At 67.1% G+C, this 115,343-nt stretch carries 96 protein-coding genes and 1 tRNA gene (2 of these 97 only partly in view); 57 read left to right on the forward strand and 40 right to left on the reverse strand.

The window, feature by feature from the left end; genetic code table 11:
- On the forward strand, positions 1-271 hold the 3' portion of the coding sequence (locus CRO39_RS12100; protein WP_097122200.1) for a hybrid sensor histidine kinase/response regulator. The gene continues 3,185 nt to the left of window position 1, outside the view; the window shows 271 of its 3,456 coding nt (coding positions 3,186-3,456); the start codon falls outside the window, past its left edge; the stop codon is at positions 269-271.
- Between the two features lie 15 nt (positions 272-286).
- On the opposite strand, the gene CRO39_RS12105 is transcribed toward CRO39_RS12100, so the two are convergent.
- A complete protein-coding gene (locus CRO39_RS12105; protein ID WP_097122201.1) occupies positions 287-1,924 on the reverse strand; it encodes a bifunctional AfsR/SARP family transcriptional regulator/alpha/beta hydrolase in 1,638 nt (545 codons plus the stop codon).
- Between the two features lie 113 nt (positions 1,925-2,037).
- Between CRO39_RS12105 and CRO39_RS12110 the strand changes: the two genes are divergently transcribed.
- Positions 2,038-3,363, forward strand: coding sequence for a tetratricopeptide repeat protein (locus CRO39_RS12110; protein WP_097122202.1), 1,326 nt, complete (start codon positions 2,038-2,040; stop codon positions 3,361-3,363).
- On the forward strand, positions 3,360-4,364 hold the full coding sequence (locus tag CRO39_RS12115) for a CE1 family esterase (protein ID WP_141400787.1): 1,005 nt from the start codon (positions 3,360-3,362) through the stop codon (positions 4,362-4,364). Before CRO39_RS12110 ends, CRO39_RS12115 begins: the two co-directional genes overlap by 4 nt.
- Before the next feature lie 29 nt (positions 4,365-4,393).
- Here the strand turns inward: CRO39_RS12115 and CRO39_RS12120 are convergent, their stop codons facing one another.
- Together CRO39_RS12120 and acs are read right to left on the reverse strand one after the other, a co-directional pair.
- Positions 4,394-5,062: a response regulator transcription factor gene (locus CRO39_RS12120; RefSeq protein ID WP_097122204.1), complete on the reverse strand. Its 669-nt coding sequence runs from the start codon at positions 5,060-5,062 to the stop codon at positions 4,394-4,396.
- Positions 5,063-5,428: 366 nt separating this feature from the next.
- Positions 5,429-7,372, reverse strand: a complete 1,944-nt coding sequence (acs, locus tag CRO39_RS12125; protein WP_097122205.1) for an acetate--CoA ligase — start codon at positions 7,370-7,372, stop codon at positions 5,429-5,431.
- A 329-nt stretch (positions 7,373-7,701) separates the two neighbouring features.
- On the opposite strand from acs, the gene CRO39_RS12130 reads away from it, so the two are divergent.
- The 4 genes from CRO39_RS12130 to CRO39_RS12145 all read left to right on the forward strand — a co-directional run bounded on the left by CRO39_RS12130 (position 7,702) and on the right by CRO39_RS12145 (position 11,767).
- Positions 7,702-9,090 carry a DcaP family trimeric outer membrane transporter gene (locus CRO39_RS12130; RefSeq protein ID WP_097122206.1) on the forward strand — a complete coding sequence of 463 codons (1,389 nt, stop codon included), beginning with the start codon at positions 7,702-7,704 and terminating at the stop codon, positions 9,088-9,090.
- Positions 9,091-9,100: 10 nt separating this feature from the next.
- A complete protein-coding gene (locus tag CRO39_RS12135; protein ID WP_097122207.1) occupies positions 9,101-9,370 on the forward strand; it encodes a DUF4212 domain-containing protein in 270 nt (89 codons plus the stop codon).
- A 3-nt stretch (positions 9,371-9,373) separates the two neighbouring features.
- Complete coding sequence (locus CRO39_RS12140) at positions 9,374-11,113, forward strand: sodium:solute symporter family protein (protein ID WP_097122208.1); 1,740 nt, start codon at positions 9,374-9,376, stop codon at positions 11,111-11,113.
- A gap of 189 nt (positions 11,114-11,302) precedes the next feature.
- Positions 11,303-11,767 carry a hypothetical protein gene (locus CRO39_RS12145; RefSeq protein ID WP_097122209.1) on the forward strand — a complete coding sequence of 155 codons (465 nt, stop codon included), beginning with the start codon at positions 11,303-11,305 and terminating at the stop codon, positions 11,765-11,767.
- Positions 11,768-12,124: 357 nt separating this feature from the next.
- On the opposite strand, the gene CRO39_RS12150 is transcribed toward CRO39_RS12145, so the two are convergent.
- Both CRO39_RS12150 and CRO39_RS12155 read right to left on the reverse strand, forming a co-directional pair.
- Positions 12,125-12,454 carry an EF-hand domain-containing protein gene (locus CRO39_RS12150; protein WP_097122210.1) on the reverse strand — a complete coding sequence of 110 codons (330 nt, stop codon included), beginning with the start codon at positions 12,452-12,454 and terminating at the stop codon, positions 12,125-12,127.
- 110 nt (positions 12,455-12,564) lie between these two features.
- On the reverse strand, positions 12,565-13,767 hold the full coding sequence (locus CRO39_RS12155) for a DesA family fatty acid desaturase (protein ID WP_097122211.1): 1,203 nt from the start codon (positions 13,765-13,767) through the stop codon (positions 12,565-12,567).
- Positions 13,768-13,912: 145 nt separating this feature from the next.
- On the opposite strand from CRO39_RS12155, the gene CRO39_RS12160 reads away from it, so the two are divergent.
- From CRO39_RS12160 to CRO39_RS12175, 4 genes are all read left to right on the forward strand, one after another.
- Positions 13,913-14,749 carry an ABC transporter ATP-binding protein gene (locus tag CRO39_RS12160; protein WP_097122212.1) on the forward strand — a complete coding sequence of 279 codons (837 nt, stop codon included), beginning with the start codon at positions 13,913-13,915 and terminating at the stop codon, positions 14,747-14,749.
- Entirely contained in the window at positions 14,742-15,569 is an 828-nt protein-coding gene (gene mutM / locus CRO39_RS12165) for a bifunctional DNA-formamidopyrimidine glycosylase/DNA-(apurinic or apyrimidinic site) lyase (protein WP_097122213.1), read from the forward strand. Before CRO39_RS12160 ends, mutM begins: the two co-directional genes overlap by 8 nt.
- 165 nt (positions 15,570-15,734) lie before the next feature.
- Complete coding sequence (locus tag CRO39_RS12170) at positions 15,735-16,301, forward strand: ECF-type sigma factor (RefSeq protein WP_097122214.1); 567 nt, start codon at positions 15,735-15,737, stop codon at positions 16,299-16,301.
- A gap of 28 nt (positions 16,302-16,329) precedes the next feature.
- Complete coding sequence (locus CRO39_RS12175) at positions 16,330-19,140, forward strand: protein kinase domain-containing protein (RefSeq protein WP_097122215.1); 2,811 nt, start codon at positions 16,330-16,332, stop codon at positions 19,138-19,140.
- Between the two features lie 642 nt (positions 19,141-19,782).
- Here the strand turns inward: CRO39_RS12175 and CRO39_RS12180 are convergent.
- On the reverse strand, positions 19,783-20,406 hold the full coding sequence (locus CRO39_RS12180) for a thymidine kinase (protein WP_097122216.1): 624 nt from the start codon (positions 20,404-20,406) through the stop codon (positions 19,783-19,785).
- A gap of 81 nt (positions 20,407-20,487) precedes the next feature.
- Between CRO39_RS12180 and CRO39_RS12185 the strand changes: the two genes are divergently transcribed.
- The 3 genes from CRO39_RS12185 to CRO39_RS12195 are packed head-to-tail and all read left to right on the forward strand — an operon-like array spanning position 20,488 to position 23,502.
- Positions 20,488-22,467, forward strand: a complete 1,980-nt coding sequence (locus CRO39_RS12185) for a UvrD-helicase domain-containing protein (protein WP_097122217.1) — start codon at positions 20,488-20,490, stop codon at positions 22,465-22,467.
- Between the two features lie 51 nt (positions 22,468-22,518).
- Positions 22,519-22,905: a hypothetical protein gene (locus tag CRO39_RS12190; protein WP_097122218.1), complete on the forward strand. Its 387-nt coding sequence runs from the start codon at positions 22,519-22,521 to the stop codon at positions 22,903-22,905.
- A gap of 57 nt (positions 22,906-22,962) precedes the next feature.
- Positions 22,963-23,502, forward strand: coding sequence for a DinB family protein (locus tag CRO39_RS12195; protein ID WP_097122219.1), 540 nt, complete (start codon positions 22,963-22,965; stop codon positions 23,500-23,502).
- Positions 23,503-23,511: 9 nt separating this feature from the next.
- On the opposite strand, the gene CRO39_RS12200 is transcribed toward CRO39_RS12195, so the two are convergent.
- A complete protein-coding gene (locus CRO39_RS12200) occupies positions 23,512-24,186 on the reverse strand; it encodes a YceH family protein (protein ID WP_097122220.1) in 675 nt (224 codons plus the stop codon).
- 95 nt (positions 24,187-24,281) lie between these two features.
- Here CRO39_RS12200 and CRO39_RS12205 point away from each other — a divergent pair, with 95 nt between their 5' ends.
- The 7 genes from CRO39_RS12205 to plsB all read left to right on the forward strand — a co-directional run bounded on the left by CRO39_RS12205 (position 24,282) and on the right by plsB (position 32,559).
- A complete protein-coding gene (locus tag CRO39_RS12205) occupies positions 24,282-25,178 on the forward strand; it encodes a 5'-nucleotidase, lipoprotein e(P4) family (RefSeq protein WP_097122221.1) in 897 nt (298 codons plus the stop codon).
- Positions 25,175-25,915 (forward strand): orotidine-5'-phosphate decarboxylase, encoded by a 741-nt coding sequence (gene pyrF, locus CRO39_RS12210; protein WP_097122222.1) that lies wholly within the window; start codon positions 25,175-25,177, stop codon positions 25,913-25,915. The genes CRO39_RS12205 and pyrF overlap by 4 nt, the downstream gene beginning before the upstream one ends.
- Before the next feature lie 425 nt (positions 25,916-26,340).
- Positions 26,341-26,865, forward strand: coding sequence for a hypothetical protein (locus CRO39_RS12215; RefSeq protein WP_097122223.1), 525 nt, complete (start codon positions 26,341-26,343; stop codon positions 26,863-26,865).
- 16 nt (positions 26,866-26,881) lie between these two features.
- Positions 26,882-28,492: a T6SS phospholipase effector Tle1-like catalytic domain-containing protein gene (locus CRO39_RS12220; protein WP_097122224.1), complete on the forward strand. Its 1,611-nt coding sequence runs from the start codon at positions 26,882-26,884 to the stop codon at positions 28,490-28,492.
- 19 nt (positions 28,493-28,511) lie between these two features.
- Positions 28,512-28,868, forward strand: a complete 357-nt coding sequence (locus tag CRO39_RS20520; RefSeq protein WP_141400788.1) for a hypothetical protein — start codon at positions 28,512-28,514, stop codon at positions 28,866-28,868.
- Between the two features lie 93 nt (positions 28,869-28,961).
- The gene (locus tag CRO39_RS12225; protein WP_176520200.1) at positions 28,962-29,873 is read left to right on the forward strand and encodes a hypothetical protein; all 912 of its coding nucleotides are present in this window, start codon (positions 28,962-28,964) and stop codon (positions 29,871-29,873) included.
- Between the two features lie 37 nt (positions 29,874-29,910).
- Positions 29,911-32,559 carry a glycerol-3-phosphate 1-O-acyltransferase PlsB gene (plsB, locus tag CRO39_RS12230; RefSeq protein ID WP_097122225.1) on the forward strand — a complete coding sequence of 883 codons (2,649 nt, stop codon included), beginning with the start codon at positions 29,911-29,913 and terminating at the stop codon, positions 32,557-32,559.
- A 187-nt stretch (positions 32,560-32,746) separates the two neighbouring features.
- On the opposite strand, the gene CRO39_RS12235 is transcribed toward plsB, so the two are convergent.
- Positions 32,747-33,376 (reverse strand): N-acyl amino acid synthase FeeM domain-containing protein, encoded by a 630-nt coding sequence (locus CRO39_RS12235; protein ID WP_176520201.1) that lies wholly within the window; start codon positions 33,374-33,376, stop codon positions 32,747-32,749.
- A 403-nt stretch (positions 33,377-33,779) separates the two neighbouring features.
- Positions 33,780-34,010, reverse strand: a complete 231-nt coding sequence (locus tag CRO39_RS12240) for a YdcH family protein (RefSeq protein WP_097122227.1) — start codon at positions 34,008-34,010, stop codon at positions 33,780-33,782.
- 43 nt (positions 34,011-34,053) lie between these two features.
- Between CRO39_RS12240 and CRO39_RS12245 the strand changes: the two genes are divergently transcribed.
- From CRO39_RS12245 to CRO39_RS12255, 3 genes are all read left to right on the forward strand, one after another.
- The gene (locus tag CRO39_RS12245) at positions 34,054-34,806 is read left to right on the forward strand and encodes a hypothetical protein (protein WP_097122228.1); all 753 of its coding nucleotides are present in this window, start codon (positions 34,054-34,056) and stop codon (positions 34,804-34,806) included.
- Positions 34,807-34,874: 68 nt separating this feature from the next.
- Positions 34,875-35,768 carry a tRNA 2-thiocytidine(32) synthetase TtcA gene (gene ttcA / locus CRO39_RS12250; RefSeq protein ID WP_097122229.1) on the forward strand — a complete coding sequence of 298 codons (894 nt, stop codon included), beginning with the start codon at positions 34,875-34,877 and terminating at the stop codon, positions 35,766-35,768.
- A 122-nt stretch (positions 35,769-35,890) separates the two neighbouring features.
- Positions 35,891-36,796 carry a recombination-associated protein RdgC gene (locus CRO39_RS12255; protein ID WP_097122230.1) on the forward strand — a complete coding sequence of 302 codons (906 nt, stop codon included), beginning with the start codon at positions 35,891-35,893 and terminating at the stop codon, positions 36,794-36,796.
- Positions 36,797-36,821: 25 nt separating this feature from the next.
- Here the strand turns inward: CRO39_RS12255 and hutC are convergent, their stop codons facing one another.
- Positions 36,822-37,565, reverse strand: coding sequence for a histidine utilization transcriptional repressor HutC (gene hutC, locus CRO39_RS12260; protein WP_097122231.1), 744 nt, complete (start codon positions 37,563-37,565; stop codon positions 36,822-36,824).
- 308 nt (positions 37,566-37,873) lie between these two features.
- Here hutC and hutH point away from each other — a divergent pair, with 308 nt between their 5' ends.
- From hutH to CRO39_RS12275, 3 genes are all read left to right on the forward strand, one after another.
- Entirely contained in the window at positions 37,874-39,415 is a 1,542-nt protein-coding gene (gene hutH, locus CRO39_RS12265) for a histidine ammonia-lyase (protein ID WP_097122232.1), read from the forward strand.
- A gap of 79 nt (positions 39,416-39,494) precedes the next feature.
- On the forward strand, positions 39,495-41,162 hold the full coding sequence (gene hutU, locus CRO39_RS12270; RefSeq protein ID WP_097122233.1) for a urocanate hydratase: 1,668 nt from the start codon (positions 39,495-39,497) through the stop codon (positions 41,160-41,162).
- Between the two features lie 84 nt (positions 41,163-41,246).
- A complete protein-coding gene (locus CRO39_RS12275) occupies positions 41,247-42,032 on the forward strand; it encodes a YgjP family zinc-dependent metalloprotease (RefSeq protein ID WP_097122303.1) in 786 nt (261 codons plus the stop codon).
- 137 nt (positions 42,033-42,169) lie between these two features.
- Here the strand turns inward: CRO39_RS12275 and CRO39_RS12280 are convergent, their stop codons facing one another.
- Both CRO39_RS12280 and hemH read right to left on the reverse strand, forming a co-directional pair.
- Positions 42,170-43,009, reverse strand: a complete 840-nt coding sequence (locus tag CRO39_RS12280; RefSeq protein ID WP_097122304.1) for an alpha/beta fold hydrolase — start codon at positions 43,007-43,009, stop codon at positions 42,170-42,172.
- A 2-nt stretch (positions 43,010-43,011) separates the two neighbouring features.
- Positions 43,012-43,974 carry a ferrochelatase gene (gene hemH, locus CRO39_RS12285; protein WP_097122305.1) on the reverse strand — a complete coding sequence of 321 codons (963 nt, stop codon included), beginning with the start codon at positions 43,972-43,974 and terminating at the stop codon, positions 43,012-43,014.
- A 210-nt stretch (positions 43,975-44,184) separates the two neighbouring features.
- Between hemH and CRO39_RS12290 the strand changes: the two genes are divergently transcribed.
- The 4 genes from CRO39_RS12290 to tatC all read left to right on the forward strand — a co-directional run bounded on the left by CRO39_RS12290 (position 44,185) and on the right by tatC (position 46,559).
- Positions 44,185-45,045: a lipid-binding SYLF domain-containing protein gene (locus CRO39_RS12290; protein ID WP_097122234.1), complete on the forward strand. Its 861-nt coding sequence runs from the start codon at positions 44,185-44,187 to the stop codon at positions 45,043-45,045.
- Positions 45,046-45,149: 104 nt separating this feature from the next.
- Complete coding sequence (tatA, locus tag CRO39_RS12295) at positions 45,150-45,374, forward strand: Sec-independent protein translocase subunit TatA (RefSeq protein WP_097122235.1); 225 nt, start codon at positions 45,150-45,152, stop codon at positions 45,372-45,374.
- A 50-nt stretch (positions 45,375-45,424) separates the two neighbouring features.
- Positions 45,425-45,817: a Sec-independent protein translocase protein TatB gene (tatB, locus tag CRO39_RS12300; protein ID WP_097122236.1), complete on the forward strand. Its 393-nt coding sequence runs from the start codon at positions 45,425-45,427 to the stop codon at positions 45,815-45,817.
- Positions 45,798-46,559 carry a twin-arginine translocase subunit TatC gene (gene tatC, locus CRO39_RS12305; RefSeq protein ID WP_097122237.1) on the forward strand — a complete coding sequence of 254 codons (762 nt, stop codon included), beginning with the start codon at positions 45,798-45,800 and terminating at the stop codon, positions 46,557-46,559. The genes tatB and tatC overlap by 20 nt, the downstream gene beginning before the upstream one ends.
- Before the next feature lie 10 nt (positions 46,560-46,569).
- Here the strand turns inward: tatC and CRO39_RS12310 are convergent, their stop codons facing one another.
- Genes CRO39_RS12310 through CRO39_RS12320 form a run of 3 tightly spaced genes read right to left on the reverse strand, consistent with a single transcriptional unit; the run spans position 46,570 to position 50,023 of the window.
- Entirely contained in the window at positions 46,570-47,448 is an 879-nt protein-coding gene (locus CRO39_RS12310; protein WP_097122238.1) for a BPSS1780 family membrane protein, read from the reverse strand.
- Between the two features lie 26 nt (positions 47,449-47,474).
- Complete coding sequence (locus CRO39_RS12315) at positions 47,475-48,203, reverse strand: glutamine amidotransferase (protein ID WP_097122239.1); 729 nt, start codon at positions 48,201-48,203, stop codon at positions 47,475-47,477.
- Positions 48,200-50,023, reverse strand: coding sequence for a GspE/PulE family protein (locus CRO39_RS12320; RefSeq protein WP_097122240.1), 1,824 nt, complete (start codon positions 50,021-50,023; stop codon positions 48,200-48,202). The genes CRO39_RS12315 and CRO39_RS12320 overlap by 4 nt, the downstream gene beginning before the upstream one ends.
- Before the next feature lie 77 nt (positions 50,024-50,100).
- On the opposite strand from CRO39_RS12320, the gene glyQ reads away from it, so the two are divergent.
- The 8 genes from glyQ (at position 50,101) to CRO39_RS12360 (ending at position 63,722) form a co-directional block, all read left to right on the forward strand.
- Positions 50,101-51,033, forward strand: a complete 933-nt coding sequence (gene glyQ, locus CRO39_RS12325) for a glycine--tRNA ligase subunit alpha (RefSeq protein WP_097122241.1) — start codon at positions 50,101-50,103, stop codon at positions 51,031-51,033.
- A 161-nt stretch (positions 51,034-51,194) separates the two neighbouring features.
- Entirely contained in the window at positions 51,195-53,291 is a 2,097-nt protein-coding gene (glyS, locus tag CRO39_RS12330) for a glycine--tRNA ligase subunit beta (RefSeq protein WP_097122242.1), read from the forward strand.
- Between the two features lie 329 nt (positions 53,292-53,620).
- Positions 53,621-55,408, forward strand: a complete 1,788-nt coding sequence (locus tag CRO39_RS12335) for an autotransporter assembly complex protein TamA (protein ID WP_097122243.1) — start codon at positions 53,621-53,623, stop codon at positions 55,406-55,408.
- Positions 55,409-55,452: 44 nt separating this feature from the next.
- Positions 55,453-59,211 carry a translocation/assembly module TamB domain-containing protein gene (locus tag CRO39_RS12340; RefSeq protein ID WP_425479696.1) on the forward strand — a complete coding sequence of 1,253 codons (3,759 nt, stop codon included), beginning with the start codon at positions 55,453-55,455 and terminating at the stop codon, positions 59,209-59,211.
- 35 nt (positions 59,212-59,246) lie between these two features.
- Entirely contained in the window at positions 59,247-59,954 is a 708-nt protein-coding gene (locus CRO39_RS12345; RefSeq protein WP_097122244.1) for an SIMPL domain-containing protein, read from the forward strand.
- 195 nt (positions 59,955-60,149) lie between these two features.
- Entirely contained in the window at positions 60,150-61,223 is a 1,074-nt protein-coding gene (locus CRO39_RS12350) for a winged helix DNA-binding domain-containing protein (RefSeq protein WP_097122245.1), read from the forward strand.
- Positions 61,224-61,398: 175 nt separating this feature from the next.
- Positions 61,399-63,540, forward strand: coding sequence for a S46 family peptidase (locus tag CRO39_RS12355; RefSeq protein WP_238394634.1), 2,142 nt, complete (start codon positions 61,399-61,401; stop codon positions 63,538-63,540).
- Positions 63,537-63,722, forward strand: a complete 186-nt coding sequence (locus CRO39_RS12360) for an oxidoreductase-like domain-containing protein (protein WP_097122246.1) — start codon at positions 63,537-63,539, stop codon at positions 63,720-63,722. Before CRO39_RS12355 ends, CRO39_RS12360 begins: the two co-directional genes overlap by 4 nt.
- 172 nt (positions 63,723-63,894) lie before the next feature.
- Here CRO39_RS12360 and mnmG read toward each other — a convergent pair whose 3' ends face one another.
- The gene (mnmG, locus tag CRO39_RS12365; RefSeq protein WP_097122247.1) at positions 63,895-65,784 is read right to left on the reverse strand and encodes a tRNA uridine-5-carboxymethylaminomethyl(34) synthesis enzyme MnmG; all 1,890 of its coding nucleotides are present in this window, start codon (positions 65,782-65,784) and stop codon (positions 63,895-63,897) included.
- Between the two features lie 524 nt (positions 65,785-66,308).
- The gene (locus tag CRO39_RS12370; protein ID WP_097122248.1) at positions 66,309-66,887 is read right to left on the reverse strand and encodes a hypothetical protein; all 579 of its coding nucleotides are present in this window, start codon (positions 66,885-66,887) and stop codon (positions 66,309-66,311) included.
- A 177-nt stretch (positions 66,888-67,064) separates the two neighbouring features.
- On the opposite strand from CRO39_RS12370, the gene CRO39_RS12375 reads away from it, so the two are divergent.
- From CRO39_RS12375 to CRO39_RS12385, 3 genes are read left to right on the forward strand one after another with little or no spacing between them, the layout of a single operon-like run.
- Positions 67,065-68,024 carry a pyridoxal-phosphate dependent enzyme gene (locus CRO39_RS12375; protein ID WP_097122249.1) on the forward strand — a complete coding sequence of 320 codons (960 nt, stop codon included), beginning with the start codon at positions 67,065-67,067 and terminating at the stop codon, positions 68,022-68,024.
- Positions 68,021-68,635, forward strand: a complete 615-nt coding sequence (locus CRO39_RS12380) for a YdcF family protein (RefSeq protein ID WP_097122308.1) — start codon at positions 68,021-68,023, stop codon at positions 68,633-68,635. Before CRO39_RS12375 ends, CRO39_RS12380 begins: the two co-directional genes overlap by 4 nt.
- Before the next feature lie 49 nt (positions 68,636-68,684).
- On the forward strand, positions 68,685-69,122 hold the full coding sequence (locus CRO39_RS12385) for a ketosteroid isomerase-related protein (RefSeq protein ID WP_097122250.1): 438 nt from the start codon (positions 68,685-68,687) through the stop codon (positions 69,120-69,122).
- Between the two features lie 61 nt (positions 69,123-69,183).
- Here the strand turns inward: CRO39_RS12385 and bioC are convergent, their stop codons facing one another.
- The 5 genes from bioC to bioB form a co-directional block, all read right to left on the reverse strand.
- Positions 69,184-70,068, reverse strand: coding sequence for a malonyl-ACP O-methyltransferase BioC (gene bioC, locus CRO39_RS12390; protein ID WP_097122251.1), 885 nt, complete (start codon positions 70,066-70,068; stop codon positions 69,184-69,186).
- Positions 70,069-70,213: 145 nt separating this feature from the next.
- Positions 70,214-70,996 carry a pimeloyl-ACP methyl ester esterase BioH gene (bioH, locus tag CRO39_RS12395; protein WP_097122252.1) on the reverse strand — a complete coding sequence of 261 codons (783 nt, stop codon included), beginning with the start codon at positions 70,994-70,996 and terminating at the stop codon, positions 70,214-70,216.
- Positions 70,997-71,092: 96 nt separating this feature from the next.
- Positions 71,093-71,464 carry a DUF7079 family protein gene (locus CRO39_RS12400; RefSeq protein WP_176520202.1) on the reverse strand — a complete coding sequence of 124 codons (372 nt, stop codon included), beginning with the start codon at positions 71,462-71,464 and terminating at the stop codon, positions 71,093-71,095.
- Complete coding sequence (gene bioF / locus CRO39_RS12405; protein WP_097122253.1) at positions 71,461-72,657, reverse strand: 8-amino-7-oxononanoate synthase; 1,197 nt, start codon at positions 72,655-72,657, stop codon at positions 71,461-71,463. The genes CRO39_RS12400 and bioF overlap by 4 nt, the downstream gene beginning before the upstream one ends.
- Positions 72,658-72,944: 287 nt before the next feature.
- Positions 72,945-74,018, reverse strand: a complete 1,074-nt coding sequence (gene bioB / locus CRO39_RS12410) for a biotin synthase BioB (protein ID WP_097122254.1) — start codon at positions 74,016-74,018, stop codon at positions 72,945-72,947.
- Between the two features lie 61 nt (positions 74,019-74,079).
- On the opposite strand from bioB, the gene CRO39_RS12415 reads away from it, so the two are divergent.
- Positions 74,080-74,784: a ComF family protein gene (locus tag CRO39_RS12415; RefSeq protein WP_097122255.1), complete on the forward strand. Its 705-nt coding sequence runs from the start codon at positions 74,080-74,082 to the stop codon at positions 74,782-74,784.
- 26 nt (positions 74,785-74,810) lie between these two features.
- Here the strand turns inward: CRO39_RS12415 and CRO39_RS12420 are convergent, their stop codons facing one another.
- Both CRO39_RS12420 and ubiA read right to left on the reverse strand, forming a co-directional pair.
- On the reverse strand, positions 74,811-75,329 hold the full coding sequence (locus tag CRO39_RS12420; RefSeq protein ID WP_097122256.1) for a Rid family hydrolase: 519 nt from the start codon (positions 75,327-75,329) through the stop codon (positions 74,811-74,813).
- Positions 75,330-75,364: 35 nt separating this feature from the next.
- Positions 75,365-76,264 carry a 4-hydroxybenzoate octaprenyltransferase gene (gene ubiA, locus CRO39_RS12425; protein WP_097122257.1) on the reverse strand — a complete coding sequence of 300 codons (900 nt, stop codon included), beginning with the start codon at positions 76,262-76,264 and terminating at the stop codon, positions 75,365-75,367.
- 110 nt (positions 76,265-76,374) lie between these two features.
- Here ubiA and CRO39_RS12430 point away from each other — a divergent pair.
- Both CRO39_RS12430 and CRO39_RS12435 read left to right on the forward strand, forming a co-directional pair.
- Positions 76,375-76,451, forward strand: a tRNA-Arg gene (locus CRO39_RS12430).
- 700 nt (positions 76,452-77,151) lie between these two features.
- Positions 77,152-79,536: a glycoside hydrolase family 127 protein gene (locus CRO39_RS12435; RefSeq protein ID WP_097122258.1), complete on the forward strand. Its 2,385-nt coding sequence runs from the start codon at positions 77,152-77,154 to the stop codon at positions 79,534-79,536.
- Positions 79,537-79,923: 387 nt separating this feature from the next.
- Here the strand turns inward: CRO39_RS12435 and CRO39_RS12440 are convergent, their stop codons facing one another.
- From CRO39_RS12440 to CRO39_RS12465, 6 genes are all read right to left on the reverse strand, one after another.
- Positions 79,924-80,730, reverse strand: a complete 807-nt coding sequence (locus CRO39_RS12440) for an oxidoreductase (RefSeq protein WP_097122259.1) — start codon at positions 80,728-80,730, stop codon at positions 79,924-79,926.
- Between the two features lie 39 nt (positions 80,731-80,769).
- Positions 80,770-83,838: an efflux RND transporter permease subunit gene (locus CRO39_RS12445; protein WP_097122260.1), complete on the reverse strand. Its 3,069-nt coding sequence runs from the start codon at positions 83,836-83,838 to the stop codon at positions 80,770-80,772.
- Complete coding sequence (locus CRO39_RS12450) at positions 83,835-84,950, reverse strand: efflux RND transporter periplasmic adaptor subunit (protein ID WP_097122261.1); 1,116 nt, start codon at positions 84,948-84,950, stop codon at positions 83,835-83,837. The genes CRO39_RS12445 and CRO39_RS12450 overlap by 4 nt, the downstream gene beginning before the upstream one ends.
- Positions 84,951-85,032: 82 nt before the next feature.
- Complete coding sequence (locus tag CRO39_RS12455; RefSeq protein WP_097122262.1) at positions 85,033-85,650, reverse strand: TetR/AcrR family transcriptional regulator; 618 nt, start codon at positions 85,648-85,650, stop codon at positions 85,033-85,035.
- 441 nt (positions 85,651-86,091) lie between these two features.
- A complete protein-coding gene (arr, locus tag CRO39_RS12460) occupies positions 86,092-86,520 on the reverse strand; it encodes an NAD(+)--rifampin ADP-ribosyltransferase (RefSeq protein ID WP_097122263.1) in 429 nt (142 codons plus the stop codon).
- A 164-nt stretch (positions 86,521-86,684) separates the two neighbouring features.
- Complete coding sequence (locus CRO39_RS12465; RefSeq protein ID WP_097122264.1) at positions 86,685-87,608, reverse strand: LysR family transcriptional regulator; 924 nt, start codon at positions 87,606-87,608, stop codon at positions 86,685-86,687.
- 132 nt (positions 87,609-87,740) lie between these two features.
- Here CRO39_RS12465 and CRO39_RS12470 point away from each other — a divergent pair, with 132 nt between their 5' ends.
- Entirely contained in the window at positions 87,741-88,133 is a 393-nt protein-coding gene (locus tag CRO39_RS12470; RefSeq protein ID WP_097122310.1) for a RidA family protein, read from the forward strand.
- Positions 88,134-88,490: 357 nt separating this feature from the next.
- Here the strand turns inward: CRO39_RS12470 and CRO39_RS12475 are convergent, their stop codons facing one another.
- On the reverse strand, positions 88,491-89,228 hold the full coding sequence (locus CRO39_RS12475) for an AAA family ATPase (protein WP_202926312.1): 738 nt from the start codon (positions 89,226-89,228) through the stop codon (positions 88,491-88,493).
- A 177-nt stretch (positions 89,229-89,405) separates the two neighbouring features.
- Here CRO39_RS12475 and CRO39_RS12480 point away from each other — a divergent pair, with 177 nt between their 5' ends.
- The 5 genes from CRO39_RS12480 (at position 89,406) to CRO39_RS12500 (ending at position 95,649) form a co-directional block, all read left to right on the forward strand.
- Positions 89,406-90,164, forward strand: coding sequence for a DUF3348 domain-containing protein (locus CRO39_RS12480; protein WP_097122312.1), 759 nt, complete (start codon positions 89,406-89,408; stop codon positions 90,162-90,164).
- Positions 90,145-92,241, forward strand: coding sequence for a DUF802 domain-containing protein (locus CRO39_RS12485; RefSeq protein ID WP_097122265.1), 2,097 nt, complete (start codon positions 90,145-90,147; stop codon positions 92,239-92,241). Before CRO39_RS12480 ends, CRO39_RS12485 begins: the two co-directional genes overlap by 20 nt.
- Positions 92,238-92,900: an OmpA family protein gene (locus CRO39_RS12490; protein WP_425479691.1), complete on the forward strand. Its 663-nt coding sequence runs from the start codon at positions 92,238-92,240 to the stop codon at positions 92,898-92,900. Before CRO39_RS12485 ends, CRO39_RS12490 begins: the two co-directional genes overlap by 4 nt.
- A gap of 4 nt (positions 92,901-92,904) precedes the next feature.
- Positions 92,905-93,540, forward strand: coding sequence for a DUF2894 domain-containing protein (locus CRO39_RS12495; RefSeq protein WP_425479692.1), 636 nt, complete (start codon positions 92,905-92,907; stop codon positions 93,538-93,540).
- A gap of 123 nt (positions 93,541-93,663) precedes the next feature.
- Positions 93,664-95,649, forward strand: coding sequence for a pyridoxal phosphate-dependent decarboxylase family protein (locus tag CRO39_RS12500; protein ID WP_097122314.1), 1,986 nt, complete (start codon positions 93,664-93,666; stop codon positions 95,647-95,649).
- Positions 95,650-95,684: 35 nt separating this feature from the next.
- On the opposite strand, the gene CRO39_RS12505 is transcribed toward CRO39_RS12500, so the two are convergent.
- From CRO39_RS12505 to CRO39_RS20525, 5 genes are all read right to left on the reverse strand, one after another.
- Positions 95,685-96,482 (reverse strand): aldose 1-epimerase, encoded by a 798-nt coding sequence (locus CRO39_RS12505; RefSeq protein WP_238394636.1) that lies wholly within the window; start codon positions 96,480-96,482, stop codon positions 95,685-95,687.
- A 4-nt stretch (positions 96,483-96,486) separates the two neighbouring features.
- A complete protein-coding gene (locus tag CRO39_RS12510) occupies positions 96,487-97,527 on the reverse strand; it encodes a glycoside hydrolase family 43 protein (RefSeq protein WP_097122268.1) in 1,041 nt (346 codons plus the stop codon).
- A gap of 29 nt (positions 97,528-97,556) precedes the next feature.
- Positions 97,557-99,041, reverse strand: a complete 1,485-nt coding sequence (locus tag CRO39_RS12515) for an MFS transporter (RefSeq protein ID WP_097122269.1) — start codon at positions 99,039-99,041, stop codon at positions 97,557-97,559.
- 206 nt (positions 99,042-99,247) lie between these two features.
- Positions 99,248-102,211, reverse strand: coding sequence for a TonB-dependent receptor (locus CRO39_RS12520; RefSeq protein WP_162125820.1), 2,964 nt, complete (start codon positions 102,209-102,211; stop codon positions 99,248-99,250).
- Between the two features lie 132 nt (positions 102,212-102,343).
- Positions 102,344-102,559: a hypothetical protein gene (locus CRO39_RS20525; protein ID WP_141400790.1), complete on the reverse strand. Its 216-nt coding sequence runs from the start codon at positions 102,557-102,559 to the stop codon at positions 102,344-102,346.
- Positions 102,560-102,673: 114 nt separating this feature from the next.
- On the opposite strand from CRO39_RS20525, the gene CRO39_RS12525 reads away from it, so the two are divergent.
- From CRO39_RS12525 to CRO39_RS12545, 5 genes are all read left to right on the forward strand, one after another.
- On the forward strand, positions 102,674-103,984 hold the full coding sequence (locus tag CRO39_RS12525; RefSeq protein WP_097122271.1) for an MFS transporter: 1,311 nt from the start codon (positions 102,674-102,676) through the stop codon (positions 103,982-103,984).
- Between the two features lie 16 nt (positions 103,985-104,000).
- Positions 104,001-105,017: an endo-1,4-beta-xylanase gene (locus tag CRO39_RS12530; RefSeq protein WP_097122272.1), complete on the forward strand. Its 1,017-nt coding sequence runs from the start codon at positions 104,001-104,003 to the stop codon at positions 105,015-105,017.
- A gap of 218 nt (positions 105,018-105,235) precedes the next feature.
- Positions 105,236-106,657, forward strand: coding sequence for a glucuronate isomerase (uxaC, locus tag CRO39_RS12535; RefSeq protein WP_097122273.1), 1,422 nt, complete (start codon positions 105,236-105,238; stop codon positions 106,655-106,657).
- 354 nt (positions 106,658-107,011) lie between these two features.
- Positions 107,012-108,190 carry an endo-1,4-beta-xylanase gene (locus tag CRO39_RS12540; protein WP_097122274.1) on the forward strand — a complete coding sequence of 393 codons (1,179 nt, stop codon included), beginning with the start codon at positions 107,012-107,014 and terminating at the stop codon, positions 108,188-108,190.
- A gap of 77 nt (positions 108,191-108,267) precedes the next feature.
- On the forward strand, positions 108,268-110,865 hold the full coding sequence (locus tag CRO39_RS12545) for a glycosyl hydrolase 115 family protein (RefSeq protein ID WP_238394637.1): 2,598 nt from the start codon (positions 108,268-108,270) through the stop codon (positions 110,863-110,865).
- Between the two features lie 105 nt (positions 110,866-110,970).
- On the opposite strand, the gene CRO39_RS12550 is transcribed toward CRO39_RS12545, so the two are convergent.
- Positions 110,971-111,306: a winged helix-turn-helix transcriptional regulator gene (locus CRO39_RS12550; RefSeq protein WP_338015733.1), complete on the reverse strand. Its 336-nt coding sequence runs from the start codon at positions 111,304-111,306 to the stop codon at positions 110,971-110,973.
- On the opposite strand from CRO39_RS12550, the gene CRO39_RS12555 reads away from it, so the two are divergent.
- Positions 111,291-112,220, forward strand: coding sequence for an NAD(P)-dependent oxidoreductase (locus CRO39_RS12555; protein WP_097122276.1), 930 nt, complete (start codon positions 111,291-111,293; stop codon positions 112,218-112,220). The genes CRO39_RS12550 and CRO39_RS12555 overlap by 16 nt on opposite strands.
- Here the strand turns inward: CRO39_RS12555 and CRO39_RS20530 are convergent.
- From CRO39_RS20530 to CRO39_RS12565, 3 genes are all read right to left on the reverse strand, one after another.
- Positions 112,153-112,650, reverse strand: coding sequence for a hypothetical protein (locus tag CRO39_RS20530; RefSeq protein WP_141400791.1), 498 nt, complete (start codon positions 112,648-112,650; stop codon positions 112,153-112,155). The two genes, CRO39_RS12555 and CRO39_RS20530, sit on opposite strands and share 68 nt — an antisense overlap.
- Before the next feature lie 63 nt (positions 112,651-112,713).
- Positions 112,714-114,024 (reverse strand): GntT/GntP/DsdX family permease, encoded by a 1,311-nt coding sequence (locus CRO39_RS12560; protein ID WP_097122277.1) that lies wholly within the window; start codon positions 114,022-114,024, stop codon positions 112,714-112,716.
- Positions 114,025-114,129: 105 nt separating this feature from the next.
- Positions 114,130-115,343: the 3' portion of a YjhG/YagF family D-xylonate dehydratase gene (locus CRO39_RS12565; RefSeq protein WP_097122278.1), read on the reverse strand. The gene runs 859 nt beyond the window's last position; 1,214 of the gene's 2,073 nt are visible here — the last part of the coding sequence; the start codon falls outside the window, past its right edge — the gene reads right to left on this strand; the stop codon is at positions 114,130-114,132.

The following is a 115,343-nucleotide window of genomic DNA, read 5'->3' on the forward strand; positions in this document are numbered from 1 at the left end:
GGCCATCGAGAAGATGGCCGCGGCGCCGGCGGTGATGCTGGTCGATTACCACCTGCACGACCGCCTGGACGGCCTGGATACGCTGGATGCGCTGCGCGCGATCGGTCCGGCTCCGCTGGCCGGCGCGCTGCTGACCGCCGATGGCCGCGACGAACTGAAGCAGCAGGCGCGCAAACGCGGTTACCGGCTGCTGACCAAGCCGGTCAGGCCGGCGTCGCTGCGCGCGTTCCTTGCCGCCCACCACAACCCGGTGGCCGCCGACGCGCTGTGAGCGCCGGCGGCCGGTTCACTGCGCCAGGAAGCCGCGCACTTCCTCCAGCCAGTGCTGCCAGGCCGCCTCATGTTCCAGCAGCAGATGGTTGCGGCTGTGCACCGGCACGAAACGGGCGCCGGGGATGGCATCGGCGATCAGCCGGCCTTCGCCGACCGGCACCCGCACATCGTCCAGGCTGTGCAGCACCAGGGTCGGACAGCGGACCTGCGGCAGCAGATCCACCACATCGATGCTGGCGAACTCGCGCATGAACCTGGCCGCGTTGTGCGGCGAGGTGGAGATGCGCTCGAGTTCGTTGAACCATTCGTGCTGGCGCGCGCTGCCGTCGGGAATGAACTGGCTGGTGAAGAACTGCCGGAACGACGGCTCCGGTTTGCCCCAGCCCAGTTCGGCCAGCTTGGCCATGGTTTCGGCCTCTTCGCGCTGTTGCGGGGTATCGCTGCGCACCAGCCGGCCGCGCGCGTAACCGCCATGCAGCACCAGCCGGCTGACCCGCTGCGGATGGCGCACCGCATAGGCAATGGCGATCGAGGCGCCCTGCGAAATGCCCAGCAGGGCGAAGCGTTCGACCTGCAGCGCATCGACGATCGCCTCCAGATCGTCGAGCCAGCGCGCGAACGACAGGTCGGCGACATCCCGGTCCGAAAGCCCGCAACCGCGTTCGTCGTAGCGCACATAGGCGAACTGGCGCGATAGCTCGCGCACCAGATGGCTCCAGACCGGGCTGTCGCGGTCGTATTCAAGATGCGAAAGCCAGGTGGCCGCCTTGATCAGCGGCAGCCCCTGCCCGGAGACCGCATAGGCCAGCCGCACGCCGTCGCGGCTGCGCGCAAAACGCATCTCCAGCGGCGCCGCCTCGCCAGCGCCGTTGCCGGCCGCGCTGTGCCGGACCATGGCGGTGGCCGACGCATAGGCCGCTTCCAGCACCGGCGAAGGCGCGATGCCGAACTGCTGGCGCAACGTTTCCGCGCAGCGGAAGTACGTGGCGTCGACGGCGGCCGCATCGCCGCGGTGCCCCAGCGCCACCATCAGCGCCGCGTAGCCGCTCTCGGCATGCGGGTCCAGCGCGATCAGGCGTTCGGCGGCGGCGATCGCGGTGGCGATGCCGTCGTTGCCGATGCTGCGTTCGGCCAGCCGCTGCAGGCCATGCGCCAGCAATCGCTCGTGGCTGGCGCGCTGTTGCTGCAGCCAGTCCTGGAAACCGCACGATTCCACCGAAAAGCCTTCCAGCAGGGCATGCGCGTCGTCGGCCAGCAATGCCTGCGTCGGCGCGGACGGGACGTCATCGGCCGGCGCGATTTGCGCCTGCGCCTGGGCGCGGGCCTGCAGCACGTCGCATTGCAGATCCAGGTGCGCCGCATCCAGCCACAGCTTGTCGGCATCGCCGCTGACCAACTCGATTCCACAGGCCTCGTTGAGCGCGTAGACCAGCCGCCGCAGCCGCGTACGCGAGGTGGCGCTGTCGACGTCCGGCCAGAGCAAGGTCGCCGCATGCAGCCGAGAGGCCGGCTGCCCGCGCATGGCCAGGTAGGCCAGCAACGCCAGCCCGTACTTCAGGCCGATGGCCAGCGGGCGGCCGGCCACTTCCACCCGCGGCCAGCCATGCAGCCGCAGCAGCACAGGGTGAGGGACGGCGCAGGGACGCGACATGGTCACACTTTGGCTTTGACGGGGTTGGCGCTACCCCGTCACCTTACCCCAACCCCCGGTCGTCGGCGCGCCCTCCCCCATGCCGGCCCCGTCTTCATCGCAGGTGCACCACTATGCTTTCCGACCCCCGCGGCTGCCCGGTTTCCACCGGCGTGGCCTCCGCCATCGCCCACGCCGAACATGCGCAATGGCGCATGCTGAGCTATTTCGGCGATCCGTTCGAAGATCTGGACGCCGCCGTCCAGGACGATCCGGCCTGGACGCTTCCGCTGATCATGAAGGCCAACTGCCTGTTGTCGGCGGCCGAATTCGCCCCGACCCAACAGGCGCTGGCGCTGCTCGACCAGGCCCGCGAGCTTTCCGCACGCGGATGCGCCAATGCGCGCGAACGCGACCACATCGCCGCCAGCGCGGCCTGCGCCGCCGGCCAGTGGCGCACCGCCTGCGACCTGTGGGAACGCATCCTGATCCAGTACCCGCACGATCTGGTGGCGCTGCTGGCGGCGCATCTGTTCGACTTCTACCGCGGCGACAGCCGCAACCTGCAACGCCGGGTGACGCGGGTGTTGCCGGCCTGGTCCGAATCCGATCCGCTGTATCCGCATGTGCTGGCGCTGCACGCATTCGGCCTGGAGGAATGCAACCACTACGACCGCGCGCTGGAGTCGGCCCATGCAGCGCTGGCGCTGCAACCGCGCGAGCCATGGGCGGTGCATGCCATCGCCCACGTCCATGAGATGCGCGGCGAGTACGACCAGGGCGCGGCCTTCCTGCAGGCCCGTACCCAGGACTGGGCGCCGGACAACGGCTTCGCGTTCCACAACTGGTGGCATCTGGCGCTGTTCCAGCTGGAACGGATGGACACCGCCGCGGCGCTGGCATTGTTCGACGAGCGTATCGCCGAAGGCACCGACCTGGCGCTGCAGCATGTGGATGTCTGCGCCATGCTGTGGCGGCTGCAGTTGCTGGGCGTGGATGTGGGCGACCGCTGGCAGCAGGCCTCGGCCCGCTGGCCCGCCACCGTTCCCGACCGCGGTTACTACGCGTTCAACGACTTCCACGCCGCGCTTGCCTACATCGGCGCCGGAAAGCCGGAACAGGCGCGCCAAGTGCTGCAGGCGGTCCAGCAACGTTCCGCCCAGCCCGAGGCAGGCGAACCCGGCTGGATGGCCGCCGAAGTCGGGGTGCCGCTGCTGCGCGGGCTGGTGCAGTACGCCGAAGCGGATTTCGCCGGTGCCACCGAGCAGCTGCTGGGCGTACGCGAGCACAGCCACAGGTTCGGCGGCAGCCATGCGCAGCGCGATATCATCGAGCTGACCCTGCTCGATGCCGCGGTGCGCGCCGGCCGCAAACCGCTGGCGCGCCATCTGCTCAACGAGCGATTGCTGACCAAGCCGCAATCGCCGCTGACCGAGCACTGGGCCAGGCGGATCGCATGAGGTCAGGCCGGTGCGCGGTGGCCGCCGCGCTGGCGGTGCTGGTGCTGGCGGCTTCGTTCGCGCATCTGTACCTGTTGCAGCCCGGGCGCCCGCAGGTGCCCGCGCTGCAGGGCCAACTGCAGCGGCATGTCATCGACCACGATGGCCGGCGGCGCAGCTACTGGCTGTACCAGCCGGCCGGGAGCGCGGCCGATGCGGCGCTGCTGCTGGCGCTGCACGGTCCATTGGGCAATGGCCATGGCATGCGCGAACTGACCGCACGCCGGCTGGATCTGCTGGCGGACAGGCATGGCCTGCGCGTGGCCTACCCCGATGCCGGCGCCGGCGGCTGGAACGGATGCGGCGTGGCCGGCCCGCAGCGGGCCGACGATGTCGGTTTCCTGCTGGCGATGGTGGCCGATGTCAGCGCGCGTAGCGGCGCCGCGCCGGCACGCATCCATGCGTTCGGGTTTTCCGACGGCGGCGCGATGGCGCTGCGCCTGGCGTTACATGCGCCGGGCCGGCTGGCATCACTCTCGATGGCGGCCGTGCGGCTTTCGCACATCAGCGTCCCGGTCGGCGCCAGCGGCGCGGCCATGCTGCCGCCCATGCTCCTGATCAACGGCAGCGCCGATCGCTTCGAACACGCCGAATGCGCGGTCGGCGGCGGCACCGGCGTCGCCGCTGCCCATGCCATGGCGGCCTGGCTCAGCGGCGGCGATGCTGGTGCGCTGTCACCCGCCCCGCACGAATCGCCACCAGGCGCTGTCATCAACCGCCAGTGGCGCGGCCGGCGCGGTTCGTTGCGGCTGTACCTGGTCACCGGCGGTGGGCATACCCTGCCGCAGCCGTATGTGCGCTATCCGCGCGTATTCGGGCCGACCTATGCCGGATTCGACGGCTTGGCTGCGATTGCCGGATTCATCGCCGAAACCAACGCTCCCAGCCAGGCGACTGCGCCGTCACTGGGTGCGAGCGCGGCTGCGCAGCACGGCGCCGGCGACTACCCAATGGATGACTAGGGGCTGTTGACGCTCGAGATTAACAGCCCCTAGTCCTGCTCTTCCGGCGGCGGCACCAGTCCGTCCGGGTCCACCGCCAGACGTCCGGCCATCAGCACCGCCTGGGTGCGGTTGGTGACGCCCAGCTTGCGCAGGATGGCGGTGACGTGGGCCTTGATGGTGGCTTCGGAAACGTTGAGGTCGTAGGCGATCTGTTTGTTGAGGCGGCCGGCGCCCAGCATCTGCAGCACGCGGAACTGCTGCGGGGTCAGATCGCGCAGGCGCTGCGCCACTTCATGTTCGTCGCGGCCGATGGCCGGCGCGTTGTGCGCTTCGGCCGGCGCCCAGCGTTCGCCCTCCAGCACCAGCCCAATCGCTTCGCCGATGGTTTCCGAATCGGCCGACTTGGGAATGAAGCCCAGCGCACCGTGATCCAGCGCGCGCCGCATCACCGTGGGCTCCTCGCGCGCGGAAACGATCACCACCGGCAATTGCGGATGCAGCGCACGCAGATGCACCAGCGCATTGAAACCATGCGCGCCGGGCATGTTGAGATCCATCAGCAGCAGATCCGCGTCCGGGTGCGCATCGACCAGCGAATACAGCGCATCGACGCTGTCGGCCTCATGCAGCATGACCCCGGGCAGCACCCGCTGCACCGCCCCGCGCAAGGCTTCGCGGAACAGCGGGTGGTCGTCGGCGATCAGCAGGGTAGGCATGGCGAAAAGCGAGAAACGAGTGAAGAGGAGTGAGAAACGAGTAGGGAGAGGCGAGGAACGAGTGTGGAGGAACGAGAAACGAGTGGGGAAGCGGAGCGAATAAGGGTCGGTGGCGGGCGGGAGTGAGGAGCAAGTGCGCTTGTGCTGTTGCTGTTGCTGTTGCTGTTGCTCCTACTCGTTCTTCACTCCTCTTCACTCGTTTCTCGCTTCCCGCTCCTGCTTCACCGCACCTTGCGGTCGGGTCGGCCAGTTCAGGGCAAGTAACGAGTGTAGAGAGATGAAGAACGAGCAGCCAGCAGCGGGGATGGAAAGCGCTGTTGCTGTTGCTCCTACTCGTTCCTCACTCCTCTTCACTCGTTCCTAGCTTCACCGCACCTTGCGGTCGGCCACCAGCGAATCGACCACGGTCGGGTCGGCCAGGGTGGAGGTGTCGCCCAGCTGATCCGGCGCATTCTCGGCGATCTTGCGCAGGATGCGGCGCATGATCTTGCCGCTGCGGGTCTTCGGCAGGCCGGGCGCCCATTGCAGGTGATCGGGCGCGGCGATCGGGCCGATTTCCTTGCGCACCCACAGCACCAGTTCCTTCTGCAGCTCGTCGCTGGGGGTCTCGCCGGCCTTCAGGGTGACATAGGCGTAGATGCCCTGGCCCTTGATGTCGTGCGGGAACCCGACCACTGCCGCCTCGGCCACCTTGGGATGCAGGACCAGCGCGCTTTCCACTTCGGCGGTACCGATGCGGTGACCGCTGACGTTGATGACGTCGTCGACACGGCCGGTGATCCAGTAATAGCCGTCCTCGTCGCGGCGGCAGCCATCGCCGGTGAAGTAGGTGCCCGGGTAGGTGCGGAAATAGGTGTCGATGAAGCGCTGGTGGTCGCCGTAGACGGTGCGCATCTGCCCGGGCCAGGAATCCAACAGCACCAGGTTGCCTTCGGCGGCGCCTTCCAGCCGTTCGCCGTTGGGGTCCACCAACGCCGGCTGCACGCCGAAGAACGGCAGCGTGGCCGAGCCCGGCTTCAGATCGATGGCCCCGGCCAGCGGCGTGATCAGGATGCCGCCGGTCTCGGTCTGCCACCAGGTGTCGACGATGGGGCAGCGCGAATCGCCCACCACCTCGTAGTACCAGCGCCAGGCTTCGGGATTGATCGGTTCGCCAACGCTGCCCAGCAATCGCAGCGAACTGCGCGAGGTCTTCTTGACCGGGCCCTCGCCTTCGCGCATCAGCGCGCGGATGGCGGTGGGCGCGGTATAGAAAATGGTGACCTGGTGCTTGTCGATCACTTCCCAGAAGCGCGACACGCTGGGGTAGTTGGGCACGCCCTCGAACATCAGCGCGGTGGCGCCGTTGGCCAGCGGACCATAGACGATGTAGCTGTGGCCGGTGACCCAGCCCACGTCGGCGGTGCACCAGTAGATGTCGTCCTCGCGCAGGTCGAACACCGCTTCGTGGGTGTAGGCGGCGTACAGCAGATAGCCGCCGGTGGTGTGCAGCACGCCCTTGGGCTTGCCGGTGGAACCGGAGGTATACAGGATGAACAGCGGATCCTCGGCGTTCATGCGCTCGGGTTCGCATTCGGCCGGCTGCGGATCGACCACCGCATCGAACCAGCGGTCGCGCGGCATCTGCATGTCGACCGCGCCGCCGGTGTGGCGCACCACCAGCACCGTTTCGACGGTGTTGGTGCCGGGCAGCTTCAGCGCGGCGTCCACATTGGCCTTCAACGGCACCTTCTTGCCGCCGCGCAGGCCTTCGTCGGCGGTGATGATCAGCTTGCTGCCGCAGTCGGCGACACGGTCGGCGATGGAGTTGGGCGCAAACCCGCCGAACACCACCGAATGGATGGCACCGATGCGCGCGCAGGCCAGCATCGCCACCGCCGCTTCGGGAATCATCGGCAGATAGATGGTGACCCTGTCGCCCTTCTGCACGCCCAGGTTGCGCAACGCGTTGGCCAGCTTGCAGGTGCGTTCGTACAGCTCGCGATAGGTCACCGGGTAGGACGGCGAGTCCGGGCTGTCCGGTTCGAACAGCAGCGCGGTCTTGTCGCCGCGCGTGGCCAGCTGGCGATCCAGGCAGTTGACGCTGGCGTTGAGCTCGCCATCGGCGAACCAGCGGATGCGGAAATCGTCCAGATCGTAGCTGACGTCCTTGATCCGGGTGGGCTTGGTGAACCACTGCAGCCGTTCGGCGGCCTGGCCCCAGAACCGTTCCGGATCGTCGATCGACGCCTGGTAGGTACGCAGGTAATCCTCGCGACCGATGCGCGCGTTGGCGGCGAATGCCGGGGTGACCGGGTAGCGATCAGTCATAAGGGCCTCCCAAAGACTCGATAGGTGTTCGATTCTGACAGTGTTGCGGCGCCGGCGCGCCGCGTAGCGGCCCCGTCCGACGCCCGCAACGGCACGGCGATGACCGAGTTTGCCGCATTCGGGCGTGCGGCATTGCAGCAAGCGGCTTAGACCTTGGTCGTAAATCCTTGTCCCCGGCGGTCTGGACCCTGGTCCAGACCTTCGGCTTTGGCGGCAATTTCCGCGATCGCAAGGGGCGTTCGACTAATGGCGAATAGGCGGGGACTGCAATCCCGGGCAAGTCTGCACGACAGCCGCGTCAATCTGCGGCTTGCTAACCGGGAGGGGTTATGACCACACGTTTCGCATCGATAACGCGGCGGCCGCTGGCCGCTGCGCTGTTCGTCGCATTGATCGCGCCGGGGATGGCGTTCGCGCAGACCGCCAAGGAAAAAGCGCTGGAGGCGCGCGTTGCCGAACTGGAACGGCAGGTGCAGCTGCTGCTTTCCTCGCAGCAACAGCAACAGACCGCCATCAGCGATACCCAGACCCAGTTGACCGAGGTCAGGACCGCGCAGACGCAGGCGCCGGCAGCCAAGCCGGGCATCCAGCAGACACCGATTTCGGCCGGCGCCGGCCCCAATACCCGCTTCACCTACGGCGGTTTCATCAAGCTCGACGCTTCGGTCACCAGCACCAACGATGGCGATCTGGCCGACGGTTCGGTCGGCCGCCTGTTCTACGTGCCCAAGACCATTCCGGTCGGCGGCGGCGCGACCAAGGAAGGCGGGGCCGATACCGATTTCGGCGCCAACTTCTCGCGCTTCTGGTTCGCCACCGACACCGACCTGGACAGCGGCGACAAGCTGAAGAGCTACCTGGAATTCGATCTGTTCGGCGGCGGCAGCACCGCCTTCACCGGCAACGAGGTCGCCACCAATACCTATGCGCTGACGGTGCGGCAGGCCTACGTGACCTGGAACAACTGGCTGGCCGGCCAGGCCTGGAGCAACTTCCAGGACACCGCCGCGCTGCCCGATGCGGTCGACTTCCTCGGCCCGAGCGAAGGCACGGTGTTCGTGCGCCAGGCGCAGATCCGCTACACCAAGGGGCCGTGGTCGTTCTCGGCCGAGAATCCGCAGACGGTCTACACCCCGTACCTGGGCAACATGGCGCAGGTCGCCGGCGACGACGGCGCAATGCCGGACATCACCGCCCGCTACCAGGCCAAGGGCGACTGGGGCCACTTCAGCGTCGCCGGCCTGGCGCGCCAGCTGAAATACCAGAACGGCCCGGCCAATTCCTCCGAAACCGGCTTCGGCCTCAGCGTGTCCGGCAAATGGAATCTGGGCGCCAACGACGACATCCGCTACATGATCACCGGCGGCACCGGCATCGGCCGCTACGTCGGCCTGGCGCTGAACAACGACGCGGTGCTGGACGCCAATGGCGATCTGGAAAACATCGATCTGCTGGCCGGATTCGTCGGTTGGCGCCATGTGTTCAGTCCCAAGCTGCGCACCAACGTCTTCTACTCGCGCGCCGAATACGACAACGAAGTCGCGTTGACCGGCCTTGGCATCACCAAGGGCGCGCAGTCGGCCCACGTCAACCTGATCTATTCCCCGCTGCCCAAGCTCGATCTCGGCGCGGAACTGATCTGGGGCAAGCGCGAGCTGGAGAACGGAGACAGCGGCGAACTTAACCGCTTGCAGACCCACGTCAAGTACACCTTCTGAGGCCCGACCGATGAGTACTTCCGAACAAATCATGCAGCGCCGGCAGTATTGGCGCCGCGCGATACGCACAACGATGATCCTGCTGGCGATCTGGTTCGTGGTGACCTATGTGGTCGCCTGGTTCGCCGTGCCGCTCAACGAAATCACCTTCCTCGGCTTCCCGCTCGGCTTCTACATGGGCGCGCAGGGGTCGCTGATCGTCTATGTGGGCCTGATCGTGTACTACGCCTGGTACATGAACAAGCTCGACCGCGAATACAACGTCTCCGAGGAGGGCTGACCGATGGCAACCGCCAAGAAAGACTTCGTCAGCAACCTGCCGAAGATCTACAGCATGTACACCGGAGGCTTCATCGCCTTCGTGATCCTGCTGGCCATCGCCGAGCAGATGGGCATGCCGAACAAGATCATCGGCTACATCTTCATGGCCGCCACCATCGGCCTGTACGCGATGATCGGCATCATGAGCCGCACCGCGCAGGTCGACGAGTACTACGTCGCCGGGCGCAAGGTGCCGGCGGTGTTCAACGGCATGGCCGTGGGCGCGGACTGGATGTCGGCGGCCAGCTTCATCGGCATGGCCGGCACGCTGTACGTGCAGGGCTATGACGGCCTGGCCTACGTGATGGGCTGGACCGGCGGCTACGTGCTGGTGGCGCTGTTCCTGGCGCCGTTCCTGCGCAAGTTCGGCCAGTACACGATTCCGGACTTCCTGGGCGCCCGGTACGGCGGCAATATCGCCCGTACCGTCGGCATCATCGCCGCGATCACCGCCAGCTTCGTCTACGTGGTGGCGCAGATCACCGGCGCCGGCATCATCGTCAGCCGCTTCCTGGAAGTGCCGTTCTTCTTCGGCGTGTTCTTCGGCCTGGGCGGCATCCTGGTGTGCTCGATGCTGGGCGGCATGCGCGCGGTGACCTGGACCCAGGTGGCCCAGTACATCATCCTGATCATCGCCTACCTGGTGCCGATCGTCTGGTTGTCGCTGAAAGTCACCGGCAACCCGATCCCGCAGATCGCCTACGGCGAAGTGCTGCAGAACATCGCGGTGCTGGAACAGCAGCTGGGCGTGGAAGCGCCTCACTCCACCCCGTTCAACATCACCGACCGCACCAACTTCCTGGCGCTGACGTTCTGCCTGATGGTGGGCACGGCCGCGTTGCCGCACATCCTGATGCGCTTCTTCACCACGCCCAGCGTCAAGGAAGCCCGTGCCTCGGTGGGCTGGTCGCTGTTCTTCATCTTCCTGCTGTACTTCTCGGCGCCGGCCTACGCGGCGTTCGCCAAGTACGAGGTCTATTCCAACGTGGTGGGCCAGGCGATTGCCGATCTGCCGGCGTGGGTGGCATCGTGGACGCAGGTGGGACTGGTGGCGGTCAACGACGCCAACGGCGATGGCATTCTGCAACTGGCGGAGCTGACCCTGCAGGCGGATGCGATCGTGCTGGCGACGCCGGAAATCGCCGGCTTGCCGTACGTCATTGCCGGCCTGGTGGCGGCGGGCGGCCTGGCCGCGGCGCTGTCCACCGCCGACGGTCTGCTGCTGACCATCTCCAATGCGCTGTCGCATGACGTGTACTACAAGATGGTCAACCCGCAGGCTTCCACCACCAAGCGCCTGACCATCGCCCGCATCCTGCTGGTAATGGTGGCCATCTGCGCGGCCGCGGTGGCGGCGCAACGCCCTGCGGGAATCCTGGCGCTGGTTGCCTGGGCATTCTCGATTGCCGGTGCGGCGTTCTTCCCGGCGCTGGTACTGGGCATCTTCTGGAAGCGGGCCAACAAGACCGGTGCGGTGGCCGGCATGATCGTGGGCTTTGCGCTGACCCTGTTCTATCTGGTCGGCGTGCAGTTCATGGGCATGGAGAAGTGGTTCAACATCAACACAGTGTCGGCCGGCATCTTCGGCATTCCGGCCGGCTTCCTGGTGATCTGGATCGTCAGCCTGCTGACCAAGGCGCCCGCGCAGGACGTGCAGGACATGGTGGAAGACATCCGCTACCCGCACATCAAACAGGCCTGACCGCCGTACCCTCGACAGCGCCGGGCTTGCCCGGCGCTGTTTTTTTTGCCGATCTTGTGGGTCTGGAGCCGCTGACGTTTCCCCGGGCAGGCAGGCGCCGCAACTGCACGCATGCGCGACAAGGAAGTGAAAGCAACGTAACTTATCCCTATCGCGTCAACAGGCCCCGGCCTCCTGGAATCCGCCTTTATGTCGATGCCGCTCTACATCCTTCAGCTGATCCTCGGACTGATGTTCTACACCCTGATCGGCCAGGCCGTGCTGGCGGCGTTCCTGGGCATGCGGCGCATGCACAACGGCATCTACCTGGCGATGGAAAAAGTGGTCTGGGGCCCCAAGCGGCTTGCCGGGCTGCTGCTGCCCTCGTTCCAGTCCATGCTGGCGCAGCGCGCGCTGGCCGCGCTGGTGGCCGCCATCACCTGGTTTACGGTGATTCCGAAGGTGGCGCCGGTGCTGGCCTATTGGGGCCAGTTGCGGATGGAATACCTGGTCGCCACCTGGCTGCTGCTGCTGGTGCTGCTGCTGGGCTTCGCGCTGACCGTCCCGGCGCTATGGCTGAAATCGTTCACCCGCGGCCTGCTGGCGATGGGATTGATTGCCCTGGTCGAACGCGCGCTGGTGTTCCTGTTCCGCAGCCAGGGCTGGCTGGGGTGAAGCGGGGAACGAGTGAGGAGTGAGGAGTGAGGACAGTTTCCGCATTTCACTCGTTCCTCACTCCTCTTCACTCGTTCCTAGCTTATTGCGGCGGCGCCGCCAGTTCCTTCGCGCTCAGATGGCCGTCGCCGTTGACGTCCTGCTTCTTGAACGTGGCCGTCCGGCAGTTCGTCGGCGCTCAGCACACCGTCGCGATTGATAAGGCGGATGCCGTGGAGCGGGGAACGAGTGAGGAGGAACGAGGAACGAGGAACGAGAAGTGAGAAGTGAGAAGTGAGAAGTGAGGAGTGAGGACAGCTTCCGCATTTCACTCGTTTCTCACTCCTCTTCACTCGTTCCTCGCCTTTCGTTCCTAGCTTATTGCGGCGGAGCCGCCAGTTCCTTCGCGCTCAGATGGCCGTCGCCGTTGACGTCCTGCTTCTTGAACGTGGCCGTCAGGCGTTCGCGGTGCTGTTCGCGGGTGATGGGCTGGCCGCGGCCGCCCGGCAGTTCGTCGGCGCTGAGTACGCCATCGCGATTGAGATCTCGCGCGTCGAAGGCGTAGCTCATCCAGTCCAGGAATTCCTCCAGGCCGACGCGGCCATCGCCATCGCTGTCCATCCGCGCCAGGTAGTCGCTGCTCGCTTCGACCTGGGCGGCCGCCAGCGGCGGTAACGCCAGCAGCGCGAGCACAAGCGCTATGCGCATGCTGCGGCCCGTAAGGTCGAACCCGCTCGACCGCCCCGCTCGGGCAAGTCCGCCCCCCAAAAAGCTCCGCCCGGCAACGGTGCCCGGCAACCGCCGCTTCTCCGGTTCCATCAATGCGCCGCCAGCGTGTAGCCTTTCAGCCGCGCCGAATAGTCCTGCAGCACGCGGATGCCGCTGGCCTCGGCCTGATGGCACCAGGCCTGCAATTGCTTCAGCCGCTCGGAGGCATCGTTGCTGCGCGCTTCCAAAAGCGCCGACAGGCTGGCGCGGTATTCGACCAGCGTGCGGATGCGCGGGCGCTGCGAAACCCAGCTCTGCAGTTGCTGGCGCGCATCGGGCTTGAGCCAGCGGCCATCGTCGACCAGGCCCTTGCGCAGGCGCCGCGGCAGCAGTTTGCGCAATTTGGCGCCGGCCTGGGCGGCTTCTTCCTTCAGCGCGGGCGTCAGCACGTTGCGCTGGTAGTCGGTCATCGCCTGGAAGCGGTGCGACAACAGCGCACGCAGCGTATCGGTATCGGGCACCGAGATGTTGGGGCGGATATCCAGGCTGGGCGCGACCCGCAGCACTTTGGCCAGGCCCAGCTTCTCCAGTCCCTTGATGGCCGCCCAGCCGATATCGAATTCCCAGCGCCGCATCGAAAAGCGTGCCGAGCTGGGGAAGGCATGGTGGTTGTTGTGCAGTTCCTCACCGCCAATCCAGACGCCCCACGGGGTCAGGTTGGTGGATGTGTCGGCCGATTCGAAGTTGCGGTAGCCCCACCAGTGGCCCAGGCCGTTGACGACGCCGGCGGCCCAGAACGGAATCCACGCCATCTGGATGGCCCACAGCGCAATGCCGGGAATGCCGAACAGCGCGAAATTGACGAACAGCAGCACGGTCGGCCCCATCGTCGCATGCGGGGTGTACAGGTGGCGCTCTATCCAGTCGTCCGGCGCGCCCTTGCCGTACTGCTCGATGTCGGCATGCTGCCAGCGCGCTTCGCGGTACAGTTCCACGCCGCGCCAGAACACGTTGCCGATGCCCTTGAACTGCGGGCTGTGCGGATCTTCCTCGGTCTCGACCTTGGCGTGGTGCTTGCGATGGATGGCCACCCACTCCTTGGTGATCATCGAGGTGGTCAGCCAGGTCCAGAAGCGGAACACATGGCTGATGGCCGGATGGAAATCGACGCCGCGGTGGGCCTGGCTGCGGTGCAGGTACAGCGTGACCGAAAAGATGGTCAGCTGGGTGAAGACCAGCAGCACTGCCAGCAACCCAAGCCAACCCAGGCCCAGCAGGCCGCCACTGAGAAACTGGAAAAACGCGTCGGACATTGCTAAGGACCCGGCAAGTGACAGGAAGAGAACGCGGCAGCGCCACTACCCCGCCATAATGAGGGCTTCGGCGGCAAACTTCACCCGTCGCCGACGTATGGTATTCAGGTAAATGGATGAAGTACTTTTTGCGAAACCGCCCCGCATGAACCTGCCGTTGCCCGCTGACCTCGCCGGGTCCACTCCGCTGTTCGAACTGGACCGCGCCACCGTGGTGCGCGGCGGCGTGCGGGTGCTGCGGGACCTGACCCTGCGCATCCCGCTGGGCGAGCACACCGCCATCCTGGGTCCCAACGGCTGCGGCAAGTCGACCTTCATCAAGCTGATCAGCCGCGAGCTGTACCCGCTGGCGCGCGAGGGCGATGCGCCGGTCAAAGTGTTCGGTTTGCGCCGCTGGAACGTCAATGAGCTGCGCAACCGGCTGGGCCTGGTCACCAGCGATCTGACCCGCGATTTGCAACAGATGCCGGCGCTGGGCGTGGAAGAGGCGGTCATCAGCGGCTTCTTCTCCAGCTTCGTGGTGCCGCCGCACCGCGACATCGACGCCGGCATGCGCGAACGCGCGCGCCAGGCGCTGGCGCAGGTGGGCGCAGGCGCCCTGGCCGACCGCCAGGTGGCGGAACTGTCCACCGGCGAGATGCGCCGCGTCCTGATTGCCCGCGCGCTGGTGCATCAGCCGCAGGCGCTGCTGCTGGACGAACCCACCGCCGGCCTGGACCCGGTGGCGCGGCAACATTTTCTCGGCTTGATGCGGCAATTGACCCGGCGCGGCATCACCCTGGTGCTGGTGACCCACCACATCGAGGAAATCATTCCCGAAATCGACCGCGTGCTGCTGCTGCGCGATGGCGCAGTGCATGCCGATGGCGACCGCCAGGCCATCCTGACCACCGATCTCCTCAGCCGCGCCTTCGCCGGGCCGGTGCAGGTCCGTCACGAAGCCGGGTTCTACCACGCCATTCCGGACGTCGCCGATGCCTGAACTGCCCGAGGTCGAAACCACCCGCCGCGGCCTGGCGCCCCACCTCGAGGGCCGGCGCATCCAGGCGGTGACGCTGCGGCGGCCGGATCTGCGCTGGCCGATTCCGGCGGACATCGGCCAACGGCTGCCGGGGCAGCGCATCGCCGCGGTACGCCGGCGCGCCAAGTACCTGCTGCTGGATACCGACGCCGGCAGCGCGCTGCTGCACCTGGGCATGTCCGGCAGCCTGCGGGTGTTGCCGGCCGGCACCGCGGTGCGTGCGCACGACCATGTCGACATTGCGCTGGCCGGCGGCCGCGGCGGACCTGGCAGCGTATTGCGCTTCAACGATCCGCGCCGGTTCGGCTGCCTGTTGTGGCAGACCGCTGGCGAGGTCCATCCGCTGCTGCGCGATCTGGGCCCGGAACCGCTGTCGGACGACTTCGACGGCGACTACCTGTTTGCGCTCAGCCGCGGCCGCAAGGCGCCGGTAAAGACCTTCCTGATGGATCAGGCGGTGGTGGTCGGAGTGGGCAACATCTATGCGGCCGAAAGCCTGTTCCGCGCCGGCATTGCCCCGCTGCGCGCGGCCGGCAAGGTCTCGCGCGAGCGTTACCAGGCGCTGGCGACGGCGGTGCGCGACATCCTGGCCCATGCCATCGCCCGCGGCGGCACCACGCTGCGCGATTTCATCAGCCCGGACGGTGCGCCCGGCTATTTCGAGCAGGAACTGTCCGTCTACGGCCGCGGCGGCCTGCCCTGTCCCAATTGCGGGCGCGCGCTGAAGCAGGCCAGCATTGGCCAGCGCGCCACGGTCTGGTGCGGCCACTGCCAGCGCTGAAGCGTCTGCCGGTGGCGGAAGACGTTCGCCCGGCGCATTTCCCGGGTCGCCGCTCCGGCGCATATGGGGGTTCCCGCCGGACCGTTTTCCGCCCGTGGGCTGCCGCCTCACGCCGGCGTGCGCGTTTCCCGCTATATTCCCCGGCTGGCAGCACGGGGAAGGGACATGGCCGACGCACCTGACATCACTCTATGGCTGGACTCGGCCCGCAACGGCGATCGCGCCGCGCTGGACCGGGTGCTGTCCACGCTCTACCAGGAACTGCACACGATGGCGCGCCGGCAGCTGTCCGGCCAGCACGGCTACACGCTGGACGCCACCGCGCTGGTGCACGAGTCCTACCTGAAGCTGATCGGCAGCGGCGGCAACGCCCGCTTCGAGGACCGCGCGCACTTCTTCGCCTACGCCGCCTCGTCGATGCGCAGCGTGGTCGTCGACTACGCGCGCAGCCGGCTGGCGCGCAAGCGCGGCGGCGACCTGAAGCGGGTCGCCGATATTCCCGAGGAAATCGAAGGCGGCCTGCGCCTGGACGAAAACCTGCTGGCGCTCAATGCCGGCCTGGACAAGCTGGCCGAAGCCGACGAGCGGCTGGCCAAGGTTGTCGAGCTGCGCTATTTCGCCGGCCTGTCGGAGCTGGAAATCGCCGAACTGCTGCAGCGCTCCGAGCGCAGCATCCGCCGCGACTGGCAGAAGGCCCGGCTGTTCCTGCTGGCGGCGATGCAGGAAGACTAAGGCGCCACGCCCTAATCCACGCACGATCATGGACGCCAAGCGCTGGCAGCGCCTTTCGCCCCTGCTGGACGTGCTGCTGGAACTGGATCCGCAGCCGCGCCGGCAGCAGCTGGCCATCCTGCGCGCCGACGACCCGGTTCTGGCCGACGAGCTGGAAGAGCTGCTGGCGCTGGAAGAAGGCAGCGGCGACTTCATGGCCGAGCCGCTGCTCGAGCGGCCCGCGCCCGGCCACCAGCAACACGGCACCCTGGTCGGCCCCTACCGGCTGGAGTCGGTGCTGGGCGAGGGCGGCATGGGCATGGTCTGGCTGGCCACCCGCGCCGACGGCCTGTACCAGCGCCGGGTCGCGCTGAAACTGCTGCGCCCCGGTCTGGCCGATCCCAACCTGCGGCTGCGCTTCACCCGCGAACGCGAAATCCTGGCGCGGCTGGAACACCCCAACATCGCCCGCCTGCTGGATGCCGGCATCGGCGCCGAAGGCCAACCTTACCTGGCGCTGGAATACGTCGAAGGCGTTCCCGTCACCGACTACTGCCAGTCGCGCAATCTGGGCATCGATGAGCGCCTGAGATTGTTCCGGCAGGTCTGCGACGCGGTCAGCCATGCCCACGCCAACCTGATCGTCCACCGCGATCTGAAGCCATCCAACATCCTGGTCACCCCGACCGGCGATGTGCGCCTGCTCGATTTCGGCATCGCCAAGCTGCTCGACGATCCGGAACCGGCGCCGCTGCACCCGCGCACCGAGGTGCGCGCGTTCACGCTGCACTACGCCGCGCCCGAGCAGGTCCGCGGCGAGCCGGTATCCACGCGCACGGACGTCTATTCGCTGGGCGTGGTGCTGTACGAGCTGCTGACCGGCAGCAAGCCCTACCGGCTGCGCCGGCAGACCGATGCCGAATGGGAGGAAGCGATCCTGGCGGTAGAACCGCTGAAGCTTTCGGCTGCGGTGCTGCGCAACAACGACGGCAGCCGCAACCAGCACCCGAATGCGCGACGCGACGCGCGCCGGCTCAGCGGCGATATCGACACCATCGTGCTGAAGGCGCTGGCCAAGGCCCCCGACCAGCGCTATCCGTCGGTGGAAGCGCTTTGGCTGGACCTGCAGCGCCACCAGCAAGGGCGGCCCATCCATGCGCGGCCGCAGAGCCTGGGCTACCAACTGCGCAAGTACGTGTTGCGGCACCGCTGGTCGCTGGCCTTCGGCAGCCTGGCGGCGCTGGTGCTGATCGCCGCGCTGGGCGCCAGCCTGTGGCAGAGCCGCCAGGCCGTGCGCGAGGCGGCCCGTGCGCAGGCCATGCAGGATTTCGTCATCGGCCTGTTCGACAATGCCGGCGCCGCCCAGCGTGGCGACACCTTCGACGCGCGCGAGCTGCTGGCCGCCGGCGAACGCCGCGGCGAGCGCGAACTGGCGCGGCAACCGTTGGCGCACGCCGAACTGCTGGGCGTCATCGCCCGCCTGCGCATCGGCCTGGGCGACTACCCGCAGGCATTGGCGCTGCTGCAGCGGCAGAAGTCGCTGCTGGATACGCTGGACGACGCGCCCACCGCCCTGCAACTGGAAGCGGCCACCCTGCATGGGCGTACGCTGCGGTTGCTGGGGCAGTCGCAGGAATGCCTGCGCGTGCTGGCGCCAATGGAAGCGCGCATTACCCGCCTGCAGCTGCAGTTGCCGCAACAGGCCGCCGACTTCCTGTCGCAGGACGGCCGTTGCCGGCGCGCTTCCGGAGACCGCCAGAGCGCGCGCCAGTTCTACGAACGTTCGCTGACGATTCGCCGCCAGCTGAAGGATCAGGCCGGAGTTGCCGAAAACATGATGGACCAGGCTTCGCTGGACGGCGATCTGGGCGGCGCCGAAGCGGCCATCCGCGGATTCGGCGACGCCCTGGCCTACCTGCAGGAGCACGCAGGCCCGCGCCACCCGCTGGCCATCGATGCAGAACGCAGCCTGGCAGGCCTGTACCGCAATCGCGGCGATACCGATACCGCGATGGCCGCCTATCGGCGCGCACTGGAACTGGCCGAGGAAATCCACGGACCGCAGCACCCCACCACCCTTGGCATCCACCGCCAGATCGCCGCCATCCATGTCGATCTGGGGCAGTTCGCCGAAGCCAAATCCCGCTTCAGCGAGCTGCACCGGCTGACCGTGCAGACGTTGGGAGCCAACCACCGGGAAGCGGCTTCCAGTTGGAATTCGCTGGGCATCATCGCCTGGGAACAGGGCGACCTGGCCACTGCCGTCAGCCACACCGCCCGCGCGGTGCAGATCTGGCGCGGCCCGGACAGCAGCCAGCAGTTGCCCGGGGGACTGTTCAATTACGGCATGGTTCTGCACAGCGCAGGACAGGACGACGAGGCGATGGCGGCGCTGCAGGAGGCGCGCCGGCTGCGCGCCGGCTTGTTCGGCGCCAGCCATCCACTGGTCGGCGACACCGATCGCCTGATCGGCGAAGTGCTGACTGCGCAGGGCAATCCGGAAATCGCCGCCGAATACTTCGACCGCGCGGTCCGCCTGACCCAGGTCGGCTACGGCGCCGAACACCCGCGCACGCTGTTCGCGCGGCTATCGATGGCCCGGCACCAGGGCCGCCAGGGCCACACCCAAGACGCATTGCGCGAACTCGATGCGTTGGCCAGGCATCCGGGCGGTGGCAGCGAAGCGCCCAAGCTGCGCTGGAGCGCGCGCGCCTATGCCGCCGAAATCCGCTGCCGCGGCGACCAGCGCGAGCGCGCCCGGCAGGACCTGGATGCGCTGTACCGGGAACTGCAGACGGCGCGGCCGGACGGCGGCGTACTCAATCGCGAAGTGCAGGCGATCCGCGCCGACTGCCCGTAGGGCGGGCCCAGGCCCGCCATTGCCTTCTCCCAGCACCCTGGCAATCATCGAAACCATCCATGCCAAAGATCATCGGCACGGCGAGGTAAAAAACGGTTCTTCCCCCAAGTGCGGGTGAACGTCTATGTGGAAGCCGTTGACCAGGGCAGTGCGGGACACGCCGTAAATACGTCCATGTAAGCTCTTCCGCGGCATCCATGCCGCGGACGGTCCCGCACCACCCTGGCCACCGGCTTCTGGACACCTGGTCGGCGCTCGAAGAAAGGCCGTCCGAAGTCGCGGCCTGTCATCTGCCCTAAGGCGACGGCCGGCGGGCTGGGGGGTGCGGAGAGCAGACCAGGGATGGTCTGCGGCCCGACCGAGAGCGGGTTATGGCCTTTGGGGTGAGTGCGAAGGCTGCTGTCGCGGTGGCAGGCAAGGCGCACGCCGCCGGGCAGGCTGGTGGCCTGGGCAAGGCGTGCAACGCGGCATGGCGCCGCGACAGCAGCCTTCGCACTCACCCCAAAGGCCATAACACGCTCTTAAGACACGATGTCGTCAGGAGGGCGGAGCACCCCCCCAGCCTGACGGGCGGCGGCTCCTACCGAAGCCGAGCCCGCCGAAGCCGACATCCCCGGAAGCGGGAGAAGAACCAAAAGCGCCCTACCCCAGCGGCAACGGCGCCTGCAACGGATCGATGCGGCCCTCGCCACGAGCGATCTTCTTGAACTCGGCGCGGCTGACCGACACGTAGCGCTCATTGCCGCCAATCTCCACCTGCGGCCCGTCCTGCACCGCATGGCCCTGCTCGTCCACGCGCACGGTCATCGTCGCCTTCTTGCCGGTATGGCAGATGGTCTTGATTTCGCTCAGTTCGTCGGCCCAGGCCAGCAGGTACTGGCTGCCCTCGAACAGTTCGCCGCGAAAGTCCGTGCGCAGTCCGTAGCAAAGCACCGGTATCCGCAACTGGTCCACAACCTCGCTGAGCTGCCAGACCTGGGAGCGGCTGAGGAACTGCGCCTCGTCCACCAGCACGCAGTCCAGCTTGCCGGCAGCGGCGATATCGCGCTCGACCAGCGTCTGCAGGTCGGTACCGCGGTCGAAGCCGACACCCTCGGCCTGCAGGCCGATGCGCGAGGCCACCACGCCGCTGCCGCCACGATGATCCAGCCGGGGGGTCAGGATCAGCACCCGCATCCCGCGCTCGCGGTAGTTGTGCGCCGACTGCAGCAGGGTGGTGGTCTTGCCGGCGTTCATCGCCGAGTAGTAGAAGTAGAGCTTGGCCATGCGGGAATTCTAACCGGCCGCCGTCCCGGCCCGATGGGGCGGCGCTGCCTGTAAAATGGCCTGCCATACAGCGGTTCCTGAATGCACGATCTCAACCCCCCCCAACGCGCCGCGGTGCTGCATACGCAGGGACCGCTGCTGGTGCTGGCTGGCGCCGGCAGCGGCAAGACGCGCGTCATCGTCGAGAAGATCGCCCACCTGATCGCGTCCGGGCGGATGCCGGCCAAGCGCATCGCGGCCATTACCTTCACCAACAAGTCGGCCAAGGAAATGCGCGAGCGCGTCGGCAAGCGCATCAAGGGCGATGCCGCCGACGGGCTGACCATCTGCACGTTCCATGCGCTGGGGCTGAAGTTCCTGCAGATCGAGCATGCCGCAGTGGGGCTCAAGCGCGGCTTTTCCATTTTCGATTCCGACGACAGCAGCGCGCAGGTCAAGGACCTGATGAGCGGGGCCAAACCCGATGAGGTCGAAGCGGCCAAGAACCTGATTTCCCGCGCCAAGAACGCCGGCCTGTCGCCGGACGAGGCGCTGGCCGCCGCTCGCGGCAATCGCGAAAAGGAAGCCGCGCTGCTGTACCAGCGCTACCAGGCGCGGTTGTCGGCATTCAACGCGGTCGATTTCGACGATCTGATCCGGCTGCCGGTGCAGGTGCTGGAAGGCAATGCCGACATCGCCGCCGCCTGGCGCGAGCGTATCGGCTACCTGCTGGTCGACGAATGCCAGGACACCAACGACGCCCAGTACCGGCTGTTGAAGATGCTGGCCGGCGAGCGCGGCGACTTCACCTGCGTGGGCGATGACGACCAGAGCATCTACGCCTGGCGCGGCGCCAATCCCGACAACCTGCTGGCGATGGCGCGCGATTATCCCAAGCTGCAGATCGTCAAGCTGGAGCAGAACTACCGCTGCAGCAACCGGGTCCTGCGCGTGGCCAACGCGCTGATCGCGCACAACCCGCACGAGCATCTGAAGAAGCTGTGGAGCGATCAGCCCGATGGCGACCGTATCCGCGTCTGGGAGTGCCGCGACAACGACCACGAAGCGGAAAAGGTCGCCGCCGAAATCGCCTTCCTGCACACCGCCCGCAACGCGCCGTGGAGCGACTTCTGCATCCTGTTCCGCGGCAACTTCCAGTCGCGGCCGCTGGAAAAGGCGCTGCAGTTGCTGCGCATTCCCTACCACCTGACCGGCGGCACCGCCTTCCTGGAGCGGCAGGAAGTCAAGGACGCGCTGTCGTGGCTGCGGCTGGTCGCCAACCCCGACGACGACACCGCGTTCCTGCGCGCGGTGCAATCGCCCAAGCGCGAAGTCGGCGCGACCTCGCTGGCCAAACTGGCCGAACTGGCGCAGAGCGCCCACCTGCCGCTGTCGCGCGCCGCCGAGTCGATGGCGGCGCTCAGGCAGCTGCCGGCACGCGCAGGCAACGGCCTGAGCGCGTTCAACGACATCATCGGCGACCTGCGCGATCACGCCGCCACGCTGTCGGCCAAGGATCTGCTGCTGCGGCTGATCGAACGGTCCGGGCTGCTGGCCGAGCTGCGTGCGCAATGCAAGGACGAGGCCTCGTTCCAGCGCCGCCGCGCCAACCTGGACGAGCTGGCCGACTGGTTCGACGGCGGCCCGCGCGGCGGCAACGTCGGCGATCTGGCCGCGCAGCTGGCGCTGCTGTCGCGCAACGACAAGGACGATGGCGGCAACCAGGTGCGGCTGATGAGCCTGCACGCGGCCAAGGGGCTGGAATTCCGCTACGTGTTCATCGTCGGCTGCGAGGACGGCACCTTGCCGCACGAGATCAGCGTCGAGGAAGGCAATCTGGAAGAGGAGCGCCGGCTGCTGTACGTGGGCATCACCCGCGCCAAGCAGGCGCTGTGGCTCAGCTACAGCCGCCAGACCCGCCGCTTCCGCGAACTGGTGAGGCTGAAGCCCAGCCGTTTTCTGGACGAGCTGCCGCAATCGGAGCTGCAGCGCGACGGCGCCGATCCGGTCGCCGATGCCGAACGCAAGAAGGAACGCGCCAGCGCCGGCCTGGCCGCGATCCAGGCGATGCTGGACGGCTGATCGCGGCACCGGTGTTGTAGGCTGCGCGCAACACCGCAACGAGGAACTGCCATGACCCGCTCCAGCCCCGCCTGGCTGGCCATTGGCTTTGCCATCGCCTTGGTCGGCGTCGGCTTTCCGCATTGGCAGCTGGCCTATTCTCAGGTCGGTCTGCCCGACAGCCTGTATGGCCCCGGGCTGGTGGCGGTGGCCGTGGTGGCGCTGATGCTGCGCGCATTCGGCACCGCGCGGTTCTGGAAGGTCTGGCTGATCATCGCCGCCGCGGTACCGGCCGCCGTCGCCGTGCGCGTGGCGATGGACGTGACCGGCGATCCGACCAGCCATAACCTGTGGCCGTTCGAACTGTTGATTGCGGCGGCGCTGGGATTGGCCGCTTCGTTGGCCGGCACGCTGCTGGGCAGCCTGTTCCTGCTGCGCAGCAGCAGGCGGCCGGATTAGCATTGTCATCCTTGTCCTGATGAAGGCACATCGATGTCACTGCCAGAAGCCGCTGCGATGCAACGGCCCCTCGAACCTCTTTCGCTGCTGGCCGCATACAACCAGTGGATGAACGTCCGTCTCTACGATGCGGCCGCGACGCTCCCGCATGAGGAGCTTATCGCCGACCGCGGCGCCTTCTTCAAATCGATCCTGGGTACGCTGAACCACCTGGCGGTCGCCGATACGATCTGGCTCAAACGTTTCGCCTTGCATCCAACCGCGCCGACAGTCCTCGCGCAACTGCAGGACACCCCGTTACCTGCTGCGCTGGACGCGATGCCTTACGCCGACCTGCATGCCCTACGGCAACGGCGGCAGTGGCTGGACGACATCATCGTGGCCTGGGTGGAAGCGCTAAAGCCCGGCGATCTCGATTCGGTGCTGGAATATCGCAATACCCGCGGGACCGCCTTCCGCCGCCCGCTGGGCAGCCTGGCGATGCATTTCTTCAACCACCAGACCCATCACCGCGGCCAGATCACCACCTTGCTGTCGCAGGCCGGCGTGGATGTCGGTGTGACCGATCTGGTCGCGCTGATTCCCGAAGTCGGCTGAGCTGCCGTTTCAGTCGGCGCCAGCATCCAGCAACGCCTGCAACTGGCTCTGCAGCTGCGCAAGCTGTTCCTCCAGCGCCGCCACGCGCGCTTCCAATCCGGTTGCTGCAGGCGCCGACGCTGCGGCGGCAGCGGCATAGGCGGCAACGTCCACCGGCCCACCCAGCAGGTGCAGATAGCGGTCTTCGCGCTGGCCGGGGCCGCGCGGTATCCGCACCGCCAGCGCCGGTTGCCGTTGGCATAACCGCTCCAGGTGATGGCGCACGTCATCGGCATCGGCGAACTTGCACAGCCGTTCGCTGCGCGCCAGCAGTTCGTGCACGGTTTGCGCGCCGCGCAGCAGCAGCAATCCCAGCAGGGCGACCTGCTGCCGCGGCAGATCGAAAAAGCCGGTGGCGCGGTGCTCGTAGCGCTCGGCGCGCGAGGAGAACACCTGCCTGGCCAGCCCCTTGGCTTCCAACTGGCGCAGCGCGTGATTGACCTCGCCCGGCTCCAGCGCCATCACCGGCTCGCGTGCGGTCTTCTGGTTGGCGGCCACATGGGCAGCATTGACCGTCAGCGGGTAAGTATCGGGGGTGGTGGCTTCCTTTTCGATCAGGCAGCCCAGCACGCGCAGTTCGGCGGCGGAGAGCGGCGGCAGCGGGGTTGTTGCGGCGGGACTGGAAGCGTTGTCGGTCGGATTCATGCCGGAAAGGATAACGCGTTGCCGCTGGCGCACTGAAATCCAGCCGCCACGAGGCTCGGGTAAAATCGGCGGACTTACCGCTCAGCGAATCGACGATGCGCCTTTCCCTGCTTACCGCCAGCGTGCTGGCTTCCGTCCTGTCCCTGTCGGCCTGCAAGCGCAGCGAAGCCCCGACCCCCGCCCCGACCAGCACCGGAACGCCGGCGGTAGCGGCCAGTCCCGCCGACGACAACCTCAATGCGGTGGCCTGGGTGCAGACCTCGATCGAATACGGCGCCATCACCACCCAGACCTTCCGCGCCGCGGCCGATCATCTGGACATCGCGTTGAAGGAGAAGAACTGGGACGCGCTGGTGCCGGAGGAGCGCGGCAATGCCGCCACCGGGCTGAAGCCGGCGGTCATCATGGACGTGGACGAGACGGTGCTGGACAACTCGCCGTACCAGGCGCGGCTGATCCGCGACGGCAGCGAATACGATGAGGTCAGCTGGGATCAGTGGGTGGCCGAGAAGAAGGCCAAGCCGCTGCCTGGCGTGGTCGATTTCACCCGGGCCGCCGCCGCCAAGGGCGTGACCATCCTGTACATCTCCAACCGCGCCGTGCATCTGAAGGAGGCGACCCTGGCCAACCTGCGCGAAGCCGGCCTGCCGGTCGCCGACGACAGCGTGTTCCTGGGCCTGGGCACCACGCTGGAAGGTTGCGAACAGAACGGCAGCGAGAAGGACTGCCGGCGCAAGCTGGCCGGGCAGAACTACCGCGTGCTGATGCAGTTCGGCGATCAGATGGGCGATTTCGTCCAGGTCATCGCCAATACCCGCGACGGCCGCAGGCAGTTGCTGGACGAATACGCCGACTGGTTCGGCGAGCGCTGGTGGATGCTTCCCAACCCGACCTACGGCTCGTGGGAACCGGCGCTGTTCAACAACGACTGGGCGCAGCCGCGCGAAGCCCGGCGCCAGGCCAAGCGCGATGCGCTGGACTACGCGCCATGACCGCCCCGGCAGCAAAGGCGCTGCGCGACCCGCTGCGGTTGGAGCCGCGCGAGCGGCTGATCTTCGCGCTGGACGCGCCCACCGGCGTCGACGCGCTGGCGTGGGTGGACCGGCTGGGCGATGCGGTGCAGTTCTACAAGATCGGCATGGAACTGCTGGCCTCGGGCGACTATTTCGCGGTGCTGGACGAACTGGCACGCCGCAACAAGCGGGTGTTCGTGGATCTGAAGTTCTTCGACATCCCGGCCACCGTGGCCGGGGTCGTGCGTGGCCTGTCGCGCTGGCCGGTGACCTACTGCACCATCCACGGCTGGCACGCCGGCATGATGGAGGCCGCTGCCGAGGCGCGCAGCGGCGAACTGCGGTTGCTGGCGGTGACGGTGCTGACCTCGATGGACGGCGGCGACCTGCAGACGATGGGCATCGACGGCCAGCCCGCCGAAGTGGTGGTGCAGCGCGCGTTGGCGGCGCAGGCAGCCGGCATCGACGGCGTCATCGCCTCCGGCCAGGAAGCCGGCCTGATCCGTGCGGCCACCGGCGCGGGATTCTCGATCGTCTGTCCGGGCATCCGCCCCGGCGGGCCGGTCGATGACGATCAGAAGCGCACCGTCGGCGTAGCCGAGGCGTTCCGCCGCGGCGCCGACGCCATCGTCATCGGCCGCCCAATCCGCCAAGCCGCCGATCCCGTCGCCGCCGCCGAGGCGATTCAGGCCGAAATCCTGACATCAATCAAATAAAATCAATGATTTATATTGCAATATTTCAGGTATTGCATTAGCTTGCGTGGCCCGGTAGGCTTGCCGCGTCCGGCCTTGGCCGGAAATGTGCCACAACCATAGTCCTCCAGCTTCGGCCGGATTTCAGGAGGCCCGCTGCTTTCGTCAAGAAAGCATGGCCTCTTTTTTATGCGCCGTAGAAATTGAACCGGCTCACCTTTCTCACCCGCAGCCGCCCTTCTGATCGCCTTGCGCGGCGCCCGGACACCGTCGCTTGTGGTATCACTTTGTCCTGCACCGACACTGATGAGGCCGATATGGATTGTCGCCGATGTTCTTCCGAAAAACGCCCGACCGCCCGCACAGGTTCCTGGTCGCACAAGCGCCGTCCCCCCGGCCTTGCTTTCGCGCTTTTCGCTTTCTCACTTACGGGATGCCAGTCCGCCATGCCTTCGCCCAATCCTGCTTCCAACGGCACGGGCACCATCGTGCCGAATGAATTCCCGCTGCGCTTCGACCAGCACAACTTCGAAGCGCATTGCTACAACACGATCGGCTGTTCGGTGTTCTACGCTGGCGTCTATCAGATAAAGAAGGCTCCGCAGGAAGTTTCGCCTGCACCGAAGACAGCCGACTACCAACGCAACTGGGGCGGAGCGCTGCACATAGGCATCGTCAACTTCCCCGAGCCGGCCACAGTGAAGTGGCAGTCATCGGATGGGCAGGCGCATCAAGCCGATATCGATATCGGCGCAATCTTCAAGGACCAGATCATCCTGCACAACGTGCCGGAAAAGGACGTTCCTGAAGGCGCGAAAATCGTCTCGCCAAGCATTCTTCTGGAAGTCGACGATCGCACCATACGCGTCTATATGAAGGCGCACATACCGACCAGGCAGCTGCAAAGTCCCGGCAACAGATACAGCGACTTCCGAGATGATCTGATCCTGGCGTGGAGCGATACCTACTGAAAGAACGGAGGCTTCAGTGACCGACAAGCACAAAATCGGGAAGGATGGTCTGCCTGACGATGGCGTAGCGCACTACAGTGCGGATGCGGAAGATATGGCGCTGTTCGATCGGGCTCACGCCGAGCTCGATGAAATGCTCATTCCGGTATTACATGCAAGCTCCAGGGACCGGCTTTATCTTGCCGCTTTCGATGGCACCTGGAACGATGCCGACCTGGATCCCGAGCATATGACCAACGTCGGGCGGATACGCGAACAGATAAATGCGCTCCGCGAGAACGGCGAAACCGGCATCGGAGTGGGCTATGTCAATGGTGTCGGCACGCAAAGCAACGCATTGGTCAGAACGCTGGACGGTGCGCTCGGCTATACCTACGAAGAACGACTGGAAGAGATGTACAGCCTGTTCTCCACGCAGGCCAAAGCGTGGCTGCGTGAAGATCCCGACGTACGGATCAGCATTGCCGCTGTCGGTTTCAGCCGTGGCGCCGAGCAGGCTGCGGGTTTCGCACGCCTGCTGCACGAACGCGGCATTCAGGATCCCGATGGCGCGATCGTCCGCAGCGATGGCTCCGGCCGTACCACCATCGAGTACAGCAAGCCGCCACTGGTGCCAGCGGGGCAGGTTGCACAGGCGGTGGGGCTGTTCGATCCGGTCGGCACCGGCGAGCCGCGCAATCACGACCGGCGCCTGCCGCCATCGGTGATTTCTGGTTTCCAGATCACCGCGCAGGACGAGCGGCGCGGACTGTTCAAGTCGACCAGCATCATCGATCAGGGCATGACCGCCGATGGCCGTTTGCTGGCGGTGATGGGCCCCGGCGCGCATTCGAACATCGGCGGCGGCTATCACCGTAACGGACTGTCCGAGCGCAGCGGCAACCTGATGGTCGACTTCCTCAATTCGCTCAGCGGCAAGCCGTACCTGCAGAAGCAGCCGGAGCCCGACGACCCGCGGTTGAACGTCGTACACCGCTCCGAACAGGGCATGCTGCTGTACCGGCTGTGGAACAAGGTCGATCGGCAGGGTCCGGACGGCGTGGTCGAGGAACTGGCCCCGCGCGGGGTCTGCCGCGTCGTCCCCGACTGCCGCAATGCCGAACCGATGGACAGCCAACTGGCCAGCCGGTTCGAATTCCGCCGCAATGGCGAGGCGCTGCCGTCGGCCGCTGCTGCCCGCCTCACCACGCCACTGGATCCCGGGCATCCGGATCATGCGCTGCTGCGGCAAAGCCAGTCCGCGGTGTACCGGCTTGACGCCAGCCTGGGACGCAGGCCGGACGAACACAGCGAGCGCTTGGCCGCGTTTCTGCTGCCAGCCGCCAAGCAGGCCGGACTGCGGCGTATCGATCACGCCGTACTCAGCCAGCAGACTGCGACCAGCGCCCAAGGCCAGTATGTGTTTGCCGTCGAAGGCGACCTGGATTCGGTCATGAACAAATGGGCACGCGCCGAAACCGGGGTCGCCATCGACACGCCGGCCGCCGATTCGTTCCGGCGGTTGGAGCGGGTCAACCGCGAGCAGGCATTGGAAGCTGACGCGCAGACCAACCAATTGCAACCGCCGCCGGAGCCACAGTCGCAGTCGCAGCAGAACCAGGATCAGCAGCGCGCAATGGCGCGCTAGAACTCAGGGGGAAAACGAAATGAAGGCATCGGCAAATTGGCAAACTGGACTCGCGCTGCCGTGCTGGTCCGCCTGCGCGGCGCCGATTCTACTCGGCGCCGCCACGCACACGCTGTACTTTTCCAGCGCGTTCCTGTTTGCCGGCCTCGCGCTTATGGCTTCGCCGAAATCCGTCCGGCTTGGTCTGTGCGCGATCGTTTTCGGACTGGCCTACTTCCTGCTCGTATTCGGCTACGGCGTCGGCAGTGACCTGGCGCTGCGCTCGGCGCCATCACCGGCGTCGAGCGCGCATTCTTGGCCATCGGCTGAGTCGCGACGGGTCGTCCAGACTGGATTCGCACAACGCTGCGGGTACCTCCCGATACCCGCAGCGTGACGCCGGTGCTTGCCGCCCGGCGGATTTTTCCCGCAAGATGCAGGCCGACTGGGGAGTCCGCGCGTCATGCCACGCACGCCATACGGGAAACGATTGAACAGGTGGATCCTGCCGGTGTGCGGGCTGTTGCTGCTGGCCGCGTGCAAGCGCGAGACGGTCGAGCTGCAGGGCTCAACCAGCGAACCGGCCGCCGCGGTGCGCGGACTGGCCCAGCACCTGCAGCGCAACGATCTGGCCGGCTTTGCCCGCAGCGCGGTGCCTCCCGACTACCACGCACAGCTGGAAACCGCATGGCGGCAGGGCCATAGCCGCTGGCCGCTGACCGAACTGCCGCTGGACGACAAGCTGGTGCCGCTGCTGGCGGCATTGGCCGCGCCGGGCTCGGAAAAGGAGCTCATCGCCAGCTTCGACCGCCAGTTCGCCCGCCAGGACCGCGATCTTAAGGACGCCGCCCGCGCGCTGGGCCAGTTTGGCGTGCAATACGTCAGGCACGAAGGCGACTACACGGCCGAGGAGCGCGATCACTACGTGCAGTTGATCGGCGCGCTCGGCGAATGGGCCGCGCAGGCGCCACTGGGCGACCCCAGGCTTGCCCATGCCGCCATCCCGCAGCTGACCGCCGCCGCCCGCCAGGCCGGGCTGGATACCGAAGAGGCGCTGCAGCAGGCCGGCATGGCTGCTTCGCTGCAACGGCTGACCCCGCTGCTGGTGGAGGTCAAGGCCGTCCTGGCCAGCTATGGACTGTCGCTGGACCGGACCTTCGCCGATCTGCGCACCGGCCTGGTCCAACAACAGGGCGATCGCGCCAGCGTGCGCATCCACTACCCGCTGGGCGATCGCGAAATCGACACCGTGGTCAGCCTGGAGCGCCGCAACGGCCGCTGGTACCTGAGCGACTACCTGCGCCATGCCGAACAGGCGATTGCCGCGATGCAGCCGGATCCGGGCGCGGTGCCCCCCATCGATCCCGACAGCCTCCCCGGCGCGGTCGCGCCCCCAGGCTGACCCCGCGGTTTCGGTCCTGCCCCCCGGCTGGGCCATAATGCCGCCGATGCCTGAACAGAATCCCCTGCCCTTCCCGGACCCGCCGGCGCCGCCTTCGCAGGCGCCGAAAGCGGAAACCACTTCGTCCGAGGCCGCCACAACGGCGGCAGCGGCGCTCACCACGTTGCCCGGAAAGCCCGGCAAGCGGCCATTGTGGGCGCGGCTGCTGAGCAAGCTGGCCGACCCGTGGCTGGGGCTGCGCATCGAACCGGAAAACCCGGGCGAACTGGCCGACGGCCGCCCGCTGTGCTACGTGCTGGAAGACTACGGCCTGTCCAATGCGCTGATCCTGGACCGTGCCTGCCGCGACGCCGGCCTGCCTTCGCCGCTGATGCCGCTGCCGGTGGCAGGCGACCCGCTGGGCCGCAAGCGCGCCTACGTGGCGCTGTCGCGCCGCAACGCCGGCCCGCTGGTGCCTGATGCCGGCGCCGCCAAGAGCACCCACTCGGGCTCGCTGGCCAAGCTGCTGCAGGCCCACCGCCACCGCCCGGAGCTGGATGTGCAACTGGTGCCGGTGTCGATCTTCGTCGGCCGCGCGCCGGACCGGCAAAGCGGCTGGTTCTCGGTGCTGTTTTCCGAAAACTGGGCCATCGTGGGCCGCTTCCGCCGGTTGCTGGCCATCCTGCTCAACGGCCGCGGCACCATCGTCCGCTTTGCCCCGCCGGTCTCGCTGCGCGAGGCGGTCGGCGAAGGGCTGGACCCGGAACGCACGGTGCGCAAGCTCTCGCGCGTGCTGCGCACGCACTTCCACCGCATCCGCGAAGCGGTGATCGGCCCGGACCTGTCCACCCGGCGCCTGCTGGTGGACCAGGTACTGGCCGCCGAGCCGGTGCGCGAAGCCATCGCCGCCCAGGCCAAGCGCGACAACATCAAGTCCGAGGACGCGTGGAAGAAAGCCCACGCCTATGCCTGGGAAATCGCCGCCGACTATTCCAACCCGGTGGTGCGCTCGGCCAGCTTCCTGCTGTCGCACGTCTGGAACCGCATCTACGACGGCGTGCTGGTGCACCATCTGGACCGGTTCAAGCAAGCCGCGCCCGGCCACGAAGTGGTCTATGTGCCGTGCCACCGCAGCCACATGGACTACCTGCTGCTGTCCTACCTGCTGTACGAACGCGGCATCGTGCCGCCGCATATCGCCGCCGGCATCAATCTCAACCTGCCGGTCATCGGCACGTTCCTGCGCAAGGGCGGCGCGTTCTTCATGCGCCGCAGCTTCCGCGGCAATCCGCTGTATTCGGCGGTGTTCACCGAGTACGTCAGCCAACTGGTTGCCGGCGGCTATTCGCTGGAGTACTTCATCGAAGGCGGGCGCTCGCGTACCGGCCGGCTGCTGCCGCCCAAGGGCGGCATGATCTCGATGACCGTGCGCGCATTCCTGCGCCAGCCGAGAAAGCCGGTGCTGTTCCAGCCGGTCTATATCGGCTACGAAAAACTGCTGGAAGGCAGCAGCTATCTGGACGAACTGAGCGGCCGGCCGAAGGAAAAGGAATCGATCTGGGCGCTGCTGTGGAGCATCCCCAAGGTGCTGCGGCAGAACTACGGCCAGGTGGTGGTGAATTTCGGCGAACCGATCCCGTTGAGCGATGCACTGGCCCGCCATGCGCCGGAATGGAACGGCCACGCCGTGGGCGAGGAAGACAAGCCGGCCTGGCTGTCGGACACCGTGGATGCGTTGGCCAACCAGATCCAGGTGAATATCAACCGCGCCGCCGACGTCAATCCGATCAACCTGCTGGCGCTGGCGCTGCTGTCCACGCCCAAGCATGCGATGGGCGAAGCCGACCTGATCGCGCAGATCGAACTGTCGAAGATGCTGCTGGCCGAACTGCCGTATTCGGAGCTGGTGACCGTCACCCCGCACACGCCCGAGCGCATCATCGCCCATGGCGAGGAAATCAACGTGCTGCGCCGGGTCAAGCACCCGCTGGGCGATGTGCTGAGCGTGGTCGACGACGACACCGCGGTGCTGATGAGCTACTACCGCAACAACGTGCTGCACCTGTTCACCGCCTCGGCATGGATTGCCTGCTGTTTCCAGAACAACCGGCGCATGAGCCGCACCGGCGTGCTGCGGCTGGGCCGCGGCCTGTACCCGTTCCTGCAGGACGAGCTGTTCCTGCCCTGGAGCGAGGACGAGTTCGTCGAACGGATGGATCTGACCATCGGCCTGTTCATCCGCGAAGGCCTGCTGCAGCTGATCAACGAGGACGATGGCGGCATCCTGGCGCGCAACGCCGGGCAGACCGACGAGGTGTTCCGTCTGCGCGCCATCGGCCATTCGCTGCAGCAGGCATTCGAGCGCTACTACATCGCCATCTCGGTGCTGGTAAAAAACGGCCCCGGCAAACTCGGTGCGGCCGAGCTGGAAAGCCTGTGCCAGCAGGCCGCGCAACGGCTGAGCCTGCTGTACGCGCCAGCGGCGCCGGAGTTCTTCGACAAGACCCTGTTCCGCGGCTTCATCCGCAAGATGCGCGACATGCGCCTGGTCTGGCCGGACCAGAACAGCAAACTGCTGTTCGACGAGCGCCTGGACGCCTGGGCCCGCGACGCCAAGGCCATCCTGGGCCGCGAGCTGCGCCACACCATCGAGCGGGTCAGCCCGGAAGCGGCCGTGGTGGAAGCCGAGCCGGCGCCGCAGGAGTAGGGCGTGTCATCACTTCCCGAGCAGGTCGCGCCGTTCTTGCGCGCGCTGGGGGCAAGGAAGTGGACGTGTCGGTCCACGCCCGAGCGATGACACAGCTTCCAGTGTGCGCAAGAACAGCCCTGCGGGTTGGGCCTTGCGGGCCGCCAGACCCAACGCGGCCTACTCGGGAAGTGATGACACGCCCTAGTCATTCCCTCGCCGCAGCGAAGGCCCGGCCCAGCCAGGCGCGGGCCGGAACGCCGATCACCGGCTGTTCGATCAAATACTGCAGCGGCGAGTTGCAGGCCTGCAGGTGCGGGGCATCGTCGATCACCAGCGCCATCCGCAGCAGCTCCACGCCGCCGGGCAGGATCGCCGGCGGCAGGTATTCGCTGAAGCCGTAGTGCTCGAACACGCTGTGCAGGTACGGTTCGCAGGCCAGCAGGCAGAATCGGATGCCCTTGCTCTGCGCCCAGCGGTAGCTGCCTTCCATCAGGCGGTCCACGACCGGCTTGCTGCGCTGATCGGCCTGCACCGCAAACCGGGTCGCCACCGCCACCGATGGCAGCGGCCAGGTGCGGGCGAACGCATCCAGCTCGAACAGGCTGCCGTACTCCACCTGCACCGCCGAAGAGCCGAAATCGTGCAGCCGCAAAGTAGCCACCGCCTGCGCGTCGCGCTCGACCACCAATGTGGTACCGCAGCCATCCAGCCCATCCGATACCCGCTTGCTGCGGTCGGTGTACTGCCCCCGCTCGTGGAAGTAGACCTCGCGCCGCAGCCGCTGCACATCGCCCAGCGCTTCGCCGGGCGCGATCCGCCGGATCCGCAGCGGCACGCTGTCGGCCCGGCCCGCACGCGGCGGCAAACCCTGAGACCTGGACGGCGAGTGCGTTGGCGATGTTTGCTCCATTGATTGCTTCTCCTCTGTCATCGGACTCTCCGCACGCGGCGATCGCCGCCGTCGGACGCAGCCTCTCGCAGCAGGACCGGCCAGTCGCCCGGTTGGTGGAGCGGTAGCGGCTATCGAATTGGCAAGCAAGCATCGGGCCAAGTGGCCGCTGCCGCGCGGACGCCGCTTTGCCAGCCATTGCGGGGACGGCCGGGGTCATCGCGCAGACAAAAGGTGGCCGCCGCCACGCGCCGCGGGGCAAGGGCGCGCCGGTGCCGGCACGCGGGTGACACGCAGCGTCAGTATTGGTCCGATCCGGTTGGCGGCCAGCGCCGCCGGTACGCGCCGGTCAGGCCGGTTCGTCGGGAATCAATGCGCTTTCCAGCCGCGAGATGCAGTCCTTGAGCCACAACTTGCGCTTCTTGAGGCGTTTGATGGCCACCTCGTCGGCTTCGATGTTGGACACCAGTTTTGCGATCGCCTCATCCAGCTGGCGATGTTCCTGCCTGAGCTCGGCTATCCGCTGGGCGGTCTGGGCGGGGTTCTGGGGTTCCACGCGTGCAGCGTACACCGCCGGCATGGAGACCGTCACCGGTCGCCGAGCCGGTAGAATGCCCGGCTCCATGAACATGCTTTCCCGCCGTCGCCCCATCCGGCCGCAACCGGCCCTCCGCAACCGTCGCCTCCCCTTCGCCGCCACGCTATCGGCCGCCCTGGCCCTGGCCGGTTGCGCCAGCACGCCTGCCGCGCTACCGCCGCAATGGGACGCCACCCGGCTGGAGCTTCCGGCCGACTGGCGGGTGCTGGCAGGCGCGCGCGGCGATCTGAATCGCGATGGCCGGCGCGACATCGCCCTGTTGATGGGTGCCTCCGCCGCGCCGGCCGAAGGCCACGCGCGCGCCAACCTGCTGGTGTTCCTGTCGCAGGCGGACGGGCGCTACCGGCTGGCCGAACGCAGCGGGCAGGCATTCACCCGGTTGCAGCAGGACTGCGCGCCGGCGCGCTGTTCCGAAGCGGTGACCATCCGCCGCGGCGTGCTGTGGCTGGAAGAACGCTACCAGCTCCAGGCTGGCCCCTACCTGCGCCAGCAGCGCAGCGGTTTTCGCGTTTCCGCCGATCGCGACCGGCTGTTGCTGACGCAGAGCCAGTTCCGCCTGGGCAATGCACTGACCGGCCAGTCGCTGGAGGTCGCATGGAATGTGGATCGCGGCGTCCGCCGGGTCCGCCGCATCACCCCCGGTGCGGCAGCCTGCGACCGGCAGGACGACAAAGTGCCGGCCAGCACCGCGCTGTCGGACTTCGAGCCGGAGCTGGTCGCCGCGGCCGGCTGCCAGCTGCCCGGTCAAGCCAAGCCGATGCTGAACTTCTCGTCCTGACCGCAGCCAGAGCCCGGCTGAACCGGCGGGTTCGGCGGGGTCTGCCGGTCCCGTAGAATAGCCGGCTGATGAGCGCCACTCTGCCCCTGCTCGACCCCAGGCTACGCCGCGATGCTGGCGATGGCAGCCGCGATTCGGCCCGGCTGGCCATGCGCCTGCGCCGGCAGGTCGGCCAGGCCATTGCCGACTACAGCATGATCGAGGCCGGCGACAAGGTGATGGTGTGCCTGTCCGGCGGCAAGGACAGCTACACGATGCTGGACATCCTTCTGCAGCTGCAGAAGAAGGCGCCGGTGGACTTCGAGCTGGTCGCGGTCAACCTGGATCAGAAGCAGCCCGACTTCCCCGCGCAGGTGCTGCCGGACTACCTGGAATCCATCGGTGCGACCTACCGGGTGCTGGAGCAGGACACCTATTCGGTGGTCAGCCGGGTGGTTCCGGAAGGCAAGACGATGTGCTCGCTGTGTTCGCGGCTGCGCCGCGGCGCGCTGTATTCGTACGCCGAGCAGCAGGGCTTCACCAAGATTGCGCTGGGCCATCACCGCGACGACATGGTGGCGACCTTCTTCCTCAACCTGTTCTTCCACGCCAAGCTGTCCGGCATGCCGCCCAAGCTGCTGTCCGACGACGGCAGGCATGTGGTGATCCGTCCGCTGGCCTACGTGCGCGAAGCCGATATCGCCGACTATGCGCAGGCCCGGCAGTTCCCCATCATCCCCTGCAACCTGTGCGGCAGCCAGGAAAACCTGCAGCGCAAGCAGGTGCAGAAGATGATGGCGCAGTGGGAGCAGGACGCGCCCGGCCGCATCGATCAGATCGCGCGGGCGCTGGCCGATGTGCGCCCGTCGCAGCTGGCCGACCCCAAACTGTTCGATTTCCTTTCCCTGGGGCGCCGCGAAGACACCGCCTTGCCGGCAGATGCCCGCGCATGGCTGACGGGAGAGCCGCCTCCCCACGACTGATTCTTCCGCGGAGGGATGGGCGCTGCGGAATCGCAAGCAGCCGCGCCCCCTCCCCAACCCTCCCCTGCCTGCGCAGGGGGAGAGTGATTTCCGATTCCCCTTTCCCCATTTCCGGCTCTCGAATGTTCTTTCGCAACCTGACGCTGTTCCGCTTTCCCACCTCCCAGGATTTTTCCCAACTCGACGAACTGCTGCCGGAGGCCGCGCTGAAGCCGGTCGGTCCGCTGGAGCTGTCCTCGCGCGGTTTCATCTCGCCGTTCGGCCGCGGCGAGGAAGCGCTGTCGCACCGCATCGGCGACGCCATCTGGCTGACCGTCGGCGGCGAGGACAAGATCCTGCCCGGCGCGGTGGTCAACGATCTGCTGGCGCGCAAGCTCGAGGAGATCGAGCAGAAGGAAGGCCGCAAGCCCGGCGGGCGCACCCGCAAGCGGCTGAAGGACGACCTGCTGCACGAACTGCTGCCGCGCGCCTTCGTCAAACCCTCGCGCACCGACGCGCTGCTGGATCTGCAACACGGCTTCGTCGCGGTCGATACCTCCTCGCGCAAGAGCGGCGAGAACGTGGTTTCTGAAATCCGCCGCGCGCTGGGCAGCTTCCCGGCGCTGCCGCTGAACGCCGAAGTCGCGCCGCGTTCGATCCTGACCGGCTGGATCGCCGGCGAACCGCTGCCCGAAGGGCTGTCGCTGGGCGAGGAGTGCGAACTGAAGGACGCGATGGACGGCGGCGCGGTGGTCAAGTGCCAGAACCAGGAGCTGCAATGCGATGAAATCGGCAAGCATCTGGAAGCCGGCAAGCAGGTCACCAAGCTGGCGCTGACGCTGGACGATCACGTCTCCTTCGTCCTTGGCGAGGACCTGATCGTGCGCAAGCTGAAGTTCCTCGAAGGCGCGGTGGATCAGCTGGAGAACACCGAACGCGACGACCTGCGCGCCGAACTCGACGCGCGCTTCGCGCTGCTCAGCGGCGAGGTAAGGCGGTTGTTCATGGTGCTGGAAAGCGCGCTGAAGCTGAGCAAGGCCGACGCCTGAGCGGCGCCGCGCAGCTACGGGCAACTCAGACCTGCCGCGTCGCCGCGGCAGGATCGAAACGGGCGATCAGATCGTAGGAATCGCCCAGGAACATCTGCTTGACGTAGGTGATGCATTGTTCGCCGCGCCAGGTCTGGCGCTCTATCACCAGACACGCGGTTCCCGCCGCCACCTGCAACTGCCCGGCCTGCACCTGATCGGCGTTGACCGCGGTGATGCGGTGCTGGGCGCGCGTCCACGGCACATGCTGCAGCAGCCAGCTGCCCGGCGCGATGCCGGAAAAATCCTGCTCCAGCGCCTCGGGCACCGCCGCCAGATTGATCACGCGTTCTTCCAGCGCGAACGGGCGGCCATCGGCCAGGTGCAGGCTGTGCACCGCCAGCAGGGTACCGTCGCTGGCGACATCCCGTTCCTGCGGCACGCTCCGGCGCGGCTTGCGCCGGCGCTTGTCCAGCAGATGAAAACGGTAGCTGTGGCCGCGCTTGGCGACCTCCGCGGCAATATCGGGGATATCCAGCGCCACCGATTCGATATGCGGATGCGGCCGGGTCACGAATGAGCCTGCGCGGCGGCGGCGCTGAATCATGCCGCTCTCGGCCAGCATGGTCACCGCCTTGTTGACGGTCATGCGCGAGCAGCCGTACTGCTCCATCAATTCGTGCTCGAATGGAATCCGGTAGCCCGGCGGCCATTGGCCGCTGAGGATGCGGCCCTCGATATCGCTGCGAATGCGCTGATGCAGGGAGGTCGGGGCTTTTTCCGTCACCATTGCATTCCCGACCGTGCCTCGCCGAATGAAAGATCCATGGAACCGCGCTCCACCCGTGGATCGCGCCGCATCCGGGCAATGATAGCGTCCGCCGCCAACCCGCCTTGGCTGGCGCCAGGCCCGTGGAAGGCGGCGCGGCCGCGGCCACTGGACGCCACCGCGCATTGCCAATATTGTATATACAAATACCATCCACCGTTCGTCGTTTCCATGCCCAGCCATACGCTCCGTTCAACGCCCGCCGTTCACCCGTCCCCAGCCGGCGATACTCGGCAACGGCCGGTGCGCGCCAACCAGAGGGAAATCCGGTGACCTCACCCATCGTTCTGACTCCCGGTGCGGTAACGCTGGCGCAATGGCACGCCATCCACGCCGGCGCCGCGCTCGCACTGGATCCGGCCGCCGCTGAAGCGGTCGCGCGCAGCGCGCAGACCGTCGAGGCCATCGTCGCCCGCGGCGAGCCGGTCTACGGCATCAATACCGGCTTCGGCAAGCTGGCCAGCGTGCGCATCGAGCGCGACGATCTGGAAACCCTGCAACGCAATATCGTGCTCTCGCATGCGGCCGGCGTCGGCGAGCCGATGCCCATCGCGGTGGTGCGGCTGATGATGGCGCTGAAGCTGGCCAGCCTGGCCCAGGGCGCCTCCGGCATCCGTCCGCAGACGCTGGCGCTGCTGGAAGCGATGCTGCAGCGCGATGTGATGCCGGTGGTGCCGGCGCAGGGTTCGGTCGGCGCCTCCGGCGATCTAGCGCCGTTGTCGCATCTGGCCACGGTGATGATCGGCGTCGGCGAAGCCTTTGTCGGCGGGCAACGGCTGCCCGCGGCCGAAGCGCTGCAGCGCGCCGGCCTGCAGCCGATCGTGCTGGGCGCGAAGGAAGGCCTGGCCTTGCTCAACGGCACCCAGTTCTCCACCGCCAATGCGCTGGCCGGGTTGTTCGCCATCGAAAACGTGTTCCAGGCCGCGCTGGTGGCCGGCGCCTTGTCGGTGGAAGCGGCCAAGGGGTCCGACACGCCGTTCGATCCGCGCATCCATGCGCTGCGCCGCCACCGCGGCCAGATCGACGCCGCCGCCGCGCTGCGCGAATTGATGCGCGGCTCGGCCATCCGCGCCTCCCACCTCAGCGGCGATACGCGCGTGCAGGATCCGTATTGCCTGCGCTGCCAGCCGCAGGTGATGGGCGCGGCGCTGGATGTGATGCGGCAGGCGGGGGCCACGCTGGCCGACGAGGCCAATGGCGTGTCCGACAATCCGCTGGTGTTCACCGACACCGGCGAGGCGCTGTCCGGCGGCAACTTCCATGCCGAGCCGGTCGCCTTTGCCGCCGACATGCTGGCGATGGCGGTCTGCGAGATCGGCTCGATCAGCGAGCGCCGCACCGCGATGCTGGTCGATCCGGCGCTGTCCGGACTGCCGGCGTTCCTGACCCCCAAGCCGGGCCTGAATTCGGGCTTCATGATCCCGCAGGTCACCGCCGCCGCGCTGGTTTCGGAAAACAAGCAGCGCGCCTATCCGGCCAGCGTCGATTCGATTCCCACCTCGGCCAACCAGGAAGACCATGTGTCGATGGCCGCGCACGGCGCACGCCGCTTGCTGGCGATGGCCGAGAATGCCGCCAATGTGATCGGCATCGAACTGCTGGCCGCCGCCCAGGGCTGCGACTTCCATGCGCCGCTGCGCTCCAGCGCCGCGCTGGAAGCGGCCCGCGCCCTGCTGCGCGCGCAGGTGCCCACCCTGCAGGACGACCGCTACTTCCATCCCGACATGACCGCGGCGGCGGATCTGGTGCGCTCCGGCGCGCTGGCCGACAGCGTGGGCCTGGCGTTGCCGGGCGTGGAACGACGCGCATGAACATCGGGCCGGCGCACCTGGCGCCAGCCGACCACCGTAATCCCGCACCGCTCGCATCCCACGCTACGAGGAACTCCGCATGACCCGCCGCGATCCCAGCCGCGTCATCCACGCCCCCACCGGCACCACGCTGAATGCCAAAAGCTGGCTGACCGAGGCGCCGCTGCGCATGCTGATGAACAACCTGCATCCGGACGTGGCCGAGCGGCCGGAGGAACTGGTGGTCTACGGCGGCATCGGCCGCGCCGCGCGCGACTGGGAGTCGTACGACAAAATCGTCGAAACGCTCAAGCGCCTGGAAGACGATCAGACCCTGCTGGTGCAATCCGGCAAACCGGTCGGCGTATTCCGCACCCACGCCGATGCGCCGCGCGTGCTGATCGCCAACTCCAACCTGGTGCCGCGCTGGGCCAACTGGGATCACTTCAACGAGTTGGACAAGAAGGGTCTGGCGATGTACGGGCAGATGACCGCCGGCAGCTGGATCTACATCGGCGCGCAGGGCATCGTCCAGGGCACCTACGAGACCTTCGTGGAGATGGGCCGCCAGCACTACAACGGCGATCTGGCAGGGCGCTGGCTGTTCACCGGCGGCCTCGGCGGCATGGGCGGGGCGCAGCCGTTGGCCGCGGTGATGGCCGGGGCCTCGTGCCTGGCGGTGGAATGCCGCAAGTCCAGCATCGACATGCGCCTGCGCACCGGCTACCTGGACACCTGGACCGACAACCTGGATGAAGCGCTGCGCCTGATCGACGAATCCTGCGCGGCGAAGAAGCCGCTGTCGGTCGGCCTGCTGGGCAATGTCGCCGACGTGCTGGCCGAACTGCTCGAGCGCGGCGTCAAACCGGATCTGCTGACCGACCAGACCTCCGCCCACGACCCGGTCAACGGCTACCTGCCGCAGGGCTGGACGGTCGAGCAGTGGGACGACAGGCGCGTATCCGCGCCGAAGGAAGTGGAGAAGGCCGCGCGCGCCTCGATGGCCAACCACATCCGCGCCATGCTCGGCTTCCACGCGCTCGGCGTGCCGACCGTGGACTACGGCAACAACCTTCGGCAGATGGCGCTGGAAGAAGGCGTGGCCAATGCCTTCGACTTCCCCGGTTTCGTGCCGGCCTACATCCGCCCGCTGTTCTGCCGCGGCGTCGGCCCGTTCCGCTGGGCCGCGCTGAGCGGCGATCCGGAAGACATCGCCAGGACCGACGCCAAGGTCAAGGAACTGATTCCGGACGACCCGCACCTGCACCGCTGGCTGGACATGGCGCGCGAGAAGATCAAGTTCCAGGGCCTGCCCGCGCGGATCTGCTGGGTCGGCCTGGGCGATCGCGACCGCCTGGGCCTGGCGTTCAACCAGATGGTCGCCAATGGCGAGCTGAAGGCGCCAGTGGTGATCGGCCGCGATCACCTGGACAGCGGCAGCGTGGCCTCGCCCAACCGCGAGACCGAGGCCATGCAGGATGGCTCCGATGCGGTGTCCGACTGGCCGCTGCTCAACGCCCTGCTCAACACCGCCTCCGGCGCCACCTGGGTGTCGCTGCATCATGGCGGCGGCGTCGGCATGGGCTTCTCGCAGCATGCCGGCATGGTGATCGTCTGCGATGGCAGCGAAGCGGCCGCCAGGCGCATCGCCCGCGTGCTGTGGAACGATCCGGCCAGCGGCGTGATGCGCCATGCCGATGCCGGCTACGGCATCGCCATCGAATGCGCCAGGGAAAAGGGACTGGACCTGCCGGGCATTCTTGGCTGAGGCCGATGCGCTCATGCCGCGCGGGATGACTCGAAGTCTTTCGTTCGGGCGACGCGATTGGCGTGCCTGGATTATGCTGTCGGCATGTCCCTGCGCCTTTTTCGCCTGCGCCCGCCGCCGCGCCCTGTCGAGCGCGATACCGTGTCGCTGGCGCTGGAAGGACTGGGCGAAATCAGCATCCAGCGCGTACGCGACCCGCGCGCCAAACGGCTCAAGCTCAGCGTCGACGAGCGCGGCGCCCGGCTGACCCTGCCGGCGCGCGCCAGCCTGGTGTCCGGCGAACGTTTCCTGCACCAGCATCGCCACTGGCTGGCGGCACAATTGGCCAAGCTGCGTCCTGCCGACGATCTGCCGGCGTTGCTGCGCGGACAGACCGCAGCGTTACCGTTGCGCGGCCAATCGCTGCCGCTGCACTGGCAGGAAGGCCGCTACGCGAACCTGGCACAGGACGACGCCGGCCTGCATTTCCAGCTGCCCGCCCGCGCCAGCGACGCAACGATGCGGCGCACGCTGCGCAATTTCTACGAGGCCCAGGCGCGCGCCGATGTCGGCCGCTGGCTGCCGAAGTACCTGCCCGGTCTGCCGCGCGCGCCTGCGCGGCTGCGGCTGAAGATCATGTCCTCGCAATGGGGCTCGCTGAGTCCGGACGGATCGATGGCGCTGGATCTGGCGCTGGTGCTGGGTCGCGCTTCGGCGTTCGAATACGTATTGGTGCACGAGCTCTGCCACCTGATCCAGGCCAATCATTCCCCGGCGTTCTGGCGCGAGGTCGAGGCGCGCTTCCCGGCCTGGCAGGACGAACGCGATTATTTCCACGCCGAAGGCCGGCGGTTGAAGTCCACGCTGCATCGGCTGCTGTCGGCGGAGTGATCGCGACGCGCGGCGCTTATGCGCCCTTGTGGGAGCGACGTCAGTCGCGGCCGGACATCGGCAAATTCTTCCTCGGCGGCACGTCGCGACTCACGTCGCTCCCACGCGCCAAGACCGCGTAGGGCCGGGGCCTGGCCCTACGCGAGGAAATCGCCGATGGCTGCGGCGACTGCGGCCGGGTCTTCCATGTGCAGGTGGTGGGTGCCGGTAATGACCCGCAACTGGCCCCGAGGCAGGCGGGCGACGCGCGCGCTGCGCAGCGGTTCGGGGAAATACGGCTGCGGCGGATCGGCGTAGATCACCCGGGTCGGGCAATCGATGCCGGCGACCAGGTCGTCGATCTGCGCTTCGCTGAGCCGCTGTGGGGTGGGCAGGGTCAGGCGCGGATCGCTGCTCCAGACATAGCCGCCATCCACCGCTTTCACGCCGCGCTCGACCAGCAACCGCGCGGCCGCTTCGCTGAGCTGGTTGGCGACCATGCGCGCGCGCACCGGCGCCGAGAGATCGGCGAACACGCGCAGCTTCTTGCCCGGCAGCGCGCGGGCGGCGGCGATGGCCTCGCGCCAGCGTGCCGCGGTGCGCGCTTCGGTTTCCGACAGCGCTCCCAACGCCTCGATGGCGACCAGCCTGTCGATGCGCTGTGGCGAGGACGCGGCGATCAGGCTGGCGATGCCGGCGCCCATCGAATGGCCCAGCAGCGAAAACCGCTGCCAACCCAGCGCATCGGCCACGTCCAGCACCGCATTGACCGCCACGCCGCTGGTGTATTCGGCGCCGGCCGGCAGATGCGCGCTGCGGCCATGCCCGGGCAGATCCAGCAGCACCAGGTCCAGGCCGGCCAGGTACGGCGCCAGCGGCACGAAGCTGGCGGCGTTGTCCAGCCAGCCATGCAGGGCCAGCACCTTGCGGCCTCCGGTGCCGCCTGCGCGCAATGCGCTGACGCGTCCCAGCGCAATATCGAACGCTGCCTCGTCCAGCTTCAAGCGGCCGGTCCCACGCTGCGCCGCACCAGCGACGCCAGCGCGTCGGCATGGGCAGGCGCATCGTTCAGGCAAGGGATGTAACGCAGCTGGCCGCCGCGCGCGGAAAACCGTTCGACCAGACCGATGCCGATTTCCTCCAGCGTCTCCAGGCAATCGACCGCAAATCCCGGGCAGACCACATCGACCTGGCGCAACCCGCGCGCGGCCAACGCATCCAGCGTGCTGTCGGTGGCCGGCTCCAGCCATTTTTCCTTGCCGAAGCGCGACTGGTAACTCAGCGTCCACTGATCCTCGCGCAGGCCCAGCGCCGCGGCAATCGCACGGGTGCTGGCTTGGCAACGCTGCGGGTACGGGTCGCCGCCGTCGGCGATCCGCTGCGGCAGGCCGTGGTACGAAAACAGCAGGTGCTCGCCGGTGCCGTTGCGCTGGCGCCACAGCCGGACCGCGTCGGCCACCGCCGCTACCCAGCCCGGGTCGACCGCATAGTCCTCGATGAAGATCACGTCGAATCCCTGCGCCTCGCGCGCCAGCACATCGGTGACCGAGGCGGTGGTGGTGGTCGAATACTGCGGGTACAGCGGCAGCACCACCAGCCGGCGGACGCCCTGTTCGCGCAGTTGCCGCAAGACGGTCGGCAGCGACGGCTGGCCATAGCGCATCGCATCGGCGACCTGCCATTGCGGCAACCGCGCCTGCAGCGCCTGCGCCAGCCGATGGGTATGGACCGCCAGCGGCGAGCCTTCCGGCAGCCAGATCTGCGCATATTTTTCCGCCGCGCGCGGCCCGCGCAGCGGCAGGATCAGAAAATGCAGCAACGGGCACCACAGCCAGCGGGTCAGCTGGACCACGCGGCGATCGTGCAGGAACTCGGCAAGGTAGCGGCGCACCGCTGACGCAGTGGGCGCGTCCGGCGTGCCTAGATTGACCGCGATCAACGCGGTGTTGGGGGCGTCGGGCATGGGCGTATTCTGACAGACGCGCCCGCCATCAAGCGGGCTGGCGCCATCGAACCAAGCCATCGGATGCCACGGCGCCGGCTATCGCGGCAACTTCGCCGGCCGGGGCCTGCGCTGCCGCAGCAAGCCGGTCGCCTCAGCGCCGATTCATCCGCCGGCGCCTAAAACAACGCGTTACGGCAAACTGCTGCCAATCCGCATTCGGAGACTTCCATGACCCGTTCCCGCCGCCTGATCCTGCTGCCTGCCGCTACGCTGCTGGCTGCATCGCTGTTCGCCGGCCTGGCCCTGGCCGGGCCCAAGGAGGATGAGCGCGCCACCAACGCGGTGCGCGTGCTTACGGAAATCCAGAAGATTCCCGAACAGGGCATCCCCGACAAGCTGCTGGACGAAGGCCGCGCCATCGTCGTCATCCCCGACACGCTGAAGGCCGGCCTGGTGTTCGGCGGCCGCCGCGGCCACGGTCTGATGTCGGTCAAGAATCCCGACGGCGCGTGGTCGCAACCGGTGTTCATCAAGCTCACCGGCGGCAGCATCGGCTTCCAGGCCGGCGTGCAGTCGTCCGACGTGGTGCTGGTGTTCCGCAACGACCGCAACCTGGACAACATCGTCAACGGCAAGTTCACCCTGGGCGCCGATGCCGGGGTGGCCGCCGGCCCGGTCGGCCGCAACGCTTCGGCCTCCACCGATGGCCAGCTGAAGGCGGAAATCTGGTCATGGTCGCGCGCGCGCGGCCTGTTCGCCGGCGTCGCCCTGGATGGCGCCGTGTTGCAGATCGATGACGACGCCAATGTTGCCGTCTACGGCAGCGCCGCCACCCCGCGCGCGATTTTCGAGGGCCGTGCCGGCTATCCGTCCGATGCGGTGGTCGGCTTCCGCGACCAGTTGGAGGAAGCCACGATGATTGCGCGTTCGGCCCGCGGCACCAGTGCGCCGGCCGCGCGCGCTGCGCCTCCGGTCCACATCGAGCCCGCGCAGACCGCGCCGCCGGCCGAACCGGCCCCGCAGACGCAGGGTTTCCAGCCGGTCGGCGACGACGAAGTGCGCAGCGAGCCGCTGGATACCACGCCGTAAGTGCCGCCTGAACGCCGAATGCGGTCCGGGTCCGCGATGGAAGACACGCGCCGGACCGCCAGCTGCGCTATCCTGAGCATCCTTTCCTTTCCTGCGAGCACACCATGGGCGGTTTGAGCATCTGGCATTGGATCATCGTGCTGGTGGTCGTGCTGCTGGTCTTCGGAACCAAGCGCCTGCGCAACGCCGGGCAGGACCTGGGCGAGGCCGTGAAGGGATTCAAGAAGGGCATGAAGGACGAAGACAAGCCGGCCGGCCAGCTGGACGATCAGTCCCGCAGCGACGAAACCAGCAGCGCATCGAAAGAGCGCGACCGCGACGCCAACTGATCGTGCGGCGTGAGCTGCGCGTGCCGCGTTAGCAGGGGCTGTTAGCCGTCATGTTCGATCTGGGTTTCAGCGAACTGCTGATTGTCGCCGTTGTCGCATTGGTCGTGCTCGGCCCCGAGCGGCTGCCGAAGGCTGCGCGTTTCGTCGGCCTGTGGGTACGCCGCGCGCGCTCGCAATGGGACTCGGTCAAGAGCGAGCTGGAACGCGACCTGGCCGCCGAGGAGCTCAAGCGCAACCTGAAAAGCGCCCAGGACGCGCTGCGCGATACCGAACAGCAGATCCGCGACAGCGGCCAGCAGGCGCGGCGCGAATTCGACGAGATCCGCGCCTCGGTGCAGGACAAGCCGGCGCCGGATGCGGATGCCGGCGCGGCGCCGCCCGCGGACCCGGAATCGCAGGACCAACCCCAGGATGGACAGGGCGATGAACCGCGCAACCCCTGAGCACGACAGCGAAAGCACGCTGATCGATCACCTGATCGAATTGCGCTCGCGGCTGGTGCGCGGACTGATCGGCGTCGGCGTGGCGCTGGCGGCGCTGCTGCCGTTCACCACCCGCATCTACAACTGGCTGGCCGAACCGCTGATCGCGCGGCTGCCGGCCGGCGAGACTTTCATTGCGATGAACCCGGCCGGCGCGTTCTTCGCCCCGGTCAAGCTGACCTTCTTCGTGGCGCTGTTCGCGGCCGCACCGTGGCTGCTGTACCAGGCCTGGGCGTTCGTGGCGCCGGGGCTGTACCAGCGCGAACGCAAGCTGGCCATGCCGCTGCTGGCCTCGGCAATCAGCCTGTTCTACATCGGCTGCGCGTTCGCGTATTTCCTGGTGCTGCCGATGGTGTTCAACTTCCTGACCACCTTCAAGCCCGACGTCATCGCCATCACCCCCGATGCCGGTTCGTACCTGGATTTCGTGCTGGTGATCTTCCTGGCCTTCGGCATCAGCTTCGAACTGCCGGTGGCGCTGGTGATCCTGGTCCTGCTGGGCTGGGTCACGCCGCAGCAGCTGCGCGAGTCGCGCGGCTACGCCATCGTCGGCGTGTTCGTGCTGGCTGCCATCATCACGCCGCCGGACGTCATCTCGCAGCTGATGCTGGCCATCCCGATGTGCCTGCTGTACGAGGCCGGCATCATCGTCGGCAGCTGGCTGAAGAAGTCGGTCGAAGACGAAACCGCCGAACCGCGCTAGCGCGGTCCGTTCACACCTCGATCCGCGACGGCGCGGATGCGGCGACGGAGGTATCGGCACCGGCCAGCATCTGCCGCCAGGCGGTGTACATGGCGCCGGCCAGCACCGGCATCAGCACCGCCATCAGCAGCAGCTGCCACACCAGCAACGCCAGCGTCGCCCCGCCGATCAGCTGGACCAGCGAGGTCAGCAGCAGCAGGCCCAGGGTGATCGCGAAGATGGCGATGCCGGCCAGCAGGTAGAACACCAGCATCGCGGTCCAGTTGCGCGCACAGGCGCGCAGGCTGGTGCGCATCGCCGTCCACGCCTGGGCGCCGGAAAACACGATCTGCGGCGCGGCGACGAAGGTCATCCACTTCACCGCCACGAAGGTCAGCGCCACCAGCAACAGCCACAGCAGCAGGCGGCCGGCCGGCAGTTCCTCGACCAGCGACGGATCCGGCTGCCCGCCGGCTTCAGCGATGGCCTGCATCTGCATCCAGACATCGGCCAGCTGCTTGAGCTGATCGGTGCCGACCATCGCCAGCAGCAGCGCGCCCAGCACGATACCGGCGGCGACCTGCGGCAGCAGCGTGGCCAGCAGCTTCGGCGCATGCCCGTCGCGCAGGCCCTGCAGCAGGTTGGACGGCAGCGGCGGGCGGCCGTGATCGACTTCGCGCACCGCCCAGATCATGCCGGCGAACAGCAGCGGGCCGGCCAGCACCAACAGGAACTGCATCGCCATCAGCATCGGCGGCGCCAGCACCGCGACCAGCATCAGCAGCAGCGACAGCAGCCCCCACAGCATGCCCAGCATGCCCAGCCCGACCGGCGCCCTGCGCAGCAGCGCAAAGCCGGCCAGCAGCCATTCCGCACCGGCACTGGCCGGTACCTTGTTGATGTTCGACATTACGGTTTCCGAAGTGGGGACGCGGGTCAGCGCGAATGCAGGCCGCGTGCGTGCCTGACGAAACGCCGCAATAGTTTGCGGGCTTGCGGCGCCGCCGTCACGTCGCGGGCGATGGTGGCCGGGCAGCGGCCTTCCCGGCGCAGGTGCTCCTGCCGCGCCAGCACATAGCCGCGCATGTGGTGGGTGGCGAATTCCGGGTGAAACTGAACGCCCCAGGCGCGGTCGCGCCAGCGGAAGGCGTGGCAGTTGTCCTGTTCGGACCGGGCCAGCACGGTGGCGCCCTCGGGCGCGCGCAGCACGGTCTGCACATGGGTGGCATGGGCGGCGAACTTCAGCGGCATGCCGGAGAACAGCGGATCCTCGCCGGCATGCGGATGCAGATCGATGTGCACGGTGCCCGATTCGCGCCCGGCCGGGTTGTCGGCGACCTCGCCGCCCAGCGCATGCGCCAGCAGCTGATGGCCGTAGCAGATGCCCAGCAGCGACACCCCTTCGTGGGCGGCATCGCGCAGCCAGTCGGCCGAGCGTTCGCTCCAGTCGGCGCGGTCGGTGACCATCGCCGCCGAGCCGCTGACGATGACCCCGGCAAACCCTTCGCGGCGCGGCAGCGGGTCGCCGCGTTCGACATTGGCCACCACGGTTTCGTCGGCCTCCAGCCCGGCGGCGACCCGGATCCAGTGCGGAAAACCGCCATAGCGGCGCATCGACGGCACCGGCTGGCCGGTTTCGACAATCAGGAAGGGCGCGTACTTCATTGCTCGGTGGGGGGCAGAACGGACAGGACTTCCTGGATTGTAGTCAGACCTTCGGCCACCTTTTCAAGGCCCGTGCGGCGCAAAGTGCGCAGGCCGTCGCCGCGGGCGGCGCGGCTGAAGCCGGCCAGATCCATGTCGGCGCGGATCAGACTGCGCAAACGCGCGGAAATCGGCAGCAATTCGTACAGACCGACCCGCCCCAGGTAGCCGGTGCGGCGGCATTCCAGGCAACCGACCGGCGCATAGGACGTGATGGCATCAGGTAATGCCTCATCGGCATCACGCAGCACCGCCCAGTCGGCGTCGCTCAGCTCGCATGGGCGCTTGCAGTGATGGCACAGCGTGCGCACCAGCCGCTGCGCCAGCACGCCGTTCAGGGTCGAAGCGACCAGATAATGCGGCACGCCCAGGTCCAGCAGGCGGGTGATCGCCGACGGCGCGTCGTTGGTGTGCAGCGTGGACAGCACCAGATGCCCGGTCAGCGAGGCCTGCACCGCCATCTGCGCGGTTTCCAGGTCGCGGATTTCGCCGATCATGATGATGTCCGGGTCCTGCCGCAGCAGTGTGCGCACGCCGCTGGCGAAATCCAGGTCGATATTGGTCTGCACCTGCATCTGGTTGAATTCCGGCGCAATCATCTCGATCGGGTCTTCCACGCTGCACACGTTCACGTCCGGCGTGGCCAGCCGCTTGAGCGTGGAATACAGCGTGGTGGTCTTGCCCGACCCGGTCGGGCCGGTGACCAGCACGATGCCGTGCGGACGCCCGACCAGCGCGTTCCAGCCGGCCGCCTCCTCGGCGCTGAAGCCGAGCTGGTCGATGGATTTGAACGCCGCATCCGGGTCGAAGATGCGCATCACGCATTTCTCGCCGAACGCGGTGGGCATTGTCGACAGACGCATTTCCACTTCGCGCCCGCCCGGCGAACGGGTCTTGATGCGTCCATCCTGCGGGCGCCGGCGCTCGCCCAGATCCATCCGCCCCAGCACCTTGATGCGGCTGACCATCGCCGTCATCACCGGCGGCGGCACCTCGAACACCTTGTGCAGCACGCCGTCGATGCGGAAACGCATGCGGCCGACATCGCGGCGCGGCTCCAGGTGGATGTCGGAGGCGCGCTGCTCATAGGCGTACTGCAGCAGCCAGTCGACGATATGGACGATATGGTGATCGTCGGCGTTGACGTCGCCGGCGCGGCCCAGTTCGACCAGTTGCTCGAAACTGGGCAGGTCGCTGCCCGGTTCGCCGCGGCCGTCGCTGGCGCCGCGCACCGAACGGGTCACGCCGAAGAACTCCATCGTGTAGCGATGCAGATCCAGCGGGTTGACCATCGCGATTTCGATGCGGCGACGGGCCAGGTGCTGCAGATCCTCCTGCCAGTCCAGCGCCATCGGCTCGCTGGTGGCCACCAGGATGCGTTCGGCATCCACCGCCAGCGGCAGGATGCGGTGCCGGCGCGCATACGGGTGCGAGACCACCGCGGTCACCGCGGCCACGTCGACCCGGGTCGGGTCGATGCGCAGGTAGCGCTGGCCACTGCGCCTGGCCAGCCACTCGGTCAGCTGTTCCAGCCCCAGTTCGCCGCCGCGCGCATGGCTGGCCGCCAGCTTCAGGTTGGCCAGCAGCACCAGCGGATGCACCTCGCTGGCGTTGCGCGCGTTCTGCGTGGACAGGCGGATGCGTTCGCGATCGGCCGGCGCGATAAGGCCGTCGGCCAGCAGCGCGGCGGCGACATGCTCGAATATCAGCCGGCCGGGCGGCAATGGCGATGGCCCGGGAGCGAGCGCTACCAAGGGTTCGGCCGGAAGCCGCTGTTCCATTTCAGGCGCCTGTTGCGCGGAAGTCCCCGCAAGTCGGCCGGTATACTAGCGCACCCCTTTCGCACGGCCCTTGCTGCATGTCCGCTTTCCGGCACGTCCCGCCCGCCTTCCAGGGCCTGACTTTCCAAAGTCTGATCCAGACCCTCAACCAGTACTGGGCCGATCAGGGCTGCGTGCTGATCCAGCCGCTGGACATCGAAGTCGGCGCCGGCACCTTCCACCCGGCCACCTTCCTGCGCGCGCTGGGTCCGGAGCCGTGGAACGCCGCCTACGTGCAGCCCTGCCGCCGCCCCACCGATGGCCGCTACGGCGAAAACCCCAACCGCCTGCAGCGCTACTACCAGTACCAGGTGGCGATGAAGCCGAATCCGGACAACATCCAGGAGTTGTACCTGGACTCGCTGAAGGCGCTGGGCATCGACCCGCGCGTGCACGACCTGCGCTTTGTCGAGGACAACTGGGAATCGCCCACCCTGGGCGCCTGGGGCCTGGGCTGGGAAGTCTGGCTCAACGGCATGGAAGTCACCCAGTTCACCTATTTCCAACAGGCCGGCGGACTGGAATGCCGGCCGGTGCTTGGCGAGATCACCTACGGCCTGGAGCGGCTCTGCATGTACCTGCAGAACTGCGACAACGTCTACGACCTGGTGTGGACGTTCGGGCCGGACGGCACGCCGGTGACCTATGGCGATGTCTACCACCAGAACGAAGTCGAGCAGAGCACCTACAACTTCGAGCACGCCGACGTCGAAGAGCTGTTCCACCGCTTCGACGCCTGCGAGGCCGAGTCGGTGAAGCTGGTCGAAGCCGGCCTGCCGCTGCCGGCCTACGAGCAGGTCTGCAAGGCCAGCCACTGCTTCAACCTGCTGGATGCGCGCCGCGCGATCTCGGTGACCGAGCGCCAGCGCTACATCCTGCGTGTGCGCAAGCTGGCGCAGGCGGTGGCCGAGGCGTATTACGCGCAGCGGGAAAAGCTGGGTTTTCCGGGCTTGAAGAAAGAGACGACGTGAATACCTCTCCCTCCGGGAGAGGTCGGCGCGCGCAGCGCGCCGGGTGAGGGAATGCAGACCCCGCACCCGCAAACGCTTGGCGCAACGGCAACATCATTCCCTCATCCGCCCTCCGGGCACCTTCTCCCGGGGGGAGAAGGAAAAAGCAAGGCAATCGCGACATGACTGACACCAAACCGCTGCTGATCGAACTGGGCACCGAAGAGCTCCCGGTCAAGGCGCTGCCCGGGCTGGCGCAGGCGTTCTTCGACGGCGTGATCGAGGCGCTGGGCAAGCGCGGTATCGCCATCGAGCGCGGCGACGCCAAACCGCTGTACACGCCGCGCCGGCTGGCGGTGCTGCTGCCGGGCGTGGCGGTCGAACAGCCCGAGCAGCGCTCGGAAGTGCTGGGGCCGTACCTGAATATCGCGCTGGATGCCGATGGCCAGCCGACCAAGGCCTTGCAGGGCTTTGCCGCCAAGGCCGGCATCGACTGGACCGCGCTGGAGCGTACGACCGACAACAAGGGCGAGCGCTTCGTCCACCGTGCGGTCAAGCCCGGAGCGCAGACCGCCTACCTGCTGCCGGAGATCGTCCGCGAGGCCATCGCCAGCATGCCGATTCCCAAGCCGATGCGCTGGGGCGGCCACGACTACGCGTTCGCCCGCCCGGTGCACTGGCTGGTGCTGCTGCTGGGCAACGAGGTGGTGGAAGCCGACGTACTGGGCGTGCGCAGCGACCGCATGAGCCGCGGCCACCGTTTCGAACACGACAAGCCGGTCTGGGTCGGCCAGCCGGGCGATTACATCGACGCGTTGCGCGGCGCGCATGTGCTGGTCGACGCCGACGAGCGCCGTGCGCGCATCGTCGCCGAAGCCGAAGCCGTCGCGCGCCAGGCCGGCGGCAGCGCGCGCATCAGCGACGACAACCTGGAGCAGGTGGTCTGCCTGACCGAATGGCCGGCGGCGGTGCTGTGCAGTTTCGACAAGGCGTTCCTGGCGGTGCCGCAGGAAGCGCTGATCGAAACGATGGAAGTGAACCAGAAGTTCTTCCCTGTGCTGGACGACAACGGCCGGCTGACCGAGCGTTTCATCGGCATCGCCAATATCCAGTCGCAGGACGTGGCCGAAGTGCGCAAGGGCTACGAGCGCGTGATCCGGCCGCGCTTTGCCGACGCCCGCTTCTTCTTCGACGAGGATCTGAAACAGGGCCTGGCCTCGATGAACGAGGGCCTGAAAACCGTCACCTACCAGGCCAAGCTGGGCACGGTAGCCGACAAGGTCGCGCGCGTGGCCGCACTGGCCGAAACCATCGCCGTGCAGGTCGGCGCCGACCCGGCGCAGGCGCGCCGCGCCGCCGAACTGGGCAAGGCGGATCTGCAATCGCGGATGGTCAACGAATTCCCGGAACTGCAGGGCATCGCCGGCCGCCACTACGCGCTCGCCGCGGGCGAGCCGAAGGAAATCGCGCTGGCCATCGACGAGGCCTACCAGCCGCGCTTCGCCGGCGACGATATCGCGCTCAGTCCTCTTGGCAAGGTGCTGGCGATCGCCGAGCGGCTGGATACGCTGGCCGGCGGTTTCGCCGCCGGACTGAAGCCGACCGGCAACAAGGATCCGTTCGCGCTACGGCGCAATGCGCTGGGGTTGGCAAGGACGGTGATTGAGAGTGGGTTCAATCTGAATATCCAGCAGCTCATCGACGAGGCGGCAAATAACCTGCCAAAGAGCGTACAGCCGCATGCGGATCGAAACACCGAAACTCTCCGGACGGATCTTTACGACTTCATCCTCGACCGCCTGCGCGGCTACTACGCCGACAAGGACGTGCCGATCCAGCACTTCAACGCGGTGGCCGAGTTGAGGCCCGCCTCGCTGTACGACTTCGATACCCGCATCGACGCCATCGGCACCTTCGCCACGCTGCCGGAAGCCGAAGCATTGGCCGCCGCCAACAAGCGCATCAACAACATCCTGAAGAAGGCCGAAGACGAGATTCCGCCCGGCGTCGACCGCAGCCTGCTCAACCACCCGGCCGAAAGCGCGCTGGCCGAAGCGGTGGAAGCGGCCATCGGCGATACCGACGAGGCCCTGCACCATCACGACTACATCCGCGTACTCAGCCGGCTGGCGCTGCTGCGCCCACAGGTGGACGCGTTCTTCGACGGCGTGATGGTCAACGTGGAAGACGCCGACGTGCGCAGCAACCGGTTGGCCCTGCTCAAGCGTCTGGCCGACCGCTTCCGCACCGTCGCCGCCATCGAGCATCTGTCGGCCTGAGCGCGGTCCGACCTCTTCCGCGCATCGCGGACCACCCCCTCCCCTGCTAGCGGGGAGGGTTGGGGTGGGGGGCCGAGTGCAGACGCGATCCGCACGGCGCACCGCACGCGACACGGGCGTGCCCGACTACCGCAGCACCGCATCGCACGACGCTTGCCGTTGCCCGCGGACGGGAAAAGGACAGCTTCCGTACTTCCGCCACGCTCCTTCACCGCCTACGGTGAACGGATCCCGCTGTTCCCTGACTCCTGACCAGGGCGCATGAAGCCGGCAAGCGCGCCGATACCGTCCGTTCACCGTATTTAACGCCCACCCGTTATCCTCCCCGCATGCGACGACTCCCCCGCCTCGCCACCGCTGCGATCGCCCTGTTCTCCGTCAGCGGTCCGGCGTTCGCCGCCGCCACTATCGGGAAAGTCAACGTCGAAGGACTGGACGACGAGCTGATGGTCGAGAACGTCAATCTCGCGTTGTCGCTGAACGAAGTGATCGGCCAACGCCTGGGCGAGTCGCGGCTGGAATACCTGTTGAGCGAGGCCGTGGCGCAGACCCGGGAAGCGCTGGAGCCGTTCGGCTACTACACGCCGCAGATCGAGGTCGCGGCGCCGCGCAACGAAGCGGACGACAACGAGCGCATCACGGTGACCATCCGCGTCGACAAGGGCGAACCGGTGCGGGTGCGCAACGCCAATCTGACCATCGACGGCGAAGGCGGCGAGGACCGCTACCTGCAGGAAGACCTGGAAGCGTTCCGTCCGCAACCGGGCGAGGTGTTCGATCACACCACCTATGAAGCGGCCAAGCTGACCATCGTGCGGCGGCTGGCCGAACGCGGTTACTTCGATGCCGACTTCACCCATCGCCGGGTCGAAGTGACCCGCGCCGAACATGCCGCCGACATCGACCTGGGCTGGGTCAGCGGCATCCGCTACGACATGGGCCCGACCACCTTCCACCAGGACCAGTTCGACCCCGGCCTGCTGGACAAACTGGTGTACTGGGAGGAAGGCAGCTACTACCACCAGGGCAAGCTGGACCGGCTGCGCGAATCGCTGACCGGGCTGGACTATTTCAGCAGCATCGACATCCAGGCCGATCCGGACGAGGCGGTCGACGGACGCGTGCCGATCGACGTCAACCTGGCGCTGGCCAAGCGCAGCATCTACACCGCCGGCCTCAGCTACGGCAGCGAAAGCGGCGCGGGTATCCGGCTGGGGCTGGACCGGCGCTATCTCAATTCGCGCGGGCACAAGCTGTCCACCCAGCTGGACTACGCGCAGAAGCGCAAGACGCTGCTGACCCAGTACCGGATACCCGCCTTCAAGTGGCTGGACGGCTGGTACACCGTAGCCCTGCAGGCCAGCGACGAGCAGACCGACTACATCGATCTGCGCCACCTGGAACTGATTGGCAGCCGCAGCGGCCAGATCAGCGAAAACTGGACCGCGGTGGCGTCCCTCCATGCCCTGCGCGAACGCTGGCGCTACCTGGAAACCGAGGACGGCAACGGCGAACCCGAGGCGCTGTACCGCTATGCCACCTTCACCTACCCCTCGTTCAAGCTGGACTATCTGAATGCGCCGCTTGGGTCCAACCGGCCGGATCGCTTTGCCGGTTCGCTGGTCCTGCGCGGCGGCGTGGAAGGCGCCGGCTCGGACGCCAATTTCCTGCAGGCGCACCTACGCGCCCGTTGGTCGCGCGAGTTCGGCAGCAACAGCGCGCTGATCCTGCGCGGCGAGTACGGCCACACCTTCACCAGCGAGCTGGTCGGCATGCCGCCGTCGCTGCGCTTCTTCGCCGGCGGCGACCGCAGCATCCGCGGCTACGCCTGGCGCGAAGTCGGTCCGCGCATCGGCAAATACGCGCTCGGTGCGAAAAACGTGCTCACCGCCAGCACCGAGTACGAGTACTACCCCGGCGGCGGCCCGTGGGGCGGCGCGGTGTTCGTCGATACCGGCAGCGCATTCGACGACAGCACCCCGGATCTGAGCACCGGCATCGGCTTCGGCCTGCGCTGGCGTTCGCCGGTGGGTCCGGTGCGCATCGACATCGCGCACGGCCTGGACGACCCGGATTCGCAGTTCCAGCTCTACCTCAACATCGGCGTTGATCTGTGAACCGGCCCGGCGAAACCATCACCCCGGAACAGCGCGAGGAGCGTATCGCCGAGCTGCGCGCGCGCCGCCGCGCCCGCGTACGCAAGCTTGCCGTGCGCGGCGCGATGGGTGCGGCTGCGCTGACCATGCTGCTGTGCATTGCCGTGTACTGGCTGCTGCAGACGGTGGCCGGCCGCGATGTGCTGCTGGGCCAGATCATCGCGCGGCTGCCGGCCAACGCGTCGCTGACCTGGCAACGGGCGGAAGGTCCGCTGGCCGGGCCGCTGACGCTGTACGGCGTGGATCTGCGCTGGGACCAGATACATTTCAGCGCCGACCGCGTGCATCTGGATCCGGACATCCGCCCGCTGCTGGGCAAGCGGCTGCGGCTGGACGTACTGGAGATCGACAACGCTTTGTTGAGCCTGCCCAGGAGCGAGGACGAACCTTTCAAGCTGCCGCATTGGCCCGAATCGCTGCCGCAGATAGAAATGCCGCTGGCGATCCAGGCCGACACGCTGACCATTGCCGGCTTTCGCATCGTGCAGGCCGGCGAGCCGGTCATCGACATCGGCAGCGCCCGCGGCGGCATCGATATCGGCAACGGCTATTTCCATGCCGAGCAGTTGGCATTGAACAGCGACCGCGGCCGTTTCGGCGCGCACGGCGGCTATGCGCCGCGCAACGGCTACAAGACCGATCTGACCGTCACCGCGGTGTTTCCGGCGCGCCCAGGCCGCCGTCCGGCGCGGCTGGGGCTGATCGCCAATGGCGACGTGGATGCGATGGAAATCGGCCTCGGCGGCGATGCGCCGGCGCCGCTGCGCGCATCGCTGAGCCTGCGCGGCCAGGACAAGCCGACCTGGCGCTTCGATGCCCGCACCGAGCAACTGGATCTGGCCGCACTGGCCTTGACCGAAGCCGACACGCCGCTGGCCTTCGATTTGACCGCCCAGGGCGCCGGCGGCAAGGCCAGCTTGCGCGGTCGCATCGAGCAGGGCGAATGGGTGGCGGTGATCGAGCCCTCGCAGATCGCGATCGCCGACGAGGTGCTGACGGTGGAACCGCTGGCGGTGCGGCTGCTCGATGGCCTGGCCACGCTGCGCGGCCGCGCCGATTTCACCGTGCCGGAAGATCCCACGTTCAAGTTCGCCATCAACGCGCGCGGCCTGCGCTGGGGCGACGTGCCGGGAACCGCCATCGGCGCCGATGCCGATTTCGGTTTCGCCGGCCGCCTGCAGGACTGGGCCGCGGTCGGCAAGGCCACGCTGACCCGCGCCGGCGAACGTGCGGCCGTGGCGTTCGACGGCATCGGCAATGCCGATGAGCTGACCCTGCGCACGCTGCAGGCGAAGATGCCGACCGGCACGCTGGACGCCAGCGGCAAGCTCGGCTGGGCACCTGGGTTGCACTGGGATATCGGCGCCAAGCTGGCCGGTTTCGATCCGGGTTATTTCTTCGCCGGCTGGCAGGGCAGCATTTCCGGCGAAGCGTCGTCGGCCGGCAAGGCGCGCGATGGCGGCGGCTTCGATGCAAGCGCGGACATTCCGCGGCTGAGCGGCCGCCTGCGCGACCGACCGCTGGAAGGCAGCGGCAATTTCCGGCTGGCCGGCGAAGAGGCCAGCGGCAAGCTGGCGCTGGCGCTGGGCGGGAGCCGGGTCAACGCCGAAGGCCGGCTCGGCGCAACCCTGGACATCGACGCCTCGTTGCAGCCGCTGCGCCTGAACGATCTGCTGCCCGATGCCAGCGGCACGCTGAGCGGCACCGTGCACCTGACCGGCGCGCGCAACGCTCCTGACATACAGGCGGACCTGTCCGGCAGCGGCCTGCGCTGGAACGACTGGAGCGCCGATGCGCTGAGCCTGCGCGGCCGTCTGCCCTGGCGCGGCGGCAGCGGCGAACTGGCCGTGCGCGGCAACGCTGTCAGCGTGGGCGTGGTGCTGGACGAGCTGAGCGTGGATGCGCGCGGCGCCGTCGAAGACCTGCAGTTGCAGGCGCAAACGCGCAACGCCATGGGCGCGCTGGCGTTGGCCGGCACCGCGCAGAAGCGCGGCGCCAACTGGCAGGGCAGTCTGGACATGCTGCGGCTTACGCCCGCCAAGGGCAGCGACTGGCGCCTGCAGCAACCGGCGCGCTTTGCCCAGAACGGCGCCGCGTGGACATTGTCCGAAACCTGCCTGGCTGCCAGCGTCGGCGGCGCGCTGTGCGCCAACGCCAACTGGCCGCGCGAGGGCCTGGCCATCCGCGGCGATGCGTTGCCGCTGGCGCTGGTGCAACCGTGGCTGCCCCCCAGCGCCGGCCGTCCGCTGACGCTGCGCGGCGACTTCCAGCTGGATGCCACGCTGCGCCCCGCCGGCAATGCCTGGCAGGGCCATGTGCGGCTGGCATCGCTGGATGGCGGTCTGAGGATGGGCACCAACAGCCGCGGCGAAATCATCCGCTACGACAACTTCAGCTTCGATGCCGATTTCGATCCGCAGCGCATCCAGGCCCGGCTGGGTACCGGCTTCAAGGGCGACGGCTATGTCGATGCCACCATCGTCACCGGCTGGGACCAGTTTTCGCCGCTGCAGGGCGACATCTACGTGCACAACTCGCGGCTGTTCTGGATGGAACTGCTATCGCCGGATCTGGTGCGCCCGCGCGGCAAAATCGCCGGCCATATCGGCCTGCGCGGCACCCGCGGACAGCCGGCGCTCAGCGGCGAAGCCACCTTGTCCGAATTCACCGGCGAACTGCCGTCGCTGGGCATCACCCTGAGCGAAGGCAGCGTCGACCTGATAGCGCTGGCCGATGGCAGCGCCAGCATCGACGGCAGCGTCAAATCCGGCGACGGCGTGCTGCATGTGGCCGGCTCGCTGGGCTGGAACAACGACACCACGCCACTGCGGTTCAGCGTGCGCGGGGACAACGTGCTGGTGTCCGATACCAGCAAGCTGCGCGCAATCGCCTCGCCGGATCTGCAGATTGGATTCGCCGACAACACCATCGAGGTCCGCGGCCAGGTCGGCGTGCCTTCGGCCAGCATCGACGTGGAGCGGCTGGACAGCGGCGTGTCCGCCTCCGAGGACGTGGTGGTGCTGGACCCGGCCGATCCCGGGCGCGCCCCGAGTTCGCGCCTGGATCTGGATCTGGCCATCACCCTGGGCGATGCGGTGCTGCTCAAAGGCTACGGACTGGACGGTTCGCTGGCCGGCACGATGCGGGTGCGCTCGCGCCCGGGCCAGGAGATGCTCGCCACCGGCCGCATCGACGTGGACGGCCGCTACACCGCCTATGGGCAGAAGCTGCGCATCTCCCGCGGCGAACTGACCTGGAGCAACAACGCGGTTTCCGATCCGCGCATCAACATCCGCGCCGAACGCGAAGTGGTCGGCGCCAACGTCACCGCCGGCATCGATGTCACCGGCCGCGCCAGCGCGCCCCGGGCCAAGGTCTGGTCGGACCCGGCAATGGGCGAATCCGAGGCGCTTGCATACCTGGTGCTGGGGCGCCCGCTGACCACCGCCAGCAGCGACGAAAGCCGGCAGATCACCGCGGCCTCATCGGCGCTGTCGGCCGGCGCCGGGCTGCTGGCCTCGCAACTGGGCGCGAAGATCGGCCTGGACGACGCCGGCGTGCTGGAATCGCGCACGCTGGGCGGTTCGGTGTTCGGCGTCGGCAAGTACCTGTCGCCGCGGCTGTACGTCAGCTATGGCGTATCGATGGTCGGCTCCGGCTCGGCGGTGACGCTGAAGTACCTGCTGCGCAAGGGCTTCGATGTCGAAGTCGAATCCAGCACCATCGAGAGCCGCGCGTCGATCAACTGGCGCAAGGAGAAATAGCTACACTCCCGCAAACCGTAGGCAAGGAGCAAGGCATGCGCGCAGTTCTGGGACTGGTGTTGATGATGGTCGTTTGCGTGGCGATGGCGGGTACGCCCCTGCCGGACGGCCCGCATATCGTGGTGGCCGGCGAGGGCAAGGTGACGGTGACGCCGGATAGCGCGCGGGTAAGCGTCGGCTTTGAGCAGCGTGCCAGCCAGCCGCTGCCTGCCAAGCAGACGGTCGATCGTCAGGTGAACGCTCTGCTGGCGGGCAGCGAACGCTTCGGTATCGCCGAGAAGGATATCCATGCCTCGGATCTGAACGTCAGCGAGGATGTCGACTACGACGACAAGGGCCGGCGCATCTCCAACGGTCATGTCGCCGGACGCCGTGTCGGCATGATATTGAAGGATCTGGATCGCTTGAACGAATTCCTCGACTTCTGCCTGTCCGTCGGTGCCAGCGATATCTCACAGGTTTCGTTCGAGTCTTCGCGCGCGGCCGAACTGCGCGTTGAGGCCAAACGCAAGGCCGTGGCCAGCGCGCGCGAAAAGGGTGAAGAGATGGCCAAGGCCTTCGGCACCCGGCTCGGCCAGGTCTACAGCATCGATAGCATCAACTCGCGCACTGCCGATGGCTGGGGCGCCACCACGCTGGATCGTATCCAGGTGACTGGTTCGCGGTTGGAAACCGGCCGCTACCTGCAGCCCACCGTGGACTACAGCGAAAGCGTGCATGCGGTCTTCGAACTGGTGCGCTGACCACGGCCGGAGCGCTTCGGTGTCCATTCACGACAGATTCGTCATCCCGGCGCAGGCCGGGACCCAGTGCCTTGAACCCGGGATGACGGAAAGTCGCCGGGTGATCACCCTTTCGGCTGTTGAAGAGCTTTCGGCCCGCGCCAGGATGAGCGGAAGCTCGATACGAAAGCGCCCCAGCGCCGGCAGGATGTTCCGATGACCCCGCAGCGACTGACCGCAATGCGCCTGCATCATCAGGGTATCGCCAGTCCGCAGGCCGCAACGGTGGCCGACACCGTTGCCCGGCTTGGCGCTGTGCAGGCGCAGGACTACCACGCCGCGCTGTGGGCGGTTGGCCTGCGCACGGCGGGCGCCAGCGAGGCCGACGTGGAAGCGGCCATCGCCCGCGGCGAAATCATCCGCACCTGGCCGATGCGCGGCACCCTGCATCTGCTCACCGCCGCCGATGTGCGCTGGATGCTGGCGCTGATGGCATCGCGGGTGATCGCGCTGGATGCGGCGCGGCGGCAACGCGAATACGGGCTGGACCAGCGGCTGGCCGGACTTTGCGCGGACGTGCTGAGCCGGGCCCTGGAAGGCGGCCGCCGCCTGACCCGCAGCGCGCTGTACGAGGTGCTGGAAACCGCCGGCATCGCCACCGGCCAGCAGCGCGGCCTGCACATCCTGGGTCTGCTTGCCCAACAGGGCGTGCTCTGCCAGGGACCGCGCGAGGGCCGGCAACCGACCTTTGCGCTGCTGCGCGAATGGGCGCCGCAGTCCCGCGATCTGCCGCGCGAGCAGGCGCTGACGGAACTGGCGCTGCGCTATTTCCGCAGCCGCGGCCCGGCCACCGTGCAGGATTTCTCCAACTGGTCCGGCCTCACCGTGACCGACGCCAGGCGCGGCCTACAGGCGGCGGCGCAACAGCTGCAGAAAACCAACCTGGATGGCCGCGACTACTGGTTCGCCGCCGATGCCGAACCGCACCCTGCGCCAGCGGTGCATCTGTTGCCGGCCTTCGACGAGTACCTGATCGCCTACAAGGACCGCAGCGCCGCGCTGGATCCGGCCATCGCGCGCCAGGTGATCGGCGTCAACGGCCTGTACAACCCGGTGATCGTCATCGATGGCCGTGTTGCGGCGACGTGGAAACGCAGCATCGGCAAGGAATGTGTTGCGCTGGAACTGCAACCGCTGCGTACGTTGAAGAGAACCGAGCTGCGCGCCATTGGCGATTGCGTACGCCGCTATGGACAGTTTCTGGGAAAACCCGTGCGACTGGGCGATTGAACCGGTCCCGCAACGATGGATTGCGCGGGAGCGGCGCAGCGGGCCGGATCGACCGCGTATCGACGCGATGGGACAGCCCGTGCCGCCGCATGCACCCTGCTGATCGGACCGCGCGCATTGCCCCGGCTCCGCGCGGCCGTTATCTTCGTCCGCTGCCGCCGTCCGGAACCTGCCGATGCCCCGTTTCAATCCGCTTTCGCTGCTGACCCTGGGCATTGCCCTGTCCCTGCCCGCCCATGCCGACGAAGGCATGTGGCTGCCGGCGCAGATGCCCGAACTGGCCAAGCCGCTGCGCAATGCCGGCTTCAAGGGTCGGCCCGCGGCGCTGGCGGACCTGACCGCCGCCCCGCTCAGCGCGGTGGTGCGGGTCGGCGGCGGCACAGGCTCGTTCGTTTCCGATGCCGGCCTGTTGCTGACCAATCACCACGTCGCCTACGGCGTCATCCAGTACAACAGCAAACCGGACAACAACCTCATCGACAACGGTTTCATCGCCGCCGACCGCGCCGCCGAGCTGCCGGCCAATCCGGATTACCGGGTGCTGGTGACGGTGGGCTTCGACAAGGTCACCGACACCGTGCTCGGTGCGGCCACGGGCAAACGCGGACGCGAGTACTTCGACGCCGTGGACCGCGCCAGCAAGGCCATCATCGCCGAATGCGAGCAGGAAGCGGGCATGCGCTGCAGCGTGGCCAACATGTACTACGGCACCGACTTCTACCGCATCAAGCAGCTGGAACTGCGCGATGTGCGCCTGGTGTATGCGCCGCCGCGCGCCATCGGCAACTACGGCGATGAGATCGACAACTTCATGTGGCCGCGCCATACCGGCGATTTCACCCTGCTGCGCGCCTACGTCGGTCCGGACGGCAAACCGGCCGCCTACAGCCCCGACAACGTGCCCTACCGCGCGCCGGCGCATCTGCGGCTGGCCGGCGATGGCCCCAAGGCCGGCGATTTCGCCATGTTGGCCGGCTACCCCGGCGTCACCTATCGCCACCGCACCGCCGCCGAGTTCGATGAGCAGGTCAACTGGACCTTGCCGCAGCGGGTGGCCGTGTTCGATCAGCTCATTGGGGTCATCGAGTCCGCCGGTGCGGCCGATGCCGAAGCGCGCACGCGCTACGCCGCGCAGCTGCAGTCGCTGAAGAACGGCAGCAAGCGGGCGGCGGGCGAGCTGGAAGGCCTGCGCCGCAGCCATGCGGTGCAGGTCCGCGCGGAGGACGAGCGCGGCATGCTGGAGACCGCCGCCGCCGCGAAGGAACGCGCCGGCATCGACGCGCTGGCCGCGGCGCTGGCGGAAGGTTCGGCCGTGCGCGAACGCGAACTGCTGCTGGGCCTGTTCGGTTCGCAGACCCAGCTGATGCGCACGGCAATCACGCTCGAGCGCCTGCGCCTGGAGTCGGCCAAGCCCGATGCCGAACGCGAATCGGGATACCAGGCGCGCGACCATGCCTTGATCGAAGGCATCCTGAAACAGGTGCAGCGCCGCTATGCTCCGGCCGTGGAAAAGCAGTTGCTTACCGTGTTGCTGGCCCGCTATCAGCAACTGCCCGACGCGCAGCGGCTGCCGGAGTTCGACGTCGCCTTCGGGCGCACGCCGGCGGCGCTGAAGAAGTCGCTCGATGCGCTGTATGCCGGCACCACGCTGGGCGACGAAGCCGCGCGCCTGTCGCGCTTTGCCGCCGCGCGCGAAGGCCGGCCGCTGGCCGCCGACCCGCTGATCGACCTGGCCATCAGGCTGGTGCCCGCGCAGCTGAGGCTGGAGCAGGAACGCAAGACCCGCGACGGCGAACAACTGCGCCTGCGCCCGGCCTATATGCGCGCCTTGTTCGCCTGGCGCCAGCAACAGGGCCGCGCACTGTACCCCGATGCCAACGGCACGCTGCGCATCAGCTACGGCAAGGTCGATGGGTTCTCGCCGCGCGACGGCGTGATCTACACGCCAGTGACCACGGTGGACGGCATTGTCGAGAAGAACACCGGCGCAGTCCCGTTCGATGCGCCCAGGCCGCTGCTGGATGCCATCGCCAACGGCGATTTCGCCGGCACCGCCGATCCGGCGCTGAAAACGCAGACGGTCAACTTCCTGACCAACCTGGACACCACCGGCGGCAATTCCGGCTCGCCGGTGCTCAACGCGCGCGGCGAACTGATCGGCCTGAACTTCGACAGCAACTGGGAAGCGGTCAGCGCCAGCTGGATGTTCGACCCGCGCTACAAGCGCGCCGTCCACGTCGACCTGCGCTACATGCGCTGGCTGATGGCCAAGGTCTACCCGGCGCCGCACCTGTTGCAGGAAATGCAGGCCGATTGAGCTCGCCCACGGCCACCGACGATCCGGATGACCCACGCCCGCTGGAACCCGAGCGGCCGCTGGCCAGCGATTGCTGCGAAAGCGGCTGCCCGATCTGCGTATTCGACCTTTACGCCGAACAGATGCAGCATTACCGCGAGCGACTGGCGGCGTGGAAGGCGCGGCATCCAGGCGCGGAATGAACGCCGCACCGGCGCAGTCCTGTTATGGGAGCGACGTCAGTCGCGACCGCGCCCCGATGGCAATCTGCGGCGCACGGCGATGAACGCGCCGCAGCGCGCCCGGATCGTGAACGAACGTGCTCTAGGCGCATCCGACACGCGCGGTCGCGACTGACGTCGCTCCTACAGGCACCTACGCCACCCGGCTGCGCCTTGCGCGCTCCAGGTGCACCAGCAGCAGCGAGATCGCCGCCGGCGTCATGCCGGGGATGCGTTGGGCCTGGCCCACCGTTTGCGGACGCACGCGTTCGAGCTTCTGCTGCACTTCGGCCGACAGGCCGCGCACGCCGGCGTAGTCGAACGCTTCGGGAATCGGCGTGCTCTCATGGCGCTGCTGGCGTTCGATTTCGCCGCGCTGGCGGTCCAGGTAGCCGGCGTACTTGATGCCGATCTCCACCTGCTCGGCCACTTTGGCATCGGCCACGCCCGGCCCCAGCGCCGGCACCTGCATCAGCTTGGCGTAGTCCAGTTCCGGCCGCTTGATCAGGTCCAGCACGTTGGTTTCGCGGCTGACCGCCACGCCCAGCGCCGCTTCCAGTTCGCGGCCCAGCGCGTTGGCAGGCGTGGCCCACAGCGCGCGCAGGCGGCCGGTTTCCTGCGCCACCGCTTCGCGCTTGGCTTCGAAGCTGGCCCAGCGCGCATCATCGACCAGTCCCAGCGAACGGCCGATAGCGGTCAGGCGCGCGTCGGCATTGTCCTCGCGCAGCTGCAACCGGTATTCGGCGCGGCTGGTGAACATGCGGTAGGGCTCGCTGGTCCCGTGGGTGATCAGGTCGTCTATCAGCACGCCGATATAGGCTTGATCGCGGCGCGGCGACCATGGCTCTTCCTGCTGTACGAAGCGCGCGGCGTTGAGGCCGGCGATCAGGCCCTGCGCGGCCGCTTCCTCGTAGCCGGTGGTGCCGTTGATCTGGCCGGCGAAGAACAGCCCGGACACCGCCTTGGTTTCCAGCGAGGACTTCAGCCCGCGCGGATCGAAGAAGTCGTATTCGATGGCGTAGCCTGGCCGGGTGATGTGCGCGTTTTCCATGCCGCGGATGCTGCGCACCAGATCCAGCTGCACATCGAACGGCAGCGAAGTGGAGATGCCATTGGGGTAGATCTCGGCCACGTCCAGGCCTTCGGGCTCGACGAAGATCTGGTGGCTGGCCTTTTCGGCGAAGCGCACCACCTTGTCTTCGATGGACGGGCAGTAGCGCGGGCCGATGCCTTCGATCTGGCCGCTGTACAGCGGCGAACGGTGCAGCGCGTTGCGGATGATCTCGTGGGTACGCTCGCTGGTATGGGTGATCCAGCACGAGACCTGGCGCGGATGAGCGGCCGCATCGCCGATGAACGACATCACCGGCAACGGGCTGTCGCCCGGTTGTTCCTCCATCACCGAATAGTCCAGCGAACGGCCATCGATGCGCGGCGGCGTGCCGGTCTTCAGCCGGTCGACCACGAACAGCCCTTCGCGCAGCCTGTGCGCCAGCGCGGTGGCCGGCGGGTCGCCGGCGCGGCCGGCCGCGTACTGGGTCTCGCCGACATGGATCTTGCCGGCCAGGAAGGTGCCGGCGGTCAGCACCACCGCCGGTGCCTCGAAGCGCAGCCCGGTCTGGGTGATGGCGCCGCGTACGCTGCCGTTGTCGATGATCAGATCGTCGACCGCGGCCTGGAAGAGGGTCAGATTGGGCTGCGATTCCACCGCCGTGCGGATCGCGCTGCGGTACAGCGCACGGTCGGCCTGGCAACGGGTCGCACGTACCGCCGGCCCCTTGGAAGCATTGAGCGTGCGCCACTGGATGCCGGCACGGTCGGCCGCCCACGCCATCGCCCCGCCCAGTGCATCGATTTCCTTGACCAGATGGCCCTTGCCGATGCCACCGATGGCCGGGTTGCAGCTCATCGCGCCCACGGTTTCCACGTTGTGGGTCAGCAGCAACGTGCGTGCGCCGGCGCGCGCGGCCGCCAGCGCGGCCTCGGTGCCGGCATGGCCGCCGCCGATGATGATCACTTGGTACTGGTGGAAAGACGGGTTCATGGCAGTCATTGGATGGAAACGGCGGGCAGCGCCCGGCTGCGTGGTTCGGTAGTGGGCAAGCCGGCGAAGCCGCACAACCGGCAAAGTTGGCACGCTTTCTGCTTCACCCAGCTGGCACCCGATGTGGCAAGCGACCAGGGGCGCGGGTTGGAATTGGAACAGGGGCCAGCCAGGCGCACGTCGGGGATGCCGGGGCCGGTAGTCGGGGGACTGCCGGCCCTTTTTTATGCCCGCAAGAATACCGCGCCACCCGTAAAAAAGCCCGGCATTGCCGGGCTTTTGTCTGGCGCCGACGTCCGGCGGGGCCGGAACAGGGGGGATCCAGATTTCCCCACCGAACGTCGACATTGAAGCTTGTATTGTCCAGTTACGTCAGAAAGCGACGCAACCGGTCAACTCCTGCTAGCTAGCTTGCGACTGCCGGCGCCGCAAAGCAATAGCCAGGATTCGAGGCCCCTTCCGTTAGGTTTGGCGCTGTGTCCAGGCCGCCCTTGAGCGCGCCAACAGGCCGTTTTCCATGGCCTCTAGGGCTCCTGAACGCGTATTCCGCGCGGATTGCTGCTCCGCGGCTGGCTCCGCACCGCCGGTTGCGAGCGCTCCACCCGGGCGGGCGGTGCCTGGCGGGGCGCCGGAGATGTCGGTGGCCGGACCTCGCTGCGCACCCGCGGCGCGCTGGGCGCCGGGGTAACCCGATTCTCATGGCGTGGCGGAATCATCACCTGCCCGGATTCGCGCCAGGCGCCATTGGTGGGGTCGCGCCACGGCGGCGCCCGGTTGCCGCTGCCGGTGGGCGGCTTGGGCGGTTTCTGCCCGTGGCCGGGGTCGTGCGGACGCGGTGGCCGGTAACGCGGCGGGTAGTACGGGTAATACGGGTTGTAGTGCCCGTAGTACGGGTAACGGGAGTAGCCGTAGTAGCCATAGCCGGACCCGATATAGATGCTGGTGCCGGGGTAGCCATAGCCGCCGTAGTAGGGGCCGTAATACTCGGTCGTCGGACGACCGTGGTAGTAACCGCCAGGCGCGCTGCCGCCGGCGTAGTCATAGGTCGCGCAACCGCTCAGGGCGGTGGCGAACACGGCGGCCAGCAGGACTTTCTTGTTCATGGCGGTAGCTACCCCCTGTTTTCAAAGCCCTTGCAGCATCGGCCCCGGGCATTGAATCCGTGCTTAACCTCCCCGGCCCGGAAAAACCCGCTCAGGCCGCGGCCAGTCTGGCCTTCCGGCAACCGACCGGGCACCGCGACACCGGGCAGACGGCGTCGCATGCGTTAACCTTTTGCTATGCCCCTGCCCCTGCCTGTCTTCGACGACATCCTGGCCGCCGCTGCGCGCATCGCGCCGCACGCCCAGGCCACCCCGGTGCTGCGTTCGCGGACGCTGGATGCGCTGGCCGGCTGCCGGCTGCATTTCAAGGCCGAACCGCTGCAACGCGGTGGCGCGTTCAAGTTCCGCGGCGCCTGCAACGCGGTCTGGGCGCTGCCCGAAGCCGAAGCCGGCAACGGCGTGGTCACGCATTCCTCGGGCAATCACGGCGCCGCGCTGGCGCTGGCCGCCAGTACCCGCGGCATCGCCTGCCATGTCGTGGCGCCGGAAGGCGCCGTAGCGGCGAAACTGGCGTCGATTCAGCGCTATGGCGCGACGCTGCACCGCTGCGCCGCCACCATCGCCGCGCGCGAACAGGCCTGCGCAGAGGTGCAACGGCAGACCGGCGCCACGCTGGTGCACCCGTACACCGACTTTCATGTCATTGCCGGCCAGGGCACCGCGGCGCTGGAACTGTTCAACGGCGCCGGTCCGCTGGACGCGCTGGTGGCCCCGGTGGGCGGTGGCGGCCTGCTGGCCGGCAGCGCGATTGCCGCAGCGGCACTGGCGCCGGATTGCCGGGTGCATGGCGCCGAACCGTCCGGCGCGGCCGATACCGCGCGTTCGCTGGCCACGGGCACGCGCCAGCCCGATTTCACCCCCGATACGATCTGCGACGGCCTGCGCGGCACGCTGGGCGAACCGAATTTCCGCGTGCTGCAAGCGCATGCGGTCGAGGTATCGGTGGTCGACGACACCGATACCATCGCCGCGATGCGGCTGATCTGGCAATGCCTGAAGCTGCTGGTGGAGCCGTCCTCGGCAATTGCGCTGGCCGCGGTCCTGGCGCAGCGCGAGCGCTTCGCCGGACAGCGGGTCGGCGTCATCCTGTCCGGCGGCAATGTCGATCTCGATGCCCTGCCGTGGAGCCGCGCGTGAGCACGGCGCGGCGGCGGCGCAAGGCCGGGCTGGGACGCTGGCTGTGGCGCCTGCTGCTGTTGATACTGCTATGGCTGGCCGGCGTGGCCGGCTACATCAGCCTGGTCGGCCAGCGCGACCAGGCCGCGCCGGCCGATGTGATCATCGTGCTTGGCGCCGCCGCCTACGATGCCAAGCCCTCGCCGGTATTCGAGGAGCGCCTGCGCCATGGCATCGACCTGTACAAGCGCGGGTTGGCGCCGAGGATCATCTTCACCGGCGGCTATGGCGGCGCCGCTGCGCGCTTTTCCGAATCGCAGGTCGGCCGCCGCTATGCGTTGCGGCAGGGCGTGCCGGACGAGGCGATCCTGATCGAATCGGTTTCGCGCAACACCCGCGACAACCTGCGCCAGGCCGCGCTGCTGATGCAGACCCACGATCTGCACCGTGCCATCATCGTCAGCGACCCGCTGCACATGGCCCGCGCGCTGCGCGTCGGCCGCGAAGTGGGCATCGACGCGCTGGGCTCGCCCACCCCCACCAGCCGTTTCCGCACATTCGCCACCCGCTGGCGCTTCCTGCTGGCGGAGATGTACTTCTTCCATCGCGACCGCTTTGCCGAACCTCGCTGAGTCCGGCGCGGGTATGATGATCGGTTCCTGCCAGACCCGAGCCACGACAATGAAGATCGACGGCAACCGCAAACAGGACCGCACCACCGAGCTGGTGCTGACCTACTACGCCGCGTTCAACCGCGGCAACTGGGACGGCATGCTGGCGCTGCTGAGCGACGACGTGGCCCACGATCTGAACCAGGGCGCGCGCGAGGTGGGGCGCGAGGCCTTTGCCGCGTTCCTGCAACGGATGAACGCCAGCTACAGCGAACAGTTGCGCGACATCGTGGTGCTGGCGTCGCTGGACGGCAACCGCGCCGCTGCCGAATACGTCGTGCATGGCCAGTACCGGCACACCGACGAAGGCCTGCCGCCGGCCAACGGCCAGCGCTATGTGCTGCCCGGCGGCGCGTTCTTCGAGATCCGCGACGACCGCATCGCACGGGTGAGCAACTACTACAACCTGCAGGACTGGTTGCGCCAGGTGGCGCCCGATAACTCTTGAGCACGCGCCGGGCATAACGAGCCGCAGCGAGTGGGGAAGGTGAACCGCGACGCTTGCCGCGTCATTCCGCCCGGCGCCGGATCGGAATCGACGACAACGGCACCGCGGCGATTTCCTCGCCCTGCCCGCGGATCGGCGCGCCCGGCGGCGGCGCCCAGGCGTGGGCATAGATGACTTCCCAGGTGCTGGGCAGCCTGCCGTCGGCGCCGCGGAACGTTTCGTAGGCCGCGGTGGCGGCGGCAAAACGCGCGCGTCCGGTCAGCGTATGCCGGCGGTTGTGCAGCGCGTTGGTCGCACCCATCGCACGCAGCTCGCGCATCAGCGCCGGCAGATCGTCATAGGTCAAGGTGAAACGATCGCGGTCCAGCACCGGGTCGCGGAAGCCGGACATCATCAGCGCATCGCCGAACTGGGCGATGGGCGCGAACGGACTGACGTGGGGCACGGCATCGGCCTGGGCGAAGGACTCGCGCAGTTCGTGCAGCGTCTCCGGACCGAAGGTGGAGCACAGCAACAGCCCGCCCGGCTTCAGCACGCGGCGGAAGCCGGCGAACACCGCCGGTAGATCCTCGACCCACTGCAGGCACAGGTTGGTGAACAGCACATCGGCGCTGGCCTCGGCCAGCGGCAGCGCGCGCGCGTCGGCGCAGACGCGCGCGAACGGCTTCCACCAGCCGGCCTGCTTCTTCGCCTGGCGCAGCATCGGCAGCGCCAGATCCAGCGCGATCACCTGCGCGCGCGGCCAGCGCTTGCGCATCGCCGCGGCTGCATGCGCCGGGCCGCTGCCGACATCCAGCAACACCTGCGGCACGCGCTCGCCCAGATAGTCCAGCGATTCCAGCAGGCGTTTTTCGACCTCGTGCTGCAACGCCGCCGCCGCGTCGTAGCTGCCGGCGGAACGCGAAAAAGCGCGGCGGATATGGCGTTGGTCGAAGGTACGGGTCATTGGCGGAATAGTTCTGGAACTGTCATGTAGGAGCGACGTGAGTCGCGATGGCGCCGCGCGAAGCACGCAGCGTGCGCGATGACGAGCGCGCCGCAGCGCGTCCGGATGGAAAATGGTCAGGCTTTCACCACTAATCAGTCGCGACTCACGTCGCTCCCACAGCAGGGATCTGGAGATTGTGCATGAACTTTTGCACTTCCTGCGCCACCTGGTCGGCATGGCCCAGGAACGGCGCGTGGCCGCCACTGGCGATGTCCAGGTAGCGGCTTTGCGGCGCCAGCGCAGCGGCTTCGCGCATGCCGGCCGGCGGCACCAGCCGGTCGCGGCGGCCGGAAATCCACAGGCTGGGCACCGACAACGCCGGCAGCGCAGCGCGCAGATCGCTTTGTTCCAGCAGTCCCAGCCCCTGCTGCAAGGCGACCGGCGCCGGCTCGCCGCGGGCATACAGCGTCTGCTTCAACGTGCGCAGTTCGGCGCGTGCGTGTTCCGAGCCGATGGTGTCCAACGCCAGGAAGCGTTCCAGCGTGCCGCGATAGTCCTGCTGCAGTTCGCTGCCGAACTGCGAGAACACCGCCGGCTCGACCGCGTGAGTCCAATCCTGGCCGCGGACGAAGCGCGGCGTGGCCGCAATCATCGCCAGTCCGCGCACCTGCGGCGACAGCGCGGCGGCCTGCAACGCGAACAGGCCGCCCAGCGACCAGGCCAGCCAGACCGCCGGCGGCGTGCGCGCCAGGATTTCGTTTGCGGCCGGCTCCAGCGCCAGCGGTATTCCGGCGTCGCGACTGCGACCATGGCCGGGCAAGTCGACCAGATGCAGTTGATGATGCGCCGACAGCCGTTCGACCAGCGGGGCGAACACCCCGCCATGCAACGCCCAACCGTGGATCAGCACCAGCGGCGGGCCGCTGCCTGTGACTTCGATATGCATGGCGCTATTGTCGCCGATCCGCCGCGCGGCGTCGGCGGCAACGCCCTCATGCGGGGCGGACAGGCGCCGCCTGGGCGGCGCACCGGCGGCGCGGCGCTACCCGGCCCCGCGCTCGCGCTGGATCAACGGCGCCAGGATCCTCCACTGCTGCCGCGGGTAGCCGCAGAACAGGCAGCCGAACGGCCGCCGCCAACGCGGCCGCGCCAGCCGGCGGACGATCCGGTCGGCCAGCCAGCCGGGGTCGAATCCGGCCCACTCGCCGGCCACGCCGGACAGGTTGTAGCGCAGCGCCGGATGCACTTCATCGCGCAGGATCCGCCACAGCACGTCCAGCGAATACGGCGACTGCGCAAGCACGCGTGCGACGCGCGCGTGGAGCGCGTCGACATCGGTGTCCAGATAGAGATCCGACAGCGCCTGCCAGACTGGTCGCCGGACCAGCAGTTGCTCGGCGCCGGGTGCGGTCACGCCACCGCGCGGATACGCTGCACCGCGTCCCAGGAGCGCGCCAGCACTTCGACCAGCGCATCGACTTCCTGCGCCGAATGCAGCGCCGACAGCGTCACCCGCAGCCGCGCCTTGCCTTCGGGCACGGACGGCGGACGAATGGCCGGAACCAGGAAACCGGCGCTTTCCAGCGCCGACGACAGCGCCAGCGCGTTGGTGTCCTCGCCGCACAGCACCGGCTGGATCGGCGATTCGGACGCCATCAGTTCCAGGCCCCGGCGCTGGGCCGCACCGCGGAAGCGCTCGACCAGTTCCATCAGCTTTTCGCGGCGCCATTGATCGCGCCGCGCGTGTTTGACGGCCACGCGGGTGGCTGCGGCCTGTGCCGGCGGCAGCGCGGTGGTGTAGATGTACGGCCGCGCGGTTTCGGACAGGTGCTGGATCAGATCCTCATTGCCCACCACGACCGCACCATAGCCGCCCAGCGCCTTGCCCAGCGTGATCAGTTGCAGCGGCACATCGGCCGCGCTCATCCGCGCTTCGGCCACGCTGCCGCGGCCTTCCGGCCCGCGCACGCCGATGCCGTGCGCATCGTCGACGTAGAACAGCGCCTGCTGCATGCGCGCCACCAGGCTCAGCGCGCGCAGCGGCGCCACGTCGCCGTCCATGCTGAAGACGCCGTCAGTGGCCAGCATCGCTGCGCCCTCGGGGGCCTGCTTGAGCTGGCGCAGCGCGCCTTCCGGGTCCAGGTGCGGGTAGCGGCGCAGCTTGCAGCCGGCCAGGCGGGTGGCGTCGATCAGGCTGGCGTGATTGAGCCGGTCCTGCACGCAGACGTCGCCGTCTTCCAGCAGCGCCTGCTGCACGGCCAGGTTGGCCAGGAAACCGCTGCCGAACAGCAGCGCCCGCGGGTATTCCAACCATTGGGCAATGTCGCGCTCCAGCGCATCGTGCACCGCATAGTGGCCGCTGACCAGGTGCGAGGCGCCGGCGCCGGCGCCATCGCGCGCGGCGCTGTCCTGCAGCGCGTTGATCACTTCGAACTGCTGGGCCAGGCCCAGGTAGTCGTTGCCGCTGAATTCGGTCAGCCAGCGGCCGTTGACCTCGACCCGCACGCCGTCGCGGCGGCCGATGCTGCGGCGAACGCGCGCGCGGCCCTGGGCGATGCGTTGCTTGCGCGCGGCCAGGAGGCGTTGCTGGATGTCGGGACGGGTCATGGGAACGGATGCCTGGGCTGCAGGGGTGGGGATCGATCAGGCTGCATACCGGCAGGCACCAACGCGGACAGCGGCGCCGAGGCCATTGCGCCGATGCGCAGGCCTCGGAACCTGTTCAAAGTCTGTCGCGAGCGCAGCCATACGGTGCGTGGCGGAGCGCAGAAAGCGCAGTGTACGTCCAGGTACATGAGCATTTCGAGCACCGCACGCGCGCCATATGGCAAGCGCAGCAAGACTTTGAACAGGTTCTTATGTTCGCTGTCCCAGCCCCCTGTCTACAACCCCGACTACGCCGCCCGTCCGCACAGCGGCGCGGGTTCGGTGATGTCAGCGTGCACCGTACCGCTGCCGGGTCCGTCGTTTCTGTGACCGTCGTGCATGTTTTCCATCTGCACCGGCATCGGCCGCAGGCCCAGCCGGGCAAACAGCGCCTGGTCGCGCTCGACGTCGGGGTTGCCGGTGGTCAGCAGCTTCTCGCCGTAGAAAATCGAATTGGCCCCGGCCAGGAAACACAGCGCCTGCAGCTCGTCGCTCATGCTTTCGCGGCCGGCCGACAGCCGCACCATCGAGCGCGGCATGGCGATGCGCGCCACCGCAATGGTGCGGACGAACTCGAACGGGTCCAGCTCTGCGGTGCCGTGCAGCGGCGTGCCGGCCACCTGCACCAGCCGGTTGATCGGCACCGAATCCGGATGCGCCGGCAGGTTGGCCAGCGCCTGCAGCAGGCCGGCGCGCTGTTCGCGCGATTCGCCCATGCCGACGATGCCGCCGCAGCAGGTCTTCATGCCGGCGTCGCGAACGTGTTCCAGCGTGTCCAGCCGGTCCTGGTAGTCGCGGGTGTGGATGATGTCGCCGTAGAAGTCCGGCGCGGTATCCAGGTTGTGGTTGTAGTAGTCCAGCCCGGCATCCTTCAGCGCGTGGGCGTGATCGGCCTTCAGCATGCCCAGGGTGGCGCAGGTTTCCAGGCCCAGCGCCTTCACTTCGCGGATCATTTCGGCCACCTTGGGGATGTCGCGGTCCTTGGGGCTGCGCCAGGCCGCGCCCATGCAGAAGCGCGAGGCGCCGGCGGCCTTGGCCTGGCGGGCTTTTTCCAGCACCGCCGCGGTGTCCATCAACTTCTGCGCCTGCACGCCGGTGTCGTAGCGCTGCGCCTGCGGGCAATAGGCGCAGTCCTCCGGGCAGCCGCCGGTCTTGACCGACAGCAGCGTGGACACCTGCACCTGCGCCGGGTCGAAGTGCTGGCGGTGGACGCTGGCGGCGCGGTGCAGCAGTTCGGGCAACGGCAGCTCGAACAGCGCCAGCAGTTCGCCGCGCTGCCAGTCGTGGCGGAGGTCGGAAGAAACGGGGGCTGGGGCGGACATCGCGGGCTCGCGGCGGTAAAGTCCGGGAAGTCTGGAAACCGGAAGCAAGACTGTCAACCGCATGGATGCTTTCAAAGTTGACAATTGGCTGGCCACTGCCCAGCGTTGGCTGTTCGCACCGCGCTGCCTGTTATGCGGCGAACGCGGCGCCAACGGCCGCGATTTGTGCGGCAACTGTACCGAAATGCTGCCCTGGAGCGGCGACGCTTGCCGCCATTGCGCCATCCCGCTGGCGGAATCCGGCGTGTGCGGCGCCTGCCTGCAAACGCCGCCGCCGGTCAGCCAGACCCATGCCGCCTTCGTCTACGGGTTTCCGCTGGACCGGCTGGTGCCGCGCTTCAAATTCCACCGCGACCTGGCTGCCGGCCGCTTGATGGCCGGGCTGATGGCGCAGGCGCTGGCCGCAGCGCCGCGGCCGCAGGCGCTGATGCCGGTGCCGCTGCATGCCGCACGGCTGCGCCAGCGCGGCTACGACCAGGCGCTGGAACTGGCCAAACCGCTGGCGCGCGCGCTTGCGTTGCCGCTGATGGCCGACGCCCTGTTGCGCACCCGCGCCACCGCCGCGCAATCCGAACTCGATGCCGCCGCGCGCCGGCGCAACCTGCGTGGCGCGTTCGCCGTCCGTGCGCAGGCGCAGCTGCCCGATCACGTCGCCCTGATCGACGATGTGATGACCACCGGCGCCACCCTGCATGCGGCGGCCAAGGTTCTGCGCCGGGCCGGAGTGGCGCGGGTGGATGCCTGGGTCTGCGCGCGGGTGCCGTGACGCCTTTCGGAACAGGGGCCTGGCGGTCAGGGCTGCGCCGCAGGCTTGCGCTCAGGTTGCGGAATATCCGCCCTGGGCGCGCGCCCGGAACCGATGACCGCTTCGGCGCGCAGTTCCATCGGCGCATCGACCGAAAACAGCGCCGAGGTACCCACCGCCGTCCACGCCGGGTAGTGGTCCTTGAAGAACTCGCGGTGCACGCGCAGCACCGGCTCGATGCGCTCGCGGAATTCGGCGTGATCGCGGGCGACATGGAAGCTGGTCAGCTCGACCACATCCTCCAGCGTCGCCCCGGCTTGCTCCAGGTGCCGCTGCAACTGGTTGAACATCCAGCGGACCTTGGCCTCGTCGTTGTCGCCCTCTATGGCCGGGATGCCCGACACGATGACCCGGTCGCCGATCTTCACCACCGGGGAATAGTGGATGCCGTGATAGGAGCCTTCCCAGCCTGGCGGCGCCAGGTGCTCGCGCGAGGGCGGCGCCTCGCCCGCGAACGCCGGCACGGCCAGCGCGGTGAAGACCAGCCAGCAGAGCAGTTTCTTCATTGGGCAATCCTCGCAAGAAGTGGTGGGGACAGCCGCTAACCGCCCAGAGCGGAATCCAGGGCGATGCCGGCAAACACCGCCACGCCGATCCAGTGGTTATGCAGAAATGCCCGGAAGCAGCCGTCGCGGTCGCGCCGGCGCGCCATCCGGAATTCCCACGCCGCCAGCAGCGCAGCCGCGCCCAGGCCGGCCCAGTAATAGACACCCAGTCCGGCCTGGCGGCCGACCAGGACCAGTGCGAACAGCACGGCCGCGTACAGCACGCCCTGGATCACCAGGTCCATGTCGCCGAACAGGATGGCGGTGGACTTGGACCCGGCGCGGATGTCGTCGTCGCGGTCGACCATCGCGTACCAGGTGTCGTAGGCGGTGGCCCACAGGATGTTGGCCCCGTACAGCACCCACGCCAGCGGCGGCACTTCCCCCTGCACCGCCGCGAACGCCATCGGAATGCCCCAGCCGAACGCCAACCCCAGGTAGACCTGCGGCAGATAGGTGTAGCGCTTCAGATACGGATAGCTGGCGGCCAGGAACAGGCCGGCGAAACTCAGGTACACGGTCAACCGGTTCAGCGTCAGCACCAGCGCAAAGGCCACCAGCATCAGCGCCGCGAACACCAGCAGCGCCTCGCGCCCGGACACCGCGCCGGTGGCCAGCGGCCGCCCGCGCGTGCGTTCGACCTGCGGGTCCAGCCAGCGGTCGGCGTAATCGTTGATGACGCAGCCGGCCGAACGGGTCAGCCACACCCCGGCGGTGAACACGAACAGCGTCCACAGATCCGGTACCCCGCCCGCGGCCAGCCACAGCGCCCACCAGGTCGGCCACAGCAGCAGCAGCACGCCGATCGGGCGGTCGCCGCGGACCAGTTTCCAGTACTGCCCCAGACGTTCGCGCCAGCGCGGTTGCGGAGCGGATTCATAGCGTTCGTAACCCATCGGATCAGGTTAGCAGGCCGCCCGGATTGGCGCGCGCGTCGGCAGCGGCAAGGCGGCTCGAACATAAAACGGGCCAAACGCGCCGTTTCCCGTTAGAATGCGCCTCCCGTGCGCCCGTAGCTCAGCCGGATAGAGTAGTGGCTTCCGAAGCCATTGGTCGGGGGTTCGAATCCCTCCGGGCGCGCCATCTTCGATGGCACTTCATCGTGATTCCCGGCCTTCGCGCATTGCGCTCAGGCGTTCGATGCCGCGCACGCCAATGGCGTGCAGACACGGCCTCTCACCCCTCCGGGCGCGCCATCTTCGATGGCACTTCATCGTGATTCCCGGCCTTCGCGCATTGCGCTCAGGCGTTCGATGCCGCGCACGCCAATGGCGTGCAGACGCGGCCTCTCACCCCTCCGGGCGCGCCATCTTCGATGGCACTTCATCGTGATTCCCGGCCTTCGCGCATTGCGCTCAGGCGTTCGATGCCGCGCACGCCAGTGGCGTGCAGACGCGGCCTCTCACCCCTCCGGGCGCGCCATTTCTCCTGCGACGAATCCGTACCCGTGCCGGGACAGGCCCATGCCCCCGCATCCCCGGACCCAGGGCGTGCCATCAATCCCGACCAGGCCGCGCCGTTCCCGGATGCGCGCCGGAGCGTCATCCCATCAAGTGGAAGCAGGCTCTGCGGGTTGGGCCTGGAAGCAGCCCTGCGCATAAGGAATCGCCCGATGCCCGGATTGGCATTGGATTGCCCTTCATGCCCGGCAGAGAATGACGGCGGCGCTGGCGCTTGAGCGCGGGCGGCCGGTTCGATCGCATGCCTCAGGCGATTCTCTCGCCGGTTCGGTCATCACTTCTCTATCAGGAACGCTCTCTTGGACAACGGTCGGCGAAAATTCATGGCCAGCGCCGTTTTGGCGGCTACGCTTCCGGCGCTTCCCGGCTTCGGCTGGGCGCTGTCCGGCGGTGCGGCGCGCGCGCAGGTCTTTCCGCTGGGCGACATCGCGCTGGGCGATGGGGTGTTTGCGCATTCCCATGCGGTGAACCTGCGCTATCTGGCCGCCCTGGACGCCGATCGCCTGCTGGCGCCCTTCCGCATCGAGGCCGCGCTGACGCCACGTGCGGCGAAGTATCCCAACTGGGAATCGATGGGGCTGGAAGGCCACACCGCCGGCCACTACCTGAGCGCACTGGCGCAGGAAGCGGCCCGGGGCAACGCGGCCATGCGCGAACGTCTGGCCTACATGATCGGCGAACTGGCCGAATGCCAGCGCAGCAATGGCAACGGCTACGTCGGTGGCGTGCCCGGCAGCCGGCAACTGTGGGAGCGTGTTGCCGCGGGCGGTTTCGACGCCCACGGCTTCAGCCTGGATGGCGCCTGGGTGCCGTTCTACAACCTGCACAAGACATTCGCGGGCCTGCGCGATGCCTGGCTGCTGGCGGACATGCGGCCCGCCCGCGACATGCTGATCGACTTCGCCGACTGGGCGCAGCGGCTGGTGTCCGGGCTGGACGAGACACAGATGCAGCGCCTGCTGGAAACCGAGCATGGCGGCATGAACGAAGTGCTGGCCGATGTCGCCGCCATCACCGGCGACCGGCGCTACCTGGCCCTTGCCCGCCGCTTCAGCCATCGCGCCATCCTCGACCCGCTGCTGCGCGGCGAGGATCGCCTGGACGGATTGCATGCCAACACCCAGATACCCAAGGTGATCGGCTTCGCCCGCATCGGCGAGCTCGATGGCGACCCGCGCTGGATCGATGCGGCTAAGTTCTTCTGGGAAATCGTCTCGCAGCGGCGCAGCATCGCCTTCGGCGGCAACAGCGTGCGCGAGCACTTCAATCCGGCCGACGACTTCCGCCCGATGGTGGAATCGCGCGAAGGCCCGGAAACCTGCAACAGCTACAACATGCTGCGCCTGACGTTGCTGTTGCACAGGCTGGATCCGCAGGCGCGCTACGCCGATTTCTACGAGCGCGTGCTGTTCAACCACATCCTGTCCAGCCAGCATCCCGAACACGGCGGACTGGTCTACTTCACCCCCATCCGCCCGCGCCACTACCGCGTGTACTCGCAGCCGCAACAGTGCTTCTGGTGCTGCGTCGGCACCGGCATGGAAAATCCCGGCCGCCACGGCGCGTTCGCCTATACGCACGACGGCGACACGCTGGCGGTCAACCTGTACATGGCCTCGACGCTGCAGTGGCGCGCGCGCCAGGTGACCCTGCGCCAGCAGACGCGGTTCCCCGATGAAGCGCAGACGACGTTGCACGTATCGACGCGCAAGCCGCAGCGCTTCACCCTGGCGCTGCGCCATCCGCACTGGCTGGCCGGCGATCTGCAGGTAAGCGTGAACGGACGCCGGTGGCCGCTGGCGTCGTCGCCCTCGTCCTATGCGCGCATCACCCGAACCTGGTCCGATGGCGATCGCGTGCAACTGCGGTTGCCCATGCACACGCAGGTGGAAAACCTGCCCGATGGCTCGGACTACGTGGCCGTCACGCATGGCCCGCTCATGCTGGGCGCACGCACCGGCAGCGAAGATCTGCAGGGCCTGATTGCCGACGACGGACGCGGCAGCCACATCGCGCCCGGGCCCTATCTTCCGCTCGATCGCGCACCCATGCTGATCGGCGAGCGTTCGACGCTCGCAGCGGGCATCGAGCCGGTTCCCGGCCGGCCGCTCACCTTCAGCGCCCGCAAGCTGATCCGGCCCGGCGAGTTCCGCGAACTGACGCTGGAGCCTTTTTTCCGCCTGCACGACAGCCGCTACATGGCGTACTGGCGCACCGCCACGGCGGCCGGCTACCCGGCAGTGCTGGCGCAGATAGAAGCCGACGAACGCGCCCGGCAGGCGCGGGAAGCGCAAACGCTGGACCGGGTGCAGCCCGGCGAACAGCAACCGGAAGTGGAGCATGAGTTCCACGGAGCGGACACGCGCGCAGGCACCCATCTCGGTCGCCACTGGCGCGACAGCGGAAAGTGGCTGTCCTATCGGCTCAAGGCGCCCGCCGGCACCCCCGCGGATACCGCCGCCGCGCTACTGCTGACCTTCTATGGCGACGACCAGAACGACGGCTTTGCCTTGCATGTGGACGACCGCCCGCTCGCCACCATCACCCTGCCCGGCTCGCCGCGCGATACCTTCGTCGACCACGCGTTCGTATTGCCAGACGACCTGGCCCGCGCCGCTGTGGAGCGCGGCATCACGGTCAAACTGTCCGCCCAGCCGGACCGACGCACGGCCAGGCTGTTCGAACTGAGGTTGCTGAAAAGCCAGTGACGCACTGCGTGCAGCATTGACTCCTTCAAGCCTATCGACTGACGGTACCCGCTTGTTTCACCGCTCCCGCCATCGACAGCGGCATTCAATGGCAAGCGTCGCGTGGGAATGATGGCTCTCAAAAGAAGCTTCACCGCGCGCAAGCCCGGGATTTGAGACCAAGCAACCGATGCGATCTTCCAGCCAGCGTCCGTCTGGACCAGCAGCCAGTCCTCGCTACCGACATTGATGAAGTCCTTATCGCGCAGGAACTCGAAGTCGAACGCAACCGACGCTGCAGTCCCGTCGGTGTCGACCTGCACATCCTGGAACGTTGCTTCGATATGGGAGGGCTGCTGGCAATGCCATCGATGAAGCTCCTCGGAAACTGCCCGGGTCCAGAGGAGTTCAGGCAAGCCCGAACGTTTTCCTCAGGCCTGCCTCGACGGGGCCGGCTGGCATGAAGCGACGCAACTTGGCCAACAGAGAGGCCTCGCCTTTGGGCGTACGCCGCATTTTCCATGCCCCCAAAGCGGCATCGGCGACGGTGTCGGCAACGCCATCGGGCGCGGGCGCTTTTTGCACGTTGTTCTGGATTGCCTGGGAAACGGTGCCAAGCTCTTTGCCGTAGTCGGGGATTCTGGACGCTGTTTGGGGCGCATTGACATCCAGGTTGGTCTTGGTAAAGGACGGTTCGACAAGCGCCACGCGAATTCCGAACTGGCGAACCTCGTGGTCCAGGGTTTCGGACAGCCCTTCGACGGCGTGCTTGGACGCCGAGTACAGCGACATGTAAGGTGCCGGCAGGAAGCCCAGCACCGAGCTGATGTTGACGATGCGGCCGGAGCGCTGCTCGCGCATGTACGGCAGCACCGCCTTGGTCGTGCGCAGGATGCCGAAGACATTGGTGTCGAACAGCATCTGGGCTTCGGCGATCGACGTTTCCTCGGTCGCACCGGTCAGCGTCACGCCAGCGCTGTTGACAAGCACGTCGATGCGCTTGGCCTGGGCGATGACGGCCTGGATTCCGCGTTGAACCGACGCATCGTCGCGGATATCCATCTCGATGAGTGCAACACCGGGTATCGCCTGTGCTTTTGCCGTATTGCGCACGGTGCCGAACACTTGGCAACCCTGCTTGGCAAACTTCACTGCAGTGGCGCGCCCGATGCCCGAGGACACGCCGGTAACAAGGACAACTTTGGAATTGGACATGGCAGTTCCTTCGATTGGGTGATTGGGATGAAAGACGGCTCAGCCGTGCGCGGGGACTGGCTTGATCTTGAACCAGATGGAGTACATGGCTGGCAGGAACACCAGGGTCAGGATGGTTCCCGCGAAAGTGCCCCCTATCAACGTGTAGGCGAGCGTGCCCCAGAACACCGATGAGGTCAGCGGGATAAAGGCCAGGATCGCCGCCAACGCGGTCAGGATCACCGGCCTGGCACGCTGCACGGTCGCCTCGACGACCGCATGGAACGGAACCAGTCCTGCCTTTATGTTGTGGTCGATCTGCCCAATCAGGATCAGCGTGTTGCGCATCAGGATTCCCGACAGCGCAATCAAACCGACCAGTGCATTGATGCCGAATGGCTGCTGGAACAGAATCAGGGTGGGTACAACGCCGATCAGTCCCAGCGGGCTGGTCAGGAACACCATGACCATCGCGGAGATCGAGCGCACCTGCAGGATGATGATGAGCAGGGTGATTGCCAGCATGATGGGAAACAGCGGCAACATGGCCTTGGTTGCCTTTCCTGACTCTTCGATGGAACCGGCCTCAACGATACGGTAGCCCTTCGGCAGTTTCTCCACGATAGGCTGGAGCTGGCGGGTGATGGCCGCCGACACATCCGGCGGCTGCAGGCCATCGGCGATGTCGCCCCGCACGGTGATCGTCGGCATCCGGTCACGGCGCCGCATGACCGGTTCTTCCATGCGCACGTCGACCTCGCCCACCTGCGACAGCGGGATGCGCTGCCCATTGGCGCCGGCCAACGTGAAATCGCCGAACTTGGCGGGGTCGAGACGGATGTCGCCGGCCGAGCGTGCGACGACCTGCACCGTGCGAATATCCTCGCGCACCGCGGTGATGGGTATACCTGTCAGCAGGAATTGCAGTTGTTGCGCCACGGCACTGGAGGTCAGCCCTACGGCCTGCAATCGATCCTGCTGCAAGGTGAAGTGCAACGCGGGCGTGCGTGTGCCCCAATCGGCGTTGACCGTGCGCATCATCGGGCTGGTCTCCATGATCTGCTGCACCTCGGCCGCGATACCGCGCAGTTGGTCCGGATCAGGGCCAGTGACCCGGTAGGCCACCGGGAACGGCGAGTAAGGGCCGAAGACGAGTTGGGTCACGCGCAGGCGGGCCTCCGGGGCGAGACCATCGGCGATCGCCTGCCGCAGGCGGTATTTCAGCGCCTCGCGCTCGTCCTCGTTATCGGTGCGCACCACAATCTTGGCAAATGACGGATCGGGTAGCTCCGGTCCCATCGAGAAGTAGAAGCGCGGCGCACCCTGGCCGATGTAGGCGGTGACGATCTTGGCCTCCTCTTGTTTGGCCAGCCAGGCTTCCGCTTTCGCCGTAGCAGCGCTGGTCTGGGTGATCGATGTGCCATGGGGCATCTGCACCTCGAGCAGCACTTCGGGCCGGTCGGAGATCGGGAAGAACTGCTTTTTGACAACCGCCATGCCGAGTATGGCCAAGACGAAGAGGCCCACGACTGAGCCAGCGACCAACCACTTGCGCGCGATCACACGCTCCAGCAGTTGGCGGAATCGGTTGTAGCGTGGCGTATCGTAGAGCGCGTCATGGCCACCTTCGACTTTCTTCAAGTCGGGGATCAGTTTGACGCCCAGGTAGGGGGTGAAGATCACGGCGACCACCCAGGACGCGATGAGCGCAATACCGACGATCCAGAACATGTTGCCGGTGTACTCGCCCGCGCTGGACCGGGCAAAGCCATTGGGCATGAAGCCGACGGCGGTGACCAGCGTGCCCGATAGCATGGGCGCAGCGGTGTGGCTCCAGGCATAGGCGGAGGCGGCGATGCGGCTGTAGCCCTCCTCCATTTTCACCACCATCATTTCGATGGCAATGATGGCGTCGTCCACCAGCAAGCCGAGCGCCAGGATGAGCGACCCCAGGGTGATACGATCGAAGTTCTTGCCGGTCGCGAGCATCACCACGAAAACCACCGCCAGCGTCAGCGGCACGGCGGCGGCAACCACCAGGCCCACGCGCCAGCCCATGCTGACGAAGCTCACCAGCATGACCACCAGCAGCGCGACGAAGAACTTGATCATGAACTCGTCGACCGCCGCGCTGATGTTGACGGCCTGGTCGGTGACCTTGGTCAGGCTCATGCCCAGCGGCAGTTCGGCGTTGATCGTATCGACCTCGCTGTCCAGCGCCTCGCCCAGGTCAAGACCGTTCCAACCCTCGCGCATGATGATGCCCAGCAGCAGCGCAGGTTCGCCGCCGTTGCGAATCATGAAAGTCGCCGGATCTTCATAGCCGCGCTTGACGGTGGCGATGTCCGACAGCTTCAGCGTGCGGCCTTGCGCCACCACCGGCGTGTCGCGGATTTTCTGCAGTTCGTCGAAGGCGCCATCCAGGCGGATGAACACCTCCGGTCCCTTGGCCTCCACGGATCCAGCCGGCGTCAGGACGTTCTGGTTGTTGAGCGCGGCGAACACATCCTGCGGACTGACGCCCAGCGTCGCCAGCCGCTCATGCGAGAACTCGACATAGATGCGCTCGGTTTGTTCGCCTACGATGTTGACCTTCTTGACCCCGGGCACATGCAGCAACCTCTGGCGCAATGTCTCTGCGTCGCGCACCAGCAGGCGCTGCGGTTCGCCCTTGGCCTTTAGCGCGAACAGGGCAAAGGTGACATCCGCGTATTCGTCGTTGACCATCGGCCCGATCACGCCGGACGGAAGGTTGCCTGCCTCGTCTCCGACTTTCTTGCGGGCCTGGTAGAACTGTTCCTGCACTTCGGAAGGCGGAGTGCTGTCGAGCAGCGTCAACGTCGTGAAGGCCAAGCCGGGTCTGGTATAGGTCTCGGTCCGGTCGTACCAGCGCAGCTCCTGCATGCGCTTTTCGATTTTCTCGGCCACCTGGTCCTGCATTTCCTGCGCCGTGGCCCCGGGCCAGGCGGTGATGATGGTCATCACCTTGACCGTGAAGCCCGGGTCTTCGGCACGGCCCAGGTTGAAGAACGAAACGAATCCCGCCAACGAGATCAGGCAGATCAGGAACAAGGTGACGGATCGCTCGCGTACGGCAAGCGCTGACAGGTTGAAACGGCCCTCGCTCACGGACGGGCTCCATCGGTCGCCGCGGCGGCGGCCTGACCGGCCACTCGCACCCGCTCGCCTTCGCGCAACAGGTGTGCGCCCAACGCGACTATCCGGTCGCCTTGCTTGAGCTGACCGGCGATGCGTGCGCCGTCATCATCCAGGTGCTGGACCGCGACCGGCCGCCAGTTCACTTTCGACGGCTCGCCGTTGATGACCCACACGCCCGGCCCCTTGCCGGCGTCGAACAGCGAGCCAATGGGCACCTGCAAGCCGTCCTGCGCCGAAGGCAATCCGTTTGGGGTCCGGATGGTGACGGTGGTGCCCAAGGGCGCATTGGCCAGTTCTCCCTCAAGCACATAGCGCGCCTCGAAAGTCCGGGTCAGTGGGTCCGCAGCATCCGAGAGCTGTCGCAGTGTGGTTGGAACGGCAGCACCTGCCTTGCCGAAAAGCGTGGCCTGTCCGCTGGAACCGACCGCCGGGCGCAGGGTTTCCGGCAACTGGATAACGGCTTCGCGATGTCCGGCATGGGCAACGCGAACCACGACCTGCCCGGCGGCAACAACCTGCCCGGGTTCGGCCAGCGTTTCCATGACCACGCCATCGGCATCGGCCACCAACTGCGCGTAGCGGTTCGCATTGCTGGCGACTTCGGCTTGGGCTTGGGCTGCACTGAGCTGGGCGGTGGCGGTATCCGCCGCGGCCTTCATCTGATCGTAGGAGGAAGCCGATACCACGCCGCTGCCGCGCAGCTCGCGATAGCGGGCTTCATCCGCCGCCGTCTGCCGCACCAGCGCCCGCGCGGCGGCGACCGCTTGCTGCTGCGCATGAGCGGCAAGCTTCAGATCGGCAGGATCGATACGCATGAGCGGCTGGCCGCGTTTGACGGTTTGCCCGGTATCCACAAGCCGTTCCAGTACCTTGCCGGAGACACGAAAGCCCAGGTCGCTTTGCACCCGGGCGGCTACGGTTCCAGTGAAGGAACGTGACGCGGACGGCGCGTCTTGGACGACGGCGGCGCGCACCACTGGCGCTTCGCTGCGCGGATCGGACTGCGGTTTTCCACCGCATGCGACCAGGGCAAACGGCAATACACAGACGACGGTTGAGGCAACGAGGCGGCGCCGGAGCATGGGAGTCCCATCGACGAGATGATCGGGACTCGCATACTGGGTCTTGTGACTAAATTAGTCAATAGTCACAGAAATTTGTTTATCAAGGCGACAGGCTGCGGAGCACCAGGCTGGACAACTGCGCCGGCGCCTCGTCGGTGTAGTCGAAACTGTGCTGCAGCAGCAGCGGGTTGAGATAGGGGCGCATGACCAGATAGATCGCCATCGAGGTCTCATCAAGAGGCGTTTTGCGCTCGAAATCCCCGCTCTGTCGGCCCTCCTGAAGGATCTCCTGCAGCAGGTTCTGGATACGTTCTTCATAGGCAAGGGCAGCTTGCCAGCGCTCGCCGGCCGCCGAAGCGGCGATTTCGTAGAGCTTACGGTCCCGGAAAAACAGGCGCATGCTGGCCTCGACGGCCGCTTTGAACATCCGCCGCAGCTTTTCGGGCGGCCGTTCAGCTTCGTCAATGGCCGCCCTGACTTCGGTTTCGATCTCGCGCAGGCAGTTCGCGCAGATCATCTCGCCAATGGCCTGCTTGGACTCGAAGAACTTGTAGATGTAGGCCTTGGAAAAGCCGATGGCCTTGGCCAGATCGGAGACCGTCGTCTTCCCGTAGCCATATCGGCTGAAGTGCTCGGTAGCTGCGGCAACGATCTGATCGCGCACGTCGTGGTCGGCCGGACCGCGGGCCGAAACGGGATAGGTGGTCGCTTCGTTCATGGATTGAAGCTTACGCCCAGCCCAAGAGATGGGCAACGAGTGACCATATTGTATTTACGTTACCATCAGTCTCGCATCTCCTATCTGGAGCAAATCCGCGCAGACGGACGCAATTGGCGCTCCCGGCTACGTGAATCCCTACGCGTCCATTGCGCGCAGCGCCTGCGCAGGCGTCCGCGAAGCCTCACTCAGTTGAAACGCGCCTGCTGCCCGCAAAAAGGCAGCGCTTTATCGAGTTTCTTCGGGAACGCCCGGCAGCACGCATCCAAGGAGGAAACGACTTCCTGAGCCCCGATGTCCGCTTCGGCTCGAACGCCGCCATCGCAGCCAATCCCTGTACGTTCGGAAGACCTCGCTTGTGGCCTGGCGATGAAAGCGGAGCGCGCGCCTCAGAACCTGCCCATGTCCCTGCTTTCGCTCACGACAGAGCGTGAACAGGTTCTAGTCCTCGATCGCCTCGACACCTTGCCGATCCAGTTCGGCCAGGTGGTCGCGCATGGCCTTGAGCTGTTCGGATGTGTGGCCGACCCAGTCGGTGACTTCGCCGAGTACGCGTAGCGGGTCGCGGGTGCGGTAGGACCGGGTGGGGTTGCCGGGGAAGCGTTGGTTGGTGAGGTTGGGATCGTCTTCGAACGGCCCGGTCGCCTCGACGATGTAGATGTGGCCGCGACCTTCGCCGACTGCCAGCTCCGCGCCCCAGGTGGCCGCTTCCAGCGTGGCGCTCAGATAGACATACCTGGCGGTCCTGCGCTTGCCGAAGTTGGAGGCGTAACCGGGGGCGATCAGGTCGCCGGGCGCCAGCTTCGCCTTGGTGCCGTGGTAGTAGGTCTCGGTATCGCTCATCGTGGTGCCGCTCCGGTGGGCTGCCATGTCGGCAGGCCGGCGATACTGCAGCGCGCACCCGGGCTTGCCGCAAGCCCCTCGCTGTTATATAAATTTGTGGCGGGAAGACGCGCTGGCGCCTTCCCTTTTTTGTGCCCTTAGCAGCGCTTCATGTCTGTGCTGCGTCCTGCCGGCCTTCGCAGGAATGCGGGCTAGCGCGGTGGCTGGATGGCCGGCGCATGCTGGGCCATCAGCTCCACTATCCAGTCGATGAACACGCGCAGCTTGCGGCTGACATGCCGGCTGGGCGGGAAGGCCACGTACATCGGCATCGGATCGATCTGCCAGTCTTCGAACAGCGGCACCAGCTGGGCGTGCGCCAACGGTGCCTGCGCCATGTACTGCGGCAGCCACAGCACGCCCAGTCCCGCGATGCCGGCTGCGAGATAGGCATTGCCGTCGTCCACAGACAGCGCATAGCGGCCATGCACGCGCACCTGCTCGTCGCCACGTCGCATCGCATACGCCAGCGGCGCGCCTGCGCGCGAACCGCGATAGCCGATGATGCGGTGGTGGCCGGTTTCCAATACCTGCGGATGCGCTGGCCTGCCTGCACGCGCCAGGTAATCGGGCGCGGCATACACCCCCAGTCGCAGGTCCGCCACATGGCGCGCGCGCAACGACGGCTCGGTAAGTTCGCCGCCGCGCGCCACGCAGTCCACGTTCTCGTCGATCAGGTCCACCTTGCGGTCGCTGGCACCCAGATCCAGCTGGATGTCGGGGTAGCGCGCATGGAACTCGGGCAGGGCGGGTACCAGGACCAGACTGGCCAACGGCGCGGGCACATCCACGCGCAGCCGTCCGCGCGGCGATGCCGATGCGGCCGACAGGCTGGTCTCGGCATCGTCCAGGTCGGCCAGCAGGCGCACGACGCGCTCGTAGTAGGCGGCGCCATCGGCGGTGACATTGACCTTGCGCGTGGTGCGGTGAAGCAGCTTCACCCGCAGGTGCGCTTCCAGTTGCTGCACCAGCTGCGTCACGCGCGTCCTGCTGGCCTGCAGCGTGTCGGCGGCCTTGGTGAAGCTGCCGGTTTCCACGACGCGGACGAAGGCCTGCATTGCGTCGATACGGTCCATGCGAGCTCCAGGGGACGGGATTGTTTGGATTCTACAAACAGTGATCCCGCGTTTGGCGTGTTTATCCGCCGGCTGCACCTGCCTAGAGTGACCGGCATGTACCGGGGCCGCCTGCCCCGCGAGGAACTCCCCATGAACACCCGCGATGTGGTCTTTCCCCCGGGCCGCCGGGCCCTCTACGAACGCAACCGCTATTCGCCGGCCGTGCGCGCCAACGGCTTCCTGTTCGTGTCCGGGCAGGTGGGCAGCCGCGAGGACGGCTCGCCCGAGCCGGACTTCGGGCAGCAGGTGCGCCTGGCCTTCCGCAACCTCAACGCCATCCTGGCCGAGGCCGGCTGCACGTTCGACGATGTGGTGGACGTGACTGTCTTCATCGTCGATCCGGAAAAGAACTTCGAGAAGGCATGGGAGATCGTGCCCGAGTTCTGGGGCGAGGCCCCGCATCCCACGCTGACCGGCATCGGGGTGACGTGGCTTTACGGCTTCGATTTCGAGATCAAGGTGATCGCGCGTATTCCCGGCTAGCTCGCTCGCGGTAAGCAGGCAGCTGGTGCAGTTTCCCGGAGGCCCGCTGCCGGCGCTGAATCTGGTCAGATTCGAGTGAGACGGACGAAGCGCCAAGCTTCCGGATGTCCGCTTTCGGCCGAGGCCGTGTGAAAAACTCGGACCTGCAGTGATTGCTGGACAAAGACTGTCCGAAAGTCAGGTACGTACGTCGATTTGAAAACATTCGAGTTCGGTGGGCCGCTCCACATCGGCGTACAAGGCAGGTGTTCGCCAGACGCGTGGAGTTTTCACACCGCCTGAGTCGAAAGCTTCCCCATACGATCACGCAGTTCCCGGCCAGAAGCGGAAATCTCGCTTCAGTGAACCCACGCCCGGTCAGGCATCTTCGTCCGACAGCAATTGTTCCAGCCTTCGCGGATAGTGGTTCAGGAAATCGCGGGTGATCGCATAGTGTTCTGTGTCCTGGTAGGACACTTCGCTGACGCCGCTGCGGTCGAAGAGGACGATCTTGGCGAACGGATACGAGAGCAGGATCGGCGAGTGCGTGGCGATGATGAGTTGCGAGTGGTCTTCGACAAGCTGGTGGATGGCGCGCAAGGCCGCCAGCTGGCGACTGGGCGAGAGGGCGGCTTCCGGTTCGTCGAACAGATAGATGCCGTTTCCCCGCAGTTTGCTCACCAGTACGGCCATGAAGGATTCGCCGTGGGAGCGGGCATGCAGCGAACCGCCGTAGGCATCGGTATAGCCCACCTCGTCCATGTACGAGGCGACATTGAAGAAGCTTTCGGCCCTGAGGAAATAACCGTCGCGCGGTGCCGGCGTACCGCGCGAAAGACGGAGGGCGTCGGACAAGGGAGAGACGGACTCGACCGTCCTGAACTGGACATTCTTCGTCCCTCCCTCGGGCCCAAAACCCAGTGCCAGCGCGATGGCTTCGAGCACCGTGGACTTGCCGGCGCCGTTCTCGCCGACCAGAAACGTGACGTTCGGGTGGAACTCGATGCAATCCATTTCCCGAACGGCGGGAATATTGAATGGATACGCCTGATGGTCCAGTTCCAGCCCAGGGCGGAACGCGGCACTGTACAGGTAAGGGTGTGTGCGTTTAGCCACGCGAGCATTCCGGCGGATATGCAGGCATCTTACTGGCCATCGGCGGCATGGCGCCCACTGCGCACGGCATGGGGCCGCAATCATCATTCACGGCTCGTCCTCCCCTGCCTTTCGCGGTGGCCCATCGCCCCCCTCACGGCGGCTCCCTGTAAAATGGCCGTTTTTTTGGCCTGCCGCATCTTGGAAGCTTCTCAACGGGCACTGGTTCGTGGCCCGACGTTCATTCGCCTGCTTGCCCGCCTCACCGACGGCGGCGTTCCGCCGTCCTGTCCATCGCTGCCGGAGCGGTTGAGCGAGTGGATCGACTGGACGCGGGCCGTGGCGCTGTCCAGGGTGCTCGACGGTCGGCCGGCTGCGGCAGGGCCGGCAGGGCCGGTCTTCGACGGTGCCGAAGAAGCCGCATGCGCCGATGCGCGGGCGACGTTGACCGGCGCGATCGCCTGCGGTGATGGACTGGCCGCTCCCGCGCACTCCGGTCCTGCCGGTCTGCCCGGTGCAGTCCCTGGCGTGCCGGCAGAAGCCGACTACGCGGTCTTCCGCAAGCACTATCTGGCCATGCAGCGCGCCATGCTGACCGCCACCGGCCGACTGCGCGGGCGCCTGCGCGACATGCTGGCCAGGACATCGGCGGACATGGCGCGGCTGGCGGAACTGGATGCGTTCATGGAGCAGGTGCTGAGCCCGCGCGAACAGGCGCTGCTGGCCACGGTTCCCAACCTGCTCGGGGAGCACTTCGAGCGCCTGCGCCTGGCCGCACACGAAGTCCGCAACAACCCGCAGGCGCCGGGCGACGCCGAGGCGTGGCTGGATGTGTTTCGCAGGGACATGCAGAACGTGCTGCTTGCCGAGCTGGATGTCCGTTTTCTACCGCTGGAAGGCCTGCTTGCAGCGCTTCGCAGCCATTCCCAAGGACGTCATGTTCAGATATCTGCTTGATCTTGTTGTTTTCTCTCTCGGCCTGCTTGCGGTGTGCTGGATCGGCGCCGGTTACCTGGGCTCGAACCCGTTGGGATTGGCCGTCACCCTGCTGATCGGCGCCGGCTACGTGGCCGGCGGACTGGAGCTGCTGCGCTACCGGCAGGCCACCGCCACGCTGGAAAGCGGCCTGGCCGGCCTGGCCGCACCGCCGTCCCATCTGGAGGACTGGCTGGACCAATTGCATCCGTCCCTGCGCAACGCGGTGCGCCAGCGCATCGAAGGCCAGCGGGTTGCCCTGCCCGGGCCGGCATTGACGCCATACCTGGTCGGCCTGCTGGTGTTGCTGGGCATGCTGGGCACGCTGCTGGGCATGATGGCGATGCTCAGAGGCACCGGCATGGCGCTGGAAACGGCCACCGATCTGCAGGCGATCCGCGACTCGTTGGCGGCGCCGGTGAAGGGGCTCGGGTTCGCGTTCGGCACGTCGATCGCGGGCGTGGCCACATCGGCGATGCTGGGCCTGCTGTCGGCCCTGCGCAGGCGCGAGCGGCTGCAGGCGGTGCAGGCGCTGGATGCGCAGATCGCCACCCGTTTGCGCGTGCATTCGCAATCCCACCACCGCGAGGAAACCTTCAGGCTGCTGCAGCGGCAGACCGAGCTGATGCCGGCGCTGATCGACCGGCTGCAGATGATGATGGCCGCCATCGAGCAGCAAAACCTGGCTGCAGCCGAACGGCAATCCGCCAGCCAGAATGCGTTCCATGAGCGGACCGAGGCCGTCTACGCGCAACTGGCCGCTTCCGTGGAGCAGTCGTTGCAGAACAGCATCGCCGACAGCGTCCGCGCCGCCAGCGAGGCCCTGCAGCCGGTCATGGCCACGACGATGGCCGCAATGGCGCGCGAAACCGCCGCGCTGCGCGACACCGTCGCCCAGGCCGTGGAGCGGCAGCTGCAGGCGCTGTCGAACGGGTTTGAAGCCAGCACGGCCACTGTGGCCGATATCTGGAACCAGTCGCTGGCCGCGCAGCGGCAAACCAACCAAGCGCTTACCGGGGATCTGCGCGGCGCACTGGATCGTTTCGGCGCCACGTTCGAACAGCGCTCGGCCGGTCTGCTGGAGGGCGTCGCCGCCCGTCTCGATGCCACCGCCGGCAACGTGGCCGACGCGTGGAGCCAGGCGCTGGCGCGGCAACAGGACGTCAACGCGGCGCTGGCGGCCGGAAACCAGGACGCGCTGGCCGCCGCCGCCGCCGGCTTCGAGCAACATGCGGCATCGCTGCTGCGCGCCGTGGATCAATCGCATGCCGAACTGACGACGGCGCTGGCCGCGCAGGACCAGCAGCGGCTGGCGGCCTGGAGCGAATCGCTGGCCGCGATGGCCGCGGCCCTGCGCGAGGATTGGGCGCAGGCAGGCGCAGACAGCGCGCGCCGCAATCAGGACATCTGCGACGTCCTTGCGCGGACCGCCGACGAGATTGGCGCACGCACGCAGGCGCACGCCAGCCAGACCATCGCGCAGATTTCCCGGCTGGTCGATGCCGCCTCGGAAGCGCCCAAGGCTGCCGCCGAGGTCATCGCCGAGCTGCGCCAGAAGCTTTCCGACAGCATGGTGCGCGATACCGCGATGCTGGAGGAACGCACCCAGCTGATGGGCACGCTGGAAACCCTGCTGGCCGCGGTCAACCATGCCTCGACCGAACAGCGCGCGGCCATCGATGCGCTGGTCGCGGCCTCGGCGGATCTGCTGGACCGCGTTGGCAGCCGCTTCACCGACCACATCGAGGCCGAGACCGGCAAGCTCGGCGCGGTCGCGGATCAGCTCACCGTGGGCGCGGTCGATGTGGCAAGCCTGGGCGAGGCCTTCGCCGCCGCCGCGCGGAGTTTCGGCGAATCGAACCACACGCTGGCCAACCGCCTGCAGGGGATAGAAGACGCGCTGGAGAAGTCGCTGACGCGCAGCGACGAACAACTGGCGTACTACGTCGCGCAGGCCAGGGAGGTCATCGACCTGAGCATGCTCGCGCAGCGGCAGATCATCGAAGACCTGCAGCAGCTTTCCGGCCAGCGCGCATCGGCGGAGGCCGAGGCGGCATGAGCCTGGACATCAACACCGATGTCCACGACGACGGCGATGCTTCGGCACCGGTCTGGGCCGCCTTCGGCGACCTGATGTCGATACTGCTGGGCGCATTCGTGCTGATCCTGGTCGGCGTCATCGCGGTGCAGCTGCAGCTGGAAATAAAGCTCAAGGAAGAAATCGCGCAGCGCAAGCTCGAAACGCAGCGCCGCCAGACCCTGGAGCAGGCGCTGGCCGGGCCGTTGGCCGCCGGCCGGATCACGCTTGCCGACGGACGCATCGGTATCCGCGGCAACGTGCTGTTCGCGCTCAACTCCGATCAGTTGCAGCCGGAAGGACGGGATGTGCTCAAGAGCCTGGCGGCGCCGTTGGCGGGCTATCTGCGCGCGCGCGACGAGGTGCTGATGGTCAGCGGCTTCACCGATGACCGCCAGGTTCGCGGCAGCAACCGCCGCTTTGCCGACAACTGGGAGCTGTCCGCCCAGCGCGCGCTGACCGTGACCCGCGCGTTGATCGCCGAAGGCGTCCCCGCCTCGTCGGTCTTCGCCGCTGCGTTCGGCGCCGAACAGCCGGTGAGTTCCAACGCCGACGAGGCAGGACGGGCCAACAACCGGCGCGTGGAAATCGCTCCGGTCCCAAGGCTGCATCGCGCAGCCCTGTCGTCCGATGCGCGGTAAGCAGATGCCCGGTCACGCGGTCCTCGCTGCCTGGCGCGAACAAGGCGCCGACCGCATGGATCCCGTTGCCTTCCACTACATGGAGGCATTGCACCGGCGCGCCAACGATCATGGCGGCCAGACGCGGCGCGCACTGGAAGGCAAGCTGTCGGGCCTGATCCAGGACTACGCCGGCGCGCTGGAGCGGACCGCGTTCAAGGCCCCGGACCGCGGGCGCCGCACGGCGCCGGCGCGCGGTGCGCTGGGCGCATTGGTCGACGGCCTCGCCAGCCGCGCCGCGGCCCGCGATGGCGGCGCGGCAGACAGCGGCGCATCCGGCTCCGCGTTTCCGCAACTGGACGCACTGCACGACTTCCGCAAGATCTGGGCCAGCGTACGTACGGCCAGCCAGGTGCGGCGTTCGCTGGAACCTTCGCCCATGACCGCCGGCCCGCTCAACTCCGGCAGCCTGGTCCACCGCTCGCTGACGCTGATGCGCGAACTCTCGCCCGGTTATCTCCAGCAGTTCCTTGCGTATGTCGATGCCCTGTCATGGCTGCAACAGATGAACGGCAGCGGCGGCCTCGCGGCCAGGGACGCCTCCCCGCGCGACGGCGGCAAGCCGCGCACGCGCCCCAGGCCGCGCAAGCGTAGCCAATAGCGCAATCCGGTCCGGCCTTGATCAGAATCAAGGGACATGACCGGTTGGCGGCATAGGCTGTCTGCCATCGTCAGCGCCGCTGCGGATCGCCGCCGCGTCGGCCCGCCAGAGCAGGAACCGTCCATGTCCATCGATACCGAAACCCATCCGGCGCTGGATGCCTGTTTCCTGGGGCCCTACGGCGAGAACGACAGCCTGCTGGAGAAGCTGGTGGTCGAGTTCCTGCGGGATCACGTCTACTGGCGGCGCAATTTTCACCCCGAGGATCCGCCGGCCATCCCGACCAGCGCCGCGCACCATCCGGACTACCAGGCATTCGAAGCGCGGCTGCGGCGCGAGCTGCACCAGCTGTCGGCGGCGCTGAAGAAGTCGGTGCCGTTCCACAGCCCGCGCTATCTGGGGCACATGGTCTCGGATTTGCTCATCCCGGGCCTGGCGGCGCAGATGCTGACGCTGCCCTACAACCCGAACAACGTCAGCGAAGATGCCGCGCCGGTCACCGTCGATCTGGAGGTGCAGGTCGGCCTGCAGCTGGCGCGGATGCTCGGCTATCCGCACGATCCGGCGCGCCAGGACTGCGCGTTCGGGCACCTGACCTCGGGCGGCACGCTGGCCAACTATCAGGCCTTGCGGCTGGCACTGGCGTTGAAAGCCTTTCCGGTGGCGCTGCGCGCGGCCAAGGTGCCCGAAATCGGCGTGCCGGACGATGACGAAAGCGCATTCAATCTTGCGCCGGCCGCCGCCATCGGGCTGCTGGGGCGTTGGCAGGCATGGTTGGCGCTGCAAGCTGCACCGGCACGGCGCCGCTGGCAGGCGGCTGTGGCGGCCGAACGGCTCGAACAGCATGGCCTGGCGAGATTCTTCGCGCGGCATCCGCAGCTGCGCACGCCGGTGGTACTGGCGCCGGTGACCGCCCACTACTCGTGGAGCAAGGGCGTCAAGCTGTTGGGTCTTGGCCGCGGCCAGCTGCGGCTGCTGCCCGAGCGCGGCATGCGCCTGGATCTTGCGGCGCTGGAGGAAACGCTGGCCGATTGCCTGCGGCAGCGGCAGCCGGTGCTGCTGGCGGTTGCGGTGCTGGGCACTACCGAGTACGGCACCGTCGATCCGGTCGACGGCGTGGCCGACGCGCGCGATCGCTATGCTGCGCGCGGACTCGGCTTCAGTGTGCATGTGGATGGCGCCTGGGGCGGCTATCTGGCTTCGCTGTTCCGCCAGCCCGATGGCGGACTGCGCAGCCTGGACGCGGTGCGCGAAGGATTCCGCGCGTTTCCGGCGGCCGAGGTCCATGCCGCCTTCGGCGCGATCGCGCGCACCGATTCGGTCACGGTGGACCCGCACAAGCTCGGCTACCTGCCGTACGGATCGGGCGCATTCGTGTGCCGCGACAACCGTGCGATGGCGCTGCTGACCGAAGAGGCGGACTACGTGTTCCACGCCGCCAGCGCAGACGACTACCTGACGCGTTTCCGCAGCCTGGGCCAGTTCATACCCGAAGGATCCAAGCCCGGCGCCAGCGCCGCGGCGGCCTATGTCACCCACAAGGTGCTGCCGCTGGATTACGCGAACTTCGGGCGTCTGCAGGCGCAGACCATTCTGGCCGCCGAAGCCTTCCAGATGCGGGCGGAACGATTCGCGCAGGACATGCAGCCGCGCCTGCGCGTACTGGTGCCGTTTGCGCCGGACAGCAACCTGGTCTGCCTGGCGCTCAACCCGGCCGGCAATACCGACATCGGCGTGGCCAATGCATTCCTGCGCAAGCTGCACGGCGTACTGCGCTGCGACCCCAGCCAACCGCTGCAACTGAAGGAGTTCTTCGGCTCCATCACCAGCCTGCGCCAGGACGCGGTGGGGGAAGACGGGATGCATCGCATCCTGCGCGCGCTTGGCCTGGATCCGTCCACGGCATCGGACTGCGCCGAAGATCGCCTGCTTATCCTGCGGCATACGCTGATGAATCCCTACGTGATCGACCGGCACAACGGGATCAGCTACATCGATCTCTATTTCCAGTTTCTGGCGCGGACCGTCGACCACTTCCTGGCCAAGGCGGAAATGCCGTGCGTACGGCCATCACCCTGTGAGGAGGGCAGCCGCGAAGCGCTTGGCTGAAGTCCGGCGGCGCGTGCCTGCGCGGGTCTTCCGCGTCATAGCCACTCCATCAGAAACCACGCCGCGCAGGTCGCGCCGGGCGCAAGCCGGGTGGGGCCAAGGTTGAAGCCGTCGGGCGGGCCGCTTTGCGGCTCCACGCAGGTGGCGTCGTCGCGTTCGTCGTAGACGACCCAATGCGCGCAGTCGGACGTCAGCCGCACGCTCTGCCCGCCGCGGTGGAGGATTACCGGTTCGCGATTGATGAAGCAGTCGTCCCATGGCCGCGGCGGCGGCGGCGCCAGCGGCAGGATGGCAATGCCGTCGCGGTCGCGCGGGTAGGCCTGGGTGGGCGCGAACTCGATCCGCTCGGGCTTGCGGAACCACGGGTGCCAGCCAATCACCGCCGGCATCGCCTGCGCGCCGGCCGTCACCGACAGCTCCATCCGCAACCGGTTCCCGTCGACTTCGAAACGCTGCCAGGCGCTGCCGCCGAACGGCCAGCGCGCATCGCAGGGCAGCTGCAGCGAAAGCTCGGCATGCCGGGGCGAATGCCCGACCACCTGCCATGGCAGCTTGTAGCCAACGCCGTGGATGGCGTGTTCGCCATGGTCCAAAGGCAACTGATAGGGGTTGCCCTGGAAACCGAACCGGCCGTGGCGAATGCGCCCGGCCCATGGCAGCATCGGGTAGCTGCCCCAGGCGATCGGCGCCGCGTTCTGTTCGCCGTAGCCAAGCAGCCATTCGGCGCCGCCCTGCCGGATCTGCGCAATCCTGCCCCCTGCGGACGCGGCAATATCCACCGACAACGGCCCGCTGGCGATCGCGATCAGCGGGCCGCACGCGGCGGCGCTCATTGCGTCATTCCGCGGCACGCGCGGCCGGGCGCCGGTTGGCGTAGGGGCGAATGGTGATGATGCGGCCATGCTCGTCGTAATGCAGCTCGGTCATCTTGACCGAACGCAGATGGGTCACCCCGCCCGACAGCAGAGCGTCGTGATAGAACAGATACCACCTGCCCTGGAACTCGCAGATGGAGTGATGGGTGGTCCAGCCGACCACCGGGGTGAGGATCTTACCCTGATAGGTGAACGGGCCGTACGGGTTGTCGCCCACGGCATAGCAGATGAAGTGGGTATTGCCGGTCGAGTAGGACAGGTAGTACCTGCCGCGGTAGCGGTGCACCCACGGTCCTTCGAAATAGCGGCGGGCGTGGTCGCCGGCCCGCAGCGGCTGGCCGGCTTCGTCGAGGATCGCGATCTCGCGCGGCGCTTCGGCGAAACGCTTCATGTCATCGCTCAATCGTGCCACCCGCGGGCCCAGCGCCGGCGCGTCGTCGGCCGGCTCGCCATGCGCCGGGTCGTAGACGTTGTCGCGGTACTTCTGCAGCTGTCCGCCCCAGATGCCGCCGAAGTACAGGTAGCTGGCGCCGTCGCCATCGCTAAACACCGCCGGATCGATGGAGTAGCTGCCTTCGATGGGCTCCGGCTCGGGTGCGAACGGGCCGGCGGGGCCGTCGCCCGTGGCCACGCCAATCTGGAACCTGCCATCGGCGCGCTTGGCAGGGAAGTAGAGGAAGTATTTGCCATCCTTGCAGGCGGCATCCGGCGCCCACATCTGCCGCTCGGCCCACGGCACGTCCTTCACATGCAGGGCGACGCCGCAATCCACCGCCTCGCCATCGGGCGAATCCATGCGCAGCACATGGTAGTCCTCCATGCCGAAGTGGCTGCCTTCGTCGTCGAAGGGAACGCCGGCATCGATATCATGGGAGGGATAGACGTAGATCCTGCCTTCGAATACGTGGGCCGAAGGATCGGCGGTATAGATATGCGTGACCAGCGGTTGCGAAATCGCCTGGCTGGCCAGCATATGAAGATCGGACGCCGGTTCGTCGGACATTACGGGTACCTGTTCAGTAGGAAAGCCAGTCATGGGGCCGCGCCGGCCTGCAGCCGGCGCATGCGCAGATCCTGTTCGATGCGCGTTTCCATGGCCTTGTTGATGCGATAGCAGAACAGCAGCGCGACGGCCACCAGGAAGGGCAGCGAGCAGTACACGCTGATGGCCATGCGGATGCCGGTGACGGCTTGCGGCGGCTGCACCGCTGCGCCGGCTTCGTAGGCGTATACGGCCAGAATTCCGGCCACCAGGGCGCCGCCGATGCTGAGGCCGATCTTCAGGCCGCACAGCATGGCCGAGAAGATGATCGCGGTGGCGCGGCGGTTGTTCTTCCACTCCGAGTAGTCCGCCACATCGGCAATCATCGCCCACAGCAACGGAATGGTGATGCCGTAGCAGAAGCCGTGCAGGATGAAGGAACCGAACACCAGCGCGATGGCGGTGGGCGGGAAGAAATAGAACGCCAGCAGGAACAGCGTGGAAGCGAACAGCGCACCGCCGAACACGTCGCGCTTGCCGAAGCGGTCGGCCAGCGGCCTGGAAAAGCCGATGCCGACGATCATGAAGATGATGCCGCCGGCATTGAACAGGCTGAAAGCCGAGGTGGGCGCATCCTGCGGCCATTGGAATCCGGCCAACCCGGCGCTGGTCAGGAGCGCGTTCAAGCCATCGATGAATCCGTTGAAGCCCACCCCCTGCAGGAAGGCGGCCAGGTGCGGCTCGCTCAGGTAGTACTGGAAGTAGTAGATGTACATGCCGCCCTTGAGCGCCAGGTTGGCGAACACCAGGATGGTCAACGCCAGCATCACCCGCCACGGGCCGTTTCTGGCCAGGTCGCCCAGGTCCTGCAGGACGCCGGATTTCTGCTCCGGCGCAGGCACGATGCGTTCGCGCGTGGTGAAGAACGTGATCAGGAAGAACGCCGTGCCGACCACGGCGAACAATGCGATCGTGTTCTGGAACCCCTGGACCTTGTCGCCGCCGCCCAGGATCAGCACCAGCGGCAGCAGCAGCACCTGGATGATGAACTGCGCAATCATCACCGCCACGAAGCGATAGGCCGACAGGCTGTTGCGCTGGCCCATGTTGCCGGTCAGCACGCCGCTGAGGGCCGAATAGGGAAGATTGTTGGCGGCGTAGACCAGCACCAGCAGCGTATAGGTCACCAATGCGTAGATCACCTTGCCCTGCGCACCCAGGTCCGGCGTACTGAAGGCCAGCAGCGACAGCACGCCGAACGGAATCGAGGTCCACAGGATCCAGGGCCGGAACTTGCCCCAGCGGCTGCTGGTGCGGTCGGCCAGGATGCCGATGATGGGTGTGAATACGAACGCTCCCAGCAGGCCGACCACAAAGATGATGGTGGCGGCGGTGCCGGCGGGTATCCGGTACACATCGGTATAGAAGAACGCCAGAAACGTCACCAGCGTCTGGAAGATCAGGTTGGCCGCCAGGTCGCCCAGGCTGTAGCCCACTTTCTCCATGACCGACAGCTTTTCCGAAGTGCTATGCATGGCGACAGTGTTCTCGTTGCGGGCGGAGTGGCGGAAACAGCTTGGACGATTCGATTGCGATCAAGTTATCCCAATCCAGGCGCGCAGCGCGACAATCGCCGGCGGCATTGTCCCGCGCAATGCGGCTGGGCGCGCCGAAAAAGACGGCCCACCCGGCACCGGGGCGCCGGAGTGGACCGTGGAGGGAAGCGAAAATGGATCAGCGCTCAAAACTTGCCCCGGACCCCCAGCATGACGGTGGTCCCCGGGTCGTAGTACTCGTACGTGGCATTGTCCCAATGGAACGCCTGGCGCATCGGTTCACCAGTGATGTTGATGACGTTCAGCGTGATTTGCGGCTCCGTCGGTAGCGAGGTGAAGGTGTAGCTGGCAGAAAGGTCGAGCTGGCCGCGCGCATCGATCGTACGCCGCGCGTACGGGATCCCGTTCTCGTTGGTCTGGGAGGCAATCATGTCATCGGTCCAGGTATAGGACAGACGCACCGAGGCAACATCGTTTTCCCAATAGGCCGTGGCATTCCAAAGATCCGGCGCCACGCCCACCGCCACGGCCGGTGCGTCGCCTTCGGCCGACTGCTTGATCTTGGTGTAGTTGGCCATGAAGCCCAGGCCATTCACCCACTTGTCGAGCGGCTGCACCCAGATGGCTTCCCAGCCGCGTATGTTGAGGGTTCCATCGGCATTGACCTGCTGCTGCACCGTCACCGTCGCAGCATCGGGACCACCGCGCGCGTTGATCGCACCGCGCTGGCCGTCGTTCAGATCCTCGAACGCAATGCCCAGCTCGCGGAACGGAATGGTCTGCGTTCCCAGTACGGTGAAGCCGTCGATGCGCTTGTCGAACAGGGTCAGACCGATAAAGCCTTCATCGCCGGTATACCACTCGCCACCGATATCGAAGTTGGTGGACAGGTATGGCGTCAGATCGGGATTGCCTCGGGTCGCCTGCTGCGCCACCGGATCGCTGAAGTTGGTGTTCGGCAGCATGTAACTGGGGTTCGGGCGGGTCATCGTGCGCGAGCCCGACATACGCAGCACCACGTCTTCGGCCACGTCCCACGCAGCACTGAACGATGGCAGCACTTCCTTGTAGTCGGACTTCAGGGTGACATAGTTGCGGGCCGTTCCGGTTTGAACCGGACCGCGCGTCTCCTGATCGGTGGTGACGTAGCGTACGCCGGCGTTGAAGCGCAATGGGCGGTCCAAGATATCCGCTTCGCCGTTGAGCTCGACATACAAGCCCAGGTTCTTCTCATGGACGCCGCCGGTGGACGCCGCCGTGTTGGCGGCACCGGATTCCGGTGCGTTGTCGCGCAGTTCGTAGTAGTTCGTGTCGCGTTTGAAACGGTCGAAATCGACGGTAACGAAGCCGTGCGGCCCAGGCTTCAGATACGACGCCAGGCTGGCGTTCGGTACGGCCGCCAGCGGACCGCCCGCACATGGCAGCCGCGGATCGGGCACGGAGCCGTCGGGGTTCAACCCGCGGCAGGCAACGTCTTCCCACGCCGCGCTATTGTCGAAGCCTTGGATACGACGCTCGGCTTCGTCATAGGCGATGCCCACCGTGATGTTGCTTCTGTCGTCGCCGAACTGCAGGTCGGCGCGCGCACCCTGGGTTTCGGTGACCCGCTTTTCGTTCTGAATGTTGACGCGCCCGCCTTCCCAGGTCCAGCCGAGGTTCGGGTCGTTCAGATCCAGGTCGGTCTGCCAGGTGGGGAAGTCGCCTCCCTGGTTGAGGTACTGGATCGTGGTGAACGGCGTGTTGACCAGGACGGTAGGGGATTCACGGAACATCCAGCTGCGGCCCAGGTTGGCCTGCACATCCAGCTTGATGTTGTCGTTCTCGCCAAAGAATATCTGCGCACCCGGATTGATGTTCCAGAACTGCACGTCTTCGAAGTAGGGCCGCGCTTCCAGGAAGAACTGCGCATTGGCCAATGTCGCGCTGGTGATGACGTTATTGCCGTCGAGCTGCATGTCGATCGGGATGGCACCATTGGCGGCGAAGTTGCGCATGACCAGGTTGATGGCGAGACGCTCGTTGGTGCGGCGCGCCTTGGAGTACATCGTATCCAGGTAGAAGCTCATGTCCTCGTTGGGCTTCCATTCGAACGAAGCCACCACGCTGTCGCGGTCGCGGTCGCCAGACATGTGCACCGGCCGGCCCAAGCGCGGGACCAACGCATCGCTGATCTGGTCGATGGTCAAGCCGGGATTCAGGGCCAGCAACATGTCGCGGGTAATGAGTGCACCCGGTGTTAAGCCTGCGCCAATGGTGGATGCGTTGTCAGGCACCGTATCCGGAATGCGCCAGTTGCCGCCGCCATTGATATTGCACTCCGCCGGCTGGTTGGTGGCCGGGGTCCCGGTAGGCGGCGTCAATCCGCATTGGTTGTAGGTCAGGCCGGGATTCGTCCAGCCGATAGTTTCGAAGCCCTCGACACCAATCTTTCCACGCACCGAGGAAACCCCAACCAGCGCACCGAAGGTGCCGGCTTCATTCGTCCAGCTGCCCATGATCGAGCCGCGCGGGCTGGTCTTTTCGCTGATGTCGTTGTATTCGGCCTGCAACTGGTAGGTGAAGTGCGTGCCCGGGTTGTCGAACGGCCGCGCGCTGCGCATGTCCACAACGCCCGATACCCCGCCTTCCAGCAGGCTGGCCATCGGCGTCTTGTGAACCGTCAGCTGGGTGAAGAATTCGGTCGGCAGCAGATTCAGATCGACTTCGCGATTCTGGTTCTGGGCGTTGAGGCCGATGGAGGCGGTGGCAACGGAGCTTCCATTGAGCGTTGTCTTGGTGAAGCTGGTGCCCAGGCCGCGAATGGCGACGTTCACGCCCTCGCCGTTGACGTCACGCCCGAGCTGGATGCCGGGAACGCGGCTCAACGATTCAGCGATGTTCTGGTCCGGAAACTTGCCGATGTCCTCGGCGAAGATCGAGTCGGTGAAGCCGGTCGAATCGCGCTTGGCGTCAGTCGAGAACTGAAGGCTGCGGCGGTAGCCGGTGACCGATACCCCGTCCAGCTCGGTGACCGCCTCCGGCTGCGCGGCCGCGGACGGCGTTGCCTCTTGCTGCGCCTGCTCCTGGGCAATGGCTGAAGCGCTGGCCATGCCAAGCAACGCCGCACTCAATGCGAGCGACAACGCCGTTCTTGCGATATGGACTTGCACCGTACTCCCTCCCGTTTCTGGTGATCGACGGCGCGCAGTTGCATGGCAGTGCGCGCCGGTGGCGGATTGCCTCTGGCTGGAAACCTGACAGCCTGTGCCGCCTCGGCCTCACTTGATTTGATGGTAGCGCTATCATTCCAGCCCCCGCACGCTGCATAGCAACATCGTCCAAACAGGCATGGCCGGCTTGCGATGCACTGCAACATAGGGGTTTTTGCAATCCGCGCGCATTCGACGGCCCTGTGCGGCAGCGCCAGTAGCATCGGCAAGTATGCCTGTGATAATGATAGCGCTATCAAGCAAGCGGGCTTCCGCCTTGTCCGCAGGGAAAACAGCGATGAAACCCATGGCCACCGGCGCATACGCGGTATTGCAACGCAGCAATCGTCGCCGCAGCCAGACGATGGCAGCCGCGGCCGCTGCGCTCCCGGCCGGACCGCTATCGCTGCCGGCGGGCCGCGCATGAGCGAGTTCCCCACCGCCGCCGGCCAATCCAGCGCGAAGATCGGCATGTACCGCTGGCGCATCTGCGCCATGCTGCTGGCGGCGACCACCATCAACTACATCGACCGCCAGGTGCTGGGCGTACTGGCGCCGTTCCTGCAGGAGGAGATCGGCTGGAACGAGATCGAGTACGGCTACATCGTCACCGCATTCCAGGCGGCCTATGCCATTGGCCTGCTCTGCACCGGCGCGATCATCGACAGGCTGGGCACCCGTATCGGCTACGCCATCGCCATCGCTGTCTGGAGCATTGCCGCAATGAGCCACGCGCTGGCCGCCAGCGTGGTCGGCTTCATGCTGGCGCGCTTCATGCTGGGCCTGGGCGAGGCCGGCAACTTCCCGGCCGCCATCAAGACCGTTGCCGAATGGTTTCCGCGGCGCGAGCGCGCGCTGGCCACCGGCATCTTCAATTCCGGTTCCAACATCGGCGCCATCGTCGCGCCGCTGATGGTGCCGATTGTCGCGGTGACCTGGGGCTGGCAGGCGGCATTCCTGGTCACCGGCGTGTTGAGCATGACCTGGCTGGCCGCATGGCTGCTGACCTACCGCCCGCCGGAACAGCAGCCGCGGCTGACCGCTGCCGAGCTTGCGCACATCCGCAGCGATCCGCCCGAAGCCGCCGTGCGGGTGCCGTGGGCGCGCATCCTGCGCCACCGCCAGGCCTGGGCGTTTGTTGCCGCCAAGTTCATCACCGACCCGGTGTGGTGGTTCTTCCTGTTCTGGCTGCCCAAATTCCTGCACGCCGAGTACGGCCTGACGCTGCTGGGACTGGGCTTGCCGCTGATCGTGATCTTCGTGCTGGCCGACGTGGGCAGCATCGCCGGCGGCTGGCTGGCCGGTCGCTTCATCAAGCTGGGCTGGAGCGTCAACCGCGCGCGCAAGGGCGCGATGCTGGTCTGTGCGCTGTGCGTGGTGCCGATCGTGTTTGCGGCGCAGGCGGACAACCTGTGGCTGGCGGTGGGGCTGATCGGGCTGGCGACCGCGGGGCACCAGGGTTGGTCGGCCAATGTGTTCACGCTGACTTCGGATATGTTTCCGCGCCATGCGGTCGCTTCGGTGGTCGGCATGGGCGGTTTTGCCGGCGCGGTCGGCGGCATGATGATCGCCACCTTCACCGGCTTCCTGCTGGAAGCCACCGGCAGCTACCTGCCGCTGTTCCTGATGGCCGGCTCGGCATACCTGGTCGCCTTGGCGGTCGTTCACGCGCTGGCGCCGCGGCTGCAGCCCGCGCGGCTGGACACCGGGCCTGCAACTTCGCAATCGCTCTGATCCTGGGAGGGACGACATGAAAAACGCCCGCACCGCCTTTTCCGCCCTGCTGCTTGCGCTGCCGCTGGCCTGGCAGGCGCAGGCTGCGCCGTTGGCCGCGGGCCAACCGAAATTCCTGGGCAGTGCGTACAGTCCGGCGCAGGCGCCGGGCTTTGCCGACTACTGGAACAAGGTCACGCCGGAGAACGCCGGCAAGTGGGGCAGCGTGGAAGCCGAGCGCGACCGCATGGACTGGAGCGCGCTGGACGAGGCGTACCGCTTCGCCAAAGCCAACGGCTTTCCGTTCCAGATGCACGTGCTGATCTGGGGCAACCAGCAACCGGAATGGATCAAGACGCTGCCGCCGGCCGAACAACGCGAGGAAATCGAGGAATGGTTCGCCGCTGTCGCGCGGCGCTACCCGGAGCTGGATTTCGTCGAAGTGGTCAACGAGCCGTTGAACGACCCGCCCGGCAAGGACGACGAAGGCGGCGGCAACTATATCCAGGCGCTGGGCGGCAGCGGCGCCAGCGGCTGGGACTGGATCCTGGAGTCGTTCCGGCTGGCGCGCAGGCATTTCCCCCGCTCCACGCTGATGATCAACGACTACAGCATCACCAACAGCGAGGACGCCACGCGGCGCTATCGCGAAATCGTCGAACTGCTGCAGCAGGAGAAACTGGTCGATGCGATCGGCGTGCAGGGCCATGCCTTCGCCACCACCGCGGAGACGCCGATGTCGGTGCACCGCGCCAACCTGGACCATCTGGCCAAGACCGGCCTGCCGATCTATGTCACCGAACTGGATATCGATGGTCCCAGCGACGAAGAACAGCTGCGCGACTACCAGCGTATCTTCCCGGTGTTCTGGGAGCATCCGGCCGTCCGTGGCATCACCCTGTGGGGTTTCCGCCCCGGCCTATGGCGGGAGAAAGAACGCGCCTACCTGGTTCGAGAGGATGGAAGCGAGCGTCCTGCACTGACGTGGCTGAGGCGCTATGTTCGCGGTGAAGCCGGTTCGGGTACGGCTACCACGCCCGCAGTGGCGCGTTAGCTACAGGACGAGCGTATGCGCCCGTTTTTTCCGCCGTTTCGGCGAACGCCGGAAGGACCTTTCAACGGTCGAAGGCTGGCCATCCATGTTGTCGTTGCCGATGCCGGAAGCGACGGCAGAACGGATCCTCGCATTGGCTGGGATGACGGCCGGGACATTCGAAAAACCGGGTTGGACAGTCCATATTCGCGGCACAGCATCAAGAACGGATCGACATCATGAATGGGCACTCCACCCTTGCGTTGCACGAAGACCGTCTGTTCCCGCCGGATGCCCTGCAGCGCGCGATCGCGCGGCGGCTTTACGCGCAGGTGGCCAATCTGCCCATCGTCAGCCCGCATGGCCATACCGACCCGGGCTGGTTCGCCGGCAATGCGCCATTCGCCAATGCGACCGAACTGCTGCTTGTCCCGGACCATTACGTATTCCGCATGCTCTACAGCCAGGGTGTCGCGCTGGATGCGCTGGGCATCCCGCGTAGCGACGGCACCCGTGCCGCGGTGGAGCCGCACGCGGCGTGGCGCTTGTTCGCGGAGAACTTCCACCTGTTCCGCGGCACGCCATCGTCGCTGTGGCTGAACCATGTCTTCCACGACATCTTCGGACTGCGCGTGCGGCTGGAGGCAGGCAGTGCCGACCACTACTACGACCGCATCACCGGGGCCTTGCAGACACCGCAGTTCCGCCCGCGCGCGCTGTTCGAGCGATTCAATATCGAGGTCATCGCCACCACCGAATCGCCGCTGGATCCGCTGCAGCAGCATGCGGCCATCCGCGACAGCGGCTGGAGCGGGCGCGTCATCACCGCCTACCGCCCGGACCCGGTGGTCGATCCGGAACATGAGCAGTTCCCGGAAGCACTGCAGCGGTTCGGCGAGATCACCGGCGAGGACGTCCACACCTGGCCTGGCTATCTGCGCGCGCACCGCCGGCGCCGCGCCTTCTTCGCATCGATGGGCGCCACCTCGACCGACCACGGCCATCCCAGCGCCGCGACCGCCGACCTGTCCGAAGCCCAGGCGCGCGCGTTGTTCGACAAGGTCGTGCGCGGCGTGGCCACTGCGGCGGACGCGGAACTGTTCCGCGCACAGGTGCTCACCGAGATGGCAGCGATGAGCCTGGACGATGGCCTGGTGATGCAGCTCCATCCGGGCTGCTTCCGCAACCACAACCTGGGCCTGTTCGAGCGCTACGGCCGCGACAAGGGTGCCGATATCCCGCTGCGCACCGAGTACGTGCATGCACTGAAGCCATTGCTGGACCGCTTCGGTAATGAGCCGGGATTCAAGCTGATTCTGTTCACGCTGGACGAAAGCGCCTATTCGCGCGAACTGGCGCCGCTGGCCGGCCATTACCCTTCGCTGTTCCTGGGCCCGGCCTGGTGGTTCCACGACGCGCCGGAAGGCATGTGGCGCTTCCGCGAACAGACCCTCGCCAGCGGCGGCTTCTACAATACGGTCGGCTTCAACGACGATACCCGCGCGTTCCTGTCCATTCCCGCGCGGCATGATGTCGCACGCCGCGTCGATTGCGCGTTCCTGGCCAAGCTGGTGGCCGAACACCGGCTGGATGAAGACGAGGCCACCGAGGTCGCCATGGATCTCGCCTACCGGCTGCCGAAGCGGGCCTACAAGCTCTGATATGGATCGCCCTTCCTTCGCAACGCCTTGTAGGAGCGATGTAAGTCGCGATGGGGCTTTCCCGGTAGAGCTCCACCGCGACTCACGTCGCTCCCGTACGTTTCAGATGCACATGGATCCTTTCCAAGATGAGCATCAGCCGCCGCATCACCGCGTTACCAATACTGGTGCTCACGTCGATCTGCCGCACGACTGAGCCATCGCAGGGCCATTCCTGACCGAAGGCCCACACGGCAGCATGGGCCGGCTGCCCAGTTGGGGCTTCGGCTGGTACCGCAAGCACGAACGATGGCGCTTCCGCTTGCGCCACGGGACCCGGGTGTGAAGGCTGTGAATACTGGGAGAACCTGCCGGATGACTGCACGCTATCGCAAGACGACATTCCTGACCCTGGCGCTGCTCGCCGGCCTGGCGCTTGGCGCAAGCGCCGCCGCAGAACCGCCCGGCGCCCCGGACAGTCTGAAGGAGGCGTATGCCGAGGCCTTCCTGCTGGGCGTGGCCGTCAACGACGACATCGTCTCGGGCAAGGATGCACGGTCCCAGGCGCTGGTGCCCATCCACTTCAACGCGGTCACTGCGGAAAACGTGATGAAAGCCGAAGTGCTGCATCCGCAGCCCGGCGTATGGGATTTCGGGGCCGCCGACGCCTTTGTGGCGTTCGGCGAAAAGCACGGCATGTTCATCATCGGCCACACGCTGGTCTGGCACAACCAGACGCCGGAGTGGTTCTTCCAGGACGATGCCGGCAAGCCGAACACGCCGGCACGGCAGCTGGACCGGATGCGCGCCTATATCGCCACCGTGGCGGGCCGCTATACCGGCCGCGTGCACGCCTGGGATGTGGTGAACGAGATCATCGGCGAAGACGGCGAGTACCGCGACACGATCTGGACGCGCACGGTCGGCGATGGCGATGCGGTGGTGCGTGCGGCCTTCGAAGCGGCCGCGCGCCATGCGCCGGATGCGGAGCTGTACTACAACGACTTCAATGCCTGGCGGCCGCAGAAGCGCGATGGCATCGTGCGCATGGTGAAGATGCTGCAGAAGGCGGGCATCCGCATCGACGGCATCGGCATCCAGGGCCACTGGGGATTGAACTACCCGCGCACCGAGCACATCGAGGCGGCCATCGACGCCTATGCGGCGCTGGGCCTGAAGGTGATGATCACCGAACTGGATGTGGACGTGCTGCCCTTGACCAAGCAAGGACAGATCATCGGCACCGGCATGGCACACCCGCAGTTCCAGCTGGAGGAGTTCAAGCGCTTCCTCGACCCCTATCCCGACGGCCTGCCGGCGGAGATGGAGCGGCAACTGAGCGAACGCTATGCCGAACTGTTCGGCATCTTCCACCGCAAGCGCGATGCGATCTCGCGGGTCAGCCTGTGGGGCGTGCACGACGGCATGTCATGGAAGAACGACTACCCGATTCCGCACCGGACCAACTACCCGCTGCTGTTCGACCGCGATGGCCAACCGAAACCCGCGCTGGACGCGGTGCTGGCGGTGCCCGCGCTGCAGGCTGATCGATAGAACACCGCCTATGCCCGCGGTCGCATCGTCGCGCCGTTCCGCTTCAGAACCAAGGCTACATGACAGGTAATTCCCTTATGCGCTTGTTGCTCGCCATCGCCACCCTGCTGGTCACGTCCACGCTGGCTTCAACCGTGCTCGCCTGCCAGACACAGGCATCGGTATGCACCAGCAGGACCGCCGGCAGTTTTGCCTTGATTGACGCGGGAAAACCGGCTGCTGTCATCATCGATGCCACCGCCGATCCCGCGCTCCGGCATGCGGCCGACAACTTCGCCGCCGACCTGGGCCGCGTCGGTGGCACCGCCGCGCCACGCCCCGTTGCAGTGTCCGCTGGGGCCCATCCGGTCATCATCGGCGTGGCCGGACACAGTCCCCTTATCGATGGAATGATCCAGGCCGGCAAACTGGACGTGCAGGACATGCCCGGGCAATGGGAAGCCTTCCGCCAGGTCGTGGTCGAGCAGCCGTTGCCGGGCGTGGCGCGGGCGCTGGCGATCGTCGGTGCCGACCGCCGTGGTGCGGTGTTCGGGACCTACGACCTGTCAGCGAAGATCGGCGTGTCGCCCTGGTACTGGTTTGCCGATGTGCCGGTGGCCAGGCAGGAGAATGTCTTCATCACCGCCGGCTGGCATGCCGATGCACCCAAGGTGAAGTACCGCGGCTTCTTCATCAACGATGAGGATCCGGCCTTCAATACCTGGGCCAGGCAGCGCTTCGGTGGCATCAACGCGCAGATGTACGCGCACGTTTTCGAGTTGCTGCTCAGACTCAAGGGCAACTACCTGTGGCCGGCGATGTGGCCGCCGAAGGCCTTCAACGACGACGACCCGCAGAACATGGTGCTGGCCGACGCCATGGGCGTGGTCATGGGCACTTCCCACCATGAGCCGATGACCCGCGCGCACGACGAATGGCACCGCAATACCGACCACGGCGTCACCGGTGGCGCCTGGAACTACGAAAGCAATGCCGACAACCTGCGCCGCTTCTGGCGGGGCGGCATCGAGCGGATGATGTCCAAGGGCGATAGCCACGGCTATGAAAGCCTGGTCACCCTGGGCATGCGCGGCGATGGCGACGAAGCCATGGCCGAGGGCACCGCCACCCGCCTGCTGGAGAACATCGTCGCCGATCAGCGGCGGATCATCGCCGAGGTCACCGGCAAGCCGGCCGAACGCACGCCCCAGGTCTGGGCGCTGTACAAGGAAGTGCAGGACTACTACGACCACGGCATGCGCGTGCCGGACGATGTCACGTTGCTGTTCGCCGACGACAACTGGGGCCAGATCCGGCGCCTGCCGACCACCGACCTGGAGCGCGCAGGCGGCTTTGGCGTCTACTATCATTTCGACTACGTGGGCGCGCCCCGCAACTACAAGTGGCTCAACACCACCCAGATCGAGAAGACCTGGCAGCAGATGGATCTGGCCTACGCGCGCGGCGCGCGGGCGCTGTGGATCGTCAACGTGGGCGACATCAAACCGATGGAATTCCCGCTGTCGTTCTTCATGGACCAGGCCTGGAATCCGGAGGCGATGACCGCCGATGCCGTGGCCCGCTATCCGGAGCAATGGGCGCGTGCCAGCTTCGGTCCTGCCCACGCCAAGGCCATCGGCGAGCTGGTCACGCGTTACAGCCAGTACGCGGCCCGGCGCAAGCCCGAACTGATCCACCCTGGCAGCTTCATGATCAGCGACCAGCACGGCGAGGTGCTGAACGGCATGGAATTTGGCCAGATGGTGCAGGAGTGGGCGGCGCTGCAACGCGAGATGGTCGCCATCAGGAACCGCATGCCCGCACACCAGCACCCAGCCTACGTGCAACTGGTCGAGCACCCGATCGCGGCGATGTCCAACCTGTACCAGCTGTACTACGCGGTGGCCTGGAACCGGCGCCTGGCGGCGGCCAACGACGCGCGCGCCAACATATTCGCCGACCGCGCCGAGGCAGCCTTCGCCCGCGACCAGGCCCTGACCGATGCCTACCACCGCATGCTCGACGGCAAGTGGGACGGCATGATGGCGCAGGTGCACATCGGCTACACCAACTGGCAGCAGCCGGCCACGCAGGTCATGCCGGCCGTGCGCCGGGTCGAGGACAAGGGCGCGGCGCGGCCGGTCGTGTTCGCATCTGCGTTCGAGCCGTCTATGGAGGGCGTGGTGGCCATCGAGGCACCCGACTACAGCCGGGCCGTCAATGGCAGCGGGCTGCGCTGGCAGGCGATCGCGCATCTGGGACGCACCCGGGGCTCGGTACTGGCGCTGCCGCAGGGCCGTGCGCCAACCACGCAACAGGACAACGTGCGCCTGGAGTACGACATCACGATCGAACACGCCGGCGACATGAGCGTGCAGCTGCATCTCTCGCCCACCCTGGACACCACCGGCCGTGGTTCGCAGCGGATCGGCGTCTCGGTCAACGACGGGCCGATGCAGGTGCTGGTGGACAAGCTGCTGCCCTCGCCCACCGCCACCACGCTGGAAGAGCAGCGCGACTGGAACCGCGCGGTGGAGGACAACGTGCGCGTGCTGCAGGCGGTGTTCCCGGACACCCCCGCCGGCACGCACACCCTCAAGGTCTGGCGCCTGGATGACAACGTGGTGCTGTCGAAGGTGGTGGCCGCGACCCGGCCGATTCCGTTGCTCTACCTGGGACCGCCAGCCACGCGGTAAGGCGCCCGCCGTGGCGCACGACGCTGCCGATGCATGCACCGGCAGCGTACAGGGTTGATGGCCATCGCCACCGCAGGGGGTTTGCCATCCATACCCGGCGCCGTTTCAAGCAGGATAGCGCCCGGTTGCGCGCGCATAGGCCTCACCCCAGTCGGCAACCGGCGCCAGCGCTTCATTCAGGCGCACGCCCCACTCGGTCAGCGCGTAGTCGACCCGCGGCGGCACTTCCTGGAATACCGTGCGGGTGATCAGTTGGTGGCGTTCCAGTTCGCGCAGTTGCTGGATGAGCATCTTCTCGCTGACACCTTTGACTCTCCGCTTGAGCTCGCCGAAGCGGAGAGGACCGCCGGCCAGTTCCCACAGCACGGCCGTCTTCCACTTGCCGCCTACCACTGCAAAGGCCAGCCCGATTGCGCCTCCCCCGCATGGAGACAAGACCACTGAATGACGTGACCGTCATCGGACTGGGCCCCATGGGCCTTGCCCTGGCCGATCTGATGCTGAAGAGCGGAAAAAGAATCAACCTGTGGAATCGCAGCGCCGCAAAAGCGCAAGCGCTGCTGGCGCGCGGTGCAACGCTGGCCGGCACGCCTTCGCAGGCGATTGCCTCCAGCCCGGTCACGCTGATCTGCGTCTACGACTACCAGGCGGCAGACGCCATCCTGCACGCGGACGATGTGCCTGCGGCGCTGAACGGCAAGCTCATCATCAATCTGGGCACGGGCGGGCCGGAAGAAGTCAAACGCCTGGCAGCGCATGTCCATGATTGCGGCGCTCGTTATCTGGATGGCGCCATACAGGCCGCTCCCAGCCAGATGGGGACGGACGACACGCCGTTGCTGGTCTCCGGTCCGGCATCCTGCTTTGCGCAGGCGCTACCGCTGTTGCGCATCCTTGCCGGAAACCCGATCCATCTGGGCGAGAAGATCGAGGACGCCGCGTGCATGGATCTGGCCACCCTGTCCCACGTCTATGGCGCCTATGCCGGATTTCTGCATGGTGCGCGGGTCGCTGAAGCCAGCGGCATCGATGTGGCGACCTACGGGCGTCTGGTCAACAGCATGGCGTCAAGCTTTGGCGCCTTCTTTGAGCACCAGGCCGGCGTGATTGCCGCGGCCGACTTCAGCATCAGCGAAAGTCCGCTGCGCATTTCCGTTCCGGCGGTCAGGCGCATATTGACCGAGTCGCAACGGCTGGGCTTGAACACCGATCTCCCCGCGCTGATGGACCGCTGGCTTAGACTGGCCCAGACCGCCGGAATGATGGACGAGGAACTTGCCGCGCTGATCAGGGTATTGCGGCCGCAGGAACATCTTTCTTCCGTGCCCGGCCGTGGCCCTGCCATACCCGCGTGAGATCATTTCCCTGGCGCCCCATGGCCCGGGAAAGTCGCACTTGCCCCCGGTGGGATGCCGCGCCCCGGCATCGCCGGTGCGCGAGGGATGACCGGCTGGCCCAGCCCGCTGGCTCGATCACCGCGATCGACTTGGCCGGTAGGCGCAGCTGCACGCGATCCGCGCCAACCTCGATACCGTCCAGCGGCACGGGCGAGACGCGCCCGGGGGCATCGAAATCCGGATGCTCGTCCATGCGCGTGGCCGTGATCACGCAGCCGGCGGCACGTCCGATGCGCAGGCCGCTGACTGCCAGCAGCACGTCCGCCTCGCGGTCCGGATCGAGATTGACGATCGGCACCTGCAGCGGCCCATCGCCCTTGCGCGAGGCCGAGGCGTGCAGCGCCGGCAGCAGCGATGCACCCTGATGCACCTGGTGCAGGTCGAACACCTAGTAGGTGGGTGTCACCCTCATCGAAGGCCGCAACGCGGACTCGGCTCTCGTGCGATCCCATCATCGAATCATCTGCTCCAGCAGCAACACGCCGGCCAGACCGACGATCGAGATCGTTGTCTCCATTACCGTCCATGAAGTGAAGGTCTGCTTCATCGACAGGTTGAAGAACTCCTTGAACATCCAGAATGCCGAATCATTGACGTGAGAACCGAATACGCTGCCGGCACCGACCGCGAGTACCATCAGTTCGGGCGAAACGTCGGTGGTGGCGATCAGCGGGCCGACGATGCCGGCGGCGGTGATCACCGCGACCGTGGCCGAGCCAATCATCACCCGCAGGATCGCGGTGGCCAGCCACGCGAACACCAGCGGCGGCATCTGCCAGGTGTTGCTGAAGGACGCGATGGTGGCGCCCACGCCACTGTCCACCAGCACCTGCTTGAACACTCCGCCGGCGGTGATGATCAGCAGGATCACCGCGATGCTGCTGATCGCGGCGTTGAGCCAGCGGGTCTGCGTCGCAAGGTCCACGCCGCGGCGATGGCCGAGCCACCAGAACGCGACCAGAGTGGCCAGCAGCAGCGCGACCGTGGGATTGCCGAGAAACAGCAACGCGGTCCGCGCCAGGCCCTCGGGCAGCACAGCATCGGCCAGCACCGACACGCTGATCAGCAGCACCGGCGACAGCGCAATCAGGAACGAGCTGCAGGCACCGGGCAGTTCCTTGTGCTCGGTGCTGGACGCGAACAGGTCAAGCAACGGCGGATTGATCACCTGCAGGCGGCGGCCCAGCAGCGGGCCGGCGATGATCACTGCGGGGATCGCCATGGCGATGCCGTACAACAGGGTCAGGCCCATGTCGGCGCCGAATGCGTTCACCAGCACCACCGGGCCCGGATGCGGCGGCAGGAAGCAGTGCGTGGTGCTGAGCGAGGCGACCGTGGGAATGGCCAGGTAAAGAATCGGCAGGCCGGTCTTGCGCGCCAGCGAGAAGATCAGCGGCACCAGGATGATGAAACCGGCGTTGAAGTACAGCGGGATGCCGACCAGGAAGCCGGTGAGCAGCAACGCCCACTGGATGTTCTTCTCGCCGAAGCGCGCGATCAGCGTGGCGGCGATCTTCTCCGCGGCGCCGCTTTCCTCCAGCACCTTGCCCAGAATGGCACCGAGCACGATCACCAGCGCCAGCCCGGCCAGGGTGCTGCCGACGCCGTTGTCGATGGTCTTGAGCAGGTCCTGCGGCGACAGGCCCAGCAACAGGCCCATCGGGATCGCCACGATCAGCAGCGACAGGAACGGGCTGAGCTTGCGCGCAGTGAGGAAGATCTGCAGCGCGATCGCCGCGACGATGATCAGGAACATGGTCATGGATGGCGCCCTCCCCGGCAACCGCTGTCAGGCTTCATAGCGGTGGATGGTGGTTGTCGGTTCGGCGCGCGGGAACTGGCGCGACGCCTTCGCTTGCAGGCCGTTTCAACGCGGACCTCCCGCGTGTCCGCCAGTTCCGGTGCCAGATTCGTGTCCTTCCCCACCTGCACCGCGCCACGCATCGCCTTGTGCCCGCAACGCCTCGCGTCCGGCGCGCAGCGTGGCGAGGATCGCATCGACGTCGTATACGCAACCGCCCCAGGTACCGCCGCTGGCGTCCTGCAGCGCGGCCCACAGCCGGGTGTCGGCCGGCAGGCGCGGATGCGCGGTGATCGCCGGATGCAGCTCGCGCGCGGCGAGCAGCGCGGCGCCGGCCTCCGGCGCGAGCGGCGCGGCGGCATCGGTGCCGACGAAATCAAGGCGACCCACGAGGCTGTTGCGGTCGATCTCGATGCGGATCACGTCCTCGTCGCGCAACCGGCCGATCGGCCCGTCCGCGAGTGCTTCCGGACCGACGTGGCCGATGCAGGCGCCGGTCGACACGCCCGAGAAGCGCGCATCGGTGATCACCGCCACGTGTTTGCCCCAGGGCAGGTGCTTGAGCGCGGAAGTGAGCTGATAGGTCTCCTCCATGCCGGTGCCCGCAGGACCGCAGCCGGCCAGCACCACCACGTCACCGGGCTGCACTGCCCCGGTGCCCTTGGACTTGATGGCACGGATTGCCTCGCGCTCGGACGCGAACACGCGTGCCGGACCGGTGTGCCGGTACACGTTGTCGGCATCCACCACCGTGGGATCGATGGCAGTGGCCTTGATTACCGCGCCGTCAGGCGCGAGGTTGCCGCGCGGAAATACCAGCGCGCTGGACATGCCCGCGGCGCGCGCCGCATCGGGTCCCATGATTACGTGCGCCGGATCGACGCCGTCGAGTTCGTGCAGGCGCTCGCGCGCGATTCGGCGCGCGTCGCTGCGTTCCCACCAGTCCAGGTTGTCGCCGAGCGATCGCCCGGTGACGGTCGCCACATCCAGGTGCAGCAGGCCCATCGCGCGCAGGTGCAGCATCACTTCCGGCACGCCGCCAGCCATGAACACCTGCACGGTCGGGTGGTGGCGCGGCCCGTTTGGCAGCGCATCGACCAGACGCGGCGTGGCCCGGTTGGCCCGGATCCAGTCGTCGATCGTCGGACGTTCGACCCCTGCGGCGTGCGCGATAGCCGGCACGTGCAGCAGCAGGTTGGTGGATCCACCGAACGCGGCGTGCACCACCAGCGCGTTGTCCACCGCCTGGCGCGTGAGGATGGCCGACAGCGCCGTGCCCT

Origin of the sequence: Pseudoxanthomonas wuyuanensis (assembly GCF_900215535.1) — a bacterium.
GTDB classification, from domain to species: Bacteria; Pseudomonadota; Gammaproteobacteria; order Xanthomonadales; family Xanthomonadaceae; genus Pseudoxanthomonas_A; species Pseudoxanthomonas_A wuyuanensis.

Excerpts from the sequence above, each read along its gene's own strand:
- CRO39_RS12105 (WP_097122201.1), bottom strand. The coding sequence starts at position 1,924 with ATGTCGCGTCCCTGCGCCGTCCCTCACCCTGTGCTGCTGCGGCTGCAT.
- CRO39_RS12110 (WP_097122202.1), top strand. The coding sequence starts at position 2,038 with ATGCTTTCCGACCCCCGCGGCTGCCCGGTTTCCACCGGCGTGGCCTCC.
- CRO39_RS12115 (WP_141400787.1), top strand. The coding sequence starts at position 3,360 with ATGAGGTCAGGCCGGTGCGCGGTGGCCGCCGCGCTGGCGGTGCTGGTG.
- CRO39_RS12120 (WP_097122204.1), bottom strand. The coding sequence starts at position 5,062 with ATGCCTACCCTGCTGATCGCCGACGACCACCCGCTGTTCCGCGAAGCC.
- acs (WP_097122205.1), bottom strand. The coding sequence starts at position 7,372 with ATGACTGATCGCTACCCGGTCACCCCGGCATTCGCCGCCAACGCGCGC.
- CRO39_RS12130 (WP_097122206.1), top strand. The coding sequence starts at position 7,702 with ATGACCACACGTTTCGCATCGATAACGCGGCGGCCGCTGGCCGCTGCG.
- CRO39_RS12135 (WP_097122207.1), top strand. The coding sequence starts at position 9,101 with ATGAGTACTTCCGAACAAATCATGCAGCGCCGGCAGTATTGGCGCCGC.
- CRO39_RS12140 (WP_097122208.1), top strand. The coding sequence starts at position 9,374 with ATGGCAACCGCCAAGAAAGACTTCGTCAGCAACCTGCCGAAGATCTAC.
- CRO39_RS12145 (WP_097122209.1), top strand. The coding sequence starts at position 11,303 with ATGTCGATGCCGCTCTACATCCTTCAGCTGATCCTCGGACTGATGTTC.
- CRO39_RS12150 (WP_097122210.1), bottom strand. The coding sequence starts at position 12,454 with ATGCGCATAGCGCTTGTGCTCGCGCTGCTGGCGTTACCGCCGCTGGCG.
- CRO39_RS12155 (WP_097122211.1), bottom strand. The coding sequence starts at position 13,767 with ATGTCCGACGCGTTTTTCCAGTTTCTCAGTGGCGGCCTGCTGGGCCTG.
- CRO39_RS12160 (WP_097122212.1), top strand. The coding sequence starts at position 13,913 with ATGAACCTGCCGTTGCCCGCTGACCTCGCCGGGTCCACTCCGCTGTTC.
- mutM (WP_097122213.1), top strand. The coding sequence starts at position 14,742 with ATGCCTGAACTGCCCGAGGTCGAAACCACCCGCCGCGGCCTGGCGCCC.
- CRO39_RS12170 (WP_097122214.1), top strand. The coding sequence starts at position 15,735 with ATGGCCGACGCACCTGACATCACTCTATGGCTGGACTCGGCCCGCAAC.
- CRO39_RS12175 (WP_097122215.1), top strand. The coding sequence starts at position 16,330 with ATGGACGCCAAGCGCTGGCAGCGCCTTTCGCCCCTGCTGGACGTGCTG.
- CRO39_RS12180 (WP_097122216.1), bottom strand. The coding sequence starts at position 20,406 with ATGGCCAAGCTCTACTTCTACTACTCGGCGATGAACGCCGGCAAGACC.
- CRO39_RS12185 (WP_097122217.1), top strand. The coding sequence starts at position 20,488 with ATGCACGATCTCAACCCCCCCCAACGCGCCGCGGTGCTGCATACGCAG.
- CRO39_RS12190 (WP_097122218.1), top strand. The coding sequence starts at position 22,519 with ATGACCCGCTCCAGCCCCGCCTGGCTGGCCATTGGCTTTGCCATCGCC.
- CRO39_RS12195 (WP_097122219.1), top strand. The coding sequence starts at position 22,963 with ATGCAACGGCCCCTCGAACCTCTTTCGCTGCTGGCCGCATACAACCAG.
- CRO39_RS12200 (WP_097122220.1), bottom strand. The coding sequence starts at position 24,186 with ATGAATCCGACCGACAACGCTTCCAGTCCCGCCGCAACAACCCCGCTG.
- CRO39_RS12205 (WP_097122221.1), top strand. The coding sequence starts at position 24,282 with ATGCGCCTTTCCCTGCTTACCGCCAGCGTGCTGGCTTCCGTCCTGTCC.
- pyrF (WP_097122222.1), top strand. The coding sequence starts at position 25,175 with ATGACCGCCCCGGCAGCAAAGGCGCTGCGCGACCCGCTGCGGTTGGAG.
- CRO39_RS12215 (WP_097122223.1), top strand. The coding sequence starts at position 26,341 with ATGCCTTCGCCCAATCCTGCTTCCAACGGCACGGGCACCATCGTGCCG.
- CRO39_RS20520 (WP_141400788.1), top strand. The coding sequence starts at position 28,512 with ATGAAGGCATCGGCAAATTGGCAAACTGGACTCGCGCTGCCGTGCTGG.
- plsB (WP_097122225.1), top strand. The coding sequence starts at position 29,911 with ATGCCGCCGATGCCTGAACAGAATCCCCTGCCCTTCCCGGACCCGCCG.
- CRO39_RS12240 (WP_097122227.1), bottom strand. The coding sequence starts at position 34,010 with ATGCCGGCGGTGTACGCTGCACGCGTGGAACCCCAGAACCCCGCCCAG.
- CRO39_RS12245 (WP_097122228.1), top strand. The coding sequence starts at position 34,054 with ATGAACATGCTTTCCCGCCGTCGCCCCATCCGGCCGCAACCGGCCCTC.
- ttcA (WP_097122229.1), top strand. The coding sequence starts at position 34,875 with ATGAGCGCCACTCTGCCCCTGCTCGACCCCAGGCTACGCCGCGATGCT.
- CRO39_RS12255 (WP_097122230.1), top strand. The coding sequence starts at position 35,891 with ATGTTCTTTCGCAACCTGACGCTGTTCCGCTTTCCCACCTCCCAGGAT.
- hutC (WP_097122231.1), bottom strand. The coding sequence starts at position 37,565 with ATGGTGACGGAAAAAGCCCCGACCTCCCTGCATCAGCGCATTCGCAGC.
- hutU (WP_097122233.1), top strand. The coding sequence starts at position 39,495 with ATGACCCGCCGCGATCCCAGCCGCGTCATCCACGCCCCCACCGGCACC.
- CRO39_RS12275 (WP_097122303.1), top strand. The coding sequence starts at position 41,247 with ATGTCCCTGCGCCTTTTTCGCCTGCGCCCGCCGCCGCGCCCTGTCGAG.
- hemH (WP_097122305.1), bottom strand. The coding sequence starts at position 43,974 with ATGCCCGACGCCCCCAACACCGCGTTGATCGCGGTCAATCTAGGCACG.
- CRO39_RS12290 (WP_097122234.1), top strand. The coding sequence starts at position 44,185 with ATGACCCGTTCCCGCCGCCTGATCCTGCTGCCTGCCGCTACGCTGCTG.
- tatA (WP_097122235.1), top strand. The coding sequence starts at position 45,150 with ATGGGCGGTTTGAGCATCTGGCATTGGATCATCGTGCTGGTGGTCGTG.
- tatB (WP_097122236.1), top strand. The coding sequence starts at position 45,425 with ATGTTCGATCTGGGTTTCAGCGAACTGCTGATTGTCGCCGTTGTCGCA.
- tatC (WP_097122237.1), top strand. The coding sequence starts at position 45,798 with ATGAACCGCGCAACCCCTGAGCACGACAGCGAAAGCACGCTGATCGAT.
- CRO39_RS12310 (WP_097122238.1), bottom strand. The coding sequence starts at position 47,448 with ATGTCGAACATCAACAAGGTACCGGCCAGTGCCGGTGCGGAATGGCTG.
- CRO39_RS12315 (WP_097122239.1), bottom strand. The coding sequence starts at position 48,203 with ATGAAGTACGCGCCCTTCCTGATTGTCGAAACCGGCCAGCCGGTGCCG.
- CRO39_RS12320 (WP_097122240.1), bottom strand. The coding sequence starts at position 50,023 with ATGGAACAGCGGCTTCCGGCCGAACCCTTGGTAGCGCTCGCTCCCGGG.
- glyQ (WP_097122241.1), top strand. The coding sequence starts at position 50,101 with ATGTCCGCTTTCCGGCACGTCCCGCCCGCCTTCCAGGGCCTGACTTTC.
- glyS (WP_097122242.1), top strand. The coding sequence starts at position 51,195 with ATGACTGACACCAAACCGCTGCTGATCGAACTGGGCACCGAAGAGCTC.
- CRO39_RS12335 (WP_097122243.1), top strand. The coding sequence starts at position 53,621 with ATGCGACGACTCCCCCGCCTCGCCACCGCTGCGATCGCCCTGTTCTCC.
- CRO39_RS12345 (WP_097122244.1), top strand. The coding sequence starts at position 59,247 with ATGCGCGCAGTTCTGGGACTGGTGTTGATGATGGTCGTTTGCGTGGCG.
- CRO39_RS12350 (WP_097122245.1), top strand. The coding sequence starts at position 60,150 with ATGACCCCGCAGCGACTGACCGCAATGCGCCTGCATCATCAGGGTATC.
- CRO39_RS12355 (WP_238394634.1), top strand. The coding sequence starts at position 61,399 with ATGCCCCGTTTCAATCCGCTTTCGCTGCTGACCCTGGGCATTGCCCTG.
- mnmG (WP_097122247.1), bottom strand. The coding sequence starts at position 65,784 with ATGAACCCGTCTTTCCACCAGTACCAAGTGATCATCATCGGCGGCGGC.
- CRO39_RS12370 (WP_097122248.1), bottom strand. The coding sequence starts at position 66,887 with ATGAACAAGAAAGTCCTGCTGGCCGCCGTGTTCGCCACCGCCCTGAGC.
- CRO39_RS12375 (WP_097122249.1), top strand. The coding sequence starts at position 67,065 with ATGCCCCTGCCCCTGCCTGTCTTCGACGACATCCTGGCCGCCGCTGCG.
- CRO39_RS12385 (WP_097122250.1), top strand. The coding sequence starts at position 68,685 with ATGAAGATCGACGGCAACCGCAAACAGGACCGCACCACCGAGCTGGTG.
- bioC (WP_097122251.1), bottom strand. The coding sequence starts at position 70,068 with ATGACCCGTACCTTCGACCAACGCCATATCCGCCGCGCTTTTTCGCGT.
- bioH (WP_097122252.1), bottom strand. The coding sequence starts at position 70,996 with ATGCATATCGAAGTCACAGGCAGCGGCCCGCCGCTGGTGCTGATCCAC.
- bioF (WP_097122253.1), bottom strand. The coding sequence starts at position 72,657 with ATGACCCGTCCCGACATCCAGCAACGCCTCCTGGCCGCGCGCAAGCAA.
- bioB (WP_097122254.1), bottom strand. The coding sequence starts at position 74,018 with ATGTCCGCCCCAGCCCCCGTTTCTTCCGACCTCCGCCACGACTGGCAG.
- CRO39_RS12415 (WP_097122255.1), top strand. The coding sequence starts at position 74,080 with ATGGATGCTTTCAAAGTTGACAATTGGCTGGCCACTGCCCAGCGTTGG.
- CRO39_RS12420 (WP_097122256.1), bottom strand. The coding sequence starts at position 75,329 with ATGAAGAAACTGCTCTGCTGGCTGGTCTTCACCGCGCTGGCCGTGCCG.
- ubiA (WP_097122257.1), bottom strand. The coding sequence starts at position 76,264 with ATGGGTTACGAACGCTATGAATCCGCTCCGCAACCGCGCTGGCGCGAA.
- CRO39_RS12435 (WP_097122258.1), top strand. The coding sequence starts at position 77,152 with ATGGCCAGCGCCGTTTTGGCGGCTACGCTTCCGGCGCTTCCCGGCTTC.
- CRO39_RS12440 (WP_097122259.1), bottom strand. The coding sequence starts at position 80,730 with ATGTCCAATTCCAAAGTTGTCCTTGTTACCGGCGTGTCCTCGGGCATC.
- CRO39_RS12450 (WP_097122261.1), bottom strand. The coding sequence starts at position 84,950 with ATGCTCCGGCGCCGCCTCGTTGCCTCAACCGTCGTCTGTGTATTGCCG.
- CRO39_RS12455 (WP_097122262.1), bottom strand. The coding sequence starts at position 85,650 with ATGAACGAAGCGACCACCTATCCCGTTTCGGCCCGCGGTCCGGCCGAC.
- arr (WP_097122263.1), bottom strand. The coding sequence starts at position 86,520 with ATGGCAGCCCACCGGAGCGGCACCACGATGAGCGATACCGAGACCTAC.
- CRO39_RS12465 (WP_097122264.1), bottom strand. The coding sequence starts at position 87,608 with ATGGACCGTATCGACGCAATGCAGGCCTTCGTCCGCGTCGTGGAAACC.
- CRO39_RS12470 (WP_097122310.1), top strand. The coding sequence starts at position 87,741 with ATGAACACCCGCGATGTGGTCTTTCCCCCGGGCCGCCGGGCCCTCTAC.
- CRO39_RS12485 (WP_097122265.1), top strand. The coding sequence starts at position 90,145 with ATGTTCAGATATCTGCTTGATCTTGTTGTTTTCTCTCTCGGCCTGCTT.
- CRO39_RS12490 (WP_425479691.1), top strand. The coding sequence starts at position 92,238 with ATGAGCCTGGACATCAACACCGATGTCCACGACGACGGCGATGCTTCG.
- CRO39_RS12495 (WP_425479692.1), top strand. The coding sequence starts at position 92,905 with ATGCCCGGTCACGCGGTCCTCGCTGCCTGGCGCGAACAAGGCGCCGAC.
- CRO39_RS12500 (WP_097122314.1), top strand. The coding sequence starts at position 93,664 with ATGTCCATCGATACCGAAACCCATCCGGCGCTGGATGCCTGTTTCCTG.
- CRO39_RS12505 (WP_238394636.1), bottom strand. The coding sequence starts at position 96,482 with ATGAGCGCCGCCGCGTGCGGCCCGCTGATCGCGATCGCCAGCGGGCCG.
- CRO39_RS12510 (WP_097122268.1), bottom strand. The coding sequence starts at position 97,527 with ATGTCCGACGAACCGGCGTCCGATCTTCATATGCTGGCCAGCCAGGCG.
- CRO39_RS12515 (WP_097122269.1), bottom strand. The coding sequence starts at position 99,041 with ATGCATAGCACTTCGGAAAAGCTGTCGGTCATGGAGAAAGTGGGCTAC.
- CRO39_RS20525 (WP_141400790.1), bottom strand. The coding sequence starts at position 102,559 with ATGGGTTTCATCGCTGTTTTCCCTGCGGACAAGGCGGAAGCCCGCTTG.
- CRO39_RS12525 (WP_097122271.1), top strand. The coding sequence starts at position 102,674 with ATGAGCGAGTTCCCCACCGCCGCCGGCCAATCCAGCGCGAAGATCGGC.
- CRO39_RS12530 (WP_097122272.1), top strand. The coding sequence starts at position 104,001 with ATGAAAAACGCCCGCACCGCCTTTTCCGCCCTGCTGCTTGCGCTGCCG.
- uxaC (WP_097122273.1), top strand. The coding sequence starts at position 105,236 with ATGAATGGGCACTCCACCCTTGCGTTGCACGAAGACCGTCTGTTCCCG.
- CRO39_RS12540 (WP_097122274.1), top strand. The coding sequence starts at position 107,012 with ATGACTGCACGCTATCGCAAGACGACATTCCTGACCCTGGCGCTGCTC.
- CRO39_RS12545 (WP_238394637.1), top strand. The coding sequence starts at position 108,268 with ATGCGCTTGTTGCTCGCCATCGCCACCCTGCTGGTCACGTCCACGCTG.
- CRO39_RS12555 (WP_097122276.1), top strand. The coding sequence starts at position 111,291 with ATGGAGACAAGACCACTGAATGACGTGACCGTCATCGGACTGGGCCCC.
- CRO39_RS12560 (WP_097122277.1), bottom strand. The coding sequence starts at position 114,024 with ATGACCATGTTCCTGATCATCGTCGCGGCGATCGCGCTGCAGATCTTC.